Source organism: Ralstonia sp. UNC404CL21Col, from assembly GCF_000620465.1.
Lineage (GTDB): Bacteria > Pseudomonadota > Gammaproteobacteria > Burkholderiales > Burkholderiaceae > Ralstonia > Ralstonia flatus.
Genome location: NZ_KK211140.1, coordinates 1 through 114510 on the forward strand (window position 1 = coordinate 1; position 114510 = coordinate 114510).

Genomic DNA, 114510 nt, shown 5'->3' on the forward strand with positions numbered 1-114510 from the left:
AAGTGCGCGCGATCTACGACGTGATCCGCGACGGCAACGGCAAGTTCAGCGACATCTTCAACTTCTCGAAGGAAGCGACCTTCGGCGGCACGTACACGATCGGCAAGGCGAAACTGTTTGCGGTATATGAAAACCTGTCGGCGCCCGATGCGGCAGCGGGCGCCCCGACCAAGGCGAACCACTACTGGCTGGGCATCAACTACGAAGTCACGCCGGCGCTGACGCTGATCGGCGCGGCCTACCGCGTCAACGTGAACCACGGCGGCGGCAACGCCAACCTGTTCATGGCCGGCGCGAACTACAACCTGTCCAAGCGCACGATGCTGTACGCGAGCGTGGGCACGGTGCAGAACAGCTCCACCGCCAACTTCTCGGTGGAAGCGACCAACAACAACCCGGCCCCGGGCAAGAACCAACTGGGTGCCTATACGGGTATCGTTCACTCGTTCTAAAAACCGCTCATGATCGTGGTGCGCACCCCCAAGATTGACCCCGCGATGCTGCCGTTTCCGGACGACGTCCTCGTGAGCGGCGGCAGTTCTCAAGTCAACCTGGGGCCGCCCGCTGCGGCTCATGGATGGTTTAACCCGGGCCGTCTCCCAAGTCACACCAAGCAATGCCACGCATGAACATCCTCACCATCGATACCGGTACCACCAACACACGCGTTACGGTCTGGCGTGACGACGTTGCGCTTTGCCAGGCTGCGCGCCAGGTTGGCGTGCGCGACACCGCCATCACCGGCAACCGGACGACGCTGCAGCGCGGCGTGCAAGACACGATTGAAGCTGCGCTGCAGAAGGCCGGGTTCGGCATGAGCCAGGTCGACTTGGTGCTGGCGTCCGGCATGATCACCTCCAACGTCGGCTTGCACGAAGTCCCGCACCTGATGGCGCCGGCCGGCCTGCGCGACCTGGCGGCCGGGATGGTGCAGGCAAGCATCCCCGAGGTGTGCGCCCAGCCGATCTGGTTTGTGCCGGGCGTGCGCAATCCGGTGGACAACCTCGGCCTGCACAACATCGAGTCGATGGACATGATGCGCGGCGAAGAGGTCGAGACCATGGGTTTGGTTTCGCGTCTGGGCATCACGGAACCGGCGGTGATCGTGCTGCCCGGGTCGCACTCGAAGTTCGTGCACCTGGACGCCGACCAGCGCATCACCGGCTGTGTGACGACGCTGGCCGGCGAGCTGCTCCACGTGATCACGCACAACACCATCCTGGCCGACGCGCTCGACTCCGACTTTGCCACCGAGGTCGATCCGGAAATGTTGCTCTCCGGCGCGCGCAGCGCCAGCAGCATCGGGCTGGGGCGTGCCTGCTTCATGGTGCGCACGCTGGGCCAGTTCACGATCTACGAGCGCAATGCGCGGGCCAACTTCCTGCTGGGCGCGGTGCTGGGCGCGGATCTGCTCACGCTCAAGAACAGCAGCGCGATCCGCATGAATCCGGGCACGCAGTTCGTCATCACGGGCAAGCCGCTGCTGCGCGAAGCGCTGGCCGTGCTGGTGTCGGACGACGATTTCTTCTCGGGCAAGGTCACCGTCACCAGCAGTGAACAGCAGGAACACCTGGCCGGCAGCGGCGCGATCGCCATCGCCCGCGAGCGCGGCCTGGTCAAAACCTTGAAGGTGGCGTAAGGCCGGCGCGTACGCCATCCCTCTTTCATCCAACGCAGAACAGATGCCGCAATGACGGCATCGCAAGGAGACAACATGCAACAACAACGACGCGGGACATTCAAGGCCATTGCGGCCGCCACGCTGTTTGCCATGGCCGGCGGCCTTTCGGTGTTTGCCCATGCAGCCGATGACGTGAAGATCGGCTTCCTGGTCAAGCAGCCCGAAGAGCCGTGGTTCCAGGACGAATGGAAGTTCGCAGACCAGGCCGCCAAGGAGAAAGGCTTCAAGCTGGTGAAGATCGGCGTGCCGAGCGGCGGCGAAGTGCTGACCGCCATCGACAACCTGGGCGCGCAGCACGCGCAGGGTTTCGTGATCTGCGTGCCGGACGTGAAGCTCGGACCGGCGGTCGTCGCCAAGGCCAAGCAGAACAACCTCAAGCTGATGACGGTGGATGACCGGTTGGTCGACGGCGCAGGCAAGCCGATCGAAGCCGTGCCGCACATGGGCATCTCGGCCACGAAGATCGGCGAACAGGTGGGCGATGCCATCGCGCAGGAGATGAAGAAGCGCGGCTGGAACCTGTCGGAAGTCGGTGCTATCCGCATTGCCTATGACCAGCTGCCGACCGCCAAGGAACGCACCGACGGCGCCGTCGCCGCGCTCACCAAGGCGGGCTTTCCGGCCGCCAACGTGCTGACCAGCCCGCAGGCCAAGACGGATACCGAAGCTGCGTTCAACGCCGCCAACATCACCCTGACCAAGAACCCCAAGTTCAAGCACTGGATTGCCTTCGGCCTGAATGACGAAGCCGTGCTGGGCGCCGTGCGTGCGGCGGAAGGCCACGGCGTGAAGCCGGCCGACATCATCGGGGTGGGCATCGGCGGCAGCCAGTCGGCGCTCAACGAGTTCGCTAAGCCCGAGAAGACCGGCTTCTTCGGTACCGTGCTGATCAGCCCGAAGCGTCACGGCTACGAGACCTCGGTGAACATGTACGAGTGGATCAAGAACAACAAGGCGCCGGACCCGCTCATCCTGACCAGCGGCCGCCTGATGACGCGCGACAACGAAAAGGCCGTCCGCCAAGAGATGGGTCTGTGATCTTGCGGATGACGTTGTTGAAGGAGACTTGCCATGTCGGCGTTTCTTGAGTTTCGTGGCATCAGCAAGGTGTTTCCGGGTGTGCGGGCGCTGTCCGATGTGTCGTTCGGCATCGAATGCGGTCGCGTGCACGGCTTGCTGGGCGAGAACGGCGCGGGCAAGTCGACGCTGTTGAAGATTCTGGGCGGCGACTATCAGCCCGATGGCGGGCAGATCGTCGTCGAGGGAACGCCGACCGCATTTCCGACCACGCGCGCGGCGCTGGATGCCGGCATTGCGGTCATCCATCAGGAGCTGCAGACGGTGCCCGAGCTGACGGTGATGGACAACCTGCTGCTCGGCCACCTGCCGGCCAGCGGCGGGTTTATCCGTCAGCGCGAGGCGATGGCGTGGACGCGCGAGCAGCTCGGCCGCATCGGCGTCGACCTGGACCCGCGCGCCAAGCTGAAGCACCTGTCGATCGGCCAGCGCCAGATGGTCGAGATCTGCAAGGCGATCCTGCGCGATGCGCGCGTGATTGCGCTGGACGAGCCGACGAGTTCGCTGTCGATCCGCGAGACCGACATCCTGTTCCGCCTCGTGAAAGACCTGCGCGCGCAGGGCCGTGCGCTGATCTACATCTCGCACCGGCTCGACGAAATTTTCGAGCTGTGCGATGGCTGCACGATCTTCCGCGACGGCCGCAAGGTGGCGGATTTCCCGTCGATGGCCAACGTCACGCGCGACGAGCTGGTGGCGCAGATGGTCGGCCGCCAGATCGACGACATCTTCGATTACCGTGCGCGGCCGCTGGGCGAGGTGCGCTTGCGGGTGGATGGCCTGATGGGCCCGAAGCTGGCTGAGCCGGCAAGCCTGTCCGTACGCCGCGGCGAGATCGTCGGCCTGTTCGGGCTGGTGGGCGCAGGGCGCTCGGAACTGGCCCGATTGATCTACGGGGCCGATCGCAAGACGGCGGGCAGCATCACGCTCGACGGCGCGCCGATCCGCATCCGGGATGTGGCCGATGCCATCCGCCAAGGCATCGTGCTGTGCCCGGAAGACCGCAAGGAAGAAGGCATCATCGGCTGCCGCTCGGTGTCGGAAAACATCAACATCAGCTGCAGGCGCAACCAGCGCCGCTTCGGCCTCTTCGTCAACGACCGGCAGGAAGCGAAGACGGCCGATCACTACATCACACGCCTGCGCATCAAGACGCCCAACCGCGAGCAGCCGATCCGCCTGCTGTCGGGCGGCAATCAGCAGAAGGCGATTCTGGCGCGCTGGCTGGCCGAAGACGACATGCGCGTGTTGATCATAGACGAGCCCACGCGCGGCATCGACGTTGGTGCCAAGAACGAGATCTACCAGGTGCTGTACGAACTGGCCGAACGCGGCGTGGCCGTGCTGATGATTTCCAGCGAGCTGCCGGAAATCCTCGGTGTGGCCGACCGCGTGCTCGTGATGAGCGAAGGCCGCATCGCCGGCGAATTGCCGCGCGAACAGGCCAACGAGCAAGCCGTGCTCAAGCTCGCGCTGCGGCCAGAGTCCGCACCTTTGCCGCCGCTGGCGGCATGAGAACCCCGGAGTCCAAGATGTCCCAGTCTCAACCCCTGCAACATTCCGATGCGCTCGCCGCATCGGCACGCTCTGCCATGAACAAGACGCGCCTGCTTCGCCTGCTGGACGATTTCAGCCTGCCGCTGATCTTCGCCATTCTCTTTGCCGCGCTGTCGTTCTCCGTCGAGTATTTCTTCTCGTGGCAGAACATGGTCGGCCTTGCGTTGTCCGTCTCGCAGATCGGCATGGTTGCCTGCACGATGATGTTCTGCCTGGCGTCGCGTGATTTCGATCTGTCGATTGGCTCCACGGTGGCGTTTGCCGGCGTGTTGTGCGCCATGATCATCAACGCCACCGGCAGCATTGCACTCGGCATTGGCGCGAGCCTGGTGGCGGGCGCGATCATCGGCGGCATCAATGGTTTCGTGATCGCCAAGCTGAAGATCAATGCGCTGATCACAACGCTGGCCACGATGGAAATCGTGCGGGGCCTCGCTTTCATCGCCTCACATGGGCAGGCGGTGGGCGTGTCCGACATGGATTTCTTCGACCTCGGCAACACGATCTTTTTTGGTGTGCCGACGCCGGTGTGGGTCGCGGCGCTGTGCTTTGTCGTGTTTGGCGTGCTGCTCAACAAGACGATCTACGGCCGCAATACGCTGGCGATTGGCGGCAACCCGGAAGCCGCGCGGCTGGCCGGCGTGAACGTCAACATGACGCGCATCGTGATCTTCCTGATCCAGGGCGTGATTGCCGCGCTGGCCGGTGTGATCCTGGCCGCGCGCATCACCAGCGGCCAGCCGAATGCGGCGCAAGGCTTTGAGCTGAACGTGATTTCGGCCTGCGTGCTCGGCGGCGTGTCGCTGCTCGGCGGCCGCGCGACCATCAGCGGGGTGCTGGTCGGCGTGCTGATCATGGGCACCGTGCAGAACGCGATGAACCTGCTGAACATCGACGCGTTCTATCAGTACCTCGTGCGCGGCGCGATTCTGCTGGCGGCGGTGCTGGTCGACCAGTTGAAGAACCGCGGCGGCCGTGAGTGAGGCCGTGCAGATGACAACCGCAACCACGCTGTCCGATCTGCGCTGCACGCTGGGCGAAGGCATCGTCTGGGACGACGCCCTGCGCGTGCTCTGGTGGACCGACATCCAGGAATCGCTGCTGTGGCAGCACGATCCGGCGACGGGGCAGGAGCGTCAATGGCCGCTGCCGCAACGCGTCGGCTCTTTCGTGCTGACGGACGAGCCCGGCGTGCTGATCCTGGGCCTTGCCAAGAACATCGCCCGCTTCGACACGCGCACCGGCGCGCTCACTCTGCTGGCTGACGTCGAATCCGACAACCCGACCACGCGGGTCAATGACGGTCGCGCAGACCGCTCCGGCAACTACGTCTTCGGCACGCTGCACGAGGGCGGGCCCGAACCCACCGGCAGCTTCTATCGCTTCACGCCGATGGGAACGTTGCAACGCCTGTCGCTGCCGCACATCGCCATCGCCAACAGCATCGCCTTCAGCCCCGACGGCGAGACCATGTATTGGTGCGATACCAACAGCCGGCGCATCCACGCGTGCGGCTACGACGGGCAGACCGGCGCAGTCGCCAATATTCGCGTCTTCGCCGATCTGCGTGACCAGGATGCCGATGGCGCCCACAAGGGTTCGCCCGATGGCTCCACCGTGGACGCAGACGGCTGCCTGTGGAATGCCGAGTGGGGCGGCAACCGCCTGACGCGCTACGCACCGGACGGCCGCGTGCTGGCGCGCGTGTCCGTGCCGGCATCGCAGCCCACATGCCCTGCATTTGGCGGCGAGGCGCTCGACACGCTGTATCTGACGACGGCGCGCGACGGTTTGTCGGCGCGCCGCCTGGCAGAAGACGTGAATGCCGGCGCGACGTTGCAGCTTGCCGTGCCGGACGTACGCGGATTGCCGGAGGGCCGGTTCGGCCATGCCTACGTTGCAGCTTGAAAACGGCACGCTACGCGCCGAGGTATTGCCCGAAGCCGGTGGCGGCTTGCTGCGTTTCGATCTGCTGCGTGACGGCGATGTCGCGCCGATCTTCCGGCCGGGGACAGCAGAAGCCGCGCTGCACGATCCGAGAGCGCTCGCCTGTTTTCCGCTCGTGCCGTGGTCCAACCGCATCGGCGGTGGGCGCTTCCAGTTCGAGGGGCGGACCATCGAGGTGCCGGGCACGCGTGACGACGAAGCGTATCCCCTGCACGGCCACGGCTGGCTGATGCCGTGGGAGGTGGTCTCACAAACAGACACGTCAGTCGAACTCGCCGCAACGGTCCACCACGGCCGCCCCTTCCGCTACCTGACGACGCAGCGCTACACGCTCGTGGGCAACACGCTGGAAATCTCGCTGACAGTACGCAACGAAGGCGCGCCGCTGCCCTTTGGCCTGGGCGTGCATCCGTTCTTTCCGCGCACGCCGGATGTTCGGTTGCTCGCCAGCGCAACGGCCATGTGGGAATCCGCATCGGACCATCTGCCGACGGCTCTGCAGGCGCCACATGCAGATGCAGACTTTCGCAAGCTCCGGAAGCTCGAAGCCAACGCCGCCATCAATCACAGCTTTGAAGGCTGGGGTGGCCGCGCCGAGATCGTCTGGCCCAGCCGCCGCGTGTCTGTGCAGATCACGGCCGACACGGCGCGCTATGTGCTGTACACCCCAGCCGGGTACGACTTCTTCTGCTTCGAGCCGGTCGACCATGCCATCAACGCGCACAACTTACCCGGCCTGGCGCAAGACCACGGGCTGACGGTTCTCGGCACGGGTCGGAGCCTGCAGCGCAGCTATCAATTCACCGTGAACCGAACTGACGCATGACTGTTTCTCCGATGTCTTTTCCGCCGCGTCTTGCCGGCAAGGTCGCCCTGGTGACAGGCGCCACGCAAGGCATTGGCGGTGCGATTGCCAAGCTGTTCGCGCAGCATGGCGCGCGCGTGATCGTCAACGCGCTGGTGCGTGACGCGCGCGCCGAAGCCTTTGCCGCCGAAATCGGCGACAGCGTTGGCAACGACAACATCCTCCTCGTGCAAGCCGACGTGCGCGACCGCGCCCAGATCGACGCAATGGTCGCTGCCGGCGTCGAGCGTTTTGGCGGCATCGATGTGCTGGTCAACAACGCCGGTATCAACGTGTTTTCCGATCCGCTCGAGTTGAGCGAGGACGACTGGGCGCGCTGCCTTTCCGTCGATCTGGAAGGCGCGTGGCATTGCGCGCGCGCCGTGCTGCCGCACATGCTGGCGCGCGGGGCGGGCAGCATCGTCAACATCGCGTCGGTGCATGGACACAAGATCATTCCGGGCGCGTTTCCCTATCCGGTGGCCAAGCATGGGCTGATCGGGCTCACGCGTGCGCTGGGTATCGAATATGCGGCGCGCGGTATCCGCGTCAATTCGATTTCGCCGGGACTGATCCTCACGCCGATTGCCGAGGCCGGCTTTGCCGCTGCCCCCGATCCGGAAGCCGAACGCCGCCGCCAGGCCGAACTGCTGCCGTGCAAGCGCATCGGCGAGCCGGAAGAAGTGGCCTACACCGCGCTGTTCCTCGCCTCCGACGAGGCGCGCTTCATCAACGCGACCGACATCCTCATCGATGGCGGCCGCTCGCAGCTCTATCACGAATGACCTGGACAACCCACCTTCCGCTGATCGCCATCCTGCGCGGCATCCGGCCTGACGAGGTGCTCGCGCACACGCAGGCGCTGGTCGATGCCGGTTTCGACGCCATCGAAATTCCGCTGAACTCGCCCGACTGGGCGCAGAGCGTGCAGCTCGCCGCGCGTGCCTTTGGCGACCGCGCGCTGATCGGCGCGGGCACCGTGCTGCGCCCCGAAGACGTTGACCTGATGGTCGCGGCCGGCGGCAAGCTGGTCGTGACGCCCAATACGAATGCAGACGTGATCCGCGCCGCCGCTGCACGCAAGCTCGTCACCTGCATCGGCTGCATGACGGCCACCGAGGCTTTCGCCGCGCTCGACGCAGGCGCGCAGGCGCTGAAAATCTTCCCGGCCGGCAATCTCGGGACCGGTTATGTCCGGGCGCTCAAGGCCGTGCTGCCCGCTGACGTGCCGGTATTTGCCGTCGGCGGCATCACGCCGGAGAACCTTGCCGATTACCTTGCCGCCGGCTGCATCGGCGCCGGGCTCGGCAGCGACCTGTATCGCCCGGGCCAGCCCGTGGAGCGCACCGCCGAACGCGCGCGCGCCTTTGTCGCGGCCTACCGCGCCGTCCAATCTGTCCGCACCTGAACGCACCTTCGATTCGATCCATGAAAATCACCCGCCTGACCACGTACCGCCTGCCCCCGCGCTGGATGTTCCTGAAAGTCGAGACCGACGAGGGCGTCACCGGCTGGGGCGAACCCGTCATCGAAGGCCGTGCGCGCACGGTGGAGGCGGCGGTGCACGAGCTGTCCGACTACCTCGTCGGCCAGGATCCGAGCCGCATCAACGACCTCTGGCAGACCATGTACCGCGCCGGCTTCTACCGGGGCGGCCCGATCCTGATGAGCGCCATCGCCGGGATCGACCAGGCGCTGTGGGACATCAAGGGCAAGGTGCTGGGCGTGCCGGTGTACGAACTGCTCGGCGGCCTCGTGCGCGACAAGATGCGCACCTACAGCTGGGTCGGCGGCGACCGCCCGGCCGACGTGATTGCCGGCATGAAGGCGCTGCAGGCCGGCGGCTTCGATCACTTCAAGCTCAACGGTTGCGAAGAGATGAGCATCATCGACACGTCCCGTGCAGTGGACGCGGCGGTCGCCAAGGTTGCCGAGATTCGCTCGGCGTTCGGCAACACCGTCGAATTCGGGCTCGATTTTCACGGTCGCGTGTCTGCGCCGATGGCCAAGGTGCTCATCAAGGAGCTGGAGCCGTATCGGCCGCTCTTTATCGAAGAGCCCGTGCTGGCCGAGCAGGCCGAAACCTATGCCCGCCTGGCCGCCCACACCCATCTGCCGATAGCCGCTGGCGAGCGCATGTTCTCGCGCTTCGACTTCAAGCGGGTGCTGGAAGCAGGCGGGGTGTCGATCCTGCAGCCGGACCTGTCTCACGCCGGCGGCATTACCGAATGCGTGAAGATCGCCGCCATGGCCGAGGCTTACGATGTGGCGTTGGCGCCGCATTGCCCGCTTGGCCCCATCGCGCTGGCGGCCTGCCTGCATGTGGATTTCGTCAGTTGGAACGCCACGTTGCAAGAACAGAGCATGGGCATCCACTACAACAAGGGCGCCGAACTGCTCGATTACGTGCGAAACAAGGCCGATTTCGCGCTGGAAGGGGGCTATATCCGCCCGCCGCGCCTGCCCGGCCTGGGCGTGGACATCGATGAGGCGCTGGTCATCGAACGGAGCAAGGAAGCCCCCGACTGGCGCAACCCGGTGTGGCGCCATGCCGACGGTTCCGTCGCGGAGTGGTAAGCCGGGCGCGGGAGGGGGAGGCGTAGCACGTTTGACTGACCGCGATCACCCCAGCCGGGTCATTCCCGTCTGGTAAAATCGCGGTTTTCCCGCCTATCTCCTGCCGCAGGTTCGCATGACCGCCCCCGCACTCCACTCGAACACCACCCAGCCTACCCAGTTGATGGCCAATGCCATCCGCGTGCTTGCCATGGACGCCGTCCAGCAGGCCAATTCCGGCCACCCCGGCGCGCCGATGGGCATGGCGGACATCGCCGTGGCACTGTGGAGCCGCCACCTGCGTCACAACCCGCTCAACCCGCGCTGGCCCGACCGCGACCGCTTCGTGCTGTCCAACGGCCACGGCTCGATGCTGATCTACGCGCTGCTGCACCTGACCGGCTATGACCTGCCGATGTCGGAACTGAAGAACTTCCGCCAGTTGCACAGCAAAACCGCAGGCCACCCGGAATACGGCATCACCCCGGGCGTGGAAACCACCACCGGCCCGCTGGGCCAGGGCATCACCAACGCCGTCGGGATGGCCCTTGCTGAACGTCTGCTGGGCCAGGAATTCAATCGCCCGGGCTTTGACATCGTCAATCACCACACCTACGTCTTCCTGGGCGACGGCTGCCTGATGGAAGGCATCAGCCACGAGGCCTGCTCGCTGGCCGGCACGCTGGGTCTGAACAAGCTGATCGCCCTGTGGGACGACAACGGCATCTCGATCGACGGCGACGTCGTCCACTGGTTCAACGACGACACCCCGAAGCGTTTCGAAGCCTACGGCTGGAACGTGATTCGCGCCGTGGACGGCCACAACGTCGACGCCGTGGACGCTGCCATTGCCGAAGCCAAGAAGTCGAACAAGCCGACGCTGATCTGCTGCCGCACGCTCATCGGCAAGGGTGCGCCCAACAAGGAAGGCGGTCACGACGTGCACGGCGCCCCGCTGGGCGGCGTGGAAATCGCTGCCGCGCGCGAGGCGCTGGCCTGGCCGCACGCACCGTTTGAAATTCCGCAAGCCGTGTACGACGCGTGGGATGCCAAGGGTCAGGGCCAGGCGCTGGAAAAGGCCTGGAACGCGCTGTTCGACGCGTATTCCGAGCGTTACCCGGCCGAGGCCGCGCAGTTCGAGCGCCGCATGCGTGGCGAACTGCCGGAAGCCTTCGACAAGGCCGTCGCCGAGTTCATCGAGAAGTGCGAGCAAAAGGCTGAGACCATTGCCACGCGCAAGGCCAGCCAGAACACGCTGGAAGCCTACGGCCCGGTGCTGGGCGAGCTGCTGGGCGGCTCGGCCGACCTGACCGGCTCGAACCTGACCAACTGGAGCGGCAGCAAGGCCGTGCGTGTGGATGCCTGGGGCAACCACATCAACTACGGCGTGCGCGAGTTCGGCATGAGCGCCATCATGAACGGCATCGCGCTGCATGGCGGCTACATTCCGTACGGCGGCACGTTCCTGACGTTCTCCGACTACAGCCGCAACGCGCTGCGCATGGCCGCGCTGATGAAGATCCGCTCGATCTTCGTCTTCACGCACGATTCCATCGGCCTGGGCGAAGACGGCCCGACGCACCAGTCGATCGAGCACGTTGCCAGCCTGCGCCTCATTCCGAACATGGACGTCTGGCGTACTGCCGACACCACTGAAACCGCCGTCGCCTGGGCCGCCGCCATCGAGCGCCAGAACGGCCCGAGCTGCCTGATCTTCAGCCGCCAGAACCTGCCGTTCCAGGCTCGCAATCCGGCCACGCGCGAAGCCATTGCGCGCGGCGGCTATGTGCTCCGCGATGCCGCCAACGGCAAGCCGGACGTGGTCATCATCGCCACCGGCTCGGAAGTTGGCCTGGCGGTCGGTGCAGCAGACCAGCTCGCCGCCGAGGGCATCCACGCGCGCGTGGTTTCGGTGCCCGCCACGACCGTGTTCGACAAGCAGGACTCGGCCTACAAGGCGAGCGTGCTGCCGGCCGGCGTGCCGCGCATCGCCGTGGAAGCGGGCGTGACCGACTTCTGGTGGAAGTACCAGGTACAAGCCGTGGTCGGTATCGACACGTTCGGTGAATCGGCCCCGGCAGGCGTGCTGTTCAAGCACTTCGGCTTCACCGTCGAGAACGTGGTGAACACCGCCAAGAGCGTCATTGCTTAACTGAATTTGCGTACGCGGCACCCACGAGGTGCCGCGCTGGTTTTTATCGCATCGTCGATTTCTTTTCTGCTATCAGGAGACTGACCATGACCATCAAGATCGGCATCAACGGCTTCGGCCGCATCGGACGCATGGTGTTCCGCGCTGCCGCCGCCAACTTCAAGGACATCGAAGTTGTTGCCATCAACGACCTGCTCGAGCCCGACTACCTGGCGTACATGCTGAAGTACGACTCGGTGCACGGCCGCTTCGACGGTGAAGTGTCGGTCGACGGCAACACTCTCGTCGTCAACGGCAAGAAGATCCGCCTGACCGCTGTGAAGGACCCGTCCGAGCTGAAGTGGGGCGAAGTCGGCGCCGACGTGGTGATCGAATCGACCGGCATCTTCCTGACCAAGGAAGGCGCGCAAAAGCACATCGACGCGGGCGCCAAGAAGGTGATCATGTCGGCCCCGTCGAAGGACGACACCCCGATGTTCGTGTACGGCGTGAACCACGAAACGTACAAGGGCGAGGCCATCATCTCCAACGCTTCGTGCACGACCAACTGCCTGGCACCGGTTGCCAAGGTGCTGAACGACAAGTGGGGCATCAAGCGCGGCCTGATGACGACCGTGCACGCTGCCACCGCCACGCAGAAGACCGTCGACGGCCCGTCCAACAAGGACTGGCGCGGCGGCCGCGGCATCCTGGAAAACATCATCCCGTCGTCGACCGGCGCCGCCAAGGCCGTGGGCGTGGTGATTCCGCAGCTGAACAAGAAGCTGACCGGCATGTCGTTCCGCGTGCCGACCTCGGATGTGTCGGTCGTCGACCTGACCGTCGAGCTGGAAAGCGCCGCCACGTACGCTGAAATCTGCGCCGAAATGAAGGCGCAGAGCGAAGGCGCGCTGAAGGGCGTGCTGGGCTACACCGAAGACAAGGTCGTCGCTACGGATTTCCGCGGCGATGCACGCACCTCGATCTTCGACGCCGAAGCCGGCATCGCACTGGATGGCACCTTCATCAAGGTCGTGAGCTGGTACGACAACGAGTGGGGCTACTCGAACAAGTGCCTGGAAATGGCACGTGTGGTGGGCAAGTAATCCACCTTGCTGCAAAGAGAACGCGCCTTCGGGCGCGTTTTTTCATGGGCACGTCGGTCTGAGGCGAGCGGACCTCACTAAAACGCTGCTGGTTGGGCGCAGATCGGCGTTTGTTATGGGCTGAAACGAAAACGTTTGCGGATTAGCAAATTTCGAATTCGGGCTACAGGAATTCGCTTTGAAAATTGGGTTGCAGTCCGTACACTGAACAAATACTACATTCTGATGTGGCGGGCTTTGACGTCGCATCCGGCCCATTGCCTCGGCAATGGTTGCCTTTCCAGTTTTCCAACGTGTTCGAGCCAAGGCGTCCCATGGTCAACGTCGATACCAAGCTGCTGGTGATTTTTGTTGAGCTGCTCAGCAAGCGCAACGCCACCTACGTGGCCGAAAAGATGCACATGACCGCACCGGCTGTCTCGCATTCGCTGGGCCGTCTGCGTGAGATCTTTGACGATCCCCTCTTCATTCGCGTGCCGCACGGCCTGACGCCTACGCCCAAGGCGCTTGAGCTGGGCCCGAAGGTGCGCGAGATGCTCGACCTGTGGGCGGCCATCAACGAGGGCGATATCGCCACGTTCGATCCCGCCGAAGCCACCGGCACGTTCAACGTCAGCTTTGCCGGCACGCTGGGCGATGCGCTGTTCGATCGCTTCCTGCTGCGCATCAAGCGCCTGGCACCGGCATTGCAGGTGCGCCTGACCGAATCGTCTTCGTGGGAAGCCGACGTGGCGGCCATGCGCGCGAACGAACTGGATCTGGCGTTCTCGCCGTTCCCCACACGCCACCCCGAGATCATGGAAGAGGTTGTGACCTCCTTCAACATGTGGGTCTGCGCGCGCAAGGACCACCCGATCCTCGGCGATCGCTGCACGCTCGAGCAATACCTCGACTGCGAGCACATCTTCATCGCGCAGGGCAGCCCCGGCAGCCGTGTCGCGCCGTCGCTCATTCCGCTGGACTACGCCTTGCAGCAGCGCGGCCTCAAGCGCAATTCGACCATGACGGTGCATAGCTGGCGCACCCAGGGCGAAGTCGCCGCCCAGACCGACATGATCTTCACGGTCAATTCGCTGATGAAGGATATGGTCTGCAAGATGTACGACCTCAACGCGTTCCCGCTGCCGACCGAGCTGGAAACCGTGCTGGGCCTGAACATGCTCTGGCACCGCAGCCGCAATACGCACCCGATGCTGGTGTGGGCGCGTCAGCTCTTCAAGCAGGTCGTGGCTGAGTACACGGGGCAGGCGTCGGGCGCGCCGGCGCATTCGCCCGTGCAGGCCAATGAACATGGCAAGGCCGAGAAGGGCGGCCAGGGCGACGCAGAAAAGGAGGACGAGACGCGGCTGTCCGCCTGACATCCGCCCTCTCGCCGCTCCAATGAAAAACGGCCGCAGACGATGCGGCCGTTTCCTTTTGGCGACGACGCTTCAACGCTTTGGCCGATGCGGGCAGGCTTCCTTCGTGCAATTGCCATAGAGCGACAGCGCGTGCTCCTGCAGCGCAAAGCCGCGCGCACGTGCAATGCTCTGCTGGCGCTGTTCGATCTCGGCATCGAAAAATTCTTCCACGCGGCCGCAATCGAGGCACACCAGGTGATCGTGGTGCTTGCCCTCGTTGAGTTCGTAGATGGCCTTGCCGGATTCGAAGTTGTTGCGTGACAGCAGCCCCGCCTGTTCGAACTGCGTCAGCACGCGATAGACGGTGGCCAGGCCAATGTCCATGTGCTCGGCGAGCAGGATGCGGTACACGTCTTCGGCGCTCATGTGGCGCTCTTCGCTGGTCTGAAAGATCTCGAGGATCTTCAACCGCGGCACCGTGGCTTTCAGACCGATGTTCTTGAGGTCTGCAGGACTCGGCATGCGCCAGGCTCCCTAGAGTACAATGTTCGGATATTCCAATCATAAGGGTTTTGGCGGCAAAAGTCCTATTGACGGGCCTGCACGATGTGCCTGGGCCGTCGCCGATTCCTCCCGTACCGGTATGTCCGGAACCGTTTGAAGGCCGATCGCTCATGACCTTTTCTTTTGCGCGCAGTCCTGTCCGTTTTGCCCACGTCGCCCGTCGCGGCGGCCTGTTGGTGGGTGCCATGCTCGCCGCGTCGGCGTTGCTGGCCGGATGCGGCACCTATGACAGCACCACGCGCAAGATCGCCAACGCCATCACGCCGTATCGCATCGATATCGTGCAGGGCAACTTCGTGTCGCGCGAACAGGCGGCGCAGCTCAAGGAAGGCATGACGCGCGACCAGGTCCGCTTCGTACTCGGCACGCCGCTGCTGACGGACATGTTCCACGCCAACCGCTGGGACTACATCTTCTCGTTCAAGCGTGGCAACACGTCGGTTGTGCAGGAGCGCAGGCTGACGGTGTGGTTTGACGGCGACCGCCTTGCCAAGTGGGTCGGCGCCGATGAGCTGCCGTCCGAGTCGGAACTGATTTCCGAAATCGACGGCATCAAGCGTCCGAAAAAGGACGCCGCGCAGGCCGCCGCCGCTGCGGGCGCTGCGCCTGCAGCGCGTGCGCCGTCGATTCCGTCGGCTGAGGTGACGGACCGCGTGCAGTCGACCGCAGGCTCCAAAAACAACGTTGACGTGACGCTGCCGGAGCGCCGCACTGGCGGTGGTGGTACTGACACCAGCGTTCCGCCGCCGGCCACCCAATCGCAGTGAACGCCGTGAAGCGCGCATAGCCAGCGCGCCGGCATCACGACTTCGAGCGAGCGGCGGACGGGTTCCGCCGCTTGTGCGTTTTACAGACCGTTTTTCTTTTGCAGCTTTTCGCTTCCACCGACATGAAAATCGCGATTGCAGGCGCCTCGGGCCGCATGGGCCAGATGCTGATCGACACCGTACTGCGCACGCCGGGCGTGACGCTGGGCGCTGCGCTGGACCGCCCAGGCAGCGATGCCGTGGGCCAGGACGCCGGCATCAAGCTGGGCAAGACGACCGGCGTGATTGTGACCGACGACGTGCGCGCGGGTCTCTCGCAAGCCGACGTGCTGATCGACTTCACGCGTCCTGACGCAACGCTGAATCACCTGAACGTCGCTCGTGAGCTGGGCACCGCGGTGGTCATCGGTACGACCGGCTTCACGGCCGAGCAGAAAGCCAGCTTCAAGACCTACGGCGAGTCGATCGGCGTGGTGTGGGCGCCCAACATGAGCGTGGGCGTCAACGCGACCTTCAAGCTGATCGAAGTCGCCGCCAAGATCCTGGCGCAGGGCTATGACGTCGAGATCATTGAGGCGCACCACAAGCACAAGATCGACGCCCCGTCGGGCACCGCGCTCAAGATGGGCGAGATCGTGGCCGAGGCGCAGGGCACCAAGCTGGCCGATCGCGCGGTCTATGCGCGCGAAGGCGAGACCGGCCCGCGGGAGCTTGGCACCATCGGCTTTGCCACCGTGCGCGGCGGCGACATCGTCGGCGACCACACCGTGCTGTTTGCTGGCGACGGCGAGCGCATCGAAATCACGCATCGCTCCAACACCCGCCAGTCGTATGCCGAAGGCGCTGTGCGCGCTGCGGTCTACGTGGCCGGCAAGAAGGGTTTGTACGACATGAACGACGTGCTCGGCCTGTAACCAGGCTGGCGGCAGAAGGCGCTGGCAGGCTTGTCCGGCGCCTTTTTCCACTGCTCGCGATCGCCCGGATGGGGCGGTTGGCGACGGTATAATCGGGCCTTTTCCGTTATTCAATCCGGCTGCGCGCGTTGGCGGCGCGGCTGCAATCGCCGGGGCATCCGGGCGACCCATCACCATGCAAGACAAATACTCCCCGTCCGACGTCGAACAGCAAGCGCAGCAACACTGGCAGGCCCTGGATGCCTACCGCGTGACCGAACACGCGCGCGCTGCTGACGGCTCGGACAAGCCCAAGTTCTACGCCTGCTCGATGCTGCCGTATCCGTCGGGCAAGCTGCACATGGGCCACGTGCGCAACTACACGATCAACGACGTGATGACGCGTCAGCTGCGCATGAAGGGATACAACGTGCTGATGCCGATGGGCTGGGACGCCTTCGGCATGCCGGCGGAAAACGCGGCGCTCAACAACGGCGTGGCACCGGCTGCATGGACCTACGACAACATCGCTTACATGAAGAAGCAGATGCAGTCGATGGGCCTGGCGATCGACTGGTCGCGCGAAGTGGCGACGTGCAGCCCGGACTACTACCGCTGGAACCAGTGGCTGTTCCTGAAGATGCTCGAAAAGGGCATCGCCTACCGCAAGACCGGTACCGTGAACTGGGACCCGGTCGACCAGACCGTGCTCGCCAACGAGCAGGTGATCGACGGGCGCGGCTGGCGTTCGGGCGCGGTGGTGGAAAAGCGCGAGATCCCGATGTACTACCTGGGCATCACCAAGTATGCGCAGGAGTTGCTCTCCGACCTTGACCCGCTGGGCTGGCCCGAGCGCGTCAAGCTGATGCAGCAGAACTGGATCGGCAAGAGCGAGGGTGTGCGTTTTGCATTTCCGCACAACATTGCCGGTGACGACGGCAAGCTGATCAACGACGGCAAGCTGTACGTCTTCACCACGCGTGCCGACACGATCATGGGCGTGACGTTCTGCGCCGTGGCCGCCGAGCATCCGATTGCCGCGCATGCCGCGCAGAGCAACCCGGCGCTCGCCGCGTTCATCGAAGAGTGCAAGCACGGCAGCGTCATGGAAGCCGACATGGCCACCATGGAAAAGAAGGGCATGCCGACCGGCCTGACCGTCACGCATCCGCTTACGGGCGAATCCGTGCCGGTGTGGGTCGGCAACTACGTGCTGATGACCTACGGCGACGGCGCCGTGATGGGCGTGCCCGCGCACGACGAGCGCGACTTTGCCTTTGCCAACAAGTACCACCTGCCCATCAAGCAGGTGATCGACGTGAAGGGCCAGCCGTACGACACGACCACCTGGGCCGACTGGTACGGCGACAAGGAACACGGCGTGCTGTTCCACAGCGGCAAGTACGATGGCCTGAACTATCAACAGGCCGTCGACGCCGTGGCTGCCGATCTGGCCGCACAAGGCCTGGGCGAGAAGAAGACCACCTGGCGCCTGCGCGACTGGGGCATTTCGCGCCAGCGCTACTGGGGCACGCCGATCCCGCTGATCCATTGCGAGAGCTGCGGCGTCGTGCCCGTGCCCGAGCAGGACCTGCCGGTGCGCCTGCCCGAAGATCTCGTTCCGGACGGCACGGGCAACCCGCTCGCTAAGGATCCTCGCTTCCTGAATTGCACGTGCCCGTCGTGCGGCAAGCCCGCGCGCCGCGAGACCGACACGATGGATACCTTCATCGATTCGTGCTGGTACTACATGCGCTATACGTGCCCGGACGGCGAGACCATGGTCGATGCCCGCAACGATTACTGGATGCCGATGGACCAGTACATCGGCGGCATCGAGCACGCGATCCTGCACCTGCTGTATGCGCGCTTCTGGACCAAGGTCATGCGTGACCTGGGCCTCGTTAAATTCGATGAGCCGTTCACCAACCTGCTCACGCAGGGCATGGTGCTCAACGAGACGTACTACCGCGAAGATGCCGCAGGCAAGAAGCAGTGGATCAACCCCGCCGACGTCGACGTGCAGACCGACGAACGCGGCCGCCCGGTGGGGGCCACGCTCAAGGCCGACGGCCAGCCGGTGGTGATCGGCGGCGTGGAAAAGATGTCGAAGTCGAAGAACAACGGCATCGACCCGCAAGCCCTGATCGACCAGTACGGTGCCGACACGGCGCGCCTGTTCACGATGTTCGCCGCGCCGCCCGAGCAACAGCTCGAGTGGAACGACGCCGGTGTGGAGGGCGCCTCGCGTTTCCTGCGCCGTCTGTGGAACTTTGGCGTGGCGCACGCCGACGCCATTCGCGCCGGTCACGGCAATGGCGTTGTGGCGGGTGCAACGGATGCTGATCGCGCGCTGCGCCGCGAGCTGTACACCGTGCTCAAGCAAGCGAACTACGACTACGAGCGCCTGCAGTACAACACCGTCGTCTCGGCGACGATGAAGATGCTCAACGCGCTGGAAGGCGCCAAGGACGCCGGTGCCGATGCGCGCCGCGAAGGCTTGGGGTTGCTGCTGCGCGTGCTGTACCCGGTCGTGCCGCACATCACGCACGTGCTCTGGACGGAACTGGGCTACGCCGGTGCATATGGCGACTTGCTCGACGCCCCGTGGCCGCAGGTCGACGAAGGCGCGCTGGTGCAGAGCGAGATCGAACTCGTGCTGCAGGTCAACGGTAAGGTGCGCGGCAGCATCGTCGTGCCGGCCGACGCCGACCGCGCCGCCATCGAAGCGATTGCCGCCAAGGATGAAGCGGTCCAGAAATTTGCTGAAGGCAAGCCGCCCAAGAAGATCATCGTGGTGCCGGGCCGTCTGGTGAACGTGGTGGCCTGATCGGCCATCCCACTCAAGGAACGCATGGTTATGTCGTTGTCCCGAGGTTTGTCCCGCCGTCGCTTTGGCCGCTCTGTCCTTGCGCTTGCGATTGCGCTGCCGGCGCTGTCCGCTTGCGGTTTCCACATGCGGGGCAATACCGACTTCGCGTTCAAGCGGCTGTACATCAACTTGCCGCAGAACTCGCAGATGCGTGCGCAGTTGCGCCGGCTGATCGACAACGGCTCCGACACCGTCATCGTGTCGGATAAGAAAGACGCCGACGCGCTGCTCGACGTGCTGGCTGAAGACCGCGTGAAGACCATCTCGTCGCTCACGCCGCAGGGTGTGGTGCGCGAGTACCGCATCACGTACCGCTTCCGCTTCCAGCTGCGCGATGCGCACGACAACCTGCTGATCCCGCCGTCGGAAATCACGCAGTTCCGCGATCTCTCGTACAACGAGACGCAGGTGCTCGCCAAGGATTACGAAGAAGCGGCGCTTTACCGGGACATGCAAGGCGATACGATCAACCAGCTCGTGCGGCGCCTGGGCGCCGTGAAGCTGCCGTCGTAAGCGGCGGATCAGGGCAAGGTTTGCCATGCAATTGCGGCTCGATGCGCTTGAAGGTCATCTGAAGCAGGCCACTGCCAAGGGGCTCGCGCCGCTGTACGTGGTGCATGGCGACGAGCACCTGTTGGCGCTGGAAGCTGTCGATGCATTGCGCCAAGCCGCGCGCGCGCAGGGCTTTACCGAGCGCGAGGTGATGAGCGTCGAGCGGGGTTTCTCGTGGTCGCGCGTGACCGAGGCACGGCAGTCGATGTCGCTGTTCGGAGATCGCAAGATCGTCGAGCTGCGCATTCCGTCGGGCAAGCCCGGCAAGGATGGCGGGGAAGCACTGCGCGCATTGGCTGCGGGCACGCCGTCCGGGCCGGCCACCGACACCGTCACGCTGATCACGCTGCCGCGTCTCGATTTTGCGACGGCCAAGTCGGCGTGGTTTGCGGCGCTGGAAGGGGCGGGCGTGTCGATCAAGGTCGATTCGGTGGATCGCACCAAGCTGCCCGGCTGGATTGGCGAGCGTCTCGCGCGCCAGCAGCAACGTGTGGAGCCCGGTGAGCCTGGCCGCCGCGCCCTGCAGTTCATTGCCGACCGTGTGGAAGGCAATCTGCTGGCCGCGCATCAGGAAATCCAGAAACTCGGCTTGCTGCATCCGTCCGGTGTGCTGACGTTCGACGATGTGCACGATGCGGTGCTCAACGTGGCGCGCTACGACGTGTTCAAGCTGTCCGAAGCCATGTTGGCCGGCGATGTGCCGCGTCTGGTGCGCATGCTCGAAGGCCTGCGCGGCGAGGGCGAGGCCACGGTCCTGGTGCTCTGGACGTTGACCGAAGAAATTCGCGTATTATCAAAAATCGCCTCGGGCGCGGCCCAAGGCAAGCCGGTGGCGTCCATGCTGCGAGAACTCCGGGTGTGGGGGCCACGCGAGCGGCTGGTGCCGCAGGCAGCGCAGCGGCTGTCACAGCGCGAGCTGGAGGGTGCGCTCTCCATGGCCGCCAAGCTGGATCGGCAGGTCAAGGGCTTGCGCGAGCCGTCGCTGCCGGCCGAGCCATGGGACGGCCTGCTCCAACTGGCGATGCGCATCGCGCGGCCGGGCAGTCTTCCGGTGCCGGCCTGATCCACACCATCGGCCGCAAGCCTCCGAATTGTCCTCACACTGAATTTGCCGGCAGCTCGCCGGTCGCGATCATCATGAAGCAGCTCGACGTGAACGAATACATGGCCCTGGTCGGCCGTCAGGCGCGCACCGCCTCGCGTGGCATGGCCCGGGCCGGCACCGCGCAGAAGAACCGCGCGTTGTTGCACATTGCCGCCGCCGTCCGTCGCGATGCCGCCAAGCTCAAAGAGGTCAATGCCCGCGACGTCGAGCGCGCTCGCGCCAACGGCCAGGACGCCGCCTTCATCGACCGCCTCACGCTGACCGATCGTGCCATCGAGACCATGGCCGCTGGCCTGGAGCAGATCGCCGCGCTGCCCGACCCGATCGGCGAGATCAGCAACATGAAGTTCCGTCCCACCGGCATCCAGGTCGGCCAGATGCGCGTGCCGCTTGGCGTGATCGGCATCATTTATGAGTCGCGGCCGAACGTGACGGTGGATGCCGCGGCGCTGTGCATCAAGTCGGGCAACGCGACCATTCTGCGCGGCGGCTCCGAAGCGATCGAATCGAACGGCGCGCTGGCGGCGCTCATCGAGGAAGGGCTGGCCGATGCTGGCCTGCCCGCCAACGCCGTGCAGGTGGTGGCCACCACCGACCGCGCGGCGGTCGGCAAGCTCATCACCATGACGGAGTACGTCGATGTGATCGTCCCCCGCGGCGGCAAGAGCCTGATCGCGCGACTGATCGAAGAAGCGCGGGTGCCGATGATCAAGCATCTGGACGGCATCTGCCACGTCTACATCGACGTCGATGCCGACATCGAGAAGGCCGTGCGCGTGTGCGACAACGCCAAGACGCAGCGCTACGCACCGTGCAACACGATGGAAACGCTGCTCGTGTCGCGCGATGTGGCTGCGCGCGCGCTGCCGCCGCTGGCAAAGATCTACCAGGACAAGGGCGTGGAACTGCGTGTGTGCCCGGCCACGCGTGCGACGCTTGAAGCCGCAGGCTTCGGCAATCTGAAAGACGCCGTCGAGGCCGACTGGCACACCGAATATCTCGCGCCGATCCTGTCGATCCGCACCGTCGATGGCCTGGACGACGCCATCGAGCACATCAACACCTACGGCTCGGCGCACACCGATTCGATCATCACCGAGAACTACTCGACCGGCATGCGCTTCCTGCGCGAGGTCGATTCGGCCAGCGTGATGATCAACGCGTCCACGCGCTTTGCCGATGGTTTCGAGTACGGCCTGGGCGCCGAGATCGGCATTTCCAACGACAAGCTGCATGCGCGTGGGCCGGTCGGGCTGGAGGGGCTGACCTCGCTGAAATACGTCGTGTTCGGGCACGGCGAGATCCGCACCTGATATCGCTTGCTGCACATTGAGCGCCGCCATGAGCGGCGCGCTGTTTTTACCGATCGCGCTTCACACCATTCACGGGACGCTTCGCATGCTCTGGGTCAAAGCCTTTCACATCGTCTTCATTGCGTCGTGGTTTGCCGGGCTGTTTTATCTGCCGCGCATCTTCGTCAACCTGGCAATGGAGACTGAGCGCGCGGCCATCACGCGCCTGCTGATCATGGCGCGCAAGCTGTTCCGCTTCACGACGATGCTGGCGATTGTCGCGATCCTGCTGGGGCTGTGGCTGTTCCTGGGATATCGCATCGGGCTGTATCCGCCCAATGGCTGGATGCACGCGAAGCTCGCGCTGGTGCTCGTAACGATCGGTTATCACCATGGCTGCGGCGTGCTGCTGCGCAAGTTCGAGGCGGGCGCCAACAAGCGCTCGCACAAGTTCTACCGCTGGTTCAATGAACTGCCGGTGCTGTTGTTGCTGGCGATCACGATCCTGGTGGTCGTCAAGCCATTCTGATTTTTTCTGGTTTTCCGATGGCAACTGCTTACTTCGCGCCATGCCCCCGTGGGCTGGAACAGGCGCTGGCCGATGAACTGGCCGAAATCGCCATTCGCCCCGAGGTCGATGAGCTGGCGGCGTTCGAGGTGGGCCGCACCGTGCCGGGCGGCGTGCATTTCTTCGGCACGCAGGGTGCGGCGTATGCGGTCAACCTGCACAGCCGCATTGCCAGCCGGGTGCTGATGCGCCTGGCTTCGCGCGGGTATCGCTCGGAAGACGACATCTACGCGCTGGCCGCTGCGCAGCGCTGGGAAGACTATTTCACGCCCGACGAGATGATCCGCGTGGACGTGACCGCGCACAAATCGCCGTTGCAGAGCCTGAAGTTTGTCGGCCTGCGCGTGAAGGACGGGGTGTGTGACCGCTTCCGCCAGCGCATGGGCGCGCGGCCCAGCGTCGATACGGTCTCGCCGGACGTGCGCATCTACGCATACCTGACCGAGACCGACTGCACGATCTATCTCGACACCACCGGCGAGCCGCTCTTCAAGCGCGGCTGGCGGCAGGAAAAGGGCGAGGCGCCGCTGAAGGAAAACCTCGCCGCCGGCATCCTGCGCCTGACGGGCTGGACGGGCGCACATGGCATGCCGTTCTACGATCCGATGTGCGGCAGCGGCACGTTCCTCGTTGAAGCCGCGCAACGTGCGCTGGGTATTGCGCCGGGCGGGCAGCGCGCCTTCGCTTGCGAGTGGTTGCAGGACCACGATGCCAAGTGCTTCAAGCGCCTGCGCGAAGCCGCAGCCGATGCGGCGGCCGCATCCATGCGCCGGGCACCACCGCTGGTGGCGGGCGCCGACATTTCCACCGACATGCTCGCCTATGCCGCCGCCAACTGGCAGCGTGCCGGTCTGCCCGGCGAGCCCGTGCTCAAGCAGGTCGATGCGCGCTTCGGTAAGCCGCCGTTCGAGGCGGCCGGCGTGCTGCTGATGAATCCGCCGTACGGCGAACGTATCGCCGTGCGCGGTGCCCACGGTTCGCGCCGCCGCCGGCCGGAAGGCGAGGGCGACGAGGATGGCACCGTGTTCGAACGCGCCAGCCGCGCCATGGGTGCCCCGCGCGACGATGGCCGCCGTCCGATGCGCGAACTGCGTCAGCCGGAGCCACCGCTCCCGATCGACCCCGAGGAAGAGGCCGCCGCCAACGAATTTGCACAGGCCTTTGCGGGCACGCTCAAGCGTGAATTTGCTGGCTGGAAGGCGTTCGTCTTCACGGGCGATCTCTCGATGCCGCGTCGGATGCGGCTGAAGGAATCGCAGCGTACGCCGCTGTACAACGGCAACATCGAATGCCGTCTGTTCCGCTTCGACATGGTGAAGGGCGGCATGCGCGATCGCCCCGAGCGGCCTGTAAAAGGCGATGCCTCAAACGACAACGCCGACGCATAAGCATCGGCGTTGTGTGCCAACGGCGGGCTCCGTTCAGGCGGCCTGCTGACCTTGGAAATGCTCCATCCACGCCGCCAGTTGATCCGGCGTGAGCTGCGTCTGGTTGTCGAGCAGGCGCAGCTTGATCGTTGCGCCATCGCGCTCGGCCGTGAGCGACCACCCCTTGCCGTCGAGCCACAGCAGGAACGCCAGCCATTTGGCATGCGCTTCCGACACCTTGTGCGTGGACGCGGCTTCCAGGAATTCCGTCAGGGTGGTGAGATCCACCACCGCGGCAGCATCGCTGCCCGACGGCGAGACCTTGCCGTGCAGCACCTCGGCCAGCACCTCCAACGCCTGGGCTGCCGGCTTGCTGTCAAAGCGCGACGACAAGTCGAGATAGGCCTGCCGCACTGCGTGGCTGAACTCGCCGGTGCGCAGGCTTTCTTCACCGACCAGCTCGGTGTAGTCCTTCATCGCCCAGTCCGGCTGCGCAAGAGATTGCAGCCCCACGGCGGCGGCGGCACGGAGGTAATCGTTGACGGCGCTGAACGACGACAGTCCCGATACCGCCAGGTACAGCGTCTGCAGCGCCCCGATGCGGTGGGTGAGCGTCTGGCTCTGGCGCACGGTCATCTTCTCGCGCAGCAGCGCGTCGCGCTCGCGGCGCAGGTCAGAGAACTCCAGCGCCTGCTTCAGCTCCACGCGCAGCGCCGTGATGTCCCACGGCTTCTTGATATAGCGGTGAATCTGCCCCTGGTTGACGGCCTCCACCGTGTCTTCGATTTCGGAATAGGCGGTCGTCAGGATGCGCACGAGGTGCGGATACCGCTCGCGTGCATAGCGCAGCAGCTCGTTGCCGAGTTCGCCGGGCATGCGTTGGTCCGACACGAGCACGCCGAGCGTGGCGGCGTGCTGGTCGAGCATGCGCTTGCCTTCTTCGACGGAGGTGGCGGTGACGACCGGCGCCAGTGACCCGATGGCACGGCCGAAGTAAGTCAGCGCCAATGTCTCATCGTCCACGTACAGGATCTTGGGCTCATTGCCCCCGGGATTGGTCATCCGTCACTCCTCATAGCAAATGCAGCCGATACGGCAAACGCGCAGAACACGTGCGGCTTGGTTCGTAAGTCTTGTGGTCTTGTCATGGGAACGTCAGAGTCACGCGCGTGCCTGCGCTGGGTGCAGAATCAATCGCAATCGCTCCCCCGAACGATTGCATGATCCGCGTACAAAAAATCATGCCCATGCCGCTGCCGCCTTCTTCGGCGCGCGTCGTCACGGGGTCGATGGTCAGCCGCGCGAGAACGTCCGGCGCGATGCCGGGGCCGTTGTCTTCGATGCGGATCATGTGCTGCGCGCTGCCGGCATCCGCCGCACGGCCGGCGACGATTTCAAGCTTTGGAGCATGCGTTTGCCGCAGCGCCTGCAAGGCGTTGCTCGTCAGCGACGAGAGCACGAGCATCACGCAGTTGGGCAGCGTCTGGATCGGGAAGTCGTCTTCGACGCGGTACGACACCCATTCGCGCTGCGCGTTCGTGAACGGATACGTGTCGAACAACGAGCGGATCAGGCCGCCCGCGCTGTTGGGCGTGACGGCCGTGCCGGGCTTGCCGTAGGTGTTGCGCACGGAGTTCAGGAACGTGGCGATCACCGAGAGGCAATAGCGCGCGTTGTCCTGCACGCGATCGGCCGCGCGGCCAATCTCGGGCAGCGCGCCTGGCGTGGGCTCGGTCTGGTCCACGCGCATGCGGATGCCGCGCGCAAAGTTGGAGATGGCCGCCAGCGGCGTGTTCAGCTCATGCGCAAGAAAGGCCAGCGTTTCGTCGATTGCCATGAGGCGCTGGGTACGCAAGAGGCGATCCTGGCGCAGGGCCAGCGCCTCCTGCAGCGAGCGCCGAACGTCTTCGGGCTGATAGGGCTTCTCGAGGATCTTGAACACGCGCCCGGTGTTGACGGCCTGGATCAGCAGATCCTTGTCGGCATATGCCGTGACGAGGATGGTCGCAATGTCGCCGTATTCCGCATCGATGAAGCGCAGCAGTTCTGTGCCGTCGCCGCCGGGCATGCGGAAGTCGGTCAGCACCACGCTGATGCGCTCGTGCGAATCGCGCAGCACGGCCTTGGCCTCTTCGACGCTGTTGGCCGTGAGCACCTCGTAGCCGACACCGATCGTGCGTGCAAACCACTTGCAGGCCTGCACTTCGTCGTCGACGTAGAGGATGGTGACGGTGTCCGGCGTGGTGTCCATGATGCCTCTACTCCGAGCGCGGCAGATCGAACGTGAAGCGCGCCCATTCGCCTTCCTGGCTCGTCACCGCCAGGGTGCCGCCGTGGCGCTGGATCACGCTGTAGCTGATCGACAAGCCGAGTCCCAGGCCCTTGCCGACGTCGCGCGTGGTGAAGAACGGCTCGAACACGCGCGACAGGTTCTTCTCGGAGATGCCGGGGCCGTTGTCGGTCACCACCACATGCAGGCGGTTGTCGATCCACTCGCCGGCAATTTCGATGCGCGGGTTCTCGCGCTGCACCTTTTGCATGGCAAGCGCAGCGTTCGACAGCAGATTGATCAGTACGCCAATGATGGCCGCCTCGTCGCCGCGCACGAGCGTGTCGGCCGGCAGCTTGCGTTCGAGCGCCACGCCTCGCAACTCGTGGCTGGTCAGGCGGACGGCCGAGTCGATGGCCTTCTCGACCAGGAATGGCGCATCGGCTTCGCCTTTCTCGGGGCTGCGGTAGGCGAAGGTCTTCAGGTCCGACACGATGTGCTGCACGCGCTGCATGCCTTCCTTGGCATCGGTCAGGCATTCGAGCAGCATCGGGCTGCTCTTGGCGGTCGGGTCTTCCTGCGCCACCGCAATCGCCATCAGGCAGAAATTGACGGGGTTGTTGATCTCATGCAGCAGGCCGGCCGACAGCGTGCCGATGGCGGCCATCTTTTCCTGTTGCAGAAGCTGACCCTTGATGTCGGTGAGGTTCTGATTGGTCTGCGCGAGCTGCTCGTTCTTCTGCGCCACTTCTTCCTTGAGTCGGAAGAGCTGGAAGCGCCCGCGCTCATTGAAGTACGTGTACAGCGTGCTCGTCGCAATCGAGAACAGGATGAACATCGAATGCACGATGAAGATTTCGCGCGACTGGATACCGCCCGGGTGCAGCGTGCAGGCGATCACCCAGAAGATGTACGTGCAGGTGCCGAACAGCACGGCCTGCAGAAAGCCGATCGGCATCACCATGCCCACCGCATAGATCGCCAGGTTCAGCCCCGAGTAATACGGTGAACTGGCGCCCTCGGTGTCGTAGATCATCCACGAGATCATGATCTGCGGGCAGATCAGCCAGAAGAACGTCAGGCTTTGGACGTGCTCCTCGCCCCAGCGCGTGTACAGCACCAGCAGCGCGCCCAGCATGATGATCGACGTGATGACCCGCAGCGAAGCGAACAGCCAGAGCCTGTCCACGTACATGCCGTAGTCCAGCCCGACGCCTGCCAGCACCAGCACGATGCCGGTAATGGCGGCCATGCGGCTGAAGACGAGCCGGAACTGCTTCAGCTCGGCTTGGTATCCGCGATGTGTAATGGGCTCCATGGTGTTCCTGGGAAGCGGATTAGGCGGCGGATGCGGCGGGCCCGGCCACGCTGGCCTGGGCGAATACGTTGACGCCGGTCACGTCGGTATAGACGCGCACGTCGTGCGAGCCTTCGGGCAGCAGTTCGGCCATCAGCGGTTCATCGCGATAGACGAGATACCACTCCAGCACGTGCTCCATCACAAAGCGCATCGGGTTGTTGCCGTGCACGTTGGTCGCAAGAATGGCGCCGCCCCGGCGCGTGCGCGCGGCAAAGTAGGAGAGCAGGCGCTGGCAGACCTTGTTGGACAGATAGTCGAACAGGCCGGCGCAATACACTGCATCGCAATCGCCGGCTTGCGGGCTGTCGGCCGTGATGCGGCGCTTGAGCAGCTGGTGCACCGATTCGTGCACGAAATCGACAGTGACGGTCTTGCGCGCGCGGTCCATCGCACGGCGCATCTGCTCGCGGGTGTAATCGAGCGTCTCCTCGCTGAAGTCCACCAGCTCGAACGACAGCAGCGACGGCTCCGGATGCTGCTGAATGAAGCGCTGGATTTCCACCGCCGGCCCGCAGCCCACGTTCAGCACCTTGAACGTTCGGCCTGCCGCCTTCGCCTGTGCAGCCAGGTCGCTCAGATACTGCACAAGAATGTCGATGCGGTTGCGGTGCGCCTCGGCCACGTCGGTACGAAGGAAAGCGGCGTTGACGATCTGGAAATAGGTGTTCGGGCCCTCGCGCGGGTCGGAGAGGATCTGGTTGACCATTTCATAATCGCCTGCGTAGCCGAGTGGCTTGGTGTACGTGCGATAGATGAACGGCGCGCGCAACAGCAGCGGATGCAGCGCCGCCTGCGCGAACGTGCGGTGTGCGGGTGCAAGCTCCGCCTCGACCTTGCCGGCTTCCGATTCCAGCCCATCCATGTAGCCCTTGAGCTTGAGCATGATCGGCTCGGCCAGCTCCTGGAAGACATCCATGCGCAGCTTGTTGTCCTCGCGCGGCAATGTCTTCGACAGATCCACCTGTTCCACCCAGCGCGACACTTCGGCCAGGAACGCGCGCATCTCGTTGACGACGATCTGATAGTCGCGATGGATGCGGAAACGCTCCTGCCATTCCTGCACGAACGTTCGCGCTTCTTCGCCCACCGAGGCAGGCGTGTCGGCCACTTCCGACAGCTCGCGCCATTCGTCGATCAGCGTGAGCGAGACAACGGCGGTCAGGCCCGTGTTCACCAGGCTGATCACCACCGCCTTGCCGAGATAGGCCTGCCGCGTCCCCATCTTGATCGCGAGTTCGGACAGCACCTCGCTCACCTGCACGATCGAGTAGGGGTTGTAGATCTCCATCACCAGGGCACGCCGCTGCAGCGTGATGATGGTGCCGCGGACCTGCTGACCCTGTGAGTTGCGGAAGCTGACCGCGGGATCGATTTGGTTGGGTGAGTACACGGTGCGAATTTGCCGGAGACTTCAGGGAAAACGTCTGCCAAGCGGGACGCTCACTCCAACAACCGCGCACCCGGGGTCGCACCGCGATCCGGGCACCGCGAACACGGCGCGCCCCGCCGACACTGCCGGGCATGCCGCCGCATCAGTCGTGAAAGCGTGCTTGAAGCCGTCCGCTGGCCATGCGCAATACGCGCCAGCCCGGGCGTCTCTCGCCCAAACCCGCTCCGAGAAGATCGGGGAAGACGATCGACTGCAGCCGGTGCCTTCAGTACTACAACGACGGCACCTTTACTGCCTGCCGATCAACAGCGTGGCAACGGGAATCGTGCAACCGTGAACCATGACCAGACTGGAACGATGCACTCCCCTGACATCCGCAACGCGCGCTGCTTGAACGCGCGGCCCGCTGCTGCATCCCAAATCGTCTCTCAAGGAGAATCCCGCACAGTAATGAACTCCGGGCGCCGTATCGTATGTTGCGTGCCGGCGCCCGTGTTCGCCATGATGCCGCAGCTATGCCACGCATGCATCAGGGCGATTCAACCGGGCCATGCTCTGACGTCATGGCTGCCGAATGACCCAATCGATTGTACTTGCCGAATGTGACCCACACAATGCGGAAACCTGCAGTGCAGAGCAAAGCCGAACCACCATCTCAGCGTGATTTGCGGCCGGTGAGCGCGTCCGGATCCTGCTTGTAGTTGGTGAGGAACTGAGTGTAGCTGTAGACCTGTGCCGGCAGCAGGTGGCTGGGCATGTCGAACAGTGCGTAGTAGTACGGCTCGCGCCCCTGACACACCTCTGCGGGCAGGCAATATTGTTCCCACTCCACACAGGCTGGGGTGTACATGCCGTCGCCGGGCCAGAAGAAGGGGACGATCTGCTTGTCGTGCAGCCCCTTGAGCAGCGCGTCGGGCGCGTTGTAGGCCTCGGCGTTTTCCAGGTGCGTCAGCATGCTTGCGTTGGTCTCGATGACCATGAGCGTTGCCCGACCGTCGGCTGTGAGCAGCAGCACGCCGGCGGGGTGCGGATACAGGTAGTACTCGATGAAGCGGTACCGCGTGGACAGCTCGCGCACGAGCCGTGTGATCGCCGGGTCCGACAGAAAACTGAACGAGTGGCGCGACAGCAGATCGCGCAGTGTGCTCGACAGGTTGCTGAAGTAGCGCACCTGCAGCGCTTCGATTTCCGCGCTGAGCCGCTCGGCCATCGCCGGATTGTCTTTCTTGATGTAACGGTCGATCAGGCCGTCGTTGAAACCCTGCACGGCGATGCTCTCGTCGGCCATGCCGGTGAGCAGGATCGTCATGCACGGCAGGTCTTTGAGCTTGGCGCAGAATTCCAGCCCGTTCATGCGCGGCATGGAGTAATCCACCACGATGACAGAGGGCTGCAGGAAGCGGTTGACCTCGTGGATCTGGCGGTAGACGCGGTCGACGTCGAGCTGGATCGTGCGGCGTTCGGTCGAGAACGTCAGATCGTCGTGGGTGACCCGCACCGGCAGAAAACCCGGCATGCGCAGCGAATGCCACTGGCGCAGCCACGCCAGCGCCTCTTCCGGGTCATTGAAGGCCAACAGCGCACGCGATGGGTCCATCTGGAACCCAAGGCTTTCCACGAACGATTGGCTGTCGTCGACCACCACCGTCAGGGTCGGGTGGAAATAGACCGGCAGGGCGCTGTCCTGTTGCATACGTCGGGAAGAGTCGGAAGAGGGCTGGGTGCAGCGCCCGGCCGGTGTGGCCGGCGCTGCCCGTTTCCACTACGTTACTGTCTGCCGCCGCCGGGAGCAAGCGGAACCCGTCTGACCTGACGGACCGTTGACGGCCGTCAGTGGGGCCGCCAGTGCGCCGTTTTACTCGACGGATTTCACCATGTCCTCGACGACCTTCTTGGCGTCGCCAAACACCATCATCGTCTTGTCCATGTAGAACAGCTCGTTGTCCAGCCCGGCGTAGCCGGCGTTCATCGAGCGCTTGTTCACGATGATGGTCTTGGCCTTGTAGGCCTCCAGGATCGGCATGCCGGCAATGGGCGACTTCGGATCGTTCTTGGCCGCCGGGTTGACCACGTCATTGGCGCCCAGCACCAGCACCACGTCGGCCTGGCCAAACTCGCCGTTGATGTCTTCCATCTCGAAGACTTGGTCGTAAGGCACTTCGGCTTCGGCCAGCAGCACGTTCATGTGGCCCGGCATGCGGCCTGCGACCGGGTGGATCGCGTATTTGACCGTCACGCCCTTGTCCGACAGCTTTTCGGTCAGCTCTTTTAGGGCGTGCTGCGCGCGCGCCACCGCCAGGCCGTAGCCGGGGACGATGATGACGGTTTCGGCGTTGCCCATGAGGAAGGCCGCATCATCGGGCGAACCCGATTTGACCGGGCGCTGCTGCCCGCCGCCACCCGCTGTCGCTCCGGCGGACGCTTCGGAACCAAAGCCGCCCAGGATCACGTTGAAGAACGATCGGTTCATCGCCTTGCACATGATGTAAGACAGAATTGCACCGGATGAACCGACCAGCGAGCCGGCGATGATCAGCATCGGGTTATTGAGCGAAAAGCCGATGCCGGCCGCCGCCCAACCCGAGTACGAGTTCAGCATCGACACCACGACCGGCATGTCGGCGCCGCCGATCGGGATGATGATCAGTACGCCCAGCACAAAGGCGATGGCCGTCATGATGATGAACGGCAGCCAACTCTGGCTGAGGAAGAACAGGATGCCGAAGCCGAGAATGGCCACCGCCAGCAGCAGGTTCAGCATGTGCTGGCCGGCAAACTGCACCGGCGCGCCCTGGAACAGGCGGAACTTGTACTTGCCCGATAGCTTGCCGAAAGCGATCACCGAACCTGAGAACGTGATGGCGCCGACGAAGGTGCCGATGAACAGTTCCACGCGGTTGCCCAGCGGCAGCACGTTGTCGCCCGCCACGGTGATGCCGAAGGCTGACGGTTCTGCCACCGCGGCGACCGCAATACAGACTGCGGCCAGGCCGATCAGCGAGTGCATGGCGGCCACCAGCTCCGGCATCTTGGTCATCTCGACCGTGCGCGCCACGTAGGCGCCGATGCCGCCGCCGACCACCAGGCCCGCGAAGATCAGGATGAAACCCGTGGAGGCGCCGCTCTCGGTGCCCGCAAACATTTCGGCCTTGAGCTTGTAGATGAGCGCGACGGTCGTGACGGCGGCGATCGCCATGCCCGTCATGCCGAACGCGTTGCCGCGCCGCGCCGTGGTCGGGTGGGAAAGCCCCTTGAGTGCCTGGATGAAGCAGACCGAAGCCAGCAGATACAGCAGGGTGACGAGGTTCATGCTCATTGCTTGGCTCCCTCGCTCTGACCGCCCTTGGCCTTCGGCTCTTTCTTCTTGAACATCTCCAGCATGCGCTGGGTGACCAGGAAGCCGCCAAACACATTCACCGCCGCCAGTGCCACCGCCACCACGCCCATCGTGCGGCCCAGGCCCGTTTCCGTGAGGCCCGCCGCCAGCATGGCGCCGACGATGATGATGGCCGAGATGGCATTCGTCACGGCCATCAGCGGCGTATGCAGCGCCGGCGTGACCGTCCAGACCACGTGGTAGCCGACGTAGATCGCCAGCACGAAGATGATCAGATTGATCACCGTGTGATTGACCAGCTCCATTTGCTCCTCCTCGCTTCTTGGTCGATGTGCGAAGCGGCCAGACCGTTCAGGCCTGGCCGCCCGGCGCGTCAGGTTTCCTTGATGGCCTTGATCTTGTTGCCCTCGCCGAGCAGCACGACCTTGGGCTTGTAGCTGGCGACTTCTTCTTCGTTCATCGGTGCGTAGGTGCAGATGATCAGCAGATCACCCACGTGCGCACGGCGCGCTGCGGCACCGTTGAGCGAGATTTCGCCCGAGCCGCGTTTGCCCTTGATGATGTAGGTGGAGAAACGCTCGCCGTTGTTGACGTTGTACAGCTCGATCTTTTCGTATTCGCGCATGTCGGCGGCGTCGAGGAGGTCCTCGTCGATGCCGCACGAACCTTCGTAGTCCAGATCGGCCTGGGTGACCGTCGCGCGGTGCAGCTTGGCGCGAAGCATGTTGCGTTGCATGAAGCTTTCCTTGAAACAGAAATGAAATCGCCACTGGCGGCCGCGCCGGGTTGTGACGCCCGGCAGGCCGCCGTCTCCGTTCTTATTTGGCGGCGCTCGTGGCTGCGGGAGCGCGCACCACCTGGCCGGCCTGGCTGAGCAGGCAGGCGGCCACGATGTCGTCTTCGCGGTTGATGTTCAGGCCGCCATCCTTGTCGATGATCAGCTTGAGGAAATCGAGCACGTTACGGGCGTAGAGGGCGGAGGCGTCGGCCGCCACCATCGACGCGAGGTTGGTGTAGCCCACCAGCGTGACGCCGTGTTTGACGACCACGCGGTCGGCTTCGGTCAGTGGGCAGTTGCCGCCTTGCGCTGCCGCCAGATCGACGACGACCGAGCCGGGCTTCATGGCTTGCACGGTGGCTTCCGACAACAGCGTCGGCGCGCGGCGGCCCGGGATCAGCGCCGTCGTGATGACGATGTCGGCCTGGGTTGCGCGCGTGTGCACCAGTTCCGCTTGGCGGCGCATCCAGTCGGGCGGCATCGGGCGGGCATAGCCGCCGACGCCCTGGGCGATTTCGCGCTCTTCGTCCGTCAGGAACGGCACGTCCAGGAACTTGGCGCCCAGCGATTCGATCTGCTCTTTCACCGCCGGCCGCACATCGGATGCCTCAATGACGGCACCCAGACGCTTGGCCGTGGCGATGGCCTGCAGGCCGGCCACACCAGCGCCGAGGATCAGCACCCGCGCGGCTTTCACGGTGCCGGCTGCGGTCATCAGCATCGGCATGAAACGCTGGTAATGGTTGGCAGCGACGATCACCGCCTTATAGCCAGCGATGTTGGCCTGGGAGGACAGCACGTCCATGCTTTGCGCGCGTGTGGTGCGCGGCGCGGCTTCCAGTGCGAACGCGGTGACGTTGGCGGTGGCGAGGCGGGCCGTGTTCTCGTCATCGAACGGGTTGAGCATGCCGACCAGCACGGCGCCCGGCTGCATCTGCGCCAGTTCGGCCGCTTCCGGCGAGCGCACCTTGAGCACGATCTGCGCGCCCAGCGCCTCGGCGGCGGTGCCGATCTTGGCGCCGGCTGCCACGTAGGCGTCGTCGGGCTGGGCAGCGGCGACACCTGCACCCGATTGCACCGTCACCTGATGGCCAAGCGCCACGTACTTTTTCACCGTTTCCGGGGTCGCGGCAACGCGCGTCTCGTCCGCCCGCGTCTCCTGCGGGATGCCGATGTGCATCGTGTTCTCTCCTCGCTGATTATGGTTAGGATGCGCGCGAAGTGAACGAAGGCGCGCTGGATCAGGATCGACGTGCAGCTTACCCGAACTTTTTGGCGCACGGACGCTCGTCGAATGCCATGTCGAATATCCGAACCGACATGGAATGCGGGCCGATTCTGCGCAAACGTGTGCTCAATTGCTCACAACTCTGCGCCGGCGCGGCATGCTCCTGTTCCGGTGCCCCATGCAAGCGGGGAGGGCGGCCTCCAGCTACAATAACGCCTTGTTTTTGTTGCCTTTTTGCCATGAACCAAGCTGTCCGCTGGAAACCCAGCGTTACCGTTGCCGCCGTCATTGAACAGGACGGGCGCTTTCTGCTGGTGGAGGAGCACACCGATGTCGGCTTGCGCCTGAACCAGCCCGCCGGCCATCTCGACCCGGACGAAAGCCTGGTCGACGCCGTCGCGCGCGAGGCACTCGAAGAAACCGCGCACAGCTTTGTGCCGACCGCGTTTCTGGGCTGCTACATGGCACAGTTCCAGCCGCCGCAGGGCGATCCGGTCACCTACGTGCGGATGGCCTTTGCTGGCGAGCTGGGCCCCCAAGACCCGCGCCGCACGCTGGACGACGGCATCGTTCGCACCGTGTGGATGACGGCGGATGAAATCCGCGCCAGCCGCGAGCGCCATCGCAGCCCGCTGCTGCTCGCCTGCGTGGAGGACTACCTGGCCGGCAAGCGCTATCCGCTTGACGTTATCCACACACACGCGAGCGTGTACGGCCTGGGAGCGCAGTCATGAGCAAGAAGCGCATTGTCGTCGGGATGTCCGGCGGCGTGGACTCGTCCGTCACTGCGTGGCTGCTCAAACAGCAAGGCTATGACGTCGTCGGCCTGTTCATGAAGAACTGGGAAGACGATGACGACAGCGAATACTGCTCAACCCGGCAGGACTGGATCGACGTGGTCTCGGTGGCCGACCTGATCGGCGTCGACGTCGAAGCCGTCAACTTTGCCGCCGAGTACAAAGACCGCGTGTTTGCAGACTTCCTGCGCGAATACTCCGCCGGCCGCACGCCCAATCCCGACGTGCTTTGCAACGCCGAGATCAAGTTCAAGGCCTTCCTCGACCACGCGATGGCGCTTGGTGCCGACACGATCGCGACCGGGCACTACGCCCGCGTGCGCGAGGTCGACGGCCGCTTCGAACTGCTCAAGGCGTTCGATCACACGAAGGATCAGAGCTACTTCCTGCACCGCCTGAATCAGGCGCAGCTTTCACGCACGCTCTTCCCGCTGGGCGAGATGCCCAAGACGAAGGTGCGGGAAATCGCCGCCGAGATCGGTCTGCCCAACGCCAAGAAGAAGGATTCCACCGGCATCTGCTTTATCGGCGAGCGGCCGTTTCGCGATTTCCTGAATCGCTACCTGCCGACCAAGCCCGGCCCGATCAAGACGCCGGACGGCAAGACCATTGGCGAGCACATCGGCCTGGCGTTCTACACGCGGGGGCAGCGCAAGGGCATCGGCATCGGCGGCAGCCGCGACGGCAACGGCGATGCCTGGTACGTGGCCCGCAAGGACATGGCGGCCAACACGTTGTATGTGGTGCAGGGTCACGACCACCCGTGGCTGCTGGCGCATACCGTGCACGCTGACGATCTAAGCTGGGTTGCCGGCCACGCGCCCGCAGAAGGCACGCACCTTGGCGCCAAGACGCGTTACCGCCAGGCGGATGCGCCTTGCACGGTCGCACGCGCGGCCGACGGCGCACTGACGTTGGCCTTCCCAGAGGCGCAGTGGGCGGTCACGCCGGGCCAATCTGCCGTGTTGTACGACGGTGAAATCTGCCTGGGCGGCGGCATTATTTCGGCAGCCGAGCCTGCAGTCGTCGAAAAGGCTGTCGCTTAAGCGGTTTCTGCAACACTGCGTTGTGACGGCTGCGGCTGTTGCGGCACTCGTTTAAGCTTGCGCCCTGATTTGTCTTCACACAGGGTTGGTCATGCTGCCACGTCGTTACTGGGCCTTTGCGGGCGTTGTGCTGTTGTTTGCCGTCACCGCCGGGTTTGCGGTAGCGGGGCGCCTGCATTGGGTGTGCGCGGTCATTCCGGGCATGTTCGTCATCCTGGGCGTGCACGACATCACGCAGACGCGCCACTCGGTGTTGCGCAACTACCCGCTCTGGGGCCATTTCCGCTTCCTGTTCGAGTTCATTCGTCCGGAAATCCGCCAGTATTTCGTTGAAGACGACACCGACGAAAAGCCGTTTTCGCGCGCCCAGCGCAGCATCGTTTATCAGCGCGCCAAAGGCGAGGTCGATAGCCGTCCGTTCGGCACGGAAGTCGATGTAAAGGTGGCCGGTCACGAATGGATCGGCCATTCGCTGGCGCCAACGCGCATTGCCTCGTCGGACTTCCGCGTGATGGTCGGCGAGGGCCGCGCCAAGCCGTATTCGATGTCGGTGTTCAACATCTCGGCGATGAGCTTCGGGGCGCTGTCGGGCAATGCCATTCGCGCGCTCAACCGCGGTGCCAAACTCGGCAACTTCATCCACGACACGGGCGAGGGTTCGATCTCGCAGTACCACCGCGAAGAGGGCGGCGACCTGATCTGGGAAGTCGCCTCCGGCTATTTCGGCTGCCGCGATGCCAACGGCCGCTTTGATCCGGACCGCTTTGCCGAACAGGCGCGCAGCCCGCAGGTGAAGATGATCGAGGTGAAGCTGTCGCAGGGTGCCAAGCCGGGTCACGGTGGCGTCTTGCCTGCGGCCAAGGTGACACCCGAGATTGCCGCCACGCGCGGCATCCAGATCGGCAAGGATTGCATCTCGCCGGCCGCGCATTCGGAGTTCAACTCGCCGTTGGGTTTGCTGCAGTTTGTGGATCGCCTGCGTACGCTGTCGGGCGGCAAGCCGACCGGCTTCAAGCTGTGCATCGGGCATCCGTGGGAGTTCTTCGGCATCGTCAAGGCGATGCTCGAGTCCGGCATCCTCCCGGACTTCATCGTCGTTGACGGCGCGGAAGGCGGCACGGGCGCGGCGCCGCTGGAATTTACCGACCACGTTGGCACGCCGCTGCAGGAAGGGCTGCTGCTGGTGCACAACACGCTGGTCGGGACCAATCTGCGCGACAAGGTCAAGATTGGCGCGTCGGGCAAGATCGTCACGGCGTTCGATGTGGCTCGCACGCTGGCAATGGGTGCCGACTGGTGCAACGCTGCGCGTGGCTTCATGTTCGCGCTGGGCTGCATCCAGGCGCAGAAGTGCCACACCGACCGCTGCCCGACCGGCGTGGCGACACAAGACCCATCTCGTCAGAAGGCGCTGGTGGTGCCGGACAAGGCCGAGCGCGTGCATCAATATCACGCGCATACCCTGCATGCGCTGTTGGAGCTGACGCAGGCGGCCGGTCTGCAGCATCCTGCGGATTTCCGCGCGCACCACATCGTGCGGCGCGTGTCGGGCAACGAGGTGCAGTTGCTCTCGACGCTGCTCAAGTACCTGGAACCCGGCGATCTGCTGGCCGGGCGGTACCGTTATCAACTGTATGAGCGCTACTGGCCGATGGCCCAGGCCGAACGGTTTGATCCGGTGGCCGTGTAACGCTCGGCAGTTGCCCTGGATTACTGCGGCTGGGTTTCCATGAAACTCGGCCGCTTTTCAATGCGCACGTAGAACGCGGCGAGATTCGCGTGACGCTCGCGCCAGTCGATCTGCGGCTGGCGGAAATCCAGGTAGGCAAGTGCGCAGCCGACGGCGATGTCGGCCAGCGTCAGGTGGTTGCCGTTGCACCAGGTCTTGTCGGCCAGGCCTTGCGACATGGCTTGCAGGGCCTGATCGATCTTGTGGCTCTGGCGCGCGAGCCACGTTTCGCTGCGCTGCTCCGGTGTGCGCTGCGTATGTTCGATGCGCAGCATGAGCGCGGCGTCGAGCAGGCCGTCGGCCAGCGCTTCCCAGCAGCGCACTTCCACACGTTCCCGGCTTGATGGCGGAATGAGGCGCGCCACCGGCGACAGCGTGTCGGCGTATTCCGCAATGACGCGCGAGTCGAACAGGGCGCCGCCGTCGTCCATTACCAGGCAGGGCACCTTGCCCAGCGGGTTGAACTGGTGGATCTGCGTACCTGCGCTCCACACGTCTTCCAGCACGAACTGGTAGTCGATTTTCTTTTCAGCCAGGACCACGCGCACCTTGCGGGTGTACGGGCTGGCGTGCGATCCGATCAGTTTCATAGGCATGTCATGTTGGAGGCGGAAGTATAGCCGCGCACTTTCCCGAGTGCGCTGGGCGGCGCCTGAACCCAACTCAACCAAACGGAGGCTTGCTTTAGGCCGGATTGGCCGTGAAAGGCAGGTGCCGGGTGGTAAAATCGCGGGCTCGCTTGGGTGCGCGTATGCACCTTGGTTCAACGCGCAACGCTGCGTCCGGGTTGTCCGGATTGAGATTCCCTTCACATTTTTCCCCGCCTGCCATGTCGTCGCTTTCTGCCCTGACCGCTCTGTCTCCCATCGATGGCCGCTACGCTGCCAAGGCCGATCCGCTGCGCGAGTGGCTGTCGGAAGCCGCTTTCATGCGCAACCGCGTGAAGGTAGAGGTGCATTGGCTGATCGCCCTGTCGCAGGCCGGGCTGGCCGAGATCCCGCGTTTCTCGGCCGCCGCCGAGGGGGCACTGCTGGCGCTGGTCGAGAACTTTGCCGAGGCAGACGCCGCCCGCATCAAAGAGATCGAAGCCGTCACCAACCATGACGTGAAGGCCGTCGAATACTGGATGAAGGAGCGCGTGAAGGGTAACGCCGAGCTGGAAGCCGCCAGCGAATTCATCCACTTCGCCTGCACGTCGGAAGACATCAACAACACCTCGCACGGGATGATGCTCAAGGGCGCGCGCGACACGGTCATCGTGCCGACGCTGCGCCGCGTTCAGGCTCGCCTGGTGGAGCTGGCTCATGCCAACGCCGACGTGCCGATGCTCTCGCGCACGCACGGCCAGCCGGCCAGCCCGACCACGCTGGGCAAGGAAATGGCGAACGTGGCCGCCCGCCTGGACCGCGCCATCCGCCGCATCGAAGCGGTTGAACTGCTGGGCAAGATGAACGGCGCGGTGGGTAACTACAACGCGCACCTGTCGGCGTATCCCTCGCTGGACTGGGAGGCCTTCTCGAAGAACGTGATCGAGACGCGCCTGGGCCTGACGTTCAACCCGTACACCATCCAGATCGAGCCGCACGACTACATGGCGGAGCTGTTCGACGCCGTGGCGCGCGCCAACACGATCATCCTGGATCTGGACCGCGACGTCTGGGGCTATATCTCGCAGGGCTACTTCAAGCAGAAGACCAAGGCTGGCGAAATCGGCTCGTCGACCATGCCGCACAAGGTCAATCCGATCGACTTTGAGAATTCTGAAGGCAACGTCGGCCTGGCCAACGCGGTGCTGCGCCATCTGTCGGAAAAGCTGCCGGTCTCGCGCTGGCAGCGTGACCTGACCGATTCGACCGTGCTGCGCAACATCGGCGTGGCCTTCGGCTACAGCCTGCTGGCGTACGACGCCTGCCTGCGCGGCTTGGGCAAGCTCGAAACCAACCCGGCTCGCCTGGCCGAAGACTTGGACAACTGCTGGGAAGTGCTGGCCGAGCCGGTGCAGACCGTGATGCGCCGCTATGGCATCGCCAACCCGTACGAGCAGTTGAAGGAACTGACGCGCGGCAAGGGCATTTCGCGCGAGGCGCTGCGTGAATTCATCGCCACGCTGGCCATTCCCGAAGACGCGCGCAAGCTGCTGCTGGACATGACGCCCGGCAGCTACATCGGCAAGGCAGAAGAACTGGCGCGCCGTATCGCCTGATTGTTGCAAAAATTTGGTGGTACCGTCTTGAAGGACGGCCCGCTCTCGAATTCGAGGCGGGCCGTTTTGTTTGGTGTACTCCGCAGAACGGGCTGTTGCGCCACGTCCATAAAACTGCCTGGTCAATCAAAAAATTTGAATCGCTTCGTGAACTTCGCGCCGACTTGACGGGTCGGATCGCGCAAATAATGCACAATCGTTTGGCGCCGTGGTCTGACCCACAGGCGCCGCCAACTGAGCGCTTCACAATACCGAGGGAACCGATGTCTCAAGCTGCCCACTCGAATCCGGCCATGCGCGGCGCCGTTGACCACGGCGTCTATACCAAGCCGGCGATTGCGATGCACTGGATCATCGCGCTGCTGATCTTCGCGGCCTTCGGGCTCGGTCTGTACATGACCGATATCCCGGGCTTTACGCCCACCAAGCTGAAGCTGTTCTCGTATCACAAATGGATCGGCATCACGGTGCTGATCTTTGCGGTGCTGCGCGTGCTGTGGCGTCTGACGCATCCGGCGCCGGCGCCCGTGCCCGGTATGCCGAAGTGGCAACACGCCGCCGCCGAAGCCGCGCACGTCGGCTTGTATCTGTTGATTTTGGCGGTGCCGCTGACCGGCTATCTGCTCAGCGTCGCGGCCGGCGTCAAGGTTGTCTACCTTGGCCTGTGGGAACTGCCGATGCCGTTCGACAAGAGCGACGCGCTGAAAGACATCTTCGGCATGGCGCACGAATGGCTGAACTGGACCATGGCGGCCATCGTCGTGGTGCACATCCTGGCTGCGCTGAAGCACCACGTCGTCGATCGTGACGGCACGCTGCGCCGCATGGTGCCTTTCCTCCGCTGATTTCCAAATGCGCCGGTGCGCGATGTGTGCCGGTGCTTCTGCCTGTCCATCCTGACCAAGACCGCCGGCATGATCCGGCCTGACTGAAGGAGTCTGATGATGAAACGTGTTGTGCGCCCCCGCGCCATCGCCCTGGTTGCCGCCGGCGCGCTGTCGATCGCTGCCGTATCGGTATCGGCCATCGCCCAGGTGGATGCCGCCAAGAGCAGCGTCACCGCCACCGGCAAGCAGCTCGGCGTGCCGATGGACATCAAGTTCGGCAAGTTCGACGCCGTCGTCAATTACAACCCGGCCAACGTGGCCGCCTCGACGGCGAAGGTCGACATCGATGTCACCAGCGTCGACGTTGGCAGCAAGGAATACAACGACGAACTGAAGAAGAAGGACTGGTTCGATACGGCCAAGTATCCGAGGGCAACGTTCGTCTCGTCGGCGTTCAAGCCCGGCGCGGGCGGCAAGGTCGACGTGGTCGGCAAGCTGACCATCAAGGGCATCACGCAGGATGTGACTGCACCCGTCACGTTCAAGCAGGAAGGTGCCAATCAGGTCTTTGAAGGCGCTTTGCCGGTCAAGCGCAACGCATTCAAGGTGGGTGACGGCGAGTGGAAGGATACGTCGGTCGTCTCGGACGACGTGACGATCAAGTTCCGCGTCGTCATTGCCAAGAAGTAATCGGAAGTCTCACCCCAACGTTTTTCCGGCCCTCGTGTGCCGCTTTTATCCGCAGGAGTTCTCATGAAATTGCGTACCCTCGTTGCCGCACTGTCGGCCGTTGCTGCTACCGCCGCATTTGCCGCCCCCGCTACGTACCAGCTCGACCCGAGCCATACGTACCCGAGCTTTGAAGCCGACCACATGGGCGGTCTGTCGAAGTGGCGCGGCAAGTTCGAAAAGTCCAGCGGCACCGTGACGCTCGATCGCGCCGCCAAGACCGGCAGCATCGACGTGACCGTGCAGACCGACAGCATCGACTTCGGTCACGCCAAGATGAACGAGCACGCCAAGAGCGCCGAGATTTTCGACGTGGCCAAGTACCCGACCGCCACGTTCAAGGGCAACTTCACGAAGTTCAAGGGCGACGTGCCGACCGAAGCCGAAGGCCAACTGACGCTGCACGGCGTGACCAAGCCGGCGAAGCTCGAAATCGACGCGTTCAAGTGCATGCCGCACCCGATGCTCAAGCGTGAAGTCTGCGGCGCTGATGCCGAGATGAAGTTCAAGCGCGACGACTTCGGTGTCGACTACGGCAAGGCCTACGGTTTCAACATGGAAACCAAGCTGAAGATTCAGGTGGAAGGCATCAAGCAAGACGCCAACGTTGCACAGCAGTAAGCCTGGCAACACGCCACAGCTAAAGAAAAAGCCCCGCAATTGCGGGGCTTTTTTGTTGCCCGAGGAATGCGTCCCCTAGGCATTGGAGCGACCGGGCCTTCAGACTTGCGCGCCGAAGTTCGGATCGTCTTCCTTCGGGCCACCGGCCTTTTTGTCGGCCTTGACCAGATCTTCGCGCTTGACACCCAGCCACATGCACAGCGCAGCGGCCACGAACACCGACGAGTAGATGCCGAACAGAATACCGATCGTCAGGGCCAGGGCAAAGTAGTGCAGCGTCGGGCCGCCGAACACCAGCATCGACAGCACCATCATTTCGGTCGAGCCGTGGGTGATGATCGTGCGCGAGATGGTGCTGGTAATCGCGTGATCGATCACCTCGTGCGTGTTCATCTTGCGGTACTTGCGGAACGCTTCGCGGATCCGGTCGAAAATCACCACGGATTCGTTGACCGAATAGCCCAGCACCGCCAGCACCCCCGCCAGCACCGACAGCGAGAACTCCCACTGGAAGAAGGCGAAGAAGCCCAGGATGATCACAACGTCGTGCAGGTTGGCGATCACGCCCGCCACGGCAAACTTCCATTCGAAGCGGATCGACAGGTAGATGACGATGCCGACCACCACGAACAGCAGCGCCAGCAGGCCGTCGGTGGCCAGTTCCTTGCCGACCTGCGGCCCGACGAACTCGACGCGCTGCAGCTTGGCGTCGGGGTTGGCGGCGTTCAGGGCTGTCATCACCTGCTCGCTTTGCACGGCCGAGGCGATGGGCTTGCCGTCCGGGCCGGTCTTGAGCGGCAGGCGGATCATCACGTCGCGCGAGGTGCCGAAGTTCTGCACCTGGGCGTCGGCGTAGCCGAGCTTCTCAACGTCGCCGCGGATCTTCGGCAGATCGGCGGCCTGGGTGTAAGCGACTTCCATCACCGTACCGCCGGTGAACTCCACCGACAGGTGCAGCCCCTTGTGGAACAGGAAGAAGACAGCGGCGATAAACGTCAGGAACGACAGCGCGTTGAGGATCAACGCGTGCTTCATGAACGGAATGTCGCGGCGGATGCGGAAAAACTCCATGGTCTGCCCTTTGTGGCGACCGCCCCTTCGTATCGGGGGCGGTGCCGGTTATGCGAGATTCGTGGTGGGTGGCGTGATTACTTGGCGGGCGATTCCGTGTTCGTATTGCCCGGCTTCCACACCTGCCCGATGGCGACGCTCTGCAGCTTCTTCTTGCGGCCGTACCAGAGGTTCACGAGACCGCGGTTGAAGAACACCGCCGAGAACATGGACGTGCCGATCCCCAGGCAGTGCACGATCGCGAAGCCGCGTACCGGGCCCGAACCGAAGGCGATCAGCGCCAGGCCGGCGATGAGCGTCGTCACGTTCGAATCGAGGATGGTCGCCCAGGCGCGGTCAAAGCCGGCGGAGATGGCCATCTGTGCCGATGCGCCGTTGCGCAACTCTTCGCGCACGCGCTCGTTGATCAGCACGTTCGCGTCAATGGCCATACCGAGCGCCAGCGCGATAGCCGCAATACCGGGCAGCGTGAGCGTGGCTTGCAGCATGGAGAGCAGCGCGATCAGCAGGAACACGTTGACGCCGAGGGCCGCCACCGAGAACGCGCCGAACAGCATGTAGTACAGCACCATGAACACCGAGATGGCGAGGAAGCCGTACAGCGCCGAATCGAAGCCCTTCTTGATGTTGTCGGCACCCAGCGACGGGCCGATGGTGCGTTCTTCGATGATTTCCATCGGCGCGGCCAGCGAGCCTGCACGCAGCAGCAGCGCCAGGTCGGAAGCCGCCTCGGTCGAGCCCATGCCGGTGATCTGGAAGCGCGAGCCCAGTTCGGACTGGATGGTCGCCACCGTCAGCACTTCGCCCTTGCCTTTTTCAAAGAGCACGATGCCCATGCGCTTGCCGATGTTGTCACGCGAGACATCGCGCAGCATGCGGCCACCCTGGCCGTCGAGCGTGATGTCGACCGACGAATTGTGGTTCTGGTCGAAGCCCGCCGAGGCGCTCGTGATGCGGTCACCCGTGAAGATCACCTGCTTCTGCAGCAGGACGGGAGCGCTGCGCCCTTGCGTGAACAGCTCGTCGCCCAGCGGTACCGGATCGCCGGCACGCGGCACGAGCGGCGCGTTCGGATCGGCCAGGCGCGCTTCCAGCGTGGCCGTGCGGCCGATGATGTCCTTGGCCTTGGCGGTGTCCTGCACGCCCGGCAATTGCACGACGATGCGGTCCGGGCCCTGTTGCTGGATCACCGGCTCAGCCACGCCGAGTTCGTTCACGCGGTTGTGCAGCGTAACGATGTTCTGCTTCACCGCGTTGTCCTGCACTTCCTTCATCGCGGCGGCGGTGAAGGTGCCCGTAAGCGTGGCGCCGTCGGCGCTCTTGTCCACGGTGTAGGCCAGTTCGCGAGTCGAGTCGGCCAGCAGTCCGCGGGCGCGGTCGGCCTCGTCCGGGTTGCTGAACTTGATCGTGATCGTGTTGTTGTTGCGGTCGATGCCGCTGTGGCGGATGCCCTTGTCACGCAGCTGCGTACGGATGTCGCCAGCCAGCGAGTCGAGCTTCTTCGTCACAGCACCGTTCATGTCGACCTGCAGCAGGAAGTGCACGCCACCGCGCAAGTCCAGGCCGAGGAACATCGGTTTGGCGAAGAACGGTGCGCCGCTGAGCCACTGCGGGGAGCCCGGCAGCAGGTTCAACGCGACGATGTAGGTCGGGTCGGCTTGATCGGTGTTCAGGCCGCGGGCCAGGACGTCCTTGGCCTTGAGTTGCGTGTCGGTGTCGGCAAAGCGCACGCGCACGCTGGCGGAGGTGCCGTTGTTGTCGAAGAACACGCCGTCGGGGCGAATGCTGGCCGCTGCCAGCAGGCTCTCGACCTGCTTTTGCACGTTCAGATCGACCTTGACGGTGGCCTTGCCAGAAGACACCTGCACGGCAGGCGCTTCACCGAAGAAGTTCGGCAGCGTATAGAGGAACCCAATGGCAAGCGCCACCAGGATCACAATGTATTTCCAGAGCGGATAGCGATTCATCTTGGAATGCAGAGAGGCGACGCCGAGGGGCGCGGGCGCGGATTCTTAGAATAGGCGCTGCCTGGGGTTCCGGCGCCGGCGCAATCGTGCGCGGCGCCTGGATGGGGCGATTACAGCGCCTTGAGCGTGCCCTTGGGCAGCACGGTGGTCACGGCGCTCTTCTGGACAGTGATTTCGGTGTTGGCAGCGATTTCCACGGTGACGTACTGCTCGGCCACCTTGCTGACCTTACCGAGGATGCCGCCGGCGGTGACCACTTCGTCGCCCTTGGCCAGGGCTTCGAGCATCGCCTTGGTTTCCTTCTGGCGCTTCATTTGCGGGCGGATCATGATGAACCACAGCACCACGAACATCAGGATGATGGGCAGGAAGCTCATCAGGCCACCCGCGGCACCACCGGCTGCCGGTGCGGTTTGCGCGTAAGCGTCGGAAATCAGGAACACGTCAGAACTCCGTAATGGTTCGTCAATCGGTCAAAAATCGGACCGGACATTCTACCATTGCGATGCTGCGGCAAATGGGCGCGCCCGGCGCCCTGCGAAGGCGGCTTACAGGGCCCCGCGCGCGCGGTCTGCGGCGAAGCGCGCCTGGAAGGCGCCAAAGCCGTGGGATTCAATGGCAGCGCGCATTTCGGCCATCAATTCGAGGTAGTAATAGAGATTGTGAATGGTGTTCAGGCGGGCACCCAGGATCTCGCCGACGCGCTGCAGGTGGTGCAGGTAGGCGCGCGAGAAATTGCTGCAGGTGTAGCAGCCGCAGGTTTCGTCCAGCGGGCGCGGATCGTTGCGGTGTACCGCGTTCTTGATCTTGATGTCGCCAAAGCGGGTGAAGAGCCAGCCGTTGCGCGCGTTGCGGGTCGGCATCACGCAGTCGAACATGTCGACGCCGCTGGCGACGCCCGCCACCAGGTCTTCTGGCGTACCGACGCCCATCAGGTAATGCGGCTTGTTGGCCGGCAGACGCGGCGCCACGTGCTGCAGCACGCGCATCATGTCTTCCTTGGGCTCGCCGACCGACAGGCCGCCGATGGCATAGCCGCCGAAACCTTCGCCGCCCGCATCGGCGTCAATCGCTTGCAAACCGGCCAGCGATTCGTCGCGCAGATGCTCGAACATGCCGCCCTGGACGATGCCGAACAGCGCGTTCGGGTTGTTCTCGCGCGCGAATTCGTTGCGGGAGCGCTGTGCCCAGCGCAGGCTCATGCGCATCGAGGCCGCGGCTTCCGCCTCGGTGGCCGGCCGATCGCCGATCTTGTACGGCGTGCATTCGTCGAACTGCATGACGATGTCGGAGTTCAGCCGGCGCTGGATCTGCATCGAAATTTCGGGCGAGAGGAACAGCTTGTCGCCATTGATGGGCGATGCAAACGTCACGCCTTCTTCGGTGATCTTGCGCAGATCGCCCAACGAAAACACCTGAAAACCGCCGGAATCGGTCAGGATGGGCTTATCCCAGCCATTGAAACCGTGCAGGCCTTTGTGCGCGTCCATCACCTCCAGCCCCGGGCGCAGCCACAGGTGGAACGTGTTGCCCAGGATGATCTGTGCGCCGATGTCCTTCAGCTCCGCCGGCGACATCGCCTTGACCGCGCCATAGGTGCCCACCGGCATGAAGATGGGCGTTTCAACCACGCCGTGGTTCAGGGTCATGCGGCCGCGTCGGGCGAGGCCATCGGTAGTGAGCAGTTCGTACTTGAGCATGGTCAGAGCGATTGGGTTTCGCTGGGTTCGGCGGGAGCGCGCGTGAGCAGCATGGCGTCGCCGTAACTGAAGAAGCGGTAGCGCTGGGCGATGGCGTGCTGATAAGCCTCACGGATGGCGCTCATGCCGGCAAACGCCGATACCAGCATCAGCAAGGTCGACTTGGGCAGGTGGAAGTTCGTCACCAGCAGGTCGACGGCGCGGAAACGGTAGCCGGGGGTGATGAAGATGTCGGTCTCGCCGCTGCAGGCGTTGAGCGTGCCGTCCGGCTGCGCGGCCGACTCCAGCGCCCGCATCGACGTGGTGCCGACCGCGACGATGCGGCCGCCTGCAGCTCGCGTGGCCCGGATGGCTTCGGCGAGTTCAGCCGTAATTTCGTACCACTCGCTGTGCATGGGGTGTTCGGCGATGTTTTCCACCCGCACCGGCTGGAACGTGCCCGCACCGACGTGCAAAGTGAGAAAACCGCGCCGGATGCCCATGGCGTCCAGCTTGGCGAACAGCGCATCGTCGAAATGCAGGCCCGCCGTGGGTGCCGCCACGGCGCCCGGGTTGCGCGCATAGACGGTCTGGTAGCGCGTCTCGTCAAAGCTGTCCGGGTCGTGCTCGATGTAGGGCGGCAGCGGCAGGCGGCCGTATTGCTCGATCAGGTCGAGCGCCGGCTGCGGGAAACGCAGCGTGAAGAACGGCTCGGCGCGCGGCCCGACCGTCACGTCAAAGGCGTCGGCCAGGCGCAGCGTGGTGCCCTCGACGGGCGACTTGCTGGAGCGGATCTGCGCCAGCACCGTGTGTTCGTCCAGCAGGCGCTCGACGAGCACTTCCACCTTGCCGCCGCTGGCTTTGTGGCCAAAGAAGCGTGCCTTGATGACGCGCGTGTCGTTGAAGACCAGCAGGTCGCCGGGGCGCAGGTAGTCGACCAGATCGGCAAACTGGCGGTCTTCAAAGTGCACGGCGTCATCCGCGGGGCGTACGGCCAGCAGGCGGCTCGCGGTGCGGTCGGGCAGGGCGGTTTGCGCGATCAGCTCAGGCGGCAGATCGAAATCGAAATCGGACAGCGTCAGCATGAAAAGTGGCGCAGACGTGGATTGCGCCAAGTGATGGTCGCGGGCGCCGGTACAATCGGGCGACTCGCAAAGTTCGCCATTGTAAACGTCCTGTGCCGTCTCGCGCCCGTTCCGCCACTGATGCTGCTCCTATGCCCGACGCTGATACTGCGCCGGCGCCGAAGCCAAAACGCGCGGCCACGGCAGATAAGGCGGCCAAGGCAACGGCCAAAACCGCCCGCCCGGCAGACAAGCTCGCCAAGCTTGGCCTGCACCGCGACGTCGATCTCGTCCTGCATCTGCCGATGCGCTACGAGGATGAAACCACGCTGCTGACCATTGCCGAGGCCACGGCCCGCGCCAACACCGGGTGGGCTGCGCAAGTCGAAGGCACGGTCACGCGCAATGAAGTGGCGTTCCGGCCGCGCCGGCAGCTGGTCGTGCATATCGCCGATGACTCGGGCGAACTGGTCCTGCGCTTTCTCAACTTTTACGGCAGCCAGGTCAAGCAGATGGCCGAAGGCGTGCGCCTGCGCGTGCGCGGCGAAGTGCGCGGCGGCTTTTTCGGCGCCGAGATGGTGCACCCGACCGTGCGCGCGGTGGCGGACGATGAACCGCTGCCCGATCGCCTGACGCCGGTGTATCCGAGCACGGCTGGCGTGGCCCAAGCCTATCTGCGCAAGGCGATCCTGAACGCGCTCACGCGCACGCCGCTGCCGGAAACGCTGCCGAACAGCCTCATCACCGGCCCGCTCGCGCCGCTCAAGCTGATGACGCCGGCCGATGCCGTGCGCCTGCTGCATCAACCGACGCCCGATGTCGATGAGCACAGCCTTGTCGAGCGCACGCACCCGGCGTGGCTGCGCATCAAGTTTGATGAACTGCTCTCCCAGCAGCTCTCGCTCAAGCGTGCGCAGGCCGCGCGCCGTATGCGCAACGCGCCTGTCCTGCGCGACAGCGGCAAGGAGGGGCTGCTCGCGCGCTTCATGAACGCGCTGCCGTTCAAGCTGACCGGCGCGCAGGCCCGCGTGTGGGAAGAGATCCGCGCCGACCTCGCGCACCCGTACCCGATGCAGCGGTTGCTGCAGGGCGATGTGGGCAGCGGCAAGACCGTCATTGCCGCGCTGGCAGCCTGCCAGGCCATCGATGCCGGCTGGCAGGCGGCGCTGATGGCCCCGACGGAACTGCTGGCCGAGCAGCACTATCGCAAGCTTTCTGCGTGGCTCGAACCGCTGGGCGTGGACATCGTCTGGCTGGCCGGCAGCCTCAAGCGCAAGCAGAAGGACGAGGCGGCTGCGCGCGTGGCCGCTGGCACGGCGCAACTCGTGATCGGTACGCACGCGCTGATCCAGGATGCCGTCACGTTCGCGCGACTCGGCCTGGCGGTGGTGGACGAACAGCATCGCTTTGGCGTGGCGCAGCGGCTCGCCCTGCGCGGCAAGGCAAGCAACGGCGATGCACCTGCCGCCAACGCCCAGGTGCCGCACCAGCTGATGATGTCCGCCACGCCGATCCCGCGCACGCTCGCGATGACGTACTACGCCGACCTCGACGTCTCCGCCATCGACGAGTTGCCGCCCGGCCGCACGCCCATCGTGACGCGCCTGGTGAACGATGCGCGGCGCGACGAAGTCATTGAACGCATCTACGCCGCCGCCCGCGAAGGGCGACAGGTCTACTGGGTTTGCCCGCTGATCGAGGAAAGCGAAGCGCTGCAATTGCAGACCGCCGTTGAAACCTTCGAGACGCTTTCGCAAAGTCTGCAAGGCCTGAAAGTAGGCCTTGTGCACGGACGCCTGCCATCCGCCGAGAAGGCCGCCGTGATGAGCGCCTTCGCCGGCGGCGACCTGCACGTGCTGGTCGCTACGACCGTCATCGAGGTCGGTGTGGATGTGCCCAATGCCTCGCTGATGGTGATCGAGCACGCCGAGCGCTTTGGCCTTGCGCAGTTGCATCAGTTGCGCGGGCGAGTGGGGCGCGGCACTGCGGAATCGGTGTGCGTGCTGCTGTATCAGGCGCCGCTGTCGCCGACGGCCAAGCAGCGCCTGCAGACCATGCGCGAGACCACCGATGGTTTCGAAATCGCCCGGCGCGATCTGGAGATCCGCGGGCCTGGTGAATTCCTCGGCGCGCGGCAATCAGGCGAAGCGATGCTGCGTTTTGCCGATCTGAACCACGATGCGTGGCTCGTTGAGTTCGCGCAGGGTGCGGCGGACGCGATGCTCGCGCGCTTTCCTGAAGCGGTGGACACCCACCTCAAGCGCTGGCTGGGCGAGCGCGAGCACTACCTGCGGGTTTAAAGGCCGCGGCGCAAGCTTCAATGCGCCGGCTGTACCTGCTTGCGCAGGCGCTTGACGGTGTACATCTCGCGATCGGCCTGATCGAGCAGGGCGGTGATCTCCGTGCCGTCTTCGGGCATGACTGCCATGCCGATGCTGACGCGAAGGTCTAGCGGCTGGCCCTCGAACACGTACGGCTGCTGCACTTCTTCCATCAACCGCTCGCTTTGCGCCTGCGCATCGGCCCGCGCGCCGATGCCGGGCAGGATGACGGCAAACTCATCGCCGCCCACGCGCGCGACCGTGTCGGAGCGCCGCGCCGTGCGGCCCATGCGCTGGGCGGTCTCGCGAATGGCCGCATCGCCGGCGCGGTGGCCATGCCGATCATTGATGAGCTTGAGGTTGTCCATGTCGATGTTGAGCACACCCAGACCGCCATGCGCACGTTGTGCCAGATGGATCGACTGGCGCAGGCGGTCATAGAACAGCGCGCGGTTGGGCAAGTCGGTCAATGCGTCGTGCGTGGCGCGCAGGTACAGCTGATCGCGCTCGGCGTTGGCGGCGTGGAACATGGCTGCGGCAATCAGTTCAGACATCAGCTCGAGCACGCCGATGTCGCTTTCGCCGAAGGCATCGACTTCCGGCGCCACCAGCTTGAGCACGCCGACCGTGGTGTCGAGATGCCGCAGCGGCGTGACCACCATCGAGCGCAAACCCACGCGGCGGCAGGCTTCGCGGTCGACGCGGGCGTCCGTTTCAGAGTCGGTGCATTGCAGGATCTCGCCGGTCTGCACACACAGGCCTGACAGGCTGCCCTTGCGCGCCAGGCGCAGGCCCAGCAGCGTTTCGGTGAGGCCAGAGGTGGCGCGGTAGACCATCTCATCGCCCCCGGCCAATTCGATCACGGCGCCCGTCGCGCATGTCAGATGCTGTGCCCGCTCGGTGACCAGCGCCATGATCGCGCCGAGATCTGTGCCCAGCTTGGCGATTTCGGACTGCGCTCGCACGATTTCGAGCAGCGTGGCGGGGTTTTGCAGAGGCGGGTGAGCGAACGACATGGGGGCGCGGTGCGGGTGTGGCTGTGGTTTCGGGCGATTCTAGCCCGTCAACCGAATGACATAGATCGAAATGTCGCCGGTGTGAGGCGGCGTTACAACTTTCGTATGTACTGCGACGGGGCGGGGGCTTTTCGGCGGATGCTCCCCCTCTTGCTGCTCAGTTCCCCGCCGGCTCTAGGCGCAGTAGCGTGATCTCCGACGGCGCACCGAATCGCTTGGGCGGGCCCCAATATCCGGTGCCGCGGCTGGTGTAGATCCACAGGCGTCCAAGCCTGTGCAGCCCCGCCGTAAAAGGCTGCTGCAGCGGGACAAAGAGGCTCCACGGCCAGAACTGGCCGCCATGCGTGTGCCCAGAAAGCTGCAGGTCGAAGCCGGCCTCCGCAGCGGCGGGAGCGGTGCGGGGTTGGTGCGCGAGCAGGACGGTCGGCGTCACCCCAGGCGGCGAACCTGCCAGCGCCCGGGCCGGATCGCTGGTGTGCGCGGCGTCGAACTTGCCCGCGCTGAAATCAGTCACGCCCGCAATCACCAGCGGCGCGCCGTCGTGTTCGAGCACCGCATGCTCGTTCATCAAGACCCGCATGCCGAGCCGCTCGAACTCCGAGACCCAGGGGCCGACGCCCGAGTAGTACTCGTGATTGCCCGTCACCGCAAAAACGCCGTGCCTTGCCGACATGCCTGCCAGCGGCGCGATGTGCGGACGCAGCACCTCCACCTCGCCGTCCACCAGATCGCCCGTCACGGCAATCACATCGGGTCGCAGTGCATTGAGCCGTTCGACCACGCCAGCCACATAGGCGCGCTTGATGGTGGGGCCGACATGCAGATCGGTGATCTGCGCGATGGTGAAACCGTGCAGCGCCGCCGGCAGGCCTGCAATGGGCACCGTCACCCGTGCCACGCGCGGAATGCGACGCGCATTGATATAGCCGATCAACGTGACGAGCACGGTGAGGGCGACGACAAGCAGGGCCGAATCATGGCGGTAGGCGTCTGGAAGCACGATCAGCGCGATGTCGCGCAGCAGCGTCAGCACCAGCAGCGATGAGAACAGGCCCATCAGCAATGCCCCGAACCACGTCACGCGATCCGCCAGCGAGATGGGCCGGATCACAAAGCGCGCCGCCATCCCCGTGGGGATCATCACTGTCGATACGAGCAGGAAGACGATGCCCGCAGCCCAGCCGGCGCCATTCCAGCCCAGGTCGGGCAGCAGCCGCCATCCGATATAGAGATGCAGCGCTGCGATGAGCGCCACGGCCGTCGTCAGAAAGCGGCGCCTGCCGCGGGGCAGGGATGGGCTGCCGTTAGGTTCGTCATCACGCATGCTGGGGCGGCTCCTTTGGGTCTCGGTGGGGCGTGTCCACGGAAGATGGGGCGATTGGCAGCGTTGTCAATGCCAGGCACCCGTTCGAACGGCAAGCAACATCGCACGTCCCTTGGTAAAATCTATCGATATCCTCAAGCCGATTGATCGTCATGACGCTCACCGAACTCAAATACATCGTCGCCGTCGCGCGGGAACGCCACTTTGGGCGTGCCGCCGAGGCCTGCTTCGTCTCGCAACCGACGCTGTCGGTCGCCATCAAGAAGCTGGAAGACGAACTGGCCGTGCAGATCTTCGAGCGCGGCGCGTCGGAAGTGAGCGTCACGCCCGTCGGCGAGCAGATCGTCACGCAAGCGCAGCGCGTGCTCGAGCAGACGATGGCGATCCGCGAGATCGCCAAGCAGGGGATGGACCCGCTGGCCGGGCCGCTGCGGCTCGGGGTGATTTACACGATCGGCCCGTATCTGCTGCCTGCGCTGGTCAAGCAGATGATCGACACCGTCCCGCAGATGCCGCTGATGCTGCAGGAGAACTTCACCGTGCGGCTGGTGGAGCTGCTCAAGCAAGGCGAGATCGACTGCGCCATCATGGCCGAGCCGTTTCCCGAAGCCGGCCTGATGACGGTGCCGCTGTACGACGAGCCCTTTGTGGTGGCGGTGCCGCGCGGCCACGAACTGGCGAAGGCATCGTCGGTGGACCCGGAGGCGCTCAAGCAGCAGACCATGCTGCTACTCGGCAACGGCCATTGCTTCCGCGACCATGTGCTGGGCGTGTGCCCGGAGCTGTCGCGCTTCTCGCAGAACGCAGACGGCATCCAGAAGACTTTCGAAGGTTCATCGCTCGAAACGATCCGACATATGGTGGCCAGCGGCGTGGGCATTACCGTGCTGCCGCGTACGTCGGTGCCGAACATGCAGCCTGCCGCCAATGATCTGCTGACCTACGTGCCGTTCCAGGAGCCCGTGCCCGACCGCCGCGTTGTGCTGGCCTGGCGCAAGAGCTTCACCCGCATCGCCGCAATCGAGGCGGTGGCCAAGGCGGTCGCGCAATGCGATCTGCCCGGCATCAAGCTGCTGCCGCCCACCCCGCTGATCCATTGATTCACTGATCCGCTGAGTTGTCAGTTGCCGTCACCGCATGACGGCCATAGCGCACGTCTAATTAATAGATAAAAACAATCAAATATACGGATCAATAGCGTAAAGGTAGACTCTGTTCCATGGTGAGCGCATCGCTCACCGCCCGATCACCGTGGAGCCCGTCATGTCCTTGCCGCTTGCCTCGAACACCGTTGCGACCGTGCTGGAATGGCTCGCTGCCTATGGTGAATCGCACTGACCTGACGGATGCACGAAGTTGCTCGCGCAAATGGTGCGGGCATCAGGAAGGCGCAGGGTCGCAAGGAGAAGAAAACATGGCAATGGTGCGGATGTTCGTTTCGGAGTGGCAGGGGTTTGCGGGCACAGTGCGCGCCTCGCACGCAGAGGTGCCGACGCTGTCCGGCATGCCGGGCAGTGCAGCCGGTGGCCGCGGCCCACGCGCGGCTGAATCAGCCCGCCTGCAACGCAAGTGGGTGCGCAAGCAGATCGGTCTATCCATCGTGGCTGCCGGCGCTATGATCGTGCTCCTGCACGGTATGGTGCAGCTCACGGTCTGATGACCGGCCGATGCTCGGTTGCCAGCCGCTCTGCGTTTCGTCATAGGACGATGCGACGATCGGAACTTGCTGCGCGAGCGGCAACCGAAAGAAGGCTCCAAGCACGCGTGGCCCGACGCTGAATCCAGCGGACGGCATCGCGTTTTTGCACACCACTTCATAGGGGAATCCAGATGGCAAAGAAGAACAGCGGCGCGCCTGCCGCAGCCCAGATCAACATCGGCATTGCTGACAAGGATCGCAAGAAGATCGCAGAAGGCCTGTCGCGCCTGCTGGCCGATACCTACTCGCTCTATCTGAAGACGCATTACTTCCACTGGAACGTCACCGGCCCGATGTTCAACACGCTGCATCTGATGTTCGAGACGCAGTACAACGAACTGTGGAATGCCGTCGACCCCGTGGCCGAACGCATCCGCGCCCTGGGCTATCCGGCACCGGGCTCGTATTCGGAGTTCGCCAAGCTGTCGTCGATTCCGGAATCGAAGGGTATTCCCGAGGCGATGGACATGGTGCGTGAACTGGTGGCCGGCCACGAAGCCGTGACGCGCACCGCCCGCAGCCTGTTCCCCGACGTCGACAAGGCCGCCGACGAACCGACCGCCGACCTGCTGACGCAACGCATGGACATTCACGAAAAGACCGCGTGGATGCTGCGTTCGCTCCTGGCTTAAGGCTGACCTGACGGCCGTTCGCCACGTTTGCGACAGGCGTTTCGACAGCAGCGAATTGCGCCCCACCCGCGAGCCCGTTGTGTTGCGGGTGGGGCGGCATCAACCCCATGACCTAGACGAGAGAATCATGACGACTGAAGCCAAATGCCCGTTTTCCGGCCATGCTCCCGCTGCTTCGCACACCTTCGGTGGCGGTACGGCCAACAAGGATTGGTGGCCCAATCAGCTGCGTGTTGATCTGCTGAACCAGCATTCCGAGAAGTCCGATCCGCTCGGGTCGAGCTTCAACTACCGCAAGTCGTTCAATGCGATCGACTACGACGCGCTCAAGGCCGATCTGCGCCGCCTGATGACGGATTCGCAAGACTGGTGGCCGGCAGACTTCGGCCACTACGGTCCGCAGTTCATCCGCATGGCGTGGCACGCCGCTGGCACATACCGCACGGGCGATGGCCGTGGTGGTGCCGGGCGCGGCCAGCAACGTTTTGCACCGCTCAACTCCTGGCCGGACAACGTCAACATCGACAAGTCGCGCCGCCTGTTGTGGCCCATCAAGCAGAAATACGGCCAAGCCATCTCGTGGGCCGACCTGCTGATCCTGACCGGCAACGTTGCGCTTGAAACCATGGGCTTCCGCACGTTCGGCTTTGCCGCCGGCCGTGAAGACACGTGGGAACCGGACAACGACGTCTACTGGGGCAACGAGACCAAGTGGCTGGAAGCCACGCGCTATTCGGGCGAGCGCAACCTCGCGAACCCGCTCGCTGCCGTGCAGATGGGCTTGATTTACGTGAACCCGGAAGGTCCGGAACATGCCCATGGCGATCCGCTGGCCGCTGCCAAGGACATCCGCGAGACCTTCGCCCGCATGGCGATGGACGACGAAGAAACCGTCGCGCTGATCGCCGGTGGTCACACCTTCGGCAAGACCCACGGTGCCGGTGCGGCAAGCCACGTTGGCGCCGATGTCGAGGCCGCGCCGCTGGAAGCGCAAGGCCTGGGCTGGGCCAGCACCTTTGGCACCGGCAAGGGCGCGGATGCGATCACCAGCGGGCTTGAAGTCACCTGGACGCAGACGCCCGCGCAATGGAGCAACTACTTCTTCGAGAACCTGTTCAAGTACGAATGGGTACAGGAAAAGAGCCCCGCCGGCGCGCTGCAATGGGTGGCCAAAGACGCCGAGGCGATCATTCCAGGCCCGACGCCCGACTCGCCCAAGCGCAAGCCCACGATGCTGACGACCGACCTGTCGCTGCGTTTCGATCCGGCGTACGAAAAGATTTCGCGCCGCTTCCTGGACAACCCGCAGGCGTTTGCCGAGGCCTTTGCACGCGCCTGGTTCAAGCTCACGCACCGTGACCTCGGCCCGAAGTCGCGTTACCTCGGCCCCGAAGTGCCGCGTGAAGACCTGATCTGGCAAGACCCGCTGCCGGCCGCTACACACAAGCCGACCGAGGCCGATATCGCCGACCTCAAGGCGAAGATTGCCGCTTCCGGCCTGTCGGCATCCGAACTGGTTGCCGTGGCGTGGGCGTCTGCCTCGACCTTCCGCGGGTCCGACAAGCGCGGCGGCGCCAACGGCGCGCGCATTCGCCTGGCGCCGCAGAACGATTGGGCGGTCAACCAGCCGGTGGCCGGCACGCTGGCCAAGCTGGAGGAAATTCAACGCGCCTCGGGCAAGGCTTCGCTGGCGGACGTGATTGTGCTGGCAGGCAGCGTTGGTATCGAGCTGGCCGCGAAGGCAGCCGGCACGACGATCACCGTGCCGTTCACGCCGGGCCGCGTCGATGCGACGGCCGAGCAGACCGATGCCGCATCCTTCTCGGTGCTCGAGCCCGTGGCGGACGGTTTCCGCAATTACCAGAAGACGCAGTTTGCGGTGCCGGCCGAAGTGCTGCTCCTCGACAAGGCTCAACTGCTGACGCTGACAGCGCCGGAGTTGACCGTGCTGATCGGTGGCCTGCGCGCCATCAACATCAACGCGGATGGCAGCCAACACGGCGTCTTTACCCGCACGCCGGGCGCGCTGACGAACGACTTCTTCGTCAACCTGCTCGACATGAACACCGAGTGGAAGCCTGCCGGCGACATCTACGAGGGCTATGACCGCAAGACGGGCGAGCGCAAGTGGACTGGCACGCGCGTCGATCTGGTGTTCGGCTCGAACTCGATCCTGCGTGCGCTGGCCGAGGTGTTCGGCAGCGCCGACGGTAAGGAGCGCTTCATCAGCGAATTCGTGGCCGCATGGGTCAAGGTGATGAATCTCGACCGCTTCGATCTGGCCGCCGCCTAAGCTGCTTTCGGCGGGACTAAAATGGCGCCTTGCCTCGTGCAGGCGCCATTTTTCTTTGGTGATTTCCATGCAATCGTCCGCTGCCCAACCCAGCCGCCTCGTGCTCTATGCGCGCCTGATGCGGATGGACAAACCGATCGGCACGCTGCTGCTGTTGTGGCCGACGCTGTGGGCGCTATGGATGGCGGCTGATGGTCATCCGCCGCTCTCGCTGGTGGTGATTTTCACGGTCGGCACGTTCCTGATGCGCTCGGCCGGCTGCGCCGTCAACGACTGGGCCGATCGCGACTTTGACAAGCACGTCAAACGCACCAAGGAGCGGCCGATCACCGCGGGACTGATCGCCCCGTGGGAAGCGCTCGCGGTTGCGGCGGTGCTCTCGCTCATCGCCTTCGCGCTGATCCTGCCGCTCAATGCGCTGACGAAGTGGATGTCGGTTGCCGCCATCGTGATTGCCGGCACATATCCGTTCTTCAAGCGGTTCTTCGCGATTCCGCAGGCGTACCTCGGTATTGCGTTCGGGTTTGGGATTCCGATGGCGTACGCCGCGGTGCAGGATCAAGTGCCGATGCTGGCGTGGCTGATGCTCGCCGGCAATGTGTTTTGGGCCGTCGCCTATGACACCGCGTATGCGATGGTCGACCGCGATGACGATTTGCTCATCGGCATCAAAACGTCGGCCATTACGTTCGGACGCTACGACGTGGCGGCGATCATGCTGTGCTACGTCGGCTTCTTCGGGATCATGGCCTGGGCTGGCCATGTGATGGCGCTAGGCGTGGCGTACTGGATTGGATTTGCCGCCGCCGTGGTGTTGTCGCTTTGGTATTACCCGATGCTGCAGACGCGGGATCGGATGAAGTGTTTTTTTGTTTTCCGGCATAACAATTGGTTGGGGGCTTGTTTGTTTGCTGGGGTGGTGGGGGGGTATTTGATGCGCTAAGGGGTTTTTGGTGCATCCCCTTTTCGTACCCTGCCGGGCACGACCTACTTTTCTTTGTCTTGCCAAAGAAAAGTAGGCAAAAGAAAGGCGCGCCCGAGATGGCGACTTCCCCTTGAATTTGTGTGACCGGGCGGAGAGGGAGGCAAACTCGCTGCGCTCAGACAGGCCTCCCTCTTTTTTCCGCCCGCTCACAAAAATTCAAGGCGCCATCAAGGGCCTAACGTCAAAAGAAAAAGGCCAACCCATCGCGTGGTTGGCCTTGTCGCTTGAGCTGGCGCCCAGAAGGTTTGGCTTTGTCCTTTGACTTTCCCTGCCCTATGCGGCGCCTTGAATTTCTGTTGCAAGGAGGAAAAAGAGGGGAGGCCTGTCTGAGCGCAGCGAGTTTGCCTCCCCTCCCTCCTTGCGACAGAAATTCAAGGAGTCTTTCGCCGCATCGGGCGCGCCTTTCTTTGCTTACTTTCTTTGGCAAGGCAAAGAAAGTGAGTCAGCCCCGGCAGGGGATGAAACAAGGGATGCACCAACAACCCTCAATCCCTCCCAAACTCCTCCCCCATCTCCTTCCCCCGAGCCGCCGCAGCATGCATCGCCCGCACAAAAGCAGCCTTGATATCGGCCCCTTCCATTGAAGTCAGCGCTGCATAGGTCGTCCCACCTTTGGAAGTCACACGCTCGCGCAACACCTCAACCGGCTCGGTCGATTGGCCCGCCAGCGTGGCCGCGCCAATAAACGTCTCGACCGCCAGCGTGCGCCCATCTTCCGCCGACAGCCCCAGCTCCTGCGCCGCCTGCTGCATCGCTTCGATGAAATAGAACACGTACGCGGGGCCGCTGCCCGAGATGGCGGTCACTGCATCAATCTGCGCTTCGGCGGGCACCCAAACGCTCTTGCCGACAGCATTGGCGATGGCGCTGGCGGTCGCGCGGTCGGCGTCGGACAAGCCAGCGTTGGCGGCCAGGCCGGTCATACCCAGACCGGAGAGCGCAGGCGTATTCGGCATCGCCCGCACCACACGTGCGTGACCATTCAGCCAGCGCGACAGATCCTGGATCCGGATGCCCGCCGCCACCGACAGCACCAGGCTGTCGCGCAGATGCGGTGCCAGTTGCGCACAGACCTCGCGCATCTGCTGCGGCTTGACGGCCAGCACGATCACGTCGCGGTCGGCCAGTTCGGCGCCCGGAGCAGCGGTTGTGCGGGCGCCCCAGGTCTGCTCGGCGCGGCTGCGGGCGGGTTCGGTCGGATCTACCACCACGATGTTGGCGCCGTGCGCGCCCTTGGCGATCAGGCCGCCGATGAGGGCCGCCGCCATGTTGCCGCCGCCGATGAAGCCGAGTTTCAAAGTGTCGAGCATGAGAGTGGTGGTGTGAGAGGAAACAGGAATTCAGGCGTTGGCGTAATGCCGCGCGCCGAAGATGGCGCTGCCGACGCGCACAATCGTGGCGCCTTCGGCAATCGCGTCTTCCAGGTCGGCGGACATGCCCATCGAGAGCGTATCGAGCGGGATGCCGGCCTCGCGCAGCCGGCCCGCCAGGGCACGCAGATCAGCAAACGGCTTGCGCTGCGCCACGGGGTCATCGCTGGGCTCGGGCACGGCCATCAGGCCGCGCAACTGCAAACGGGGCAGGGACGAGACGGCTTGTGCCACGGCAAGCACCTCATCGAAATCGGGCAGCAGGCCATGTTTGCTGGCCTGGCGGCTGATGTTGATCTCGAGGCAGACCTGCAGGGGAGGCAAGGCGTCCGGGCGCTGGGCCGACAGGCGCTCGGCGATCTTCAGGCGATCGACGCTGTGCACCCAGTCGAATTGCTCGGCCACGGCACGCGTCTTGTTGCTCTGCAGGGGGCCGATGAAATGCCAGCGGATCGGGTCGATGCCCGTGCGCAGGTCGGCCAGCGCGTCGATCTTGGCGATGCCTTCCTGCACGTAGTTCTCGCCGAAGAGGCGTTGCCCCGCAGCATGCGCGGTGCGTACGGCATCGGCGTCGAACGTCTTGGAAACGGCCAGCAATGTGACACCCGCAGCATCGCGCGAAGCCAGTGTGCAGGCCGTTGTGATCCGTTGACGCACGGCTTGCAAGTTGGCGGCGATTACAGACATAATCCGGCGACGTTTGTTACAAATAAACAAGGTTCCGGCACGTCAAAACAACGGCTCGGAGCGCGTCTGGAGGCGCCATTGCGACGCCCGGGCGACATAAAAAAGTCGGGGGTCATTATAAGATGGACATCGCGCAGCTTCTGGCGTTTTCCGCCAAGAACAAGGCGTCGGACTTGCACCTGTCGGCCGGACTGCCGCCGATGATCCGGATCCACGGCGACATGCGCCGGATCAACGTGCCCCCGCTCACGCACCAGGATGTGCACTCCATGGTGTACGACATCATGAGCGACGGGCAGCGCAAGGTCTACGAAGAAAACCTGGAAGTCGACTTCTCGTTTGAGATCCCCGGCCTCTCGCGTTTCCGGGTCAACGCGTTCAACCAGAACCGCGGCGCTTCGGCGGTGTTCCGGACGATTCCGTCGAAGGTGCTTTCCCTGGATGACCTGAAGGCGCCGGCCGTGTTTGCCGATCTGGCGATGAAGCCGCGCGGCCTGGTGCTCGTCACGGGCCCGACCGGCTCCGGCAAGTCGACCACGCTTGCCGCGATGGTCAACCACCGCAACGAAAACGACATGGGCCACATCCTCACGGTGGAAGACCCGATCGAATTCGTGCACGAATCGAAGAAGAGCCTGATCAACCAGCGTGAACTCGGGCCCCATACCCACTCGTTCGCCAATGCGTTGAAGTCGGCACTGCGTGAAGATCCGGACGTGGTGCTGGTCGGCGAATTGCGTGACCTTGAAACCATTCGCCTGGCGCTCACCGCAGCAGAAACCGGCCACTTGGTGTTCGGCACGCTGCACACCAGCTCGGCAGCCAAGACCATCGACCGGGTCGTCGACGTGTTCCCGTCGGACGAAAAGGAGATGGTCCGGACCATGCTTTCCGAATCGCTGGAGGCGGTGATCTCGCAGACGCTGCTCAAGACGCGCGACGGGTCAGGCCGGATTGCGGCGCACGAAATCATGATCGCCACGCCGGCCATCCGTCACTTGATCCGCGAGAACAAGATCTCGCAGATGTACTCGATGATGCAGACCAGCAGCGGCATGGGCATGCAGACGCTCGACCAGTGCCTGTCGGAGCTGATCAAGCGCTCGGCGATCAACTACGCAGACGCGCGCGCCATCGCCAAGAACCCGGACGCGTTCGCGAACTGATACGCGAACTGATACGCTGACCGATACGTCAGCGCGCTTTCCAATTCTTTCCAGGAGGGGCACGCCATGCTGGACCGCGAAGCCGCCACCAAATACATCCACGAACTCTTGCAGTTGATGGTGAACAGCCGTGGCTCGGACTTGTTCATCACGGCAGAATTTCCGCCCGCGATCAAAGTGGACGGCAAGGTCACGCCGATCTCTCAGCAGCCGCTGAATGCCCAGCAGGCCCTCGGTCTGGTCAAGTCGATCATGAACGAGAAGCAGCTGCGCGAGTACGAAGACAGCTCGGAATGCAACTTCGCCATCACGGCGCCGGGTGCCGGGCGTTTCCGCGTGTCGGCGTTCATGCAGCAGGGCCGCGCCGGCATGGTGCTGCGGACCATCAACACGAAGATCCCGACGCTGGGCGAGCTGGACCTGCCGCCGATCCTGAACGAGATCGTGATGAGCAAGCGCGGCCTCGTGATCGTCGTGGGCGCCACGGGCTCGGGCAAGTCGACCTCGCTGGCGGCGATGGTGGGCTATCGCAATGCGAATTCGTACGGCCACATCATCACCATTGAAGACCCGGTGGAATACGTGCATGCGCACCAGAACTGCGTGGTGACGCAGCGGGAGGTGGGCGTGGATACCGAGTCGTGGCACGTGGCGCTGAAGAACACGCTGCGCCAGGCGCCGGATGTGATCCTGATCGGCGAAATCCGGGATCGCGACACGATGGAATACGCCATCCAGTATGCGGAAACCGGCCACCTGTGCCTCGCCACGCTGCACGCCAACAGCTCGAACCAGGCGATCGACCGGATCATCAACTTCTTCCCGGAAGAGAAGCGTCAGCAGCTGCTGATCGACCTGTCGCTGAACCTTCGCGCAATGATCGCGCAGCGCCTGCTGCCGCGTCAGGGCAAGAAGGGGCGCGTACCGGCCGTCGAGATCATGCTGGCGACCCCGCTGGTGCAAGACCTCATCTTCAAGGGCGAGGTGCATGAGCTGAAGGAGGTCATGAAGAAATCCCGCGAGCAGGGAATGATCTCGTTCGACCAGGCGCTGTTCGAGTTGTACGAACAGAACAAGATCACCTATGAGGATGCGCTGCGCAATGCCGACTCGCTCAACGATCTGCGCTTGCAGATCAAGCTGCACAGCAAGCGGGGCGGCCAGACCGACCTGTCGGCCGGCACCGAGCATCTGAACGTCGTCTGATGTGGCCCACGCGCTACACCATTTGAGGTAATTTGCGGCGCACAACGTTTGCGCAGCCTCCTGCACCCACCTGTCTTCATTAACTTTCCTTAATATTTGCTGAGAATTGCCGTATAAACCGGCGAGCACGCCTGTCGAGTCACTTGACGGGCGTGAATAACAAAGAATTGCCTCAGCAAATACGGGTGGGTGGAAACGTGGCAAGCAGGCCGATACGCCAGCGCGCGCAAGCGGCGCGGGGCTTTACGCTGATTGAGCTGATGATCACGGTGGCCATTGTTGGCATCTTGGCGATCATTGCTTATCCCAGCTACGTCAAATACATCGTCCGCTCCAATCGGGCAGCGGCGGAATCCTTCATGCAGGAAGTGGCGGCCGCGCAGGAGCGCTTCCTGCTCGACAACCGCGCCTATGCGCCTGACATGACAACGCTGCAATACGCCAGCAACGTCCCGGCCAACGTTTCGCCCAATTACACCTTCACGCTGAGCGCCAGCAGCGTGCCGCCGTCTTACCAACTGGCGGCGACTCCGCAGGGCTCGCAGCAGGCGAACGACGCCGCCTGCGGCACGCTCACGCTGACGAACACCGGTGCCAAGGCGGCTTCCGGCGGCGCCTCCAACTGCTGGAAGTGAGGCGAGCCATGAACACTCTGCGCAAGCCCACCCAAGGTTTCACGCTCACCGAGCTGATGGTCACGCTGGCCGTGCTCGCCGTCCTGGTGACGATTGCCGTGCCGTCGTTCTCGGGCATGATCGCGACACAGGCCACGCGCAATGCGTCGTTCGACCTGTCGTCTGCCGTGTCGTTGGCGCGTGCCGAGGCGGTGAAGCAAAACGCCGTGGCCACCGTCTCGACCACCAGCAACTGGGCGACCGGCTGGACGCTGACCGTAGGCACGCCCGCCACCGTGATCCGCACATTCGGCCCCTACAGCGGCGTGACCATCGCGGCGAGCAGCGGCAACACGCTGTCGTTCGGCAACGATGGCCGACCCACTGCAGGCGGCGTCACGTTCCAGGTCACGCCGACGAGCGCGTCGCAATCCGTTTCCTCGAGCTGCGTGCAGGTGGGCGGCACCGGCCGCGTCGCGGTGGTGTCGGGGACGTGCTCATGAGCGGCGCCGCAGGCTTTCGCCATCGCAGGTCGCGCAAGGCCGCGCAGCGTGGGTCGACCCTGATCGAAATCCTGATTTCGGTCGTGATTCTGCTGGTCGCGCTGCTGGGCGCAGCGGGGATGATGGTCCGCTCCAACCAGTCGGAGATGGAGTCCTACCAGCGTGTGCAGGCCCTGACGTTGTTGCAGGACATGGCCGCGCGGCTCAATGCAAACCGCCAGGTGGCCCCTTGCTACGCCGTGGCCGGCGCGATGACGACGGTCGGCACGGGCGGTGTCTCGGCGCCCAGCTGCACGATGGGCACGGCCACGCAGCAAGCCACGGTCACCACCGATCTTGCCGCGTGGAACAACGCGCTGCTCGGCAATACCGAAACCGCTGCGAGTGGGGCCGTCGCTGTGGGCGCCATGATCGGTGCGCGCGGCTGCATCGAAGCCGTCGACACCGTCAACCAGATCTACCGCGTGACTGTCGCGTGGCAGGGCCTGGTGCAGACCGTGGCGCCGGCCTTGCCCTGCGGCAGCGGCACCGGCAATTACGGAAACGACGCCTACCGGCGTGCCATCAGCGTGCAGGTGCGCATGGGGGTGCTGTCATGACGACGCCTTCCACACATCGCACACATCGCACACGTCGCACGCTGCGGCCTCTGCAGCGCGGGATGTCGCTGGTCGAATTGATGGTCGGCATGGCGCTCGGGCTGCTGCTGCTGACCGCGTTGGCGAGCTTGTATGCATCGACCTCGCAATCGCGCGTGCAACTCGGCAACAGCGCCACGCAGATCGAGAACGGACGCTATGCGCTCGACATCATCAGCCAGGAAGTCGGGCTGGGCGGCTTTCTCGGCGATCTGAACCTGCTGGGCACCTCCGCCGTTGCCACACCCGATGTCTGCGCCGCGGCCATCAATGCGCTCGGCTTCAGCACCGGCCCGGCAACGGTGCCGGTGGCCATCTACGGCTACGTGCCCGGCGCGAATGCGGCGCCGTGCTTGCCCAACCTGTCCCCCAACTCGGAAATCCTGGTGGTGCGCCGCGTGTCGAGCACCGTCACCTCGGCGAGTGCCGTCGCGGCAGGGCAGGCCTATCTGCAGGACTCGTTCTGCAGCACTGACACGTCGCCCTTTGTGTTCAGCGCCACCGCAACGGATTTCACGCTCAAGGACAAGACCTGCACCAATCTGGCAGACCTGCGCCAGGTCAGCGTGCGTGCGTTCTATCTGGCCACGTGCGACCGTTGCGGCACGGGCGGCGACAGCATTCCGACGCTCAAGATGGTCGAGTTTTACAGCGGTGCAATGCAGCCGCCCAACTCGATCGCGCAGGGCATCGACGACGTGCATTTCGCCTATGGCGTGGACATGGACGGCAACGGTTCGCCCGATTGCTACGTCGCCAATCCCGGCATCGACAACAGCGCCGCGTGTACCAACGTCGGCGGCTACAACTGGCTCGCATCCGCCGCGACCAACTGGAGCAACGTGACGGCGGTGCGCATCAACGTGCTCGCGCGCACGCTGGGCGTGTCACCGGGCTGGACGGATACGCGGTCTTACGACCTCGGCCGCGGCACGCTCACCCCACCTTTCAAAGATGGCTACAAACGGCACGTCTACGCGGAAGTCGCGCGCGTCGCCAATGTGGCCGGCCCACGGGAGTAGCCATGCGGCGCTTATCGGTTCGCCAATCGGCACGTCAGTCGGGCGTGACCCTCGTTGTCACGCTGATCTTCCTGGCGATCTTCATGGGCATCGTCGTGATGATGATGAACTCGGGCGTGATCAACACCAAGATCGCCGCCAACCAGCAATACGGCCTCGAAGCACGCAGCGCGGCGCAGCAGGGTATTGAGCAGGTCATCAGCGTGGATTTCACCTCCAACCCGGTCGCGACCAGCGTGCCGGTCGATGTGAACGGCGATGGCAAGGCGGACTACACCGCACAAGTGGCGGCACCCGCCTGCGTGGCCACCAAGCCGATCGCCAATACGCAGCTGACGACAGATACGACCAGCCCCAACTTTGCTGCCGACTCGTCCTGCTTCAGCGGCGTGAACAACAACTCCGACACCGGCATCCTGACCGCTGCCGGCACGCCCGGCGGCATGTCGAATTGCAGTGCGACGCAGTGGGATGTCGCTGCCACCGTCAACGATGCCAATGGCACGGCCGTGAACACCACGCTGCATCAGGGTGTGGCCGTTCGCGTGCTGACCGGCGCCGCGTGTCCGTAAGCCAACGCGCAAGCAAGGAACAACTCATATGCGCTCATTTGCTCAACGATTTGCGTTTGCCGCGACGGCCACCGCCGCGCTCGCGCTGGCGTGTGTCCAGCCTGCCGGGGCCGAGGATATTGATCTGTACACCGGGCTGCAACCGCAGGCGGGCAAGCCCAACGTGCTGATCATCATGGACAACGCGTCCACATGGAATGCATCCGCAACGTTCACCTGCGACACCAGCGGCGTCGTGTCGAGCAACAATGCGAACACCGATGTGGGTGCCGAGCAGTGCGCGCTCTATGACGCGGTGAACGCGTTCAAGAATTCTCCGTCGTTGCTGGGCAACCTGAATCTGGGCCTGATGATGTTCGGCTCCGGCAACAACGTCGGCGCGCAGTTCCAGTTTCCGGCAACGCCGCCCGCGCAGTTGCCCCTGATGGACCTCAACGGGATCAACAGCTTTCTCAACTACGTGTTGACGATCGACCGTCAGGCAAACAACTCGAACAACTCGCAGGTTGGCGGCGGCATGGAGGAGGCATGGGCCTACTTCAACAGCGGAACCGGCCCATCCGGAACGTCATACACGTCGGCCAATCCGATCAACAACCCGTGTCAGCGGAATTACGTCATCTACATCGGCAATGCCGTCAACAACGGCAAACCACAGGACACCGGCAAGAACATCCAGAGCGATCTGGCATCTGCACTGGGCCTTTCTGCCAACACGACGCCGCCGCAGATCGTCATACCGTCGCCCTACAACAAGTACCAGGCCAACTGGGGCGACGAGTGGGCGCAGTTCATGTACCGCTATGACCTGCAGACGAAGACGATCCCCAAGGATCATCCGCCGCAGAACATCATCACCTACACGATTTCCGTCACGGACGGAAACAACCCCGACTACGTGGCGTTTGACCAAAGCATGGCCACGAACGGCGGAGGCAAGGCGTATGTTGCCCAGCTTGGCAAACCGGACCAGCTGAAAGACATCCTGCTGCAGATCTTCAACGAAATTCAGGCTGTGAACAGCGTGTTCGCCTCGGTCAGCTTGCCGGCCGCCGTGAATGCGCAGGGCCAGTTCCTGAACCAGGTCTATGTCGGCATGTTCCGTCCGGACGCGAGCGCCGCGCCGCGCTGGATGGGGAACCTCAAGCAATACCAGGTGGGCTACGACGCCAACGGCACCCTGCAATTGCTGGATTCCGTCGGCAAACCGGCGCTCAGCAGCGCAGGCACCGGCTTCATTTCGCCCAACGCCGTCAGTTTCTGGTCGGCCGATCCACCGCTGGCTTTTGGCACCAGCGGCTACGGGTCGGGCGTGACCAACTGGCCGAAGAACGGATTCTGGATCAACAGCCCCTCCGGCGTCGGAGGCGCAAGTGACTCCCCTGACGGCGAGGTGGTCGAGAAGGGCGGCGCCGGTGAAATGCTGCGCGCCCAGTTCCTGACCGATCAAAGCACCCGTGTGCTCTATACCTGCAACGGCGTCGGCACGTGCCCGACCAGCGGTGCCATGCCGACGTTCGACACGTCGAACACGTGGCTGACCGGCGGTGCAGGGAAAGGGCTGGACGCGATCAACTCCTACAACAGCGTGAACGGCGCCCCGGCCATCACCTCGAGCGAGCAGAACTACTTCATCAACTGGGTGCGCGGCCGCGACGTCTACGCGATGGACGGAAGCACCAAGGCACCGACGGTGGGGCAGGAAGCTGAGACAGGCCCGGGGTCTCCGGTGACGATCCGCCCGTCGATCCACGGCGACGTGTTGCACTCGCGCCCCGTGGTGATCAACTACGGAACATCGACCGCGCCCAACGTCGTCGTCTATTACGGCACCAATGACGGCGTGTTCCATGCCGTCAACGGCAACCAGGCAACCGGCATCAAGACCTCGTCGACGAACATCGTGCGTCCGGGCGGCGAGCTGTGGGGCTTCATCCCGCCCGAGTTCATCGGCAAGCTGAGCCGGCTCTATGCCAACACGCCGGAGGTTGCGCTCTCCACCACGCCGGGCGGCATCACACCCAAGCCGACACCACGCGACGACTTCTTCGACGGCAGCACGACCGTCATGCAGGATCAGCGCGTGACCGGCAGCCCGCGCACGGTCATCTACCTGACAGCGCGTCGTGGTGGCAGCCTTGTGTATGCGCTCGATGTGACCGACCCCGTGAATCCGCGCTACCTCTGGTCGCGAAGCAACACCGACATTCCCGAACTCGGTCAGACGTGGTCCAAGCCCCGGCTGATGCGCGTGGCGGGCTATACCAATCCCGTGCTGATCATGGGCGCGGGCTACGATGCCGCCTCCGAAGACAGCGACCCGGCACCCGGCACCGACACCGTCGGCCGCGGCATTGTCGTGCTCGATGCGTACAGCGGCGTGCCGGTGTGGAGCGCCTTGGCCAACTGCAGTGGCGTCGCGGGCGTGTGCGTGAAGAACACCAGCCTCACGCGCTCGATTGCCTCCGACGTCACCACGGTGGACCGCACGGGCAGCGGCTACATCCAGATGGCCTACGTGGGCGATGTGGGCGGCAACATTTGGCGCGTCGATTTCCAGAGCGCTGCCGGCAACACCCCCGCCAACTGGGCACTGACCCAATTCGCGACGCTGGGCGGCGCAGCCAACACCAACAATGCGCGCAAGTTCTTCTATGCGCCCGATGTGGTGCCCACGGCCGGCTTCAATGCGATCCTCGCCGGCACCGGCGATCGCGAGCATCCGCTGTATTCGGCGTCGAACGCGCCCGGTACCGCATACAACGTGGTCAACCGGTTCTACATGCTCAAGGATCCGAACCTCGGGCCGGTGCCCGCCGGCTGGACGCCGCTGACCGAGGCCAACCTCGTCGACGCGACCTCGGGCGCGTACAACGGCACGGGCTCCGGCTTCTTCATCACGTTGCCGAATGCAGGCGAGAAGGTGGTGAATGCACCGCTGACCGTTGCGGGCTATACGACGTTCGGCACCAACACGCCGGCAGTGCCGAAGGCCGGCATGTGCTATCCGAACCTCGGCGTGGCGCGTACCTACTCCGTCAGCTTCCTCACCGGTGCGGGTCAGAACCCCGACCGGTCCGTCATGCTCGATGGCGGTGGCTTTCCGCCGTCGTCGGTGTATGGCGTGGTGCTCGTCAACAACGGCAATGGCGGCACAACGCCGGTGCCGGTGTGCTTTGGCTGTGGCAACCAAACGGGCACGGGTGGTGGATCGTCACTCGCTCCGATCAAGGTCTCCCCGACGGGCCTCGGCAAACGCAAGCGCACGTTCTGGTTCTCAGAAACCGACAAGCACTGACCCGCATCGCCCCGCATCGCTCCCAAACGGCCCGCCCAGCGCGGGCCGTTACAATTCCGGCCAGATGCCGGAGCATTCCCGTTCCCGCAACCATCCGGAGAGTAGCCATGACTGACGTTTATGCATTCGAGGCCGATTCGCTGACCGGCCAGCGCGTGCCGCTGTCGCAGTACAAGGGCAAGGTCCTGCTGATCGTGAACACGGCCAGCAAGTGCGGATTCACGCCGCAGTACGCGGGGCTGGAGGCGGTGTACAAGCGGCTGCACGACAAGGGGCTGGAAGTGCTCGGCTTTCCCTGCAACCAGTTCGGCAAGCAGGAACCGGGCGGCGAAGACGAAATCGGCGCGTTCTGCGAGAAGAACTACGGCGTCTCGTTCCCGATGTTCGGCAAGATCGACGTGAATGGCTCAAGCGCGCATCCGCTCTACAAGTGGCTGACCTCGGAAAAGCCCGGCGTGCTCGGCATCGGAGCCATCAAATGGAACTTCACCAAGTTCCTGCTGCGCCGCGACGGCACGGTGTACAAGCGCTACGCGCCGATGACCAAGCCGGAAGAGATTGCCGGCGATATCGAGCGGCTGCTGGCGGAGCCCGATCCCGCCTGACGTTGCGTTCGTCGGTTACGGTTGTTAATCCGACGAGCCCCGCACCTTGCGCATGAAGTCCGCCAGCGAGCGCTCGGCGGATTCGGCAAAGTGGCGCTCCAGAATGTCCACTTTGACGCAGCGGTCGAGGCGGAAGGTGCGGTAGTCCTGGCGGTGTTCGCACCAGGCGGCCACCAGCCAGACTTGCCCCCAGAAGAACAGACCGAGCGGCTGGATGCAGCGTTCGGTCAACTGGCCCTGCGCGTCGCGGTAGGACAACCGCGCAACGGCGTGGCGGCCCAGCGCGGCATGCAGCGTATCGAACACCTGCTTGACCTCGCTGCCCATGCCGTAGCCGGGCGCGAAGATGCGTGTGGTCTCGGCTTCGGCGCGGCGTTCGGCGGGCAGGGCGCCCATCAGCTTTTCCAGTGCGGCTTCCACGGAGTCGGCCATGGTGCCACCGCTCCACGCCTTGATCATCCGCGCGCCGGCCACCAGCGCTTCGACTTCGTCGGCGGTGAACATGAGCGGCGCGAGGTCGTAGCCGGCACGCATGCGGTAGCCGATACCGGCTTCGCCTTCGATCGGCACGCCAGAGACAGACAGATCGCGGATATCGCGATACACCGTGCGCTCCGACACGCCGAGGCGGTCGGCCAGCATCGCCGCCGTGGTCAAACGGCGGCCTCGCAGGATCTGGGCAATCTGGAACAGGCGGTCGGCGCGGCGGGTCATGCGCGGCATTGTAGTGGGCTTCTTGCCGCGCGCAATCCGCACAATCTTTCCCCTACGCGCCGAAGGGCGTCAGCTCGCGCTGCGGGTGGATGTCGACGATATCCACCTGCTCGCCACGGCGCAGCATGCGCTTGCCCAGTCGCGGGAAATCGGCAATCTCGATGTTGAGATGTTCGCCGCCGCACAGGTAGACGAGATCTTCCTTGCCGCAGTTGCGCAGGTGGTGCGCGACGCCTGTGGGGAAGGCCATGAAATCACCGCTACGCACGGTGAAGATGTTGTCGTCGATCTCGGCCTGCGCTTCGCCGGAAAGGATGTAGATCCATTCCTCTTCGCGCTGGTGCGAGTGATAGACGAACGACTCCTTGCCCGGCGGCACGCGCGCAAAATTCACGCCGGTGCGCTTGAGCCCGAGCAGCCGGCCCATCATCGTGCCGTGAATTTCCGACAGGCTGTTCCAGGGGTGCGAAAACGACTGCGTGCGCGCGGTGACATCCGCGGCACGCATGAGATACGGGGATTGGCTCGGCATGGTGTTCTTCTCTGTCTCATGGTGAAGGCCGGCGCCCGCGCACCGGCTTTGGGGAGCGTTACTGCTATTACTGCTGCAGCAGGTACGCCTGCGTCTTGGCATCCGGCTCGTGCAGGCCGACGCGGTTGCCTTCGGTGTCGACGATGTGGGCGATGCGGCCCATGTGGTCGGGCAGCGTCATGGGGCCGAACACGCATTGGCCGCCGCTGCCGTTCACGCGCTCGAGCACGGCATCCAGGTTGGGCGCGTTCAGGTAGACCACACTGCCCTTGTCGGACGGCGCAAAGCCCTCGCCCTTGACCAGCGCGCCGTGGATGGTCGTCTCGCCCGCCGGAAACACGCCCATGGTCAGGTCGCCCATGTCTTCCTGCTTGAGCTGCGTGTCGAAGACGTTCTCGTAAAACTTCACCGCGCGCGGGAAATCGTTGGCGGGGATTTCAAACCAGTTGATGACGCTTGCCATGGTGTTCGCTCCGGTAGGTGGCTCAGGCGGTTGGGAGTGCCGTTGCCGGTTAAGTTGGAGCGATTCTGGCGGGGGGCTCCTGACAGCGTTCTGTCAGGAGCATTCAGGAGGACGGAGGATCGTGTTGCTGGTTGCCCAGGCAGTAAATGCCGGGGCGGAGGGGAAGGCGGCTCAGTGGGGAATCCAGCCCGCCAGCAGCGGCACCAGCACCGCTGTCAGCACGCCGTTCAGGCCCATGCCCAGCGCCGAGAACGCACCCGCTTCCGGGTTGACCTGAAACGCGCGCGCGGTACCAATGCCATGCGCCGCAATGCCGGTGGCAAAGCCGCGCACGCTGTACTCGCGCACGCGCAGCAGGTTCAGCAGCCGCGTCGTGGTCGTCGCGCCGACAATGCCGGTAATGAGCACCAGCACCGCCGTGATGGTCGGCGCACCGCCGATCTTCTCCGAGATGCCCATGGCGATCGGGATCGTCACCGATTTCGGCGCCATCGAGCGCAGCGTTTCCGGCGATGCGCCCAACAGCCACGCGATGCCCACGGCTGACACCACCGCCACGACCGACCCCGCAAGCAGCCCGGCCATGAGCGGCAACGCGTGGCGGCGCAGCTTCGCCCATTGCTGAAACAGCGGCACCGCCAGCGCCACCGTGGCCGGCCCCAGCAGGAAGTGCACGAACTGCGCGCCGTCAAAGTAGGTCTTGTATGGCGTGCCTGTCACGGTCAGCAGCGTGCCCAATATGACGACCGCAATCAGCAACGGATTGACCATCGGATTGAAGCGACTGCGCTCATGCAGACGCACGCCGATCAGGTAGGCGATGAGCGTGGCGGTCAGGCCCAGCAGCGGGCTGGCGGCCAGGTAGACCCAGAGTTGATGCAGGTTCGGAGCCATCGCGTTCATGGGGCCAGCTCCTCGTGGGCTTCGCCGTGGTCACCCATCCGGCGCATCAGCGCGCGAGTGACGAGCGCACCGGCGGCAATCGACAGCCACGTCGATACGACGGTCGCCACCACGATCGGCAGCCATTCCTGCCCGATGCGGTTCAGTTGCGTCATGACGCCCACGCCGGCCGGCACGAACAGAATGGTCAGGTGCCGCAGCAGTTCACTCACGGTGCCCTGCATGACTTCGAGCACGCGGCCCTTGTCCACCAGCAGGTAGATGACCAGCAGCACCATGCCGATCACCGGACCGGGCACCGGCAGGTGCATCGAATACGTCAACAGCTCACCCACCGACTGGAACGTCAACAGGATCGCGAAGGTTTGCAGCATGGGGCCTCCGGGCAAAACGAAGCGGCCAGTATAGAACCGGGTGCGTTCGTTTCAGACGAGCATGCGGTCGACCAGCTCGATCCAGTGTTCGACCGGCGTGTCGGTGCCGCTTTGCAGATGCGTGACGCAGCCGATGTTGGCGGTGACGATGCGCTCGGGCTGTGTCGCTTGCAGCTTGGCGAGCTTGTCGTCGCGCAGCCGGTAGGCGAGTTCCGGTTGCAGCACCGAATACGTCCCCGCCGAGCCGCAGCACAGGTGGCTGTCGGCGCAGAGCTTGACGTCCACACCCAGCGAGCCGAGCAGCGTTTCCACCGCGCCGCGGATCTGCTGGCCATGCTGCAGCGTGCACGGCGGGTGCCACGCCACGCGCGGGCGTTGCGCTTCGGGTTTGGCCTTCTGCAGAAGCTGCTGCGAAAACGCCGGCAGTACCTCGCACAGATCGCGCGTCATGGCGGACACGCGTGCCGCGCGCTCGGCATAGGCCGGGTCGTCGCGCAGCAGGTGGCCGTATTCCTTGACCATCGCGCCGCAGCCGGAGACCGTCATGACGATGGCCTCGGCGCCCGCTTCGATGTGCGGCCACCACGCGTCGATGTTGGCGCGCATGTTGCCCAGGCCGCCCGCATGGTCGTTCATGTGATACCGGATCGCCCCGCAGCAGCCCGCACGGTCTGCACTGATGAGCTGCACGCCCAGCTTGTCGAAGACACGCGCCGTGGCGGCATTGATGTTGGGCGACATGGCGGGTTGTACGCAGCCTTCCAGCAGCAGCATCTTGCGTGCGTGCGTGGTGCTTGGCCGCACGCCGGCGTGGGGTTGTTTCGCCGGAACCTTGTTGCGCAACACCGGCGGCAACATCGGCCGCACCGCCTGTCCGAGCCTGAGCGCGGAGCCGAACAGCGCCGGCCGCGTCAGGCCCTCGCGCAGCGCCCAGCGTATGGCGCGTTCGCCGAGCGGGCGTGATTCGCCTTTCGCGTCGAGCTGGTCGTCGACGATCTTGCGACCGATCTCGACCAGGCGCCCGTAGGTCACGCCGGACGGGCACGTCGATTCGCAGTTGCGGCAGGTCAGGCAGCGGTCCAGGTGCAGGCGCGTCGCGGCGCCGGCGGGCTGGCCCTCCAGCACCTGCTTCATCAGGTAGATGCGCCCGCGCGGGCCGTCCAGTTCGTCGCCGAGCAGTTGGTAGGTCGGGCAGGTGGCGGTGCAGAAACCGCAGTGCACGCACTTCTGCACGATGCTTTGGGCTTCTTCGCCGTCGGGGGTGTTGCGCAGGAACGCCGCGAGCGTGATTTGCATGATGGGCTTGCGTTAGAAGTCGGCAGTCAGAACGCTGAATACAGGCGGCCCGGGTTGAAGATGCCGTGCGGATCGAAGCTGTCTTTCAGGCGTTTGTGCACGGCCATCAACGGCGCGGCGACGGGCGTGAAGATGTCGCTGGTGCGGTCGCCATTGCGGAACAGCGTGGCGTGGCCGCCGGCCTTGCGTGCTGCATCGCGGATGACATCCGCGGAGGTGTTGGCGGTGTCGATCCACCAGCGCTGGCCGCCGCCCCATTCAACGAGTTGCTCATCGGCCGACGCATGGCCCAGCGCCAGCGGCGGCGTGGCGGGGGGCAGGGCGATGCGCCACAGCGGGAGACCGCCTTGCACGGCGCGCGCGAAAAACGCATGCGATTGTTCGCGCAGGTCGCGCCAGAACGCCGCCGCTTCTGCGTCGTCAACACGCTCGCCGCCAAGCTTGGCGATGGCTGCGCGCACCGCCGCATCGGCACCGCTCAGGCGCACCCACAGCGCACCGTCGATCCACGCAGACGCCGCGATCGGCAGCGGCTGGCCGCCCCAGCGGTTGAGGGTATCGATGGCCCCGCCCTGCGCCATGGCAAAGCGCAGCGTTGCATCGCAGAACGGCATCGGCAGCACCTTGAGCGACACCTGCACGATCAGGCCCAGCGTGCCGAGCGCGCCGGCCATCAGGCGCGAGACGTCGTAGCCGGCCACGTTCTTCATCACCTGGCCGCCGAAGTTCAGCATGTCGCCGCGGCCATCCATGACGACGGCGCCGAGCACGAAATCGCGCAATGCGCCCACCGATTGCCGACGCGGCCCGGACAGGCCCGATGCAAACGCACCGCCCACGGTGGCCTGTTGGCCATTCGCAGCAAAGTGCGGCGGCTCGAACGCCAGCATCTGCTTGTGCTCGGCCAGCGCAGCTTCGATCTCGACGAGCGGCGTGCCGCTGCGCGCGGTAACAACGAGTTCAGCGCAGTCGTAGTCGACGATGCCGGACCATTCGCGTGTGTCGAGCACGGTGCCGTTGGGCTGCGGGGCGCGGCCGTAAAAATCCTTTGTACCGCCGCCGCGCAAGGTCAGCGGCGTGTGGCTGTCGGCCGCGTGCGCAATGGCGTCGCGAAAACGTGCGAGCGTTGGCGAAAGGGCGGTGTCTGGCGTGCTTGGCATGGCGAACCTTCGGGTGCGCAGCTCACTGGCTGGGCGCGGTCTCGGTGGGGGGAAGCGGAAGCCTGGTGCCGCAGCGCTTGCAGAATGCGGCGTCGATGTCGTGACGGTCGAACGTGCAGCCTGTGCAGGCGCGCGTCGACGGCGAGGGTGGGGTGGGGCTCGGGGTTGAGGACGAACCGTCGCGCATGGTGTTCACCAGTTCCGCGCCGATGATGCCGGTGGGGAACGCGATGATGCTGTAGCCGAGCAGGATGGTCATCGACGTGATGAACTGGCCCAGCGGAGTTTTCGGCACGAGGTCGCCGAAGCCCGTGGTGGTGAGCGTGACCACCGCCCAGTACATGCTGACCGGAATGCTGGTGAAGCCATGCTGCGGCCCCTCCACGACGTACATCACCGTGCCCAGGATGATGGTGATGATGAACACCGTGCCCAGGAACACGAAGATTTTGCGTCGGGCGTTGACCAGCGCGCGCAGCAGGATCTGCGCTTCTTCAAAGTACACCGTGATCTTCAGGATCCGGAAGATCCGCAGCAGGCGCAGCAGCCGCACATCGAGCAGGTAGGCCAGTTCGGGCACAAAGATCGCCAGCCACGTTGGCAGGATCGAGATGAAATCGATGACGCCGTAAAAGCTCAGCACGTAGCGCCAGGGCTTGCGCACCACGAGGATGCGCATGACGTATTCCGCCGTAAACAGCAGCGTGAAGAGCCACTCGAGCACCGTGAAGAGCGTGCCCGCGCGGCCGCTTACGCTCGGCAGGCTGTCGAGCATCACCACCAGCACGCTGGCGAGGATGGCCCCCAGCAGGGTCAGGTCGAATAGCCTGCCGGATCGTGTTTCGGCTTCAAAGATGATGACGTACCAACGGCGGCGCCAGCCGTCCTCTTCAGGCTTGCCGAGGTACGCCGCCAGCCGCGTGTTATGCGCGTGCCATCGGCTGGTACGGGAGGGGTTCTGACTCATGACAACGCTGAGCGGCTTTAGAAGCGCGGCAGGTCGGGATGCGGCAGCAAGCCGTTGCGCACGTGCAGCTTGCCGTATTCGGCGCAGCGCGCGAGCGTGGGGATGGCCTTGTCGGGGTTCAGCAAACGCGCCGGGTCGAAGGCCGCCTTGACGCGCAGGAAGGCGTCACGCTCTTCGGTCGAGAACTGCACGCACATCGAGCTGAGCTTTTCCACGCCCACGCCGTGTTCGCCAGTCACGGTGCCGCCCAACTCCACGCAGGTCTCGAGGATGTCGGAGCCGAACAGTTCGGCGCGGTGCCATTCGTCCTGGTCTTCGCCGTTGAAGAGGATGAGCGGATGCATGTTGCCGTCGCCGGCGTGGAACACGTTGATGCAGCGCAGGGCGTACTTCTGCTCCATCGCCTGGATGCGTCGCAGCAGTGTGCCGATGTGCTTGCGGGGGATGGTGCCGTCCATGCAGTAGTAGTCCGGCGAGATGCGCCCGGCTGCCGGGAAGGCATTCTTGCGTCCGCTCCAGAACTTCAGGCGCTCCGCCTCGCTTTGCGAGACCTGGATCCGCGTGGCACCCGAGGCGCGCAGCACTTCGCTCATGCGCGCGATTTCTTCGGCCACTTCTTCGGGCGTGCCGTCGGATTCGCACAGCAGGATGGCGGCCGCGTCCAAGTCGTAGCCGGCGCAGACGAATTCCTCCACGGCGGCGGTGGCGGGCTTGTCCATCATCTCCAGCCCGGCCGGGATGATGCCCGCGGCAATCACATCGGCCACGGCGTTGCCGCCCGATTCCACATCGTCGAAGCTCGCCATGATCACCTGCGCCAGTTGCGGCTTGGGGATCAGGCGCACGGTCACTTCGGTCACCACGGCCAGCATGCCTTCGGAGCCGATCACCGTGGCCAGCAGGTCCAGGCCGGGGGCGTCGGGCGCTTCGCTGCCGAATTCGACGACCTCGCCGTCCATCATCACGGCGCGCACGCGCAGCACGTTGTGCACGGTCAGGCCGTATTTCAGGCAGTGCACGCCGCCCGAGTTTTCATTCACGTTGCCGCCGATGGTGCAGGCGATCTGCGACGACGGATCGGGCGCGTAGTACAGGCCGTGCGGGTTGGCGGCTTCCGAGATGGCAAGGTTGCGCACGCCCGGCTGGACCACCGCCGTGCGCGTGTACGGGTCGACCTTCAGGATGCGCTTGAACTTGGCCAGCGACAGCACCAGCCCACCCGGGGTCGGCATCGCACCGCCCGACAGGCTCGTCCCCGCGCCGCGCGGCACCACGGGCACGCCCATGCGGTGGCACACGCGCAGGATTTCGACGACCTGCGCTTCGGTGTCCGGCAGCACCACGGCCAGCGGCACCTGCCGGTAGGCGGCCAGGCCGTCGCATTCATACGGAGTGGTGTCTTCGCGCTCCCAGAGCAGCGCGTCGTCGGACACGATCTGGGACAGCGCGGCGGTCAGCTCGGCCTGCAGGGCGGTCAGATCGCGGGCGGTGGCGGACGACGACGATGGCGCATTCATGGGGTGTCTCTCATGGTTCTGCCCGCCAGCGGTGGCCGGGGTGGGAGGCACTATAGCCCGGCCGCCGTGCCGCGCGGCGTGTTAAGGACTTTTGCGGCGATGAATTTGGCTCGCCGGGGCGGCCAATGCGGTTCATCGCGGTGCAGCAAGGTTTCGCCGCCCGTTGGTGGAGGTCCGATCTTCACGATCGAGCCTTTGACTACCAACGGCGGGGTTCAAAACACCGACCTTCACACTAAAAGTTTCGAATCTGAGGTTCGGATACCTCACGCGTGAGGCAAATACAGTCGGCGTTGATGAAAAAAACAGCAACGATGACGTTCGGAACGTCGACTTCGAGGCTCAGAGGGTCGACCTATGACGCTTTTTGCTCCGACGTTGCTGCTTTTTTCATCAACGGTGGGGTTCCGAACGTCAACGTCGATACTAAAAGTTTCGAATCCGGTGGTTTGAGGCCCGGCGACGCGCCTCCACTGCCCACGGCGGGCGGCCGACGGCTTACCAATCCAGCCCGAGCAACCAGTCCACAAAATGCTGCGCCTCGGGCTTCATCGGTGCCTGCTCGCGCTGCACGATGTAGTAAGCATGTGGCGACGTCGATTCGATGTCCAGCAGCCGCACGATCTGCCCCGAGGCCAGCCAGTTGCGCGCCATCGCCTGCCGCACCAGCGCCACGCCCTGGTTGGAGGCGACGGCTTCCAGCATCAGCCCGATGTCGTTGAAGAGCGAACCCGTGGCAGGCTCCGGCGCATCGAGCCCCGCTGCCTCGAACCACGGGCGCCACGGCTCCAGCGGGCTGCGCAGCAGCGTGAGGTTCAGCAGTTGCGATGCCTCGGTGATGGTGCTGCCGCTGATCTGCTCGAAGTAGCCGCGTCCGCATGCGGGAAACACCGGCTCGTTGAGCAGGAGCGTGGTCTTCAGGTCGGGGTAGCGGCCGGTGCCGTAGCGGATCTCGACGTCGGCGTCTTCGGCCTTCACGTCGAGAAACGGGATGGCGAGGTGCAGCTCCACGTCGATGTGCGGATACAGCGCGTTGAACTCCGGAATGCGCGGCACCAGGTGCTGACGCCCGAACGTGGGCGGGATTGCCACACGCAGCCGCGCGCGCTGTTTGCTGAATTCCGGGCGGGCCAGCTCATGCAGGCTCTTGAGCGCGTCCTGCACGCTGCGCAGGTAGCGCGTGCCGGCGGCGGTCAGCCGCAATGCCGTGCCGGTGCGCACGAACAGGTCTTCGCCCCACAGCTCTTCGAGGTTCTTGATGCGGTGCGAGACCGCGCTGGGCGTGACGGACAGCTCCTCGGCCGCGCGCGCGAAGCTCGCATGGCGTGCGCCCGCTTCAAAGGCAATCAGCAGGTGCAGCGGAGGAACGCGCTTGAAGACGGAGGCCATTACAGGTGGAAGATTTTGCCGGGGTTGAGGATGTGCTTCGGGTCCAGCGCGAGCTTGACGCTGCGCATCAGGTCGATCGCATCGTTGCCGTGTTCGGCGATGAGGAAGTCCATCTTGTGCAGGCCCACGCCATGTTCGCCCGTGCAGGTGCCGTCCATGGCAATCGCCCGCGCGACGATGCGCTGGTTGATGCGCTCGGCTTCTTCCAGTTCTTCGGGCTTGTTCGGATCGATCAGCAGCGCGACGTGGAAGTTGCCGTCGCCGACGTGGCCGACGATGGGGGCGGGCAGTTGCAGCGCGCTGGCGAGCAGGTCCTTCTCGGTCTCGACCACGCATTCAGCCAGGCGTGAGATTGGCACGCACACGTCGGTGGTGACGGCGCGGCAGCCCGGCTTGAGCTGCAGGAACGCGAAATACGCGTTGTGTCGGGCGTTCCACAGGCGGCTGCGGTCTTCGGGGCGTGTTGCCCATTCGAAGCCCTGGCCTTTATGTTCGGCGGCGATCTGCTGGACGGTCTCGGCCTGTTCCTGCACGCCGTGCTCCGAGCCGTGAAACTCGAAGAACAGCGTCGGCATCTCGGGCAGCGTCAGCTTGTCGTATTGGTTGATCGCCCGGATGGCCAGCGCATCGACAAACTCCACGCGCGCAATCGGCACGCCCATCTGGATGGTGTCGATCACGGCCGACACCGCATCCCCCATGCTCGGGAAGGCGCACACCGCCGCGGACACCGCTTCCGGCTGCGGATACAGCTTCAGCGTGATCTCGGTGATGATGCCGAGCGTGCCTTCGCTGCCGATGAAGAGGCGCGTGAGGTCATAGCCCGCCGACGATTTGCGCGCGCGGTTGGCCGTCTTGATGATGCGGCCGTCGGCGGTGACGACCGTCAGGTTCAGCACGTTCTCGCGCATCGTGCCGTAGCGCACGGCGTTCGTGCCGGACGCGCGCGTCGCGCACATGCCGCCGATGGACGCATCCGCGCCCGGGTCGATCGGGAAGAACAGACCGGTATCGCGAATCTCGGTATTGAGCTGCTTGCGCGTGACGCCCGGTTCGACCGTCACCGTCAGGTCTTCCGGGTGCACCGACAGCACGTGGTTCATCTGCGAGAGATCGAGGCTCACGCCGCCGGCTACCGCCAGCAGATGGCCTTCGAGCGATGAGCCGGCGCCATACGGGATCAGCGGAATCTCGTGCTCGAAGCAGAGCTTGGCGACGGCCGCGACTTCCTCGGTGGTCTGCGCGAAGACGACGGCGTCGGGCAGCATCGGGTCGTAGGCGGATTCATCGCGGCCGTGGTGGGCGCGCACGGCTTCGGTGGTGGAGACGCGGTCGCCGAAGCGGGCACGCAGCGCGTCGAGCATGACCGGGGGGATCGGCTTGCGCACCAATCCGGGATGGGGAATCGGGTGGTTCATGGGGGTCTCGCAATGTTGTGCGGCTCTCGGCGGGCCAATGGATCATTCTAACGCCGGGGTTGCACGCCGCTTGCGATAATGGCGGCTTGCAACGCGCCAATACAGCTACAGGAGACGCACCGTGGGCAATCGCCTATCCAAAATCGCCACCCGCACCGGCGACGACGGCACCACCGGCCTCGGCGACGGCAGCCGCACGGCCAAGGACAGCCTGCGCATCGCCGCCATCGGCGACGTCGACGAGTTGAACTCGCATATCGGCGTGCTGCTGACGGAATCGCTGCCCGACGGCGTGCGCGCGGCGCTCACCGCCATCCAACACGACCTGTTCGATCTGGGTGGCGAACTCTGCATTCCCGGCTACACGATGGTGACGACCGCGCACGTGTTGCGGCTCGATCAATGGCTGGCCGATTACAACGCCGATCTTCCGCGGCTGGCCGAATTCATCCTGCCAGGCGGCAGCCGCGCCGCGGCACAGGCGCATGTGTGCCGCACCGTCGCGCGCCGTGCCGAGCGGAGCATCGTCGCGCTGGGCCGCGCAGAGACCATCGGCGAGGCGCCGCGCCAGTACGTCAATCGCCTGTCGGACCTGCTGTTCGTGCTGGCGCGCGTGCTGAATCGCGCAGATGGCGGCACGGACGTCCTCTGGAAACGCGACGAGCACAAGCCGGCGTAATCGCCGTCCGCATCAAACAAAACGGCCCGGCGAGGTGACCTTACCTCGCCGGGCCGTTTGCTTTTGCGGCGCGCAGAATCAGTTCACGATCGTTGGCGTCGTCGTGCTTTGCGCCACGGCGGCCAGCCCCGCCAATTGCCCTGGCGTGGTGATCGTCAGCGCCTGCGATGGCGTGGGCGCCGGGAAGCCGGCTTCGGCCAGCGCTTCCTTGATGGTGCGGTTGGTGTCGAAATAGACCTGCCAGTAGTTGTCGTTGTGCGTGTACGGGCGCACGGCCAGCACGGGCCCGACCAGGTTGAACTCCAGAATCTCAACATCGACCGCCGGATCGGTCAGCACGTTCGGAATGGCGGCCACCTTTTCCTTGAGCAGCGCGATGGCGGCGCGGTGATCGGCGCTGCCGGCCAGTTGCGCCTTCAGCTCGACGCGGCGGAACGGGTTGGAGGTGTAGTTCTGGATCGTGTCGGCGAAGATTTTGCCGTTGCCGACAATCGTGACGACGTTGTCCGGCGTGTTGATGGTCGTGGCAAACAGGCCGATCTCCTTGATCGTGCCCGTCACGCCACCGGCCGTCACGAAGTCGCCCACCTTGAACGGCCGCAGCACGATCAGGAACGCGCCCGCCGCAAAGTTGGACAGCAGGCCCGACCACGCCATGCCAACCGCCACGCCGGCGGCGGCAATCAGCGCAGCGAACGTCGTCGTCTGAATGCCGAAATAGCCCAGGATGCCGATCACCAGCAGCACGTTCAGCGTAACGGTGATGATTGACCCGACGTAGCGAAGCACGGTCGGATCGACCTTCTGCCGGGTCAGCGAGCCTTCCACCATGCGTACCGCCAGATGGATCAGCCAGCGGCCGACCACCCAGAAGACGATGGCGGCGAGGATCTTCATGCCGACGTCGGTGGCGTACTGCGCCACGATTGCCTGGTACTTGCTTGCGGTGTTGACGGCGGTGTCCGCCAGGTTGTCTGCCATGGGTGCCTCCGAAAGAGCAGGGGGGGAACCCACCTACGATATGTCAAAGACAACGCACTTGTGTGGCTTTGATACGTTTCGCTCACATTTGTTATAGATCTGCGCGTTGATGCGCGCGCAAAGAAAAAGGACGCCCGCAGGCGTCCTTCCCAAATCACGCTGATGGCGTCTCAGTTGCCGCTGCCCGGCACCAGACGGCGCTTGCGCACGGCGTCGGCCAGCGTTTCCAGCACCTTCACCGAATCGTCCCAGCCGATGCAGGCGTCGGTCACGCTCTGGCCGTAGGCCAGGTCGGACACGGGCGTGCCTTGCACGTGGTCCTGGCGCCCGGCGTTGATGTGCGATTCCACCATCACCCCGACGATGCGGTTGTCGCCGGCAGCCATCTGGCGGCCGATGTCTTCGCACACCGGAATCTGGTTCTCGTGTTTCTTGCTGCTGTTGGCGTGCGAGGCGTCGATCATCAGGCGCGCGGCCAGGCCCGATTTGGAGATGGCGTCGCAGGCTTCCTGCACGCTGGCCGCGTCATAGTTGGGCGCCTTGCCGCCGCGCAGGATGATGTGGCAATCCTCGTTGCCGGCCGTCGACACGATCGCCGAGTGGCCGCCCTTGGTCACCGACAGGAAGTGGTGCGGCTGCGATGCGGCCTTGATGGCGTCCACGGCGATCTTCACGTTGCCGTCGGTGCCGTTCTTGAAACCGACCGGGCACGACAGGCCGGACGCCAGCTCGCGGTGCACCTGGCTTTCGGTGGTGCGCGCGCCGATGGCGCCCCAGCTCACCAGATCGGCGATGTACTGCGGGCTGATCACGTCGAGGTATTCGGTGCCGGCGGGCAGGCCCAGCTCGTTGATGTTCATCAGGAGCTCGCGTGCGGTGCGCAGGCCGTCGTTGATCTTGAAGCTGCCGTCCATGTGCGGGTCGTTGATCAGACCCTTCCAGCCGACCGTGGTGCGCGGCTTCTCGAAGTACACGCGCATCACGATTTCCAGCTCGTTCTTGAAGCGCTCGCGCTGCTCGACCAGGCGGCGGGCGTAGTCCATCGCTGCCTTGGTGTCGTGGATGGAGCAGGGGCCGATGATGACGATCAGGCGGTCGTCCATGCCGTGCAGGATGCGGTGCATCGCGTTCCGGCTCTGGTAGATCAGGTCGGACACGGTGTCGCTGCACGGGAATTCGCGGATCAGATGCGACGGCGGCGTCAGCTCTTTCAGTTCGCGAATGCGCAAATCGTCGGTGTTCTTCGGCATGGAAAGCTCCGGGGATGTGTCTTGAGTTCTATTGGAAACGTCTACTGTGTTCGGATCATGTTTCGCGTCGGTGCCGGGGTGGGGCAGGTGACAGGGCGAAAAAAAACCGCCAGGGTCGCTGGCGGTTTTCGGTATCTGCTGGGTGCTTTTATTTTTGCTGCAAGCGCCCCTCTCCTTCCGCCAGCGGTGCGAGATGCCAAAAGTAAAAGTAAAAAAACTTGGCGAAGGACATGAGAGGAAAACGAGGCAATGCAGGAAAAATTGTGGCGCTCAGTTGGCTTGAACCTACTGCGCCGCACCAATCGAACCGTCTTTATAAACCCTTTTTTTGAGGGCCGCAAGCGCGGATTTTCCGGGCCTGCGGCGTCAAAACGACGGTTTCAGGGCAATCAGGCGGTGCCGCCCACGGTCATGTTCTCCATGCGCAGGGTCGGCTGACCGACACCCACCGGCACGCTCTGACCTTCCTTGCCGCACACGCCGATCCCCGAATCGAGGCGCATGTCGTTGCCGATCATGGTCACGTGCTTGAGCGATTCCGGGCCGCTGCCGACCAGTGTCGCGCCCTTGACCGGAGCGGTGATCTTGCCGTCTTCGATCAGGTAGGCCTCGCTGGCCGAGAACACGAACTTGCCGTTGGTGATGTCGACCTGGCCGCCGCCAAAGTTGACCGCATACAGCCCCTTCTTGACGCTGGCGATGATCTCTTGCGGGTCCTTGTCGCCGCCCAGCATGTAGGTGTTGGTCATGCGCGGCATGGGCAGGGCGGCGTAGCTCTCGCGGCGCGCGTTGCCGGTCACGGGCATCTTCATCAGGCGCGCGTTGAGCGTGTCCTGCATGTAGCCGGTGAGGATGCCGTCTTCAATGAGCGTGTTGCACTGCGTGGGGTTGCCCTCGTCGTCGAGGTTCAGCGAGCCGCGGCGGTTGGCCAGCGTGCCGTCGTCGACCACGGTGACGCCCTTGGCCGCCACGCGCTCGCCCATGCGGCCGGAAAACGCCGACGAGCCCTTGCGGTTGAAGTCGCCCTCCAGGCCGTGACCGATGGCCTCGTGCAGCAGCACGCCGGGCCAGCCCGGGCCGAGCACCACCGTCATCGTGCCGGCCGGTGCCGGCTTGGCTTCCAGGTTGACGAGCGCGGAAGAGACCGCCTCGTCCACGTATTCGCGCAGCAGTTCGTCGGTGAAGTAGCCGTAGGCATAGCGGCCACCGCCGCCGGAGCTGCCCATTTCGCGGCGACCGTTCTGCTCGGCAATGACGGTGACGGAAATCCGCACCAGCGGGCGCACGTCCGCAGCGATCACGCCGTCGCTGCGCGCAACGAGCATCACGTCGTATTCACCGGCCAGACCGGCCATCACCTGCACCACGCGCGGGTCTTTGGCGCGGGCGAGCTTTTCGATCCGCTCGAGCAGGGCAACCTTTTCGGAGGCCGTCATCGAATCGAGCGGGTCGTTCGGTGCATACAGCGAGTGGCTGCCCGGGGTGCTGGCCAGGCTGTTCGCCACCTTCACGCGGCCGGCGCCGGCTTTGCCGATCGTGCGCGTGGCACCGGCGGCCTGCATCAGCGCGGGCAGGCTGATGTCGTCGGAATACGCGAACGCCGTGCGGTCGCCCGACACGGCACGCACACCCACGCCCTGGTCGATGCTGAAGCTGCCGGATTTGACGATGCCTTCTTCCAGGCTCCACGCCTCGTTACGGGTGTACTGGAAGTAGAGGTCGGCGTAGTTCACGCGGTGCGTGAAGATGTCGGCCAGCGCGCGCTGCAGGTGCGCTTCATCAAGGCCGTACGGATCGAGCAGCACGCGGCGCGCGATGGACAGATTCTGGATGGCGATGTCGCCTGCGTTCATGATCGGTTCTCGTAAAAAAATTCGATTGGCTTACATCACGCGGTGCTTGAGCGCGGGCAGGTCTTGGCGCACCTGCGCGAGGCGGGCGGGGTCCATGTCGCCGATAGCGACGCCTTCCCCCTCGGGCACGGAGGCAATGATCTCGCCCCACGGATCGACCAGCATGGAATGGCCCCACGTGCGGCGGCCGTTTTCATGGCGCCCGCCCTGCGCGGCGGCGAGCACATAACACTGGTTCTCGATGGCGCGGGCGCGCAGCAGGATTTCCCAGTGGGCGGCGCCCGTCACATAGGTGAAGGCCGCCGGCATCAGAATCAAGTTCAGGTTGCCCTGTGCCGCCAACGCCCGGTACAGCTCCGGAAAGCGCAGGTCGTAGCACACCGACATGCCCACGCGGCCGCACGGCGCATCAAAGGCGACCGGCGTGGCGCCGGGTTCGATGGTGCGGGCTTCGTCGTAGCGTTCTTCACCGCGCACGAAGTTGAACAGGTGGATCTTGTCGTAGCGTGCGACCCGCAATCCGGCCGGGTTGAATGCGAGCGACGTATTGCGCACGCGCTGTTCGTCTTCGCACCACATCGGCAACGTGCCGCCGACGAGCCACAGCTTGTGGCGGCGCGCGGCATCGGCGAGAAAGGTCTGGATGGGGCCGTCTTCGTCGGCTTCGCGGATGGCGACCTTGTCGGTGTCCTTGCGGCCCATCATGCAGAAGTACTCGGGCAGCAGCGCGAGTTGCGCACCTTGGGCGGCGGCCTCGGCGAGCAGGGCGTCTGCCCGTGCCAGGTTGACGTCCACGTCGATGGCCGTCACGGTCTGGATGGCGGCGACGCGAAAAGGTGCATCGAAAGGCGCATCCATACCGGATGCGACGGGGGCCGGAGCAACGGTGGTCGAGGTCATGGCGCCTATTTTGCCGAGGTTTGCGATTGGCTGCCCGAATTACCGTTGGAGGCCACTTTTTCGATCTTCGGATCGGCCCAGCTGCCGGTCACGTGGTATTGCGTGACGAAGGCCTTCGACAACTGGTCGCCCAGAACCAGTTGCGCGGCCAGCGTGCCCAGCCCGATGGCCGGGTTGATGAACGCCGCGGCCAGCGAGGCCGATGTGGCGTCCACCTTGGGCGTGACCTTGACGCGCAGGTCCTGCGTTTCATCGAGGATGTTGGCCGAGCCCTGCATGGCCACCTGGAATTGCGGGCCCTTCACGGCGAAATCTTCGGTGTGGGCGATGCCGCTGGCGATGGTGCCGGTGGCTGCCACGCTCTCGAACGGCGTGCCGCGCCCGGTGGCGCTGCGCAGGTCGGTCGCAAAATGCAGCAGCCCCTGCAGGCTCAGCACCCCGGCCAGCTTGGCCAGGCCCGGATCGACGGGCAGGAACTGGCCGCGCTCCAGGTTCAGCGCCATGCGGCCGTTGAGCGTCGGGTAGTCGATCGACATGGGCGAGCCGCGCCAGACCACGCGGCCTTCCAGCTTGCCCTTGGCACCGTCGATGACCTTGGCGAAGCCCATCTTCTGCAGCAGGTCGCCGGTGTCGCGCAGGTCGAGGTTGAAGTCGAGCAGCGTCCGGCGCTCTGGATCATCGCCGCCGCCGCGCAGGCGTCGCGGGATGCGCCACGTGCCGTGCGCCGTGAGCGTGGCGGCCGGCTGCTCGATCTTCAGCGTTTCGAGCGTCCACACCGGCGCGCCGTCGGTGATCTGGCTGCGCGCCTTGATTTCCAGCTTGCCGAGCGCCTTGCCGCGCAGGTCGAACTTGTCGGCGACGAGGTCGAGCGACGGAATTTCCTGCGAGCTGCTGGCCAGCGATTCGGTGAGCGCCGTCTCTTCCTTGGCGTCGGGGATGCTCATGCGCGACAGGCGCATCGTCAGCTCGCCGAAGGGCACGGCGGCGCTTTCGGCGTGCCAGCGCGCGCTGCCGGCAATTTCGCGCGATTCGATGGTCGATTGCCAATTGGCACCGTCGCGCGTGGCGTCGATGCGCACGGCGTTGAAGTCGCGGCCCAGGATGCGCAGCGTTTGTGCGCGGGCGTTCAGGTGGCTGGGCAGATACGCGCTGTGGTTGCTGGAGGCGTTGGCCGCATTGGCTGCGTTGGCGGCATGTTCGGCGGCAATCTGCGTGGCGCTCTTGTCAGGGGCGGGTGCAGCAAAGGCATGGCGCCAGGCGTCGACGTCCAACTGATCCAGCGCCAGATTCGCCTGGACGCCTTCCTGCGGCTGCGGCACCGGTTGCCGTATGCCGATGCCGCCGCGCAGCACCTCGACGCCGTTGCCCGTGTTGCGTTGCTCGTAGCGCGCGCTGACGATGTTGCCGACCTGCAGAACGATTTCGTCGATAGCGTTGTTGGATGCCAGCGGCTGCATCTCGAAACGCACCGGCAGCGGCTGCCCGGCCGCCTTGTTGAGCGGCGCCGGCAGACGCACCGTCATCGGCGTCAGATCAGACTGCACCTGGATGAGAGGCCGATGCTGCTTGACGCTGATGGTCGCGCTGTACGGTGCGCTGCCCTCCAGCGAGCGGGCGACGGCGGCCACGGGGCTGTTTTCGGGCGTCGTCTCGCGCAACCCTTGCGCCGACGCGGTGCCCGCCACCTGGATGCGGATCGTACCGTCGGGCGCGGTGCCGCCCGTGGGACGGATTTCGCCACCGGCAAAGCGTGCGCGCAGATTGTCGAAACCGATGCCCTTTTGCGTGAAGGTCAGCGCGCCGGTCACATCGGTGAGCGGCGGCGCCTGGGGAACCAGCGTGACGTCATTGCGCAGGAACGTGACGCTGCCCTGGGCGCGCGTCGAGTGCATCTCGTGCAGCGGCAGGTCCAGCTTGAGCGCCAGCGTCGCGTTGCCCTGGGCGCGCGCGTCCTTGGTGAAGTGGCCAATCCACTGGCTGATCGGGCTGGCCTCGATGTATTGCAGGAAGTTTTGCGTAGCCCCGTCGCCCCGGCCCTCGATGGTGAGCAGCGGGTTGTGGTCGCCCATGTCGGGCAGGCTGCCGCTCACGTCCTGCAGGTTCACGCCCATCACCTTGGCGCGCGCCACCTTGAACGCGAGCGATGCCCGATCGAACGTCACGGTGCCGTCGATGTTGGTGAACGCCGGCCAATCGCCCGGGTGCGTGGGCACCCGACCCGGCGGGTTGTGCGCGGCTTCCGGAGGCGCCGATTGGTACGTCACATCCTGGATCGGCACTTCCACGCGGAAGACGCCCTTGTGCGGCGGACGGAACGGAAAGTCGTGCAGATCGCCCGCCAACGCGAAATTGACATTGTTAGCCGTGCCGGCCTGCAGTGCCCCGCCGAGGTAGTCGCGCAGATGCTGCCCGATCGACAGCGGGAGATAGCGCGGCACACGCGGCACGTTCGCGCGTTCCAGCGTGCCCTTCAGGTCGATGGTGCCGAGGTGGCTGGTGTCTGGCGCGTGACGATAGCTGCCCGTGATGCGCGCCGAGAGGTCGTCGTTGGAGAACGCAAGGTTGTCGCTCGTGACGACCAGTTCCTGCTTGCGATACGTCCAGCTGAACGTGCCTTGCAGCCGGTCCAGCGACACGCGGGCATCGGCAAAGGTGCCGGGCAGCAGCAGCGCGGTGTCGTTGGACTCGATGCGCAGCGTCCCCTTGTCGTCGGAGAAGACGGCGTTGCCGGAGAGGTTTTCAACGCCCGGCACGGCCGGCTCGGGATGCTGGCCCGGCGGCACCGCAGGCAGCGCGCCGGGGCCGAACGACACCTGGCGCATCGTGGCGCGGCCAGTGAAGTGCACGGGCGCCGGTGTATTGGGCCGCCAGCGGGAGACATCGCGCTGCCAGTTGATGTCCAGATCGTCGATGCGGCCGGACGGTTGCTTTGTGCGCAGGGGTTCCAGCACGCCGCTGGGCAGCGGCAGCGCGGTGGCGATGTTGCGCAGGTCGGCCAAATCCAGTGTCGTGGCCTTGACTTGCAGGTTGCGCAGGGCGTCGCGCGAGTCCAGCGCCCACCCCACGGTGACATTGCGCAAGCCGCGCGGCGTGCCCGCCGGGTTGGCCGGCGTCTGGATGCCGGGGCCTGCCAGCTCGGGGACCGACAGCGGCTGGGCGGGCAGGTTCAGCGGTTGCCAGAGCAGCGTGTCGACGCGCAAGGTGTGCTCGCCGCGCGCATTGCGCTGATGGGTCGCCAGCGCCTGGAGGCTGCGCAGCTGCAGCGGGTCAAGATCCTTGCGGACCTGCAGATCGAGCTGCTGCCCCGTCAGGCGTGCCTGGCTGCGGGTGAACACGCCGTCGGCAAACTCCACCGAACCATCGGACGTGAGCGTGCCGCTTGTGGCCGCGGCCAGCACGGGCACGTAGCGCTGCACGGACGCCAATTGCAGCGTATCGACCTGCCAGGACGCCTGGCCATGCCAGTGGTGCCAGTCGCCGGGGCGGGCAAGCAGGTCGTGGCGGAAATCGGCATGCAGCTTGATGGGGCCGCTGAACAGCGTGGGCGATGTGCCGCTGGCCTCCAGCCGATGGCGCGTCGGTCCGCTGCGCAGCTGCACGCGCACGTTGCCCAGGGCGACTTCGGGCAGCTTCTGCTGTTCGTCGAGCCAGCGGACCTCGCCTTGCTGAAAGTCGATGTTGCCCTGGGAAAGCAGCTGGTCGAGGAAATTGCTGTCGCCGCCGGCGTCGGGGTTGAGCGGCATGCCGGCGACGGAGAGCGCGCCTTGCGGGTCGCGCCGTACCAGCACGTCGGCCTGGCTGGCGTGCAGGGCGGCAAAGGTGATCTGCACGCGCAGCAGTGAGCGCCAGGACAGCCGCGCCTGCACGTCCTGTACCGCGAAGGTGCGGCGGCCTGCGGTGTCGTGGGCATCGATGCGTTGCGCGCGGAAGGCCGGGTGCCAGCCTTCCCAGTAGGTTTCGAGCGAGCCGATTTCGACCTTGGCGTGCAGTGCGCTGGACGCCTCGCGCTCCATCCACTCGCGCGCCACGCTCGCGCGCGGCCACAGAATGAAGCGCACTGCCAGCATGCCCACGACGGCCAGAATGGCCAGCGCCGCCGCCGTTTTCCACAGCACGCGCCACAGCTTGCGCCAGATCGGGGCGCGGAAAAAAGCCCCGATGCCCGCGCCGATGCGGCTGACGAGTCGGACCGACCGCGCCCAGGCCGAGGGCCGGCTCACCCCGCGTGTGGACAGGGTGCTGGCGTGTCCACCATCGGACTTCGGCGATTCTGGGGGCTGGGACGGGCGGGGCATGATGCGGATTATCCGATATTCAGGAGGCGGCGCCACATTTGGAGGCCGGGCGCCGCGCTTGCTGAGCGGCAAGCACGGGCAAGCACACCCGATGCCCGCGAAGCCGGAGACCGCTAGCCGGCTTTGCCTGCATTTCAGCGAGAATGGATGCTTCCGCCAATGCCCGATGGGTTCGCATGACCGATTCCGCCTTGTCCGCCCAGCCATTTCTGAAAGCCCCGGCCCGCCGGCCTGAGACGCCTGCGCCTGCGCTGCCCTTTGCGCTGGCGTATTCCCGCTACCTCCAGCGCCAGGCGCAAGCGCGCCAAGGTTGGGCCGAGCGCGTGCAGGCCAGCGCCGACCGTCCGGTTGACGGCGCGTGGCTGTCGGCGCGCTTTGCCGAACTGTTCGACACGAAGGCCGTGGAGGTCGAGGTCGCGCTCAAGCGGGCGTTGCGCCTGCTGCGCAATGAAGTGTTCGGCGTACTGGTCGAGCGCGATTTGTCCGGCGCCGCGACGCTCGATGAGGTCACGGGCACGATGACCGACCTGGCCGAGTTTGCCGTGCGCACAGCCATTTCCGTGATCGGCCAGGAGCTGAGCGCACTGCATGGCCAGCCGATCGGGCAATCCACCGGCGAGGTGCAGGAACTGGTGGTGGTCGGCATGGGCAAGCTGGGCGGGCGCGAGTTGAACGTCTCGTCCGACATCGACCTGATCTTTCTCTACGACGACGACGGCGACACCCAGGGTGGCTCGCGACCGCTCTCCAATCATGAATATTTCACGAAGCTTGGCCGGCGGCTGATCAACGCGCTGGCCGATGTGACGGAGGACGGCTACGTCTTCCGCGTCGACATGCGCCTGCGCCCAAACGGCGATGCGGGGCCGCTCGCCTGCAGCCTGGGCATGCTGGAGGAGTACTTCGTCGTGCAGGGCCGCGAGTGGGAGCGCTACGCCTGGATCAAGGGCCGCGTCATCACCGACCCGGCCAGCCCGTATGCCGGCCGCGTGATTCAGCAGTTGGAGCGCGTGACGGGGCCGTTCGTGTTCCGGCGCTATCTGGATTACGGCGTGATCTCGGCCATTCGCGCGCTGCATGCGCAGATCCGCAGCGAAGCGGCCAAGCGCAGCAACGGTGCCAACCAGCAGCGCGACGGCGAAGGCCACCTGCAGGCGCGCTCGCCCAACATCAAGCTCGGGCGCGGCGGCATTCGCGAGATCGAATTCGTGGCGCAGGTGTTTCAGCTGATTCGCGGCGGGCAGGATTTCGGCCTGCGTGTACGGCCCACGCTGGAGGTGCTTCGGGCGGCGTCCGAGCGCGGCCTGATCGACGCCGAAGCCGTGGCGCGCCTGACCGAGGCTTACCGCTTCCTGCGCCAGCTGGAACATCGCCTGCAGTACATCGAAGATGCGCAGACGCACAACCTGCCGGGCTCGCCCGAAGATCAGCTGCGCGTGGCGCGCATGATGGGCTTTGACGATTACGCGGCGCTCGTCACCAAGCTCGAGGCGTATCAGGACGAAGTCGCCCAGCATTTCGAACAGACCTTCTCCGACAAGCAGGACAGCCAGCCGCCGTGTGCCGCCGTCTGGCACGCCGACCTGCTCGACGACGAGCACACGGAAACCGCTCGCGCACAACTCGCCGAACTCGGCTATGCAAATCCGGAGAGCGTGCTGGAGCGGCTGCGTGCGACGCGCAATTCGCCGCGTTACCGCGCGTTGTCCGAAGTCAGCCGCCAGCGTTTCGACTTGCTGATCAACCGCGCGCTGGACCAGGCTTCGCGGCAGACCGATGCCGATGTCACCATCGCGCGCTTTCTCGATTTCTTTGATGCGATCAGCCGGCGCTCGTCGTATCTCTCGCTGCTGAGCGAATACCCGCAGGCCATGGAGCGCGTGGCCCACACGCTGCATGCATCGCGCTGGGCGGCGGACTACCTCACGCGCCATCCGCAACTGCTCGATGAGCTGCTCGACGTGGAGGCGCTGTCAGCCGAGCCCGACTGGCCGGCGTTCAGGGCGCGCGTGCGGGAACGCCTGGAGGCCGCGTCCGACCATGTCGAGATGCAGATGGACATCCTGCGCCAGGAGCACCATGCGGAAACCTTCCGCGTGCTGCTGCAGGACCTGCAGGGCATGCTGAGTGTCGAGCACATCAGCGACCGGCTTTCTGACCTGGCCGACGCCATGCTGGACCTCACGCTGGAAACGGTCTGGAAGCAGGTCGCCACGCGCCACCGGGAGGTGCCGCGCTTTGCCGTGGTTGCCTACGGGCGGCTGGGCGGCAAGGAACTCGGCTATGCGTCGGACCTCGACATCATCTTCCTCTACGACGACGATGACGAGCGCGCGCCGGACGTGTACGCGTCATTCGCGCGCAAGCTCATTACCTGGCTGACCAGCCATACCGCCGCCGGCACGCTGTTCGACGTTGATACGCGCTTGCGGCCGAACGGTGCGGCAGGTCTGATGGTCACGCACTTCGAGGCCTTCCGCCGCTATCAGATGCGCGAAGGCGACAACGCTGCGTGGGTGTGGGAGCACCAGGCGCTGACGCGGGCACGCTTCTGCGCGGGCGATGCGGAAATCGGCGAGCGCTTTGAGGCACTGCGTACGGCCGTGTTGCGCCAGCAGCGCGAACGCGGCCCGCTGCGCGACGAGATCGTGGCGATGCGCGAGCGCGTGGCGGAAGGCCATGCGAATCCGACTGCGCTGTTTGATCTCAAGCACGACCGGGGCGGCATGGTGGATATCGAATTCACCGTGCAATTCCTGGTGCTTTTGCATAGCGCCGCGCACGCCGAGCTGACACGCAACAAGGGCAACATCGCACTGTTGCACATGGCCGGCGAGTTGGGCCTGATCGATGCGACGGCGGCCGCGCAGGTTGCCGATGCCTACCGTGATTTCCGCGCGCGCCAGCACAAGTTGCGGCTCGATGGGCACTCGGCCGCGCGCGTTCCGGTTGATACCTGCGCGCACGAGGCCGCCCACGTGCGTGCGCTCTGGACGCAGGTGTTCGGGCCCGAGCAATGACGGCACAGCGGCACACGTTGCACACGTGGAGCGCGTGCGTTGGTGTGGCGGCGCTGTCGGCCGCCTTCTCGTTCGTGCCGTGGCTGTACGCGGTCGGTCTGTATCAACGCGACGCTGTGCGCGCCGGGCAGTGGTGGCGCATCGTGACCGCCATGTGGGTGCATCTGGACACGTGGCATTGGTTGGCCAATGCGATGGCGGCAGCAGGGCTCATCTTGCTGCTCGCGCGCGTGGTGCGGCCGCAGGTCATTGTTGGAGCGTTGGTGGTGTGCGGGGTGCTCGTCCAGGTGGCGCTGCTCAATCAGCCGGCGGTGCAGTGGTACGGCGGGCTGTCCGGCGCGCTCCATGGCCTGGCGGCATGGGGCGGGCTGCGGCTGCTGAAGCCGTCTGTGAGCGATGCCGAGGATGGCTTCTCGCGCTGGACTGGCGTGGCGCTGTGCGTGGGCGTGCTGGTGAAAGTGTGGCTCGAGCAATCCTGGCTGTCGCCCATCGCCTTTGACCCGCACTGGGGGTTTGGCGTGGTACGCATTGCGCATGCCTTTGGCGCGGTGAGCGGATTGCTGATCTGGGTGCTGGGGGAGTGGCGCGCGCAAGGGAGCAGGCAGACGCCACGCTGATCGGCAGAGAAGTCACGTGCCGATGCAAAAAACGGACACGCTGGCGGGGCCAGGGTGTCCGTTTTTGCGTTGAAACGATCGCGAGAGTACTCGATCAGCCCTTGCGACGGCGGGAGGCCAGTGCACCGCTGATGAATAGCAGGGCCGCCAGTCCCAAGGGGAAAGCGCCACCGCCACCGCTCTGGTTCAGCGAGCCCGTTCCGCTGGTGCCGCCACTGAAGGGCAGCGTGCCCGTGCCGGTGCCGGTGCCAGGCGTGGTCGTCGGCGGCGCCGTTGCGGTGACGGAAGTCGACGCCGAAGCCGTGCCGCCCAGATTGTTCGTCACTGTCACCGTGAAGCTGTAGGTGCCGGCGGCGCTGGGCGTGAAGGTGGCGGTGTAGTTCCCGTTGCTGTCCGGTCCTGCGGTAGTGGGGTTCACACCGGGGCCGGCAGTTTGTGCCCACTGGACGCCACCGCCAGACAGCGTGTTACCAAAACCCGCGCCGACCACGGCTGTAAGCGTGACTGCGTTATTGGCTACAACCGTGCTGGCCGAACTCGACACGGTGACCGTCGGGGTGCCGACCGACAGCGCGATGGCCGCGCCGGCATCCAGCATGCCGGCTCCGCAAGCGCCCGGGTTCTGCGCGCAGAACGTACCGGCCGGGAAGGCGCGTGCCGATTGTGTCAGGATCGCCTTGATGTCGTCCACGCTCAGCGTTGGCTTGTGGGACAGCAACAGGGCCGCAACCCCGGCCACGTGCGGCGTCGCCATCGAGGTGCCCATCTCGGTGGTGTAGTAGCTGGTGCCGGTGTCCGGGGTGGTCAAGCTGGCGTTGGACAGCGAGACGATCTTGTCGCCGGTGCCTGTGACGACCTGACCCGGGCCGCCGCCCGGTGCGCTGATCGTTGTACCGGTACCGACGTTGGCGTAGAACGCGTTGTCGCCATCGATCGTGTGGGCTGTCACGGCAATCACGCCGTTGCAGTTGGCTGGTGAGCCAATGAACGGTGCGCCGTCGTTGCCGGTTGCCACCACGATGGTGGCGCCGCGGTTGCGGGCGGCGGTAATGACCGCCTGTTCCGCCGAGGAGCACGCGCCCGCGCCGCCCAGGCTCATGTTGACCACCTGCGCCATCGGCGAATTTGCGGTCAAGGCCGTGCCGCCGGCACCGGGGACGCCGCTGGCGCCAGTGACCCAGGCCAGAGCGTCGAGGATGTCCGATGTGGTGCCGCCGCATTTGCCCAGTGCGCGAGCCATCTGGATCGTCACGTTGGGCGCAATGCCCGCGATGCCGACCGAGTTGTGCTGCGCGACGATCTGGCCCGTGACGAAGGTGCCGTGCCAACTACTGTCGCTGTGAGTCCCTGCGGTGCCGCAGTAGCTGGGGTAGTTGGTGGTGTCTTGTGCCGACACCCAGTCACCCGGATCAGACGGGTTAGTGTCGCGGCCGGCGGGTGTGTCCAGCGGGTCGTTCTCGACAAAGCCCAACGGCACCGTTTTGTTGGTGGCGGGGTCGGGTGTGCCGTGGTACGCGTCGCTGCTGATGAAGTCGTAACCCGGGCGGATATTCGCGCCCACGAAATCCTCGTGATTGGTCAGCAGGCCTGTGTCGATGACAGCCACATTGACCGAGGGCGCGCCCTTGGTGCTATCCCAAGCGGTGGTGATATTGGCGCCACCTGCAGATGGGGTCGGGGGGCCGTTGGCCACCACGGTGCTCGGCCACAGGCTCCACTGCTGAGTGAACTTCGGATCGTTCGGCACGGAAGTCGGCCGCATGATGCGATCCGGCGAGACGTACTCGAACTGGCCACTGGCTTCCATCCGCTGCGCAACCGTTTGTGCATCGGCCAGCGACATCCCGTTAGGCAGGGTGACCACGTGCGCACCGCCCGACATGGCGCGCTTGTACATCACCGGCAGTTGTGCGGCGACTGACCAACGTTGCACCGCCGCAACGTCAGCGCGCGCAATGGGGGTTCCCGGCGCAACCGATTGCGTCTTCAGGCTGCTGTTTTTCTCTTTAACGATGAGCTGCATCACCCATTGCAACTGCGGTGCCGGCGTGGTGGTTTTGCCCACTGCCAGCGCCGGCATTGCGTGATACGACAACAGCCCGAGCGCCACCAGCGCGCGAGCCACACCCCCTGAGACCCCTGTCTTCATGCGAATCGCCTCGATTTTTTTGTGAGGATTGCGAAATTTGCCGAGGCATTTTCCTAAAGGATTTCCATGTCGCGAATGTTCGTTAGGTTTAAGTAGAAACCCTAGTATCGCGAGCCTGGGCTGCTATGGACCGGGCAACGCCCGCTGAAAGGCGACGCATGTCTGCGTCGAGCCATAAAAAAACCGCCTCGCAGGGAGGCGGTTTCGTGCACCGTATGACGGTGTCAACGCGAAAGCGGACGTCGTTTGCGGCTGGCTAGCCCCAGCGCCAACAGCAGCGCAGCCCCAATCAGCGGCACGGCCCCACCACCGCCGCCACCGCCGCTGCTGGTACCGCCGGTCGACCCAGTGGAGCCGCTCGACCCCGAGGTGCCGCTGCCCGCGCCTGCCGGCGCCGTGTTCTGCGCATAGCTGACGGCACCGGCGGCGTCCAGCAGGCCCGCGCCGCAGACGCCTGTGTTCACAGCGCAAAACGTGCCGCCCGGATGCGGTCGCGCAGTCTGCTTCAGCCCTGCGAGCACCTGCACGTTCGACAACTGTGGCTGCACGCTCAACATCAGCGCGATGGTGCCGGCTGTTTCTGGCGTCGAGAAACTTGTACCTGCGACCGACTTGACCGTGGGGTTGCCGACACTCTGCGTACCGTCGTTGGAGTCGGCCTGGATGACCGACGTTGTGCCCGAGCAGCCGGCGCTGGTGGCCTGCGAGTTGCCGCAGCCACCGCCGGGCGCGGACAGCGCGACCTGCGGCCCCACGTTCGCGTAGCTGGCGTTCTCGCCGCTGTCGACGTGCGCGGTGACGGCGATCGCACCCGTGCAATTGGCCGGTGCGTCAACGGTTTGCGCGGCCTCATTGCCGGCGGCGGCCACCACGATGGCGCCGCGTGCGGCCAACTGGTTCACCGCGTCCTGTTCTGCTGCAGAGCACTGCGTGGTGCTGCCCAGGCTCACGTTCACCACCCGCGCCGGGTTGGCGTTGGCCGGCACGCCAGACACGTTGATGCCGCCCGCCCACAGCATGCCGTCCACGGTGTCCGACAGCAGCGCGCCGCACTTGCCCGACACGCGGACCGGCACGATCGGCGTGTTCCAGCCCACCCCTGCGATATCGAGCACATTGTTGGTCTGCGCGGCGAGCACGCTGCTGACCTCGGTGCCGTGCCAGCTGCTGTTGCCGACGTCGTTGCTGGTGCAGCCCGGAATGTTCTGCCATTGCGTGCTGGTCACGCCGTCGCCAAGGTCATGCGCATCCGTTCCCCGGCCGAATGAGTTGCCCGCGCGCGCCGGGTCCGAAATGAAGTTGTAGCCCGGCAGGATCTTGCTCGACAGATCGGGGTGATCCGTGTAGCCGGTATCGACCACCGCCACCACGATGCTCGTCGAGCCCTGCGTGATGTTCCAAGCCGCAGCCGCGTTGATGCCGCCCGGCACCAGCGCCGGCGCGGCCAGATTGTTTTGCGTAGCGAACAGCGGGTCGTTCGGAACGGTGTTGGGCCGCAGGATGCGGTCCGGCACCACGTAGGCCACGCGGGCGTCCTGCGCGATCTTGTTGACGGTGGCCTGGATGCTGGCGGCATCGGTCAGGCCGGTGTGCATGAGTTGCGCGTTCGTCGCCAGCGTGCGCTTGACCTGCAGCGTGCTGCCCGCCGCTTGCGCCACCGACAGCAAGCGGTTGCTTGCCTCGCTGGCCGAGAGCGTCTTGCGCGTGCCACTCGTGTCGTCGCGCCATTTGATGATCAGGTCACCGGTGTACTGCGGTTGCGGCGTGGCTGCTGCGGCCGCTGTGGCGACTTGGCCGCCCACCATCCAGGCAAGACAGGCAAGGCTGGCGCCTGCGCGGCGCCAAGACTTCAACCGGAAGAGGGAGGGGGTCATCAGCGCGGGCTCCGTGGTGTCTCGTTGTGATGAGAAACGTCGTCAGGATGTGATCGTTGACAGACCGTTACACAAAAACAAAGGTAGCACGCGACTCGTCCGCTTGGTGTGGTGGCGAATGGCGATGACGTTTGCGCGGGGAATGGGCCTGCCAATGCGCCGCCATCGCAGCAGAATACGGACCCGGCTGCGACGAAGAACCGGAAATCGGACGCCGCGTGGCACCCGATGATTCACAGTGTGGAGCGGTGTTGCGGTGGCTCAGCGTTGGATCTTCACGACGCGATCCGGATCGGCTGAAGCAACGCCTGGCGTGTTGCGCAACGCGGTTACCGCGCCGTCCACCGTGGCCGATGCATCGCCCGAGGTGGCGCGCACCAACCAGAATCCGCCCGACATCGGGCGTACTACCGCAAAGGCCAGTCGCGGTGTTGCGCGCGCGCCCGCGGCATCCAACAGGCCTTGCACGGTGGCCGATGACGTGGTCGGCGTGCTCAGCCCGATGATGACATCGCCCACGCTGTGTGCGGCGGACACCGAAGCCGGCGGCTGGGTGTTAGTCGATGCCGGGTCCATGGCAGGCGGCTTGCCGGGATCAATCGCCGGCACGGACTTGCATGCGGCCAGCAGGCACAACCCAAGAGCCACCGCCAGCGCAGATTTGGCAGACGACAACAGCGATCGAGGGCGGGCGGCCGATTGGATCATGCGGGCCATGAAGTTCTCCTTGGATTCGGTAGACGACGTTTGCGTCGGGTGCAGCCGGAACCTTCGTGCCAACGACGGCAGCCATGGTTCCGGTATAGGCGATCACTGCGCCACGCGGCGGGATTTCCGCGTGGAGGTTTCCGGCGCCGATTGCGCGCGGCCGGCAGCGAGCATTTCGTCCGCATGGCGGCGCGTGGTGTCGGTTAGCGACGCGCCGCCCAGCATGCGGGCGATCTCGTCCACGCGGCCGGTGGCGTCCAGCACCACGAGGTCGGAACGCGTGCTGCCGGCCACCGTTTGCTTGGCGACCTGAATGTGGTGATTGGCCAGCGCGGCTACTTGGGGCAGGTGCGTGACGCACAGCACCTGGCGGCGCATGCCGAGTTCGCGCAGGCGTCGTCCCACGACCTCCGCCACCGCACCGCCGATGCCGGAATCCACTTCGTCGAAGATCAGCGTGGGGGTTGGGCTGGCCTCGCTGGCAATCACCGAGATGGCCAGGCTGATGCGCGCCAGCTCGCCGCCCGAGGCGACCTTCGCCAACGGCCGCGGCGAAACACCTGCATGCCCGGCAACGAGGAATTCGACCTGTTCCAGCCCCGCCGCGCCGCCTTGGTCCAGCGCGTGCAGCGCGATGTCGAAGCGCCCGCCGGCCATCGACAGGCCTTGCATGGCGCCGGTCACGGCATCGGCCAGCTCGCGTGCGGCCTTGGCGCGGTCGCGCGACAGCGATTGCGCCACCGTCATATAGGCAGCGTGGGCTTGGGCTTCCTGAGCCTGCAGCGCGTCAAGGTCGGACGCGGCTTGCAGCGCCGCCAGTTGCGCCTGGCGTTCAGCCAGTTCGGCAGGCAGCGTTTCAGGGGCGACGCGGTATTTCCGCGCCATGGTGTGCAGCGCCTGCATGCGCGCATCGACTTCGGCCAGCCGATCCGGATCCAGCTCCGCGCGGTCGGCATAGCGCGCGAGCGTGTGCACGGCTTCCTGGATTTGCACCTCGGCCGGCTCAAGCGCAGCCAGCACATCGGCAAGCGCGGGGTCGATCTCGGCCAGTTCGCGCAGCGTATGGAGCGTCGCGCCCAGTTGCGTGAGCACCGCGCCTTCGGATTCGGACAAACCGTCCAGCGCCGCGCGCGTGCCTTCGATCAGGCTGGCCGCGTGCGACAGGCGGTGATGCTCGGCCTGTATCTCCTCCCACTCGCCGGGTTGGGGGCCAAGCTTCTGCAATTCGTTGACCTGCCATTCGATGCGCTCGCGTTCGAGCTGGGCTTCGCGCGACTGCTGCTCGGCAGCTTCGCGTGCGCGCACCACGGCGTGCCACTCTCGGTAGCGCTCGCCCACCATGCGCACGGCGCTTTCCAGGCCCGCATGGGCGTCGAGCAAGCTGCGCTGGGCGTCTGTTTTGAGCAGCAGTTGATGCGCGTGCTGGCCGTGGATGTCGACCAGTTGCTCACCCACTTCGCGCAGTTGCGCCAGCGTAACGGCCGCCCCGTTGATGAAGGCCTTGCTGCGGCCGGCGGCATCGACCGTCCGACGCAGCAGGATCACGCCCTCGTCGTCGTGCAGTTCATGCGCTTCTAGCCATGCGACCACGTGCGGATGCACGTCGAACTCGGCGGTGATGTCGGCGCGCGGCGCCCCTTCGCGGACGACGGCCGCATCGGCGCGCTCGCCCAGCGTCAGGGCAAGTGCATCGATCAGGATGGATTTGCCCGCGCCGGTTTCGCCCGTGAATACGGTAAAGCCGTCGGCCAGATCGAGATCCAGCGCGTGAACGATGACGAAATCGCGGATAGTGAGACTGCGCAGCATGGAAGAGGTGTTAGAGCCGGTTGTCTTCGGTCGGGTACTCGTGCCAGTGCAGCTTCTTGCGCAGCGTGGCGTAGTAGTTGTAGCCGATCGGGTGCAGCAGCCGCACCGTGCGCTCGGAGCGGCGCACGACGATGCGGTCGCCGGGCAGCAGGGACGTGAGCGACTGCATGTCGAAGTTGACGCTGGCATCACGCCCGCTGGTGACCTGGATGACCACCTCGGCGTCGTGCGGAATGACGATCGGCCGGTTCGACAGCGAGTGCGGCGCGATGGGCACCAGCACCAGACCCGACAGCGCCGGATGCAGGATCGGGCCGCCCGCGGACAGCGCATACGCCGTCGAGCCGGTCGGCGTGGAAACGATCAAGCCGTCCGAACGCTGGTTGTACATGAAGAAGCCGTCGACCGACACGGCCAGTTCCACCATCCCCGAAGTGCCCGAGCGGTTGACCACCACGTCGTTGAAGGCGAGGGCGGAGAAGATGACCTCGTCGTCGCGCACGACCTGGGCCTGCAGCAGCGTGCGGGTTTCGGCCTCGTAGCGGCCCGCCAACATGTCGGGCAGCACGGTGTGCACGTCGTCGAACGGGATGTCGGTCATGAAGCCGAGGCGCCCGTGGTTGACGCCGATCACGGGGACGCTGGCGCCAGCCAGGTGACGCCCGATGCCGAGCAGCGTGCCGTCGCCGCCGAGCACGACGGCCACATCGGCGTGGCGCGCCATCTCTTCGGGCGGCAGGGCGGGGTAGTCCTGGACGCCGATGTTGAGCGCCGTTTCGCGCTCGAACACAATGTCATGCCCGCGCCCGGCGATGCAGGATGCCAGCTCCATGAGCGGGCCGGCAATGTTGGCGGCCGAATACCGGCCGACCAGCGCAACGGTCTTGAAAGGCGAGACAGGCGAGGCGGCGGGAGCTTGCGGGGCCACGGCGGACGGGGAAGTCGACATGCGCGCATTACACCATATCGATATGACCGTCGCCACGTTAGCGCGAGTTTCGTGGAGAAACGCCGACATCACCCGCAGACAGGCGCCGATTTTGCGTAAAATTGACGAATCATGGACAAGCGCGCAACCATCCTCCTCAAGACCCTGATCGAACGGTATATCGCCGAGGGCCAGCCCGTGGGCTCGCGCACCTTGTCGAAATATTCGGGGCTCGATCTGTCGCCGGCCACCATCCGAAATGTGATGTCGGACCTGGAGGAGATGGGCTTCATCGCCAGCCCGCACACCTCCGCCGGCCGCGTGCCGACGCCGCGCGGCTACCGGCTCTTTGTCGATACGATGCTGACGGCCAGCCCGCTTGACGTGCTGAGCACGCAAGACCGCATGGCCCAGCAGATGGTTGGGGCGATTGCGGAGCAGGTCCGCACGCAGCTGGCCTCGCATGGGTCGGAATCGTCGCAGCGGGTGATTGCGGCGGCGGCGCAAACCTTGTCCAACCTCTCGCAGTTTGCCGGCATCGTGATGACGCCGCGCCGCACGCATGCGTTCCGGCAGATCGAATTCCTGCGGCTGTCGGAGTCGCGCATCCTGCTGATCGTCGTCACCCCGGAAGGCGACGTGCAGAACCGCATCATCCATACCGATACCCCCTACACCCCGTCGCAGCTGGTGGAAGCGGCTAACTACATCAACGCGCACTACGGCGGCCAGACGTTCGACGCGGTGCGCGAAAGCCTGAGGGGCGAACTCTCTGCGCTGCAGGCCGACATGACGGCGCTGATGCAGGCGGCTGTGGAGGCGGGCAGCAGCGCCGTGTCGGAAGAAGAACCAGTCGTCATCTCGGGCGAGCGCAAGCTGCTGGATGTGGAAGACCTGTCTTCATCCATGGATAAGCTGCGCCGGCTCTTTGCCGTGTTCGAGCAGAAGACCGGCCTGCTGCAACTGCTCGACGTATCGAGCCGCGCCGAGGGCGTGCAGATCTTCATCGGCGGCGAAAGCAGCCTCGTCCCGCACGAAGACATGGCGGTCATCACCGCACCGTACGAGGTGGACGGCAAGATCGTCGGCACGCTCGGCGTGATCGGGCCGATGCGCATGGCATATGAGCGCGTGATCCCGATTGTGGATATCACGGCCAAGCTGCTGTCCAGCACGCTCAGCCAATATTGATCTCCCGGTTGTTCTGTCTGCGAGCTGCATAAGCTCAGCCGATTTTCTTCGACGACAGCCCACGCTGCCGTCTCTCACAATCGACTCCGGCGCATGTGCGCGATTCTTTTCTGCCGGAGTCTTTCATGGCTGGTTCTTCCTTCTCCCGTTTGCTGGCTGCAGCGATGTCTGCGGCCATTTCGTTCGCCTTGTTTGGCGCTGCTCCTGCACGCGCGGCCGACCGCGAGGTTGTGATCGCCTATCAGGACATGGTGCTGCCCTGGCGCTACGCCCAGGCCACGGGCGAGGTCGAGCGTGCCACCGGCTATAAGGTGACGTACCGCCAACTCGCCAGCGGCGCCGACGTGGTGCGCGCCATCGCGTCGGGTTCCGTGCAGATCGGCGAAGCGGGCTCCAGCCCGATTGCGGCCGGCGTGTCGCAGGGCGTGGACCTGTCGCTGTTCTGGATTCTCGACAACATCAACGATGCAGAAGCGCTGGTTGCCCGCAACGGCAGCGGCGTGTTGCGCGTGGCGGACCTGAAGGGCAAGACCTTGGGCGTACCGTATGTCTCGACCTCGCATTTCCATGCGCTGGTGGCGCTGCAGCAAGCCGGGCTCGAGCCGCGCGACGTGAAGGTCGTCAACCTGCGGCCGCAGGAGTTGTCGGCCGCGTGGGACCGGGGCGATGTCGATGCCGCCTTTATTTGGGATCCGGTGCTCGCCAAGGTGAAGAAGAACGGCACCGTGCTGACCACCTCCGGCAAGATCGCCGCCGCCACCGGCAAGTCGACCTTTGATGGCTTCGTGGCGGACCGCAAGTTTGCGCGCGACCATGCCGAGTTCATCGCCAAGTTTGTTGAAGTGCTGTCCAAGGCCGATGCAGCTTATCGCGACAACAAGGCCGCGTGGACGGCGACGTCGCCGCAGGTGGCAGCCGTGGCCAAGACGTCGGGCGCGACGGCGGCGGATGTGCCGGCAAGTCTTGCGCTGTATGCCTTCCCGGATGCGGCGGAGCAGGCTTCCAAGCGCTGGCTGGGCGGCGGCGCGCAGTCGGGCGCAGCGCAATCGCTGCTGGCCACGGCGCAGTTTCTGAAGACGCAGGGCACGATCCAGACGGTGCTGCCGGATTACGGTGCCACCATCGACTCGCGCTTTGTCCAGCGCGCGGCCAATGCTGGCAACAAGGCCGTCGCCACCGCAGCGCGATGAGCCGCATCGATGTGCGCGGCCTGGGCGTCGACTACATCGACGCGCACGGCCGCACCACCCGCGCCCTGGCCGGTGTGGATTTGTCGATCAACGCCGGCGAGTTCGTCGTGGCCCTGGGGGCTTCCGGGTGCGGCAAGACCACGCTGCTGAACTGCCTCGCGGGTTTTGTGGCGCCCACGTCGGGGCAGATTCTCCTGGACGGCCGCGAAATCGATGGGCCGGGCGCGGACCGCGGCGTGGTGTTCCAGCGCTATGGGCTCATGCCGTGGCTGAACGTGCGCGACAACGTGGCGCTTGGCCTCAAGCTGCGCGGTGTCGACCGCAAGACGCGGCATGCGCGTGCGCTGGAGTTGCTCCGGCTGGTCGGCCTTGAAGCGCATGCCGCATCGCCCGTCTATGCCCTGTCCGGCGGTATGCAGCAACGCGTTGGCATTGCCCGCGCGCTGGCGACGGAGCCCCGCGTGCTGTTGATGGACGAACCGATGGGCGCGCTCGACGCGTTCACGCGCGAGACCATGCAGACGCTCGTGCTCGATGTCTGGCAACGCACCGGCACGACCGTTTTCTTCATCACGCACGACGTGGAGGAGGCGCTGTTCCTGGCAACGCGCCTGATCGTGATGTCGCCATCGCCGGGGCGCATCGTGCAGACATTCGATCTGCCGTTCTCGCGGCAGGCGCTGGCAGGCGGCGACGCCCGCGCGGTGAAATCGTCGCCGGACTTCATTGCCTGGCGCGAGCGTGTACTGGCGCTGATCCACCATGCCCCCGAGGAGCTGCTCGCATGAGCGCGCTCGAAACTCCCGTGCTGCAGCGCGCCTCGGCCGATGCAGCGCCGCCTTCCAGCAGGCCGGCGCGCAGGCTGCGCGGCTATCGTCTGCCGGGCGAGGGCAGCGCATTGGGGCTCAGCGTGTTGTCCGTAACTGCGCTGCTCGTGCTTTGGTGGGCCGCGACCACCTTCCATTGGGTGCCGCCGTTGTTCCTGCCTTCACCGCAGGCCGTCGGGCGCGCATTCATCGATGCGTGGCATGGCGATATTCAAGGCGGCCAGCCGCTGGCGTCGCATCTGGGCTGGAGCGCGTTGCGCGTGTTCGGTGCGTTTGCGCTGGCTGCCGTGACGGCCATACCGATCGGCCTTGCGATGGGCGTTTCCCGCACCGCGCGCGGCTTGCTGGATCCGCCCATCGAGTTTTATCGCCCGCTGCCGCCGCTGGCATACCTGCCGCTCGTGGTCATCTGGCTGGGCATTGATGAGCGCGCCAAGATTGTCGTCATCTATCTTGCCTGCTTCGCACCGATTGCCATGGCCGCGCGTGCCGGCGTGCGCAGCGCCACGCTTGAGCAGATCAACGCCGCGTATGCGCTTGGCGCGAGCTTCACGCAGGTGGTGCGACATGTGATCCTGCCGGCGGCGCTGCCCGAGATCCTGACCGGCTTGCGCATCGCCATCGGCTTCGGCTGGACCACGCTGGTGGCAGCGGAAATGGTGGCGGCCACCGTGGGCGTGGGGCAGATGGTGCTCAATGCGTCGAGCTTTCTGCGCACCGACCTCGTGGTGATGGGCATCGTGCTGATCGGCGCGATTGCATGGGCGTTCGACTTGGCCATGCGCGCCATCGAAGCGCGCGTGGTGCCCTGGAAGGGCCGCAGCTAACCGAGACTCAGAAGCTGCCCGTGAACTGATAACGCCCGCCCGGATGCCACATGGTCGCCACGGACGCGACCTGACCCTGCGACAACGTTTTTCGCCGCAGCATCAGGCAGGGCTCGCGCACGTCCATGTGCAGCATTTCGGCGATCTCACGGGTGGGCAGGCGCGCCTCGATGCCGTAATCCACGCCCTGCAACGGGGCGGCACGCATGAGGTACGCGTTTGGCGTGGTCTGCGTGAAATCCTGCTCCATGTATTCCGGCGCCAATGCCGCGTTGACCCAACGGTCTTCCACCTGGATCGGCAGGTCGTTTTCAAAGTGCACGATCAGTGAATGAAAGAGCACGCGGCCGGCGGGCACGCCAAACGAAGCTGCCATCGCTTCGTTGGCGCGGGCGCGTTCCAGCTTGTGCAGTTCGGCGCGGTGCCGATGGCCGCGCGCTGCAATTTCCTCGGCGATATTGCGGATCGCCACCAGCGTCGCCTGGTATTTCTGCTGCGCGACGAATGTTCCCAGCCCCTGCACGCGCGTGAGGATCTGCTCGGCGGTCAACTCACGCAGCGCGCGATTGACCGTCATGCGCGACACGCCAAAGGTCTGCGCGAGCGTCGTCTCCCCCGGAATCATTTCCCCTTCCTGCCACTCCCCGCTACGAATGCGCGTGAGGATGTCTTCCTTGATGCGCTGGAAGGCGGGCGTGCTGGCGGACGGGTCGTGTGACATGGGCGTGGCTTGCAGTGCGGTGGTGGCCGCGGATGTGATGTGCGGATGGCGGTCATCATCAGGGTTTGCTCTTAGCTTGTAAAGTTTTCTTGCCTAAGTTGTATATACAACATAAGATGCGCTCCATGACAAAGGAGTTCGCAGGAGACCTCACATGAACGCCCCGACCCACGCTGCCCACCTGACCAACGATCCGCGCTACGACGCTTCGCGTGAAATCCGCGCCCCGCGCGGCACCGAGCTGCACTGCAAGAGCTGGCTGACCGAAGCGGCTTACCGGATGCTGCAGAACAACCTCGACCCGGATGTGGCCGAGAACCCCAAGCACCTCGTCGTGTATGGCGGCATCGGCCGCGCCGCGCGCGACTGGGCCTGCTTCGACAAGATCCTGGAAACGCTGCGCGAGCTGAACGACGACGAATCGCTGCTCGTGCAATCGGGCAAGCCGGTGGGCGTGTTCAAGACCCACCCCGATGCGCCGCGCGTCCTGATCGCCAACTCCAACCTCGTGCCCAAGTGGGCGAACTGGGAACACTTCAACGAGCTGGATCGCAAGGGCCTGTTCATGTACGGCCAGATGACTGCCGGCAGCTGGATCTACATCGGCAGCCAGGGCATCGTGCAGGGCACATACGAGACGTTTGCCGAAGCCGGCCGCCAACATTACGACGGCAAGCTGGCCGGCAAGTGGATCCTGACCGCCGGCCTGGGCGGCATGGGCGGCGCCCAGCCGCTGGCCGCCACGCTGGCCGGCGCCGTGTCGCTGAACATCGAGTGCCAGCAATCGAGCATCGATTTCCGCCTGCGTACGCGCTACCTCGACAAGCAAGCCAAGGATATCGACGACGCATTCAACCTGATTCGCCACCATTGCGAGCGCGGCGAGGCCGTGTCCATCGGCCTGCTCGGCAATGCGGCGGAAATCCTGCCGGAGCTGGTCAAGCGTGCCCGCGCCGGTGGCCTGAAGCCGGATCTGGTGACCGACCAGACCTCGGCGCATGATCTGGTCAACGGCTATCTGCCGATTGGCTGGACGGTCGAGCAATGGCGTGCTGCGCAACGTGACCCGTCGCAGCACGCCCGCCTGACCGACGAGGCCGCCAAGTCCTGCGCCGTGCACGTGCAGGCCATGCTCGATTTCCAGGCCATGGGCATCCCGACGGTCGACTACGGCAACAACATCCGCCAGGTCGCGTTCGACCAGGGTGTGAAGAACGCCTTCGACTTCCCGGGCTTCGTGCCGGCCTACATCCGTCCGCTGTTCTGCGAGGGCAAGGGCCCGTTCCGCTGGGTGGCGCTGTCGGGCGATCCGGAAGACATCTACAAGACCGACGCCAAGATCAAGGAACTCTTCCCGCACAACACGCACGTGCATCGCTGGCTCGACATGGCGCGTGATCGCATCGCCTTCCAGGGCCTGCCCGCGCGCATCTGCTGGCTGGGCCTGGGCGAGCGTCACTTGGCCGGTCTGGCTTTCAACGAGATGGTCAAGAATGGCGAGCTGAAGGCGCCGATCGTGATCGGTCGCGACCACCTCGACACGGGTTCGGTCGCCAGCCCCAACCGCGAAACCGAAGCCATGCGCGACGGCACCGACGCCGTGTCGGACTGGCCGCTGCTCAACGCGCTGCTCAACACGGCCGGCGGTGCGACGTGGGTGTCGCTGCACCATGGCGGCGGTGTCGGCATGGGCTATTCGCAGCACTCGGGCGTGGTGATCGTGGCCGACGGCACCGACGCGGCGGCCAAGCGCCTGGGCCGTGTGCTCGTCAACGATTCGGGCTCGGGCGTCATGCGCCATGCCGATGCCGGTTATGAAACCGCCATCGCCTGCGCCAAGCGCAACGGTTTGAACCTGCCGATGATCGGCTAAGTTAAAGACATCCTCTCGCATTGCTATGAACACCATGACCACGCCCCCCATCATCACGTTGCAGCCGGGCGCAATGTCCTTCGCCGACCTGCGCCGCGTCTGGCTCGCCCCGACGCCTGTTGCGCTGTCGGGCGATTGCGCGGCCGCCATCGAAGCGTCTGCGGCCACCGTGCAGGCCATCGTTGCCAAGGGCGACCCGGCCTACGGCATCAACACCGGGTTCGGCCTGCTGGCCAAGACGCAGATCCCCACACACGAGCTGGAGCGCCTGCAACGCAACCTCATCCTCTCGCACGCCGTCGGCACGGGTGAAGACCTGAGCGACAACGTCGCGCGCCTCGTGCTGTTGATGAAGGCTGCCAGCCTGGCGCGCGGCTATTCGGGCGTGCGCCGTGTCGTGATCGACACGCTGCTGGCACTGCTGAACGCCGGCATCGTGCCGTGCATTCCGTCCAAGGGTTCGGTGGGCGCGTCGGGCGATCTGGCGCCGCTCGCGCACATGACGCTGGCCCTGCTGGGCGAGGGCGACGTGCGCGTGAACGGCGTGCGCACGCCGGCGCGTGCCGCATTGGCCGCCGCCGGAATCGAGCCGATCGCGCTGGCCGCCAAGGAAGGCCTGGCACTCATCAACGGCACGCAGGTGTCGACCGCGCTGGCGCTCAACGGTCTGTTCTTGGCCGAGCGACTGCTGCAAGCCGCTACGGTGTCGGGTGCGTTGTCGGTGGATGCTGCCAAGGGCAGCGATGCCCCGTTCGACCCGCGCGTGCACACCGTGCGTGGCCAAGCCGGCCAGATCGCGACCGCGGCCGTGTACCGCAACCTGCTGGCCGGCAGCGCCATCCGCCAATCGCACCTCGTCGGCGACAAGCGCGTGCAAGACCCGTATAGCCTGCGCTGCCAGCCGCAAGTCATGGGCGCATGTTTCGACCTGATCCGCCAAGCCGGCGCCACGCTGCTCACCGAAGCCAACGCCGTCACCGACAACCCGCTGGTCTACGCCGACGCCGGTGAAGTGATCTCGGGCGGCAACTTCCACGCCGAACCGGTGGCGTTTGCTGCCGACATGCTTGCGCTGGCGATTGCCGAGATCGGTGCGCTGTCGGAGCGCCGCATCGCGCTGCTGATCGACTCCACGCTGTCGGGCTTGCCGCCGTTCCTGGTCGAGCAGCCGGGCCTGAACTCGGGCTTCATGATCGCGCACGTCACGGCCGCGGCGCTGGCTTCGGAAAACAAGACGTTCGCCCACCCGGCCAGCGTCGACAGCCTGCCGACTTCGGCCAACCAGGAAGACCACGTCAGCATGGCGACCTTCGCGGGCCGCCGTTTGCAGGACATGGCCGAGAACACCGCCACCATCGTCGGCATCGAAGCGCTGGCGGCGGCGCAGGGCATCGACTTCCACAAGCCGCTGGCGACGTCCGACACCCTGCAGAAGGCACATGGCTGCATCCGCGCGCGCGTGGCCTACTACGGTGAAGATCGCCTGTTCGCCCCCGACATCGAAGCCGCCCGCCGCCTCGTGCTCGACGGTGCCCTCGGCGATTCGTGCCGGGCGCACGTCGGCGAACTCGCACTCGTCTGACCATGCTTGCCCAAGCCGAACCGAACGTCTGGCAAGGCCGTGTCGATGCGGAGGAAGGCCCGCTGGGCTTGCGTTGGCACCAGACGGTGCGCCGCATCGACGCATCGACGCCGCTGGCCAACACCGTCGCCCTGGCGGGCTTTGCCTGCGATGCGGGTGTGGCGCGCAATCACGGGCGAACCGGTGCGCAGGCGGGCCCGGCCGCCATCCGCAAGATGCTCGCGAACTTGCCCGCGCGTGCCGGCCGTGTGGTCGTCGACGCGGGCGACGTGACTTGCCAGGGCGATGCGCTGGAAGACGCGCAGAGCGCATTGTCGGGTGTGCTCCACGATCTGCTCGACCGCGGCGCATTTCCGATCGCGCTCGGCGGCGGGCACGAGATCGCGTGGGCTTCGTTCGGCGGCTTGGCGCGGCATCTGGCGGCGAAATCCGACCAGCCCCCGCGTATCGGCATTCTCAATCTGGACGCGCATTTCGATTTGCGTGCCGGCGAGCGCGGCAGCTCGGGCACGCCATTCCGCCAGATCGCCGAAGACTGCGCGCGGCGCGGATGGCCGTTCCACTACGCTTGCCTCGGCGTGAGCACTTACGCCAACACCGAGGCACTGTTCGCGCGTGCGCGTCAGCTCGGCGTGCGCTGGATGCACGACGATGAGATGGACGTCACGCAACTCTCGCACGTGTTGAAGGTGGTGGAGGTGTTCCTGAGCCAGGTCGACCACGTCTATCTGACGATGTGCCTCGACGTGCTGCCGGCCGCCGTGGCCCCCGGCGTGAGCGCGCCGTCCGCACGCGGCGTGGGGATGGACGTGATCGAACCCATCGTCGATCTTGTGGTCAGCTCGGGCAAGCTGCGGCTGGCGGATGTGGCGGAACTGAACCCGTCGCTCGACATCGACAACCACACGGCGCGTGTCGCCGCCCGTCTCGTGGCGCGCGTGGCAGACGGCATTGGCCTGCAGGGAGCCGCACATGACTGATCCGGCCAACCCGCACTGGGACGCGCTCTGGACCAACGTCCACCTCGCCACGCTCGCCGCCGATGCCGACGGCTACGGCGAAATCCGCGACGGGGCCATCGCCATCAAGGATGGCCGCATTGCTTGGCTTGGCTACCGCGCCGATCTGCCTGCGAACGCTCACGCCACACGCGAACACGATGGCGGCGGCGCGTGGCTCACGCCCGGCCTGATCGATTGCCACACACACCTCGTCTACGCCGGCAACCGCAGCAATGAATTCGAAGCGCGCCTGAACGGCGTGCCATACGAAGAGATCGCGCGCGCGGGCGGCGGCATCCTCTCGACCGTTCGCGCCACGCGGGCCGCCAGCGAAGACGCGTTGGCCGACGCCAGCCTGCCGCGCCTGAATGCCCTGCGCGCCGAAGGTGTCACCACCGTCGAGATCAAGTCCGGCTACGGCCTGAACCTGGAAACCGAGCGCTGCATGCTGCGCGTTGCACGGCGCTTCGGCCAGTCATTGCCGGTGCGCGTGCGGACAACATTCCTCGGCGCGCATGCCGTGCCGCCCGAATTCGCCGGCCGTGCGGATGACTACATCGATCATCTCTGCGCCGATGTGCTGCCCGCGCTCGCTGCGGAAGGTTTGGTCGATGCCGTTGACGCCTTCTGCGAAACCATTGGCTTTACGCCCGCACAGACGGCGCGCATGTTCGACGCGGCGCAGCGCCACGGCTTGCCGGTCAAGCTGCACGCCGAGCAGCTCTCGGATCAGGGCGGCGCTGCGCTGGTGGCTCGCTACGGCGGCCTGTCAGCGGATCACCTCGAATGCCTGACCGAGGCCGGCATCGCAGCCATGGCGCAAGCCGGCACGGTGGCCGTGCTGCTGCCCGGCGCGTTCTACTGCCTGCGCGAAACGCGCCTCCCGCCGATGGCCGCGCTGCGCGCCGCCGGTGTGCCCATGGCCGTGTCGACAGACTGCAACCCTGGTACCTCGCCGTTGTCGTCACTGCTGCTGGCGATGAACATGGCGTGCACGCTGTTCCGCCTGACGCCGCTGGAAGCGCTGACCGGCGCCACGCGTCATGCTGCCGCAGGGCTGGGCCTGTCCGGCACGTGTGGCGTGCTGGCTCCGGGCTGCGCGGCCGATTTCGCTCTGTGGCGCATCGACCGGCCCGCCGATCTGGCGTACGCGATGGGGCTGAACCCGTGTGTGGGCGTGGTCAAGGATGGCACCGTGGTGGCGTAAGGAACACGCGATGACGCGGCTCGTATAATCGGCCGGTCTATCGCGAACCCGCGCCCATGCCCTTCTTGCCCGAACCCCTGTTCCAGCACGGCCAGCCTGATCGCACGGCGATCCTGCTCGTCAACCTCGGTACGCCTGACGGCACATCGCCGCGCGAGGTCGGCCGCTACCTGCGTCAGTTCCTGTCCGACCCCCGCGTTGTGGAAATTCCGCGCGCGGTGTGGTGGTTCATCCTCAACGGACTGATCGTGCCGCTGCGTTCGCGCACGTCGGCGCACAAATACGAAAGCATCTGGCTGCGCGAGGCCAACATGACCGGCTCGCCGCTGCTCGTCTACAGCGAGCGCCAGGCGCATGCGCTGCAGCAGCTGCTGAACGCGCAGGGCCACGATGTGGTGGTCGCCTGTGCGATGCGCTATGGCAATCCGTCGATTCCGTCCGTCATGCAGGCGCTGCGCAAGCAGGGCGTCGAGCGCATCCTCGTCTTGCCGATGTATCCGCAGTATTCCGGCACCACCACCGCGACGGCCTTCGACGAGGTCTTCCGTGTGCTGGGCGAGATGCGCAATCAGCCGGAGTTGCGGCTGGTCAAGCATTTCCACGATGACCCTGCCTACATCAATGCGCTGCACCAGCAGGTGGGGGCGTATTGGGCACAGCACGGCGCTCCAGATTTTGCGCACGGCGACAAGCTGGTGCTGTCCTTCCATGGTGTGCCGCGACGGACGCTGGAATTGGGCGATCCGTATCACTGCGAGTGCCTGAAGACCGGCCGCTTGCTGGGCGAAGCGCTCGGCCTGCAGCCGGGTCAGTACCTGGTCACGTTCCAGTCACGCTTTGGCCGCGCCGAATGGTTGCAGCCGTACACCGCGCCCACGCTGGAAGAGCTGGGCCGCGTCGGCACCCATCGCGTCGACGTGTTCTGCCCGGGTTTTCCGGCCGATTGCCTGGAAACGCTGGAAGAGATCGCCATGGAAGGGCAGTCGACCTTCCGTGTCGCCGGCGGCAAGGAATTCCATTACATCCCGTGCCTGAACGACAGCGAAGCCTGGATTGCCGGCATTGCCGACATCGCGCTGGCGCATCTGCAGGGCTGGCCGCTCACGCTCACGCATCCGCATGTGCTGGAGGCCAGCCGCACGCGTGCGCAGAGCAAGGGAGCCGCCGCATGAAGGTGAGCACCGACGCGGCCGATCGCGTTCGCATCGACAAATGGCTGTGGGCTGCGCGCTTCTTCAAGACGCGCTCGCAGGCGACGGATGCAGTGGAGCGCGGTCGCGTGCAGATCAACGATCAGGCGGTTCGCCCCGCCAAGGACGTCAAAATCGGTGATCACGTGCGCGTGCACGCGCATGAACAGCAATGGGAAGTGGAGGTGTTGGCGCTGGCGGAAGTGCGCGGCCCCGCCTCAATCGCGCAAACCCTCTATGCCGAGACGGACATCAGCCGCTTAAAACGCGAAGAGAGTGCGGACAAGCGCCGACTGTATCGGGAGCCGGCCACACAAATCGCCGGCCGGCCGACCAAGCGGGACCGGCGGCGCATCGACAAACTCGGCGGAGAATGACGCAATCCGCGCGAGTGTGTGCTAACTTGATACGCTCATCAAGCCGCGCGGCATCTGCTGCATCTGTGCCGGCTTGATGATGTAGTGCTTGAAGAATGCCTTGCCGCTGCCGTACTCCGTATAACGCGGCGTGACGGCACCCGACAGGCAGATGAACGTTGTGGCTGCGGTCAAAGTCAACAGCAGGAGCACGGTCAGAACGGGCAATTTGTTGTGCATGGTACGAACCCTCAAAGAAGCTCGCGCCCCCCAATTTTTTCTTGCATCATAGGCGGCCAATTGGGGCCTCGCAATTGCTGTGCCGTTGCAGTCTGATGAAAGTTGTAACCCCATATTTCGTGATGCACGACGCACAGTTGTCGCGCATCCGGCGCCCTTGAAAAGCGCGCCAATTGCCCCATAACGGGGACAAATCGTTTGTAAAAATCCAGCGGATCGATTCCGGGCACATACCGTGCGTCGA

At 65.0% G+C, this 114510-nt stretch carries 99 protein-coding genes; 56 read left to right on the forward strand and 43 right to left on the reverse strand.

Going from position 1 to position 114510, the window contains the following annotated elements:
• From N511_RS0117930 to N511_RS0117990, 13 genes are all read left to right on the forward strand, one after another.
• On the forward strand, window positions 1-452 hold a 452-nt coding region (locus tag N511_RS0117930), incomplete at its 5' end, for a porin (protein ID WP_027680538.1).
• Between the two features lie 173 nt (window positions 453-625).
• Window positions 626-1639, forward strand: a complete 1014-nt coding sequence (locus N511_RS0117935; RefSeq protein ID WP_027680539.1) for a 2-dehydro-3-deoxygalactonokinase — start codon at window positions 626-628, stop codon at window positions 1637-1639.
• A gap of 75 nt (window positions 1640-1714) precedes the next feature.
• Window positions 1715-2719, forward strand: coding sequence for an arabinose ABC transporter substrate-binding protein (locus N511_RS0117940; RefSeq protein ID WP_024972145.1), 1005 nt, complete (start codon window positions 1715-1717; stop codon window positions 2717-2719).
• A gap of 33 nt (window positions 2720-2752) precedes the next feature.
• Window positions 2753-4273, forward strand: coding sequence for an L-arabinose ABC transporter ATP-binding protein AraG (araG, locus tag N511_RS0117945; protein ID WP_027680540.1), 1521 nt, complete (start codon window positions 2753-2755; stop codon window positions 4271-4273).
• A 77-nt stretch (window positions 4274-4350) separates the two neighbouring features.
• The gene (araH, locus tag N511_RS0117950) at window positions 4351-5298 is read left to right on the forward strand and encodes an L-arabinose ABC transporter permease AraH (RefSeq protein WP_249262918.1); all 948 of its coding nucleotides are present in this window, start codon (window positions 4351-4353) and stop codon (window positions 5296-5298) included.
• A 10-nt stretch (window positions 5299-5308) separates the two neighbouring features.
• Window positions 5309-6223, forward strand: coding sequence for an SMP-30/gluconolactonase/LRE family protein (locus N511_RS0117955; protein ID WP_027680542.1), 915 nt, complete (start codon window positions 5309-5311; stop codon window positions 6221-6223).
• Window positions 6204-7088: an aldose 1-epimerase gene (locus N511_RS0117960; RefSeq protein WP_027680543.1), complete on the forward strand. Its 885-nt coding sequence runs from the start codon at window positions 6204-6206 to the stop codon at window positions 7086-7088. Before N511_RS0117955 ends, N511_RS0117960 begins: the two co-directional genes overlap by 20 nt.
• The gene (locus tag N511_RS0117965; RefSeq protein WP_027680544.1) at window positions 7085-7891 is read left to right on the forward strand and encodes an SDR family oxidoreductase; all 807 of its coding nucleotides are present in this window, start codon (window positions 7085-7087) and stop codon (window positions 7889-7891) included. Before N511_RS0117960 ends, N511_RS0117965 begins: the two co-directional genes overlap by 4 nt.
• The gene (locus N511_RS0117970) at window positions 7888-8514 is read left to right on the forward strand and encodes a 2-dehydro-3-deoxy-6-phosphogalactonate aldolase (protein ID WP_027680545.1); all 627 of its coding nucleotides are present in this window, start codon (window positions 7888-7890) and stop codon (window positions 8512-8514) included. The genes N511_RS0117965 and N511_RS0117970 overlap by 4 nt, the downstream gene beginning before the upstream one ends.
• A gap of 20 nt (window positions 8515-8534) precedes the next feature.
• Window positions 8535-9683: a galactonate dehydratase gene (gene dgoD, locus N511_RS0117975; protein ID WP_027680546.1), complete on the forward strand. Its 1149-nt coding sequence runs from the start codon at window positions 8535-8537 to the stop codon at window positions 9681-9683.
• Between the two features lie 115 nt (window positions 9684-9798).
• The gene (gene tkt / locus N511_RS0117980) at window positions 9799-11814 is read left to right on the forward strand and encodes a transketolase (RefSeq protein ID WP_027680547.1); all 2016 of its coding nucleotides are present in this window, start codon (window positions 9799-9801) and stop codon (window positions 11812-11814) included.
• Window positions 11815-11900: 86 nt separating this feature from the next.
• Window positions 11901-12899, forward strand: a complete 999-nt coding sequence (gap, locus tag N511_RS0117985; protein ID WP_009241512.1) for a type I glyceraldehyde-3-phosphate dehydrogenase — start codon at window positions 11901-11903, stop codon at window positions 12897-12899.
• Between the two features lie 314 nt (window positions 12900-13213).
• Complete coding sequence (locus tag N511_RS0117990; RefSeq protein ID WP_024972152.1) at window positions 13214-14257, forward strand: LysR family transcriptional regulator; 1044 nt, start codon at window positions 13214-13216, stop codon at window positions 14255-14257.
• Between the two features lie 72 nt (window positions 14258-14329).
• Here the strand turns inward: N511_RS0117990 and fur are convergent, their stop codons facing one another.
• Entirely contained in the window at window positions 14330-14761 is a 432-nt protein-coding gene (fur, locus tag N511_RS0117995; RefSeq protein ID WP_004632868.1) for a ferric iron uptake transcriptional regulator, read from the reverse strand.
• A 152-nt stretch (window positions 14762-14913) separates the two neighbouring features.
• On the opposite strand from fur, the gene N511_RS0118000 reads away from it, so the two are divergent.
• The 8 genes from N511_RS0118000 to N511_RS0118035 all read left to right on the forward strand — a co-directional run bounded on the left by N511_RS0118000 (window position 14914) and on the right by N511_RS0118035 (window position 24240).
• A complete protein-coding gene (locus tag N511_RS0118000; protein ID WP_027680548.1) occupies window positions 14914-15570 on the forward strand; it encodes an outer membrane protein assembly factor BamE in 657 nt (218 codons plus the stop codon).
• A 122-nt stretch (window positions 15571-15692) separates the two neighbouring features.
• Entirely contained in the window at window positions 15693-16484 is a 792-nt protein-coding gene (dapB, locus tag N511_RS0118005) for a 4-hydroxy-tetrahydrodipicolinate reductase (protein ID WP_027680549.1), read from the forward strand.
• 175 nt (window positions 16485-16659) lie between these two features.
• Complete coding sequence (gene leuS, locus N511_RS0118010; protein WP_027680550.1) at window positions 16660-19293, forward strand: leucine--tRNA ligase; 2634 nt, start codon at window positions 16660-16662, stop codon at window positions 19291-19293.
• Window positions 19294-19323: 30 nt separating this feature from the next.
• On the forward strand, window positions 19324-19848 hold the full coding sequence (locus N511_RS0118015; RefSeq protein ID WP_037027129.1) for an LPS-assembly lipoprotein LptE: 525 nt from the start codon (window positions 19324-19326) through the stop codon (window positions 19846-19848).
• 25 nt (window positions 19849-19873) lie between these two features.
• A complete protein-coding gene (gene holA, locus N511_RS0118020; protein WP_027680551.1) occupies window positions 19874-20950 on the forward strand; it encodes a DNA polymerase III subunit delta in 1077 nt (358 codons plus the stop codon).
• 74 nt (window positions 20951-21024) lie between these two features.
• The gene (locus N511_RS0118025; protein ID WP_027680552.1) at window positions 21025-22305 is read left to right on the forward strand and encodes a glutamate-5-semialdehyde dehydrogenase; all 1281 of its coding nucleotides are present in this window, start codon (window positions 21025-21027) and stop codon (window positions 22303-22305) included.
• Window positions 22306-22390: 85 nt separating this feature from the next.
• Entirely contained in the window at window positions 22391-22813 is a 423-nt protein-coding gene (locus N511_RS0118030) for a CopD family protein (protein WP_027680553.1), read from the forward strand.
• Between the two features lie 17 nt (window positions 22814-22830).
• Entirely contained in the window at window positions 22831-24240 is a 1410-nt protein-coding gene (locus N511_RS0118035; RefSeq protein ID WP_027680554.1) for a THUMP domain-containing class I SAM-dependent RNA methyltransferase, read from the forward strand.
• A 33-nt stretch (window positions 24241-24273) separates the two neighbouring features.
• Here the strand turns inward: N511_RS0118035 and N511_RS0118040 are convergent, their stop codons facing one another.
• The 9 genes from N511_RS0118040 to N511_RS0118080 form a co-directional block, all read right to left on the reverse strand.
• Window positions 24274-25281: a response regulator gene (locus tag N511_RS0118040; RefSeq protein WP_027680555.1), complete on the reverse strand. Its 1008-nt coding sequence runs from the start codon at window positions 25279-25281 to the stop codon at window positions 24274-24276.
• Window positions 25282-25363: 82 nt separating this feature from the next.
• Complete coding sequence (phcR, locus tag N511_RS0118045; protein ID WP_027680556.1) at window positions 25364-26470, reverse strand: two-component system hybrid sensor histidine kinase/response regulator PhcR; 1107 nt, start codon at window positions 26468-26470, stop codon at window positions 25364-25366.
• A 7-nt stretch (window positions 26471-26477) separates the two neighbouring features.
• Complete coding sequence (locus tag N511_RS0118050) at window positions 26478-27806, reverse strand: sensor histidine kinase (RefSeq protein WP_027680557.1); 1329 nt, start codon at window positions 27804-27806, stop codon at window positions 26478-26480.
• A 19-nt stretch (window positions 27807-27825) separates the two neighbouring features.
• A complete protein-coding gene (phcB, locus tag N511_RS0118055; protein WP_027680558.1) occupies window positions 27826-29238 on the reverse strand; it encodes a class I SAM-dependent methyltransferase PhcB in 1413 nt (470 codons plus the stop codon).
• A gap of 655 nt (window positions 29239-29893) precedes the next feature.
• Window positions 29894-30931, reverse strand: a complete 1038-nt coding sequence (locus N511_RS0118060; RefSeq protein ID WP_027680559.1) for a response regulator — start codon at window positions 30929-30931, stop codon at window positions 29894-29896.
• A 162-nt stretch (window positions 30932-31093) separates the two neighbouring features.
• Complete coding sequence (locus N511_RS0118065; RefSeq protein ID WP_027680560.1) at window positions 31094-32554, reverse strand: NAD(P)(+) transhydrogenase (Re/Si-specific) subunit beta; 1461 nt, start codon at window positions 32552-32554, stop codon at window positions 31094-31096.
• Window positions 32551-32880 (reverse strand): NAD(P) transhydrogenase subunit alpha, encoded by a 330-nt coding sequence (locus tag N511_RS0118070; RefSeq protein ID WP_027680561.1) that lies wholly within the window; start codon window positions 32878-32880, stop codon window positions 32551-32553. Before N511_RS0118070 ends, N511_RS0118065 begins: the two co-directional genes overlap by 4 nt.
• A 68-nt stretch (window positions 32881-32948) precedes the next feature.
• Window positions 32949-33311, reverse strand: a complete 363-nt coding sequence (panD, locus tag N511_RS0118075) for an aspartate 1-decarboxylase (RefSeq protein ID WP_009241493.1) — start codon at window positions 33309-33311, stop codon at window positions 32949-32951.
• Between the two features lie 82 nt (window positions 33312-33393).
• Complete coding sequence (locus N511_RS0118080) at window positions 33394-34533, reverse strand: Re/Si-specific NAD(P)(+) transhydrogenase subunit alpha (protein ID WP_027680562.1); 1140 nt, start codon at window positions 34531-34533, stop codon at window positions 33394-33396.
• Window positions 34534-34820: 287 nt separating this feature from the next.
• On the opposite strand from N511_RS0118080, the gene N511_RS0118085 reads away from it, so the two are divergent.
• The 3 genes from N511_RS0118085 to N511_RS0118095 all read left to right on the forward strand — a co-directional run bounded on the left by N511_RS0118085 (window position 34821) and on the right by N511_RS0118095 (window position 38114).
• Window positions 34821-35315, forward strand: coding sequence for an NUDIX hydrolase (locus N511_RS0118085; protein WP_027680563.1), 495 nt, complete (start codon window positions 34821-34823; stop codon window positions 35313-35315).
• Entirely contained in the window at window positions 35312-36424 is a 1113-nt protein-coding gene (mnmA, locus tag N511_RS0118090) for a tRNA 2-thiouridine(34) synthase MnmA (RefSeq protein WP_027680564.1), read from the forward strand. Before N511_RS0118085 ends, mnmA begins: the two co-directional genes overlap by 4 nt.
• Before the next feature lie 91 nt (window positions 36425-36515).
• Window positions 36516-38114, forward strand: a complete 1599-nt coding sequence (locus tag N511_RS0118095; protein WP_027680565.1) for an FMN-binding glutamate synthase family protein — start codon at window positions 36516-36518, stop codon at window positions 38112-38114.
• 20 nt (window positions 38115-38134) lie between these two features.
• On the opposite strand, the gene N511_RS0118100 is transcribed toward N511_RS0118095, so the two are convergent.
• Window positions 38135-38743: a glutathione S-transferase gene (locus tag N511_RS0118100; protein WP_027680566.1), complete on the reverse strand. Its 609-nt coding sequence runs from the start codon at window positions 38741-38743 to the stop codon at window positions 38135-38137.
• Window positions 38744-38982: 239 nt separating this feature from the next.
• Between N511_RS0118100 and purB the strand changes: the two genes are divergently transcribed.
• From purB to N511_RS0118120, 4 genes are all read left to right on the forward strand, one after another.
• Window positions 38983-40356: an adenylosuccinate lyase gene (gene purB / locus N511_RS0118105; protein WP_027680567.1), complete on the forward strand. Its 1374-nt coding sequence runs from the start codon at window positions 38983-38985 to the stop codon at window positions 40354-40356.
• A gap of 263 nt (window positions 40357-40619) precedes the next feature.
• Window positions 40620-41201: a cytochrome b gene (locus tag N511_RS0118110; protein ID WP_027680568.1), complete on the forward strand. Its 582-nt coding sequence runs from the start codon at window positions 40620-40622 to the stop codon at window positions 41199-41201.
• 99 nt (window positions 41202-41300) lie between these two features.
• The gene (locus N511_RS0118115) at window positions 41301-41873 is read left to right on the forward strand and encodes a YceI family protein (RefSeq protein WP_027680569.1); all 573 of its coding nucleotides are present in this window, start codon (window positions 41301-41303) and stop codon (window positions 41871-41873) included.
• Between the two features lie 63 nt (window positions 41874-41936).
• Window positions 41937-42533, forward strand: a complete 597-nt coding sequence (locus tag N511_RS0118120) for a YceI family protein (protein ID WP_027680570.1) — start codon at window positions 41937-41939, stop codon at window positions 42531-42533.
• Window positions 42534-42632: 99 nt separating this feature from the next.
• Here N511_RS0118120 and secF read toward each other — a convergent pair whose 3' ends face one another.
• The 5 genes from secF to queA all read right to left on the reverse strand — a co-directional run bounded on the left by secF (window position 42633) and on the right by queA (window position 48335).
• On the reverse strand, window positions 42633-43604 hold the full coding sequence (gene secF / locus N511_RS0118125) for a protein translocase subunit SecF (protein ID WP_027680571.1): 972 nt from the start codon (window positions 43602-43604) through the stop codon (window positions 42633-42635).
• Between the two features lie 77 nt (window positions 43605-43681).
• Window positions 43682-45571 (reverse strand): protein translocase subunit SecD, encoded by a 1890-nt coding sequence (gene secD / locus N511_RS0118130; RefSeq protein WP_027680572.1) that lies wholly within the window; start codon window positions 45569-45571, stop codon window positions 43682-43684.
• A gap of 110 nt (window positions 45572-45681) precedes the next feature.
• Window positions 45682-46014 (reverse strand): preprotein translocase subunit YajC, encoded by a 333-nt coding sequence (yajC, locus tag N511_RS0118135; protein WP_004632835.1) that lies wholly within the window; start codon window positions 46012-46014, stop codon window positions 45682-45684.
• Window positions 46015-46119: 105 nt separating this feature from the next.
• The gene (tgt, locus tag N511_RS0118140) at window positions 46120-47271 is read right to left on the reverse strand and encodes a tRNA guanosine(34) transglycosylase Tgt (RefSeq protein ID WP_027680573.1); all 1152 of its coding nucleotides are present in this window, start codon (window positions 47269-47271) and stop codon (window positions 46120-46122) included.
• 2 nt (window positions 47272-47273) lie between these two features.
• Complete coding sequence (gene queA / locus N511_RS0118145; RefSeq protein ID WP_027680574.1) at window positions 47274-48335, reverse strand: tRNA preQ1(34) S-adenosylmethionine ribosyltransferase-isomerase QueA; 1062 nt, start codon at window positions 48333-48335, stop codon at window positions 47274-47276.
• Between the two features lie 131 nt (window positions 48336-48466).
• Here queA and recG point away from each other — a divergent pair, with 131 nt between their 5' ends.
• Window positions 48467-50614 carry an ATP-dependent DNA helicase RecG gene (recG, locus tag N511_RS0118150; RefSeq protein ID WP_037027132.1) on the forward strand — a complete coding sequence of 716 codons (2148 nt, stop codon included), beginning with the start codon at window positions 48467-48469 and terminating at the stop codon, window positions 50612-50614.
• Window positions 50615-50631: 17 nt separating this feature from the next.
• Here the strand turns inward: recG and N511_RS0118155 are convergent, their stop codons facing one another.
• Both N511_RS0118155 and N511_RS0118160 read right to left on the reverse strand, forming a co-directional pair.
• Entirely contained in the window at window positions 50632-51651 is a 1020-nt protein-coding gene (locus N511_RS0118155) for a sensor domain-containing diguanylate cyclase (RefSeq protein ID WP_027680576.1), read from the reverse strand.
• A 157-nt stretch (window positions 51652-51808) separates the two neighbouring features.
• Window positions 51809-52975, reverse strand: coding sequence for a metallophosphoesterase (locus N511_RS0118160; protein ID WP_027680577.1), 1167 nt, complete (start codon window positions 52973-52975; stop codon window positions 51809-51811).
• A 152-nt stretch (window positions 52976-53127) separates the two neighbouring features.
• On the opposite strand from N511_RS0118160, the gene N511_RS0118165 reads away from it, so the two are divergent.
• The 5 genes from N511_RS0118165 (at window position 53128) to ubiA (ending at window position 58542) form a co-directional block, all read left to right on the forward strand.
• Window positions 53128-54075, forward strand: coding sequence for a LysR substrate-binding domain-containing protein (locus tag N511_RS0118165; protein WP_027680578.1), 948 nt, complete (start codon window positions 53128-53130; stop codon window positions 54073-54075).
• Window positions 54076-54389: 314 nt separating this feature from the next.
• On the forward strand, window positions 54390-54632 hold the full coding sequence (locus N511_RS0118170) for a hypothetical protein (protein ID WP_027680579.1): 243 nt from the start codon (window positions 54390-54392) through the stop codon (window positions 54630-54632).
• A gap of 173 nt (window positions 54633-54805) precedes the next feature.
• Window positions 54806-55306, forward strand: coding sequence for a Dps family protein (locus N511_RS0118175; protein ID WP_027680580.1), 501 nt, complete (start codon window positions 54806-54808; stop codon window positions 55304-55306).
• 127 nt (window positions 55307-55433) lie between these two features.
• Window positions 55434-57599, forward strand: a complete 2166-nt coding sequence (gene katG, locus N511_RS0118180; protein WP_027680581.1) for a catalase/peroxidase HPI — start codon at window positions 55434-55436, stop codon at window positions 57597-57599.
• 67 nt (window positions 57600-57666) lie between these two features.
• Window positions 57667-58542, forward strand: a complete 876-nt coding sequence (ubiA, locus tag N511_RS0118185; RefSeq protein ID WP_027680582.1) for a 4-hydroxybenzoate octaprenyltransferase — start codon at window positions 57667-57669, stop codon at window positions 58540-58542.
• A 527-nt stretch (window positions 58543-59069) separates the two neighbouring features.
• Here the strand turns inward: ubiA and proC are convergent.
• The gene (gene proC / locus N511_RS0118190) at window positions 59070-59894 is read right to left on the reverse strand and encodes a pyrroline-5-carboxylate reductase (protein WP_027680583.1); all 825 of its coding nucleotides are present in this window, start codon (window positions 59892-59894) and stop codon (window positions 59070-59072) included.
• A gap of 30 nt (window positions 59895-59924) precedes the next feature.
• Window positions 59925-60641: a YggS family pyridoxal phosphate-dependent enzyme gene (locus N511_RS0118195; RefSeq protein ID WP_027680584.1), complete on the reverse strand. Its 717-nt coding sequence runs from the start codon at window positions 60639-60641 to the stop codon at window positions 59925-59927.
• A gap of 122 nt (window positions 60642-60763) precedes the next feature.
• Between N511_RS0118195 and N511_RS0118200 the strand changes: the two genes are divergently transcribed.
• The 9 genes from N511_RS0118200 (at window position 60764) to N511_RS0118240 (ending at window position 70265) form a co-directional block, all read left to right on the forward strand.
• Entirely contained in the window at window positions 60764-61807 is a 1044-nt protein-coding gene (locus tag N511_RS0118200; RefSeq protein WP_009241469.1) for a type IV pilus twitching motility protein PilT, read from the forward strand.
• A gap of 66 nt (window positions 61808-61873) precedes the next feature.
• Window positions 61874-63013, forward strand: a complete 1140-nt coding sequence (locus N511_RS0118205) for a PilT/PilU family type 4a pilus ATPase (protein WP_012762832.1) — start codon at window positions 61874-61876, stop codon at window positions 63011-63013.
• Between the two features lie 197 nt (window positions 63014-63210).
• Entirely contained in the window at window positions 63211-63648 is a 438-nt protein-coding gene (locus tag N511_RS0118210; protein ID WP_027680585.1) for a type IV pilin protein, read from the forward strand.
• Window positions 63649-63656: 8 nt separating this feature from the next.
• The gene (locus N511_RS0118215; protein WP_027680586.1) at window positions 63657-64130 is read left to right on the forward strand and encodes a GspH/FimT family pseudopilin; all 474 of its coding nucleotides are present in this window, start codon (window positions 63657-63659) and stop codon (window positions 64128-64130) included.
• Complete coding sequence (locus N511_RS0118220; protein ID WP_027680587.1) at window positions 64127-64729, forward strand: type IV pilus modification PilV family protein; 603 nt, start codon at window positions 64127-64129, stop codon at window positions 64727-64729. The genes N511_RS0118215 and N511_RS0118220 overlap by 4 nt, the downstream gene beginning before the upstream one ends.
• Window positions 64726-65790 (forward strand): PilW family protein, encoded by a 1065-nt coding sequence (locus N511_RS0118225; protein WP_051530967.1) that lies wholly within the window; start codon window positions 64726-64728, stop codon window positions 65788-65790. Before N511_RS0118220 ends, N511_RS0118225 begins: the two co-directional genes overlap by 4 nt.
• 2 nt (window positions 65791-65792) lie before the next feature.
• Window positions 65793-66362, forward strand: a complete 570-nt coding sequence (locus N511_RS0118230) for a pilus assembly PilX family protein (protein WP_027680589.1) — start codon at window positions 65793-65795, stop codon at window positions 66360-66362.
• 28 nt (window positions 66363-66390) lie between these two features.
• Window positions 66391-69660, forward strand: coding sequence for a pilus assembly protein (locus tag N511_RS0118235; RefSeq protein WP_027680590.1), 3270 nt, complete (start codon window positions 66391-66393; stop codon window positions 69658-69660).
• A gap of 107 nt (window positions 69661-69767) precedes the next feature.
• Window positions 69768-70265 carry a glutathione peroxidase gene (locus tag N511_RS0118240; RefSeq protein ID WP_027680591.1) on the forward strand — a complete coding sequence of 166 codons (498 nt, stop codon included), beginning with the start codon at window positions 69768-69770 and terminating at the stop codon, window positions 70263-70265.
• 24 nt (window positions 70266-70289) lie between these two features.
• Here N511_RS0118240 and N511_RS0118245 read toward each other — a convergent pair whose 3' ends face one another.
• The 11 genes from N511_RS0118245 to N511_RS0118295 form a co-directional block, all read right to left on the reverse strand.
• Window positions 70290-70988, reverse strand: coding sequence for a helix-turn-helix transcriptional regulator (locus tag N511_RS0118245; RefSeq protein ID WP_027680592.1), 699 nt, complete (start codon window positions 70986-70988; stop codon window positions 70290-70292).
• A gap of 43 nt (window positions 70989-71031) precedes the next feature.
• Window positions 71032-71511, reverse strand: coding sequence for a cupin domain-containing protein (locus N511_RS0118250; protein WP_027680593.1), 480 nt, complete (start codon window positions 71509-71511; stop codon window positions 71032-71034).
• Between the two features lie 67 nt (window positions 71512-71578).
• Window positions 71579-71974 (reverse strand): VOC family protein, encoded by a 396-nt coding sequence (locus N511_RS0118255; RefSeq protein WP_027680594.1) that lies wholly within the window; start codon window positions 71972-71974, stop codon window positions 71579-71581.
• 171 nt (window positions 71975-72145) lie between these two features.
• Window positions 72146-72877 (reverse strand): LrgB family protein, encoded by a 732-nt coding sequence (locus N511_RS0118260; RefSeq protein ID WP_027680595.1) that lies wholly within the window; start codon window positions 72875-72877, stop codon window positions 72146-72148.
• A complete protein-coding gene (locus N511_RS0118265) occupies window positions 72874-73251 on the reverse strand; it encodes a CidA/LrgA family protein (protein ID WP_027680596.1) in 378 nt (125 codons plus the stop codon). Before N511_RS0118265 ends, N511_RS0118260 begins: the two co-directional genes overlap by 4 nt.
• A gap of 51 nt (window positions 73252-73302) precedes the next feature.
• Complete coding sequence (gene glcF / locus N511_RS0118270) at window positions 73303-74547, reverse strand: glycolate oxidase subunit GlcF (protein WP_027680597.1); 1245 nt, start codon at window positions 74545-74547, stop codon at window positions 73303-73305.
• Window positions 74548-74573: 26 nt separating this feature from the next.
• On the reverse strand, window positions 74574-75707 hold the full coding sequence (glcE, locus tag N511_RS0118275; RefSeq protein WP_027680598.1) for a glycolate oxidase subunit GlcE: 1134 nt from the start codon (window positions 75705-75707) through the stop codon (window positions 74574-74576).
• A gap of 22 nt (window positions 75708-75729) precedes the next feature.
• Window positions 75730-76674: an ion transporter gene (locus N511_RS0118280; RefSeq protein WP_027680599.1), complete on the reverse strand. Its 945-nt coding sequence runs from the start codon at window positions 76672-76674 to the stop codon at window positions 75730-75732.
• A 17-nt stretch (window positions 76675-76691) separates the two neighbouring features.
• Window positions 76692-78191 (reverse strand): FAD-linked oxidase C-terminal domain-containing protein, encoded by a 1500-nt coding sequence (locus N511_RS0118285; RefSeq protein WP_027680600.1) that lies wholly within the window; start codon window positions 78189-78191, stop codon window positions 76692-76694.
• Window positions 78192-78689: 498 nt separating this feature from the next.
• Entirely contained in the window at window positions 78690-79580 is an 891-nt protein-coding gene (locus N511_RS0118290) for a LysR substrate-binding domain-containing protein (RefSeq protein WP_027680601.1), read from the reverse strand.
• A complete protein-coding gene (locus tag N511_RS0118295; protein ID WP_027680602.1) occupies window positions 79580-80998 on the reverse strand; it encodes an FAD-binding oxidoreductase in 1419 nt (472 codons plus the stop codon). The genes N511_RS0118290 and N511_RS0118295 overlap by 1 nt, the downstream gene beginning before the upstream one ends.
• 121 nt (window positions 80999-81119) lie before the next feature.
• Here N511_RS0118295 and N511_RS0118300 point away from each other — a divergent pair, with 121 nt between their 5' ends.
• Window positions 81120-81677 carry a cob(I)yrinic acid a,c-diamide adenosyltransferase gene (locus N511_RS0118300; protein WP_027680603.1) on the forward strand — a complete coding sequence of 186 codons (558 nt, stop codon included), beginning with the start codon at window positions 81120-81122 and terminating at the stop codon, window positions 81675-81677.
• A gap of 78 nt (window positions 81678-81755) precedes the next feature.
• On the opposite strand, the gene N511_RS0118305 is transcribed toward N511_RS0118300, so the two are convergent.
• The 5 genes from N511_RS0118305 to N511_RS0118325 all read right to left on the reverse strand — a co-directional run bounded on the left by N511_RS0118305 (window position 81756) and on the right by N511_RS0118325 (window position 90956).
• Window positions 81756-82658, reverse strand: coding sequence for a mechanosensitive ion channel family protein (locus N511_RS0118305; protein ID WP_027680604.1), 903 nt, complete (start codon window positions 82656-82658; stop codon window positions 81756-81758).
• A gap of 170 nt (window positions 82659-82828) precedes the next feature.
• Window positions 82829-83908, reverse strand: coding sequence for a 3-deoxy-7-phosphoheptulonate synthase AroG (gene aroG / locus N511_RS0118310; protein ID WP_012762821.1), 1080 nt, complete (start codon window positions 83906-83908; stop codon window positions 82829-82831).
• Window positions 83909-84297: 389 nt separating this feature from the next.
• Window positions 84298-85761 (reverse strand): metalloprotease TldD, encoded by a 1464-nt coding sequence (gene tldD / locus N511_RS0118315; protein ID WP_027680605.1) that lies wholly within the window; start codon window positions 85759-85761, stop codon window positions 84298-84300.
• A gap of 30 nt (window positions 85762-85791) precedes the next feature.
• On the reverse strand, window positions 85792-86661 hold the full coding sequence (locus N511_RS0118320) for a carbon-nitrogen hydrolase family protein (RefSeq protein ID WP_027680606.1): 870 nt from the start codon (window positions 86659-86661) through the stop codon (window positions 85792-85794).
• Window positions 86662-86666: 5 nt separating this feature from the next.
• Window positions 86667-90956, reverse strand: a complete 4290-nt coding sequence (locus tag N511_RS0118325) for a YhdP family protein (RefSeq protein WP_027680607.1) — start codon at window positions 90954-90956, stop codon at window positions 86667-86669.
• Between the two features lie 176 nt (window positions 90957-91132).
• On the opposite strand from N511_RS0118325, the gene glnE reads away from it, so the two are divergent.
• Together glnE and rrtA are read left to right on the forward strand one after the other, a co-directional pair.
• Window positions 91133-93976: a bifunctional [glutamate--ammonia ligase]-adenylyl-L-tyrosine phosphorylase/[glutamate--ammonia-ligase] adenylyltransferase gene (gene glnE, locus N511_RS0118330; RefSeq protein WP_027680608.1), complete on the forward strand. Its 2844-nt coding sequence runs from the start codon at window positions 91133-91135 to the stop codon at window positions 93974-93976.
• Window positions 93973-94593, forward strand: a complete 621-nt coding sequence (gene rrtA / locus N511_RS0118335) for a rhombosortase (protein WP_027680609.1) — start codon at window positions 93973-93975, stop codon at window positions 94591-94593. The genes glnE and rrtA overlap by 4 nt, the downstream gene beginning before the upstream one ends.
• 94 nt (window positions 94594-94687) lie before the next feature.
• On the opposite strand, the gene N511_RS0118340 is transcribed toward rrtA, so the two are convergent.
• The 5 genes from N511_RS0118340 to N511_RS0118360 form a co-directional block, all read right to left on the reverse strand.
• Window positions 94688-96742: a S8 family serine peptidase gene (locus N511_RS0118340; protein ID WP_027680610.1), complete on the reverse strand. Its 2055-nt coding sequence runs from the start codon at window positions 96740-96742 to the stop codon at window positions 94688-94690.
• A gap of 224 nt (window positions 96743-96966) precedes the next feature.
• On the reverse strand, window positions 96967-98616 hold the full coding sequence (gene mprA, locus N511_RS0118345; protein WP_027680611.1) for an MprA protease, GlyGly-CTERM protein-sorting domain-containing form: 1650 nt from the start codon (window positions 98614-98616) through the stop codon (window positions 96967-96969).
• Window positions 98617-98877: 261 nt separating this feature from the next.
• On the reverse strand, window positions 98878-99324 hold the full coding sequence (locus tag N511_RS0118350; protein WP_027680612.1) for a hypothetical protein: 447 nt from the start codon (window positions 99322-99324) through the stop codon (window positions 98878-98880).
• Between the two features lie 102 nt (window positions 99325-99426).
• Window positions 99427-101133: a DNA repair protein RecN gene (gene recN, locus N511_RS0118355; RefSeq protein WP_027680613.1), complete on the reverse strand. Its 1707-nt coding sequence runs from the start codon at window positions 101131-101133 to the stop codon at window positions 99427-99429.
• A 10-nt stretch (window positions 101134-101143) separates the two neighbouring features.
• On the reverse strand, window positions 101144-102082 hold the full coding sequence (locus N511_RS0118360; protein ID WP_027680614.1) for an NAD kinase: 939 nt from the start codon (window positions 102080-102082) through the stop codon (window positions 101144-101146).
• A 111-nt stretch (window positions 102083-102193) separates the two neighbouring features.
• On the opposite strand from N511_RS0118360, the gene hrcA reads away from it, so the two are divergent.
• The 4 genes from hrcA (at window position 102194) to N511_RS0118380 (ending at window position 106096) form a co-directional block, all read left to right on the forward strand.
• The gene (hrcA, locus tag N511_RS0118365) at window positions 102194-103252 is read left to right on the forward strand and encodes a heat-inducible transcriptional repressor HrcA (protein ID WP_027680615.1); all 1059 of its coding nucleotides are present in this window, start codon (window positions 102194-102196) and stop codon (window positions 103250-103252) included.
• A gap of 125 nt (window positions 103253-103377) precedes the next feature.
• Complete coding sequence (gene tauA, locus N511_RS0118370) at window positions 103378-104442, forward strand: taurine ABC transporter substrate-binding protein (RefSeq protein WP_027680616.1); 1065 nt, start codon at window positions 103378-103380, stop codon at window positions 104440-104442.
• The gene (locus N511_RS0118375) at window positions 104439-105230 is read left to right on the forward strand and encodes a taurine ABC transporter ATP-binding protein (RefSeq protein ID WP_027680617.1); all 792 of its coding nucleotides are present in this window, start codon (window positions 104439-104441) and stop codon (window positions 105228-105230) included. The genes tauA and N511_RS0118375 overlap by 4 nt, the downstream gene beginning before the upstream one ends.
• Window positions 105227-106096 (forward strand): ABC transporter permease subunit, encoded by an 870-nt coding sequence (locus N511_RS0118380; RefSeq protein WP_027680618.1) that lies wholly within the window; start codon window positions 105227-105229, stop codon window positions 106094-106096. The genes N511_RS0118375 and N511_RS0118380 overlap by 4 nt, the downstream gene beginning before the upstream one ends.
• 7 nt (window positions 106097-106103) lie before the next feature.
• Here the strand turns inward: N511_RS0118380 and hutC are convergent, their stop codons facing one another.
• Entirely contained in the window at window positions 106104-106817 is a 714-nt protein-coding gene (hutC, locus tag N511_RS0118385; RefSeq protein WP_027680619.1) for a histidine utilization repressor, read from the reverse strand.
• Between the two features lie 154 nt (window positions 106818-106971).
• On the opposite strand from hutC, the gene hutU reads away from it, so the two are divergent.
• The 6 genes from hutU to N511_RS0118415 are packed head-to-tail and all read left to right on the forward strand — an operon-like array spanning window position 106972 to window position 114047.
• Window positions 106972-108690 (forward strand): urocanate hydratase, encoded by a 1719-nt coding sequence (gene hutU, locus N511_RS0118390; protein ID WP_027680620.1) that lies wholly within the window; start codon window positions 106972-106974, stop codon window positions 108688-108690.
• 25 nt (window positions 108691-108715) lie between these two features.
• The gene (gene hutH, locus N511_RS0118395) at window positions 108716-110272 is read left to right on the forward strand and encodes a histidine ammonia-lyase (protein WP_024972187.1); all 1557 of its coding nucleotides are present in this window, start codon (window positions 108716-108718) and stop codon (window positions 110270-110272) included.
• A 2-nt stretch (window positions 110273-110274) separates the two neighbouring features.
• Window positions 110275-111252, forward strand: coding sequence for a formimidoylglutamase (hutG, locus tag N511_RS0118400; protein WP_027680621.1), 978 nt, complete (start codon window positions 110275-110277; stop codon window positions 111250-111252).
• Window positions 111245-112480, forward strand: coding sequence for an imidazolonepropionase (hutI, locus tag N511_RS0118405; RefSeq protein ID WP_027680622.1), 1236 nt, complete (start codon window positions 111245-111247; stop codon window positions 112478-112480). Before hutG ends, hutI begins: the two co-directional genes overlap by 8 nt.
• Window positions 112481-112536: 56 nt before the next feature.
• Window positions 112537-113652 (forward strand): ferrochelatase, encoded by a 1116-nt coding sequence (gene hemH / locus N511_RS0118410; protein ID WP_027680623.1) that lies wholly within the window; start codon window positions 112537-112539, stop codon window positions 113650-113652.
• Window positions 113649-114047 (forward strand): RNA-binding S4 domain-containing protein, encoded by a 399-nt coding sequence (locus N511_RS0118415; RefSeq protein ID WP_027680624.1) that lies wholly within the window; start codon window positions 113649-113651, stop codon window positions 114045-114047. Before hemH ends, N511_RS0118415 begins: the two co-directional genes overlap by 4 nt.
• 21 nt (window positions 114048-114068) lie before the next feature.
• Here N511_RS0118415 and N511_RS0118420 read toward each other — a convergent pair whose 3' ends face one another.
• On the reverse strand, window positions 114069-114266 hold the full coding sequence (locus N511_RS0118420; RefSeq protein WP_009241433.1) for a hypothetical protein: 198 nt from the start codon (window positions 114264-114266) through the stop codon (window positions 114069-114071).
• Between the last annotated feature and the right edge of the window lie 244 nt (window positions 114267-114510).

What these genes read in the sequence shown, in the direction of transcription:
- N511_RS0117935 (WP_027680539.1), top strand. Translation starts at nt 626, where the DNA reads ATGAACATCCTCACCATCGATACCGGTACCACCAACACACGCGTTACG.
- N511_RS0117940 (WP_024972145.1), top strand. Translation starts at nt 1,715, where the DNA reads ATGCAACAACAACGACGCGGGACATTCAAGGCCATTGCGGCCGCCACG.
- araG (WP_027680540.1), top strand. Translation starts at nt 2,753, where the DNA reads ATGTCGGCGTTTCTTGAGTTTCGTGGCATCAGCAAGGTGTTTCCGGGT.
- araH (WP_249262918.1), top strand. Translation starts at nt 4,351, where the DNA reads ATGAACAAGACGCGCCTGCTTCGCCTGCTGGACGATTTCAGCCTGCCG.
- N511_RS0117955 (WP_027680542.1), top strand. Translation starts at nt 5,309, where the DNA reads ATGACAACCGCAACCACGCTGTCCGATCTGCGCTGCACGCTGGGCGAA.
- N511_RS0117960 (WP_027680543.1), top strand. Translation starts at nt 6,204, where the DNA reads ATGCCTACGTTGCAGCTTGAAAACGGCACGCTACGCGCCGAGGTATTG.
- N511_RS0117965 (WP_027680544.1), top strand. Translation starts at nt 7,085, where the DNA reads ATGACTGTTTCTCCGATGTCTTTTCCGCCGCGTCTTGCCGGCAAGGTC.
- N511_RS0117970 (WP_027680545.1), top strand. Translation starts at nt 7,888, where the DNA reads ATGACCTGGACAACCCACCTTCCGCTGATCGCCATCCTGCGCGGCATC.
- dgoD (WP_027680546.1), top strand. Translation starts at nt 8,535, where the DNA reads ATGAAAATCACCCGCCTGACCACGTACCGCCTGCCCCCGCGCTGGATG.
- tkt (WP_027680547.1), top strand. Translation starts at nt 9,799, where the DNA reads ATGACCGCCCCCGCACTCCACTCGAACACCACCCAGCCTACCCAGTTG.
- gap (WP_009241512.1), top strand. Translation starts at nt 11,901, where the DNA reads ATGACCATCAAGATCGGCATCAACGGCTTCGGCCGCATCGGACGCATG.
- N511_RS0117990 (WP_024972152.1), top strand. Translation starts at nt 13,214, where the DNA reads ATGGTCAACGTCGATACCAAGCTGCTGGTGATTTTTGTTGAGCTGCTC.
- fur (WP_004632868.1), bottom strand. Translation starts at nt 14,761, where the DNA reads ATGCCGAGTCCTGCAGACCTCAAGAACATCGGTCTGAAAGCCACGGTG.
- N511_RS0118000 (WP_027680548.1), top strand. Translation starts at nt 14,914, where the DNA reads ATGACCTTTTCTTTTGCGCGCAGTCCTGTCCGTTTTGCCCACGTCGCC.
- dapB (WP_027680549.1), top strand. Translation starts at nt 15,693, where the DNA reads ATGAAAATCGCGATTGCAGGCGCCTCGGGCCGCATGGGCCAGATGCTG.
- leuS (WP_027680550.1), top strand. Translation starts at nt 16,660, where the DNA reads ATGCAAGACAAATACTCCCCGTCCGACGTCGAACAGCAAGCGCAGCAA.
- N511_RS0118015 (WP_037027129.1), top strand. Translation starts at nt 19,324, where the DNA reads ATGTCGTTGTCCCGAGGTTTGTCCCGCCGTCGCTTTGGCCGCTCTGTC.
- holA (WP_027680551.1), top strand. Translation starts at nt 19,874, where the DNA reads ATGCAATTGCGGCTCGATGCGCTTGAAGGTCATCTGAAGCAGGCCACT.
- N511_RS0118025 (WP_027680552.1), top strand. Translation starts at nt 21,025, where the DNA reads ATGAAGCAGCTCGACGTGAACGAATACATGGCCCTGGTCGGCCGTCAG.
- N511_RS0118030 (WP_027680553.1), top strand. Translation starts at nt 22,391, where the DNA reads ATGCTCTGGGTCAAAGCCTTTCACATCGTCTTCATTGCGTCGTGGTTT.
- N511_RS0118035 (WP_027680554.1), top strand. Translation starts at nt 22,831, where the DNA reads ATGGCAACTGCTTACTTCGCGCCATGCCCCCGTGGGCTGGAACAGGCG.
- N511_RS0118040 (WP_027680555.1), bottom strand. Translation starts at nt 25,281, where the DNA reads ATGACCAATCCCGGGGGCAATGAGCCCAAGATCCTGTACGTGGACGAT.
- phcR (WP_027680556.1), bottom strand. Translation starts at nt 26,470, where the DNA reads ATGGACACCACGCCGGACACCGTCACCATCCTCTACGTCGACGACGAA.
- N511_RS0118050 (WP_027680557.1), bottom strand. Translation starts at nt 27,806, where the DNA reads ATGGAGCCCATTACACATCGCGGATACCAAGCCGAGCTGAAGCAGTTC.
- N511_RS0118060 (WP_027680559.1), bottom strand. Translation starts at nt 30,931, where the DNA reads ATGCAACAGGACAGCGCCCTGCCGGTCTATTTCCACCCGACCCTGACG.
- N511_RS0118065 (WP_027680560.1), bottom strand. Translation starts at nt 32,554, where the DNA reads ATGAGCATGAACCTCGTCACCCTGCTGTATCTGCTGGCTTCGGTCTGC.
- N511_RS0118070 (WP_027680561.1), bottom strand. Translation starts at nt 32,880, where the DNA reads ATGGAGCTGGTCAATCACACGGTGATCAATCTGATCATCTTCGTGCTG.
- panD (WP_009241493.1), bottom strand. Translation starts at nt 33,311, where the DNA reads ATGCAACGCAACATGCTTCGCGCCAAGCTGCACCGCGCGACGGTCACC.
- N511_RS0118080 (WP_027680562.1), bottom strand. Translation starts at nt 34,533, where the DNA reads ATGCACATCGGCATCCCGCAGGAGACGCGGGCGGACGAGACGCGCGTT.
- N511_RS0118085 (WP_027680563.1), top strand. Translation starts at nt 34,821, where the DNA reads ATGAACCAAGCTGTCCGCTGGAAACCCAGCGTTACCGTTGCCGCCGTC.
- mnmA (WP_027680564.1), top strand. Translation starts at nt 35,312, where the DNA reads ATGAGCAAGAAGCGCATTGTCGTCGGGATGTCCGGCGGCGTGGACTCG.
- N511_RS0118095 (WP_027680565.1), top strand. Translation starts at nt 36,516, where the DNA reads ATGCTGCCACGTCGTTACTGGGCCTTTGCGGGCGTTGTGCTGTTGTTT.
- N511_RS0118100 (WP_027680566.1), bottom strand. Translation starts at nt 38,743, where the DNA reads ATGAAACTGATCGGATCGCACGCCAGCCCGTACACCCGCAAGGTGCGC.
- purB (WP_027680567.1), top strand. Translation starts at nt 38,983, where the DNA reads ATGTCGTCGCTTTCTGCCCTGACCGCTCTGTCTCCCATCGATGGCCGC.
- N511_RS0118110 (WP_027680568.1), top strand. Translation starts at nt 40,620, where the DNA reads ATGTCTCAAGCTGCCCACTCGAATCCGGCCATGCGCGGCGCCGTTGAC.
- N511_RS0118115 (WP_027680569.1), top strand. Translation starts at nt 41,301, where the DNA reads ATGAAACGTGTTGTGCGCCCCCGCGCCATCGCCCTGGTTGCCGCCGGC.
- N511_RS0118120 (WP_027680570.1), top strand. Translation starts at nt 41,937, where the DNA reads ATGAAATTGCGTACCCTCGTTGCCGCACTGTCGGCCGTTGCTGCTACC.
- secF (WP_027680571.1), bottom strand. Translation starts at nt 43,604, where the DNA reads ATGGAGTTTTTCCGCATCCGCCGCGACATTCCGTTCATGAAGCACGCG.
- secD (WP_027680572.1), bottom strand. Translation starts at nt 45,571, where the DNA reads ATGAATCGCTATCCGCTCTGGAAATACATTGTGATCCTGGTGGCGCTT.
- tgt (WP_027680573.1), bottom strand. Translation starts at nt 47,271, where the DNA reads ATGCTCAAGTACGAACTGCTCACTACCGATGGCCTCGCCCGACGCGGC.
- queA (WP_027680574.1), bottom strand. Translation starts at nt 48,335, where the DNA reads ATGCTGACGCTGTCCGATTTCGATTTCGATCTGCCGCCTGAGCTGATC.
- recG (WP_037027132.1), top strand. Translation starts at nt 48,467, where the DNA reads ATGCCCGACGCTGATACTGCGCCGGCGCCGAAGCCAAAACGCGCGGCC.
- N511_RS0118155 (WP_027680576.1), bottom strand. Translation starts at nt 51,651, where the DNA reads ATGTCGTTCGCTCACCCGCCTCTGCAAAACCCCGCCACGCTGCTCGAA.
- N511_RS0118160 (WP_027680577.1), bottom strand. Translation starts at nt 52,975, where the DNA reads ATGCGTGATGACGAACCTAACGGCAGCCCATCCCTGCCCCGCGGCAGG.
- N511_RS0118165 (WP_027680578.1), top strand. Translation starts at nt 53,128, where the DNA reads ATGACGCTCACCGAACTCAAATACATCGTCGCCGTCGCGCGGGAACGC.
- N511_RS0118170 (WP_027680579.1), top strand. Translation starts at nt 54,390, where the DNA reads ATGGCAATGGTGCGGATGTTCGTTTCGGAGTGGCAGGGGTTTGCGGGC.
- N511_RS0118175 (WP_027680580.1), top strand. Translation starts at nt 54,806, where the DNA reads ATGGCAAAGAAGAACAGCGGCGCGCCTGCCGCAGCCCAGATCAACATC.
- katG (WP_027680581.1), top strand. Translation starts at nt 55,434, where the DNA reads ATGACGACTGAAGCCAAATGCCCGTTTTCCGGCCATGCTCCCGCTGCT.
- ubiA (WP_027680582.1), top strand. Translation starts at nt 57,667, where the DNA reads ATGCAATCGTCCGCTGCCCAACCCAGCCGCCTCGTGCTCTATGCGCGC.
- proC (WP_027680583.1), bottom strand. Translation starts at nt 59,894, where the DNA reads ATGCTCGACACTTTGAAACTCGGCTTCATCGGCGGCGGCAACATGGCG.
- N511_RS0118195 (WP_027680584.1), bottom strand. Translation starts at nt 60,641, where the DNA reads ATGTCTGTAATCGCCGCCAACTTGCAAGCCGTGCGTCAACGGATCACA.
- N511_RS0118200 (WP_009241469.1), top strand. Translation starts at nt 60,764, where the DNA reads ATGGACATCGCGCAGCTTCTGGCGTTTTCCGCCAAGAACAAGGCGTCG.
- N511_RS0118205 (WP_012762832.1), top strand. Translation starts at nt 61,874, where the DNA reads ATGCTGGACCGCGAAGCCGCCACCAAATACATCCACGAACTCTTGCAG.
- N511_RS0118215 (WP_027680586.1), top strand. Translation starts at nt 63,657, where the DNA reads ATGAACACTCTGCGCAAGCCCACCCAAGGTTTCACGCTCACCGAGCTG.
- N511_RS0118220 (WP_027680587.1), top strand. Translation starts at nt 64,127, where the DNA reads ATGAGCGGCGCCGCAGGCTTTCGCCATCGCAGGTCGCGCAAGGCCGCG.
- N511_RS0118225 (WP_051530967.1), top strand. Translation starts at nt 64,726, where the DNA reads ATGACGACGCCTTCCACACATCGCACACATCGCACACGTCGCACGCTG.
- N511_RS0118230 (WP_027680589.1), top strand. Translation starts at nt 65,793, where the DNA reads ATGCGGCGCTTATCGGTTCGCCAATCGGCACGTCAGTCGGGCGTGACC.
- N511_RS0118235 (WP_027680590.1), top strand. Translation starts at nt 66,391, where the DNA reads ATGCGCTCATTTGCTCAACGATTTGCGTTTGCCGCGACGGCCACCGCC.
- N511_RS0118240 (WP_027680591.1), top strand. Translation starts at nt 69,768, where the DNA reads ATGACTGACGTTTATGCATTCGAGGCCGATTCGCTGACCGGCCAGCGC.
- N511_RS0118245 (WP_027680592.1), bottom strand. Translation starts at nt 70,988, where the DNA reads ATGCCGCGCATGACCCGCCGCGCCGACCGCCTGTTCCAGATTGCCCAG.
- N511_RS0118250 (WP_027680593.1), bottom strand. Translation starts at nt 71,511, where the DNA reads ATGCCGAGCCAATCCCCGTATCTCATGCGTGCCGCGGATGTCACCGCG.
- N511_RS0118255 (WP_027680594.1), bottom strand. Translation starts at nt 71,974, where the DNA reads ATGGCAAGCGTCATCAACTGGTTTGAAATCCCCGCCAACGATTTCCCG.
- N511_RS0118260 (WP_027680595.1), bottom strand. Translation starts at nt 72,877, where the DNA reads ATGAACGCGATGGCTCCGAACCTGCATCAACTCTGGGTCTACCTGGCC.
- N511_RS0118265 (WP_027680596.1), bottom strand. Translation starts at nt 73,251, where the DNA reads ATGCTGCAAACCTTCGCGATCCTGTTGACGTTCCAGTCGGTGGGTGAG.
- glcF (WP_027680597.1), bottom strand. Translation starts at nt 74,547, where the DNA reads ATGCAAATCACGCTCGCGGCGTTCCTGCGCAACACCCCCGACGGCGAA.
- glcE (WP_027680598.1), bottom strand. Translation starts at nt 75,707, where the DNA reads ATGCCAAGCACGCCAGACACCGCCCTTTCGCCAACGCTCGCACGTTTT.
- N511_RS0118280 (WP_027680599.1), bottom strand. Translation starts at nt 76,674, where the DNA reads ATGAGTCAGAACCCCTCCCGTACCAGCCGATGGCACGCGCATAACACG.
- N511_RS0118285 (WP_027680600.1), bottom strand. Translation starts at nt 78,191, where the DNA reads ATGAATGCGCCATCGTCGTCGTCCGCCACCGCCCGCGATCTGACCGCC.
- N511_RS0118290 (WP_027680601.1), bottom strand. Translation starts at nt 79,580, where the DNA reads ATGGCCTCCGTCTTCAAGCGCGTTCCTCCGCTGCACCTGCTGATTGCC.
- N511_RS0118295 (WP_027680602.1), bottom strand. Translation starts at nt 80,998, where the DNA reads ATGAACCACCCGATTCCCCATCCCGGATTGGTGCGCAAGCCGATCCCC.
- N511_RS0118305 (WP_027680604.1), bottom strand. Translation starts at nt 82,658, where the DNA reads ATGGCAGACAACCTGGCGGACACCGCCGTCAACACCGCAAGCAAGTAC.
- aroG (WP_012762821.1), bottom strand. Translation starts at nt 83,908, where the DNA reads ATGCCGAAGAACACCGACGATTTGCGCATTCGCGAACTGAAAGAGCTG.
- tldD (WP_027680605.1), bottom strand. Translation starts at nt 85,761, where the DNA reads ATGAACGCAGGCGACATCGCCATCCAGAATCTGTCCATCGCGCGCCGC.
- N511_RS0118320 (WP_027680606.1), bottom strand. Translation starts at nt 86,661, where the DNA reads ATGACCTCGACCACCGTTGCTCCGGCCCCCGTCGCATCCGGTATGGAT.
- N511_RS0118325 (WP_027680607.1), bottom strand. Translation starts at nt 90,956, where the DNA reads ATGCCCCGCCCGTCCCAGCCCCCAGAATCGCCGAAGTCCGATGGTGGA.
- glnE (WP_027680608.1), top strand. Translation starts at nt 91,133, where the DNA reads ATGACCGATTCCGCCTTGTCCGCCCAGCCATTTCTGAAAGCCCCGGCC.
- rrtA (WP_027680609.1), top strand. Translation starts at nt 93,973, where the DNA reads ATGACGGCACAGCGGCACACGTTGCACACGTGGAGCGCGTGCGTTGGT.
- N511_RS0118340 (WP_027680610.1), bottom strand. Translation starts at nt 96,742, where the DNA reads ATGAAGACAGGGGTCTCAGGGGGTGTGGCTCGCGCGCTGGTGGCGCTC.
- mprA (WP_027680611.1), bottom strand. Translation starts at nt 98,616, where the DNA reads ATGACCCCCTCCCTCTTCCGGTTGAAGTCTTGGCGCCGCGCAGGCGCC.
- N511_RS0118350 (WP_027680612.1), bottom strand. Translation starts at nt 99,324, where the DNA reads ATGATCCAATCGGCCGCCCGCCCTCGATCGCTGTTGTCGTCTGCCAAA.
- recN (WP_027680613.1), bottom strand. Translation starts at nt 101,133, where the DNA reads ATGCTGCGCAGTCTCACTATCCGCGATTTCGTCATCGTTCACGCGCTG.
- N511_RS0118360 (WP_027680614.1), bottom strand. Translation starts at nt 102,082, where the DNA reads ATGTCGACTTCCCCGTCCGCCGTGGCCCCGCAAGCTCCCGCCGCCTCG.
- hrcA (WP_027680615.1), top strand. Translation starts at nt 102,194, where the DNA reads ATGGACAAGCGCGCAACCATCCTCCTCAAGACCCTGATCGAACGGTAT.
- tauA (WP_027680616.1), top strand. Translation starts at nt 103,378, where the DNA reads ATGGCTGGTTCTTCCTTCTCCCGTTTGCTGGCTGCAGCGATGTCTGCG.
- N511_RS0118375 (WP_027680617.1), top strand. Translation starts at nt 104,439, where the DNA reads ATGAGCCGCATCGATGTGCGCGGCCTGGGCGTCGACTACATCGACGCG.
- N511_RS0118380 (WP_027680618.1), top strand. Translation starts at nt 105,227, where the DNA reads ATGAGCGCGCTCGAAACTCCCGTGCTGCAGCGCGCCTCGGCCGATGCA.
- hutC (WP_027680619.1), bottom strand. Translation starts at nt 106,817, where the DNA reads ATGTCACACGACCCGTCCGCCAGCACGCCCGCCTTCCAGCGCATCAAG.
- hutU (WP_027680620.1), top strand. Translation starts at nt 106,972, where the DNA reads ATGAACGCCCCGACCCACGCTGCCCACCTGACCAACGATCCGCGCTAC.
- hutH (WP_024972187.1), top strand. Translation starts at nt 108,716, where the DNA reads ATGAACACCATGACCACGCCCCCCATCATCACGTTGCAGCCGGGCGCA.
- hutG (WP_027680621.1), top strand. Translation starts at nt 110,275, where the DNA reads ATGCTTGCCCAAGCCGAACCGAACGTCTGGCAAGGCCGTGTCGATGCG.
- hutI (WP_027680622.1), top strand. Translation starts at nt 111,245, where the DNA reads ATGACTGATCCGGCCAACCCGCACTGGGACGCGCTCTGGACCAACGTC.
- hemH (WP_027680623.1), top strand. Translation starts at nt 112,537, where the DNA reads ATGCCCTTCTTGCCCGAACCCCTGTTCCAGCACGGCCAGCCTGATCGC.
- N511_RS0118415 (WP_027680624.1), top strand. Translation starts at nt 113,649, where the DNA reads ATGAAGGTGAGCACCGACGCGGCCGATCGCGTTCGCATCGACAAATGG.
- N511_RS0118420 (WP_009241433.1), bottom strand. Translation starts at nt 114,266, where the DNA reads ATGCACAACAAATTGCCCGTTCTGACCGTGCTCCTGCTGTTGACTTTG.